This is a genomic window from Vibrio sp. 10N.222.49.C9 (assembly GCF_041474985.1).
In the GTDB taxonomy this organism is placed as follows: Bacteria; Pseudomonadota; Gammaproteobacteria; order Enterobacterales; family Vibrionaceae; genus Vibrio; species Vibrio crassostreae_C.
Genome location: NZ_JBFRVD010000044.1, coordinates 1 through 94,179, shown reverse-complemented (window position 1 = coordinate 94,179; position 94,179 = coordinate 1). Strand labels below are relative to the sequence as shown.

Genomic DNA, 94,179 nt, shown 5'->3' with positions numbered 1-94,179 from the left:
CTGATTTAGGAAACAAAGCCCTTTGCTGTACACACTATGTGATATTGACATCTCCAAAATACGTGGGAAGCTTGATTATATCTGCTCATGTTATTTGTCCTCTTTGACTTCGCTAAAAATCAAGGGAGCATTTAACATGGGTAGAACTACAGGCAAAACCAAACTGAATGATAACCACCTACTGAAGTAGGTGGTTTAGGCCTGAAAATAAAAAAGCGCCTGACAGCGATTTATTTAAACGTCTCTAACCCAAACATCTTTAACATGTTGCTTAAGTAAATCAATCACGCTTTGGTGAATAAAAACCAAGCCATAATCTTCTTCTAATTTGAAGATCAGCCTTTCTTCTAGTGGAATGCTCTCTAACTTAGAAAAATCAAACTCAGTATTTTCAGCATCGATCCAATTTAACTTACCAAATTGCTTTTCTTGATTGGTCAATTTGTACGTCTGGTGGATGTATGGCATTCGATAGTCTTCATATACCTTGATTTGATCATCCGACGGTTGGCTTGGAGAACAATCCACACGAGCATCTAACCATTCCACACCGTGCACCACTAATTGTTCAACTTTTTCAGCGATATCATCGATAATAAATAATTTTGGAGAGAAGGTCATTTCCAGCAACAAATCTGGCTCTACAGGTACAATTGGCTTAGGGCTTTGTTGGAGTTGGAAATTAGCTAAAGATTGTTTAGTTAATACTTGATATTCATCATTCATGAATGGTCTACCTTAAAACTTTGGAGCTAGGTCATTTATATCTATTTTATTTTTTCTCAAAATATCGAATTCCGTTACCGAATCAACAACGTCAAACAACTCTTCACAAAAAAACATTGCTGTCTCAGCACCTTTCACTCTAAATGCAACTCTATTTTCTAAAGGAATTTGTTTTAGCTTTTCTTCTGATAAAAACAATTCATGGACTATGGGCTCACCACTTCTTGGAGATATTTCAATATCTGAGCGATCTTCATCTAAAATATCGATAATGTTGTTGATTGCTATAATATATCGATTTTTGACACTTCCATCTTCGAGATCGAGTTGTGAAGGATAATACTCAACACCGTAAGGGTCGAAGCTCATTAACGCTTCAGCAAATTTAGCGCTTACCGATAAATCACCACAATCAACAATCGGTCCAACTTTTTTGATACTTCCCCCCTCACTATCCAACCATACAATCGGATTTACCGATGAAGTAGGATGATAATGGTTCGTACTGTACAACGATTCTCGATCGTCAACAGGTACAAAGTTCACACTAGATGTGAAATAATTTTCGGAGATTAATGAGAAATACATATACGCCCTACTTTATTTTTGCTCTTTGATCGTTTTTAATCGACGCCCACTGTAGCAAAAAGCTTTTACCTCTAATTTGCTAGGAGCGCTATCTAGACTATTAAAATGTACTCGGTTGGTCATTGAAGCTGCTTCACTGCACATCTCACATCCGCTTTCTCCCGGTGCAAAATGAGCCCCTCTCTGTAAGAGTAATAATTTATTTCGACTAATCTCACCTAGTATATCTATTGATAGATCGTCCAACTTAGCAGTAAATCGTTCTTTATTCGTTCTACAGCTTAGCCCCTTAAGAGCACGCGCCAACTTTACACCTACCACTTTATGATACCCATTTAGAACATCGATTACTGCAATATCGTCCTCTAGGACCTTTTTCTTTTCTCTGTCATTTTCAGCCAACATTTCTTGATCCAGCTTGCTTTGTAAGCCGGCAATGGAAACTCCTAAAGACTTCTCATAATGAGTTACTATTGCGTTGTCTTTATGACTAGATCTATGTAATGGCATTTGATAGTGACAAGCGATTTTATCCTGCATCGGCAAAATAACTAGATTCCAAAGGTGATTCACATCATAGCCTTTGTAAGTGATTTGTTTTCGACGATAACTAGAAAGCCTTCGTGTAGCATCACATGAAATAATATGGTGTGATGCTACAGCCCTATTCATAAAGTTTAGTGGATGCTTCTTTTTAACTGCAGAGTCACGAAGGCTACGCGAACGAATATAGCGACCTTCATTTTCTCTAATACCCATTTTAGCCCCTTACTGTTTTATTTTACTAGCTTCAGCACACTGGCCAATTATTTTGCCAGCAAGACGACGACAAATCTTACACCGAACAGGATTCTTACCTTTCTCTTCATTTGTCTTACTCGAATTTCTTCCAGATTGCGCCGATTGACCAGTATTGTGTTTCACTTTTGCTGGGTATGCTCTCTCACCTTTACCCAAAACTCGAGCGAATAACTGGTCAAACTCACCCATCGCTTCTTTTAGTTTATCCGGCACCATTTTATCGATGATTTTCACTTCATCGGCTAGCTTTAAGAAGTATTCTGCTAGTTCATCAGCTCCCATGCGATTGGCGAAAGAAGCAAGCTCACTCGCCACTTCGATACAAGGCTTTAGAACATCCGATACAATATTGCTCGCCTGCTTGGCGTAATCAACCCAATCTAATGTACGTAAGAACTTTTCTGGGTCACCTTTACCCATACCACGAAGTACCGCGAGTAAAGTGTCTTTCGATGTACCTTTACCACCTTTCAAAGCAACTTTACATGTACCTTTAACTGCACTGCCAAACGTTGGGACACAACCAATCAAAGTCAAAGAGAGTGCCAACCAATTTTCTGGCTTATCTCGTTCTTCTTCACTTAATAGTGTCATGATATTTGCTGACAGGTCTCGTACATCTGCAGCTTGGTCTACGACGGGAATCATTGTCAGCGCTGTGTTGGCTATGATTTGCTCTACCGATGAGTCATCATTAAAGTCACCTAAAATTACTCCCCAGACCCAGCTGGCAGCGCCAGACATTCTCTTCCAGGAGTTTTCCCAAAAACCAACCTCGCCTCGCTTTGCTTCTTCAATAATTAATTGAGCATTCGCATTTGGGTTGAAATTAGGGTTAGTTTTAGTTGGGATGTTTGGCATGAATTCGCGACTATCTTCACCATAGTCAATGTTAAATTCACCAGGTGCAACCCCACTCACCGAAGCTTTGCCTGCATTATCTAATGTACCTTCAAAGGAAGCGCCGGTTTGATCAATCAGTTTATATGTAGCCCCTTGAACAGGTTCTCCATCAGAATAAGAAAGAAACAGGTCTACCGTATACGTCCCTTCTTGCTCTTCTGTCACAGAAACCGAAGGGTTTTGAGCACCGCCTAAACACATGGTGTTGGCTTTATTCATGGTCATTTGATCAGAAAGGCGGCATACACCGACACCTTCGAACTTAACGGTAGGAGAAGCTGATATGAATTCGGCCTCGGCTTCAATAGTGCCTGAGGCTACGCCCTTTTTATCACCACCTGCATCGCCAGTACTGGCGCTGAATTTACTGCCTTTAATAGCAATGCTGTTACCGCCATCCATAGAGACGGTCGTGGTGCCGCCTACTAAATCGGCGGACTTTGCATTGTTACCATAAGGGATAGGAACAACAGGTTTGCCGACTGTTGTTAAACAAACATCAGGGAGTGTTGCGTTCGCTTCTCCTCCTGAGCCTTGATGAACTACGCTGAGTCCATTCGCACAAACTGTTACGCCCATAGTAAATCCAATTAAATTTCAATAGATGTATGATAAAAGAGATCGCAGGCTGCAATCTCTCTAAGTACGTAGTGAAAATGAAGGATGAGACTGTTACTTCGAGTCTATTTTTAAAAACGGACAGAAGATCTCACAATTAAATCTGATGCTACTGATACACATCCAGAAGCTGCTGAAATTTTAGGTCAATGACCAAGTAAGTCGCGGCATACATAACACCAAAGATTACTGTACTGACGCCAAGAATTAACTTAGGAGAAATAACCCGTTTGAGCGGTTTTTTTAAATACTTCGCCTTTAAGTTAACTAACGTTACTTTTTCCTGTTCGGCTAAACGCTCGTCTCGGACTAAGCGATAAATTGTGTTTCCTATGTCTGAAAGCTTTTCGTTACCGCGCTCTTCTCGGCCGTACTTGCCTTTGAACCCAAGTTGAAGCAATAAATAAAGGAATTCGATAACGTGTCTGTATTTTCGTGGATCAGCTTTCAAGCGCTCTAAAATAGTAAAAAACTTATCGCCGCCAGATGTCTCGTTATGGAACTCCGACAATAAGCTGTTTGTACTCCAATGGCTGTTTGCCCCCCACTCTTGCCTACACACAGACTCATCTATTGCTGCACATAAGCAATAGCGTATAACCAATATTGATGCCCGATCCAACTCCATTTCATTGAGCTTTCGTTCACCTTTACGAATTTCTCGTGCAACTTGTTCTCTAAAAGGACCAGGATCGTCCAACCAAGGAATCGAAGACATACATGAGAGACTGGCTATTAACCAAGTAAACTGATCGACCAACGGGTTAACACCCATGCTCTCCACGTTTAGGTCTCTTACCGCAATATTTCTAGATAAATCAGGTGCAGGCATAACCTCCATTGGTTTGCCTGGTTCTGGTTGAAATAGTACTACGGTGACGTCGTTTTCGGCGTAACTCATAAACGTACAGCCCAAAGCTGTAGTGATAAGTTCGCGAAGTCGCCAGCAATATGGACTGCGATTGCTGCGGTGTTATTCAATGCATTCCATTCGTCACTTGCTTTATCGAGCTCAAAATAGGTATATCCGGCATGATAAGGCAACGCTCTAGGTACCACTGGCATTGGTTTCATTTCAATACCCGGCAATTGTAAGTTGATCAAATCGCGAATATTGTCGATCGAACCAATCTTGGTTTGGCTTACAAACTGCGTATGCAGAATATCAAGTGGTACGTCTGCTTTAACAGCAAGAATAAACGTCGTAGATTCGACAATTTTACTGTCTGGAATTGCTGCAGTTCGAATTCCATAGCTTTGCTCTCTCAATGTTAAAGGTATTGCACGTTGTTCTGACATAACACTTAATGTCATTTTCGCGCTATCAAGCGTACGAGATAAACAATCGGTCAGTTGGCTATGGTTGTATTTTGTAAACTCTTGTGGTCTACGAGATGCGGAACACAGTGTAGATAATTCACCTTCCGCTTGTAACAGGATCCGATAAAATGACTCTGGGTGAACGCCTTCCACACTTGCAAAATGCCAGAACAACGGCTCATAACGATTCAAGGCTTGTAACAACATAAAATCAGCAACAGACGATACGCCCTGCTGGTCAACCACACCTAAACGCTGAACAATCGATTCGGCTCTGTGTTTAAGCATTGACGCGAATTCCGTCGCGAACTTGCTCAAAACTGTAGATGCGTGAATATCAATGCACGTCGGAATATAGTTGTCATCCAGAATGATGCTTCCGTCTGGCTTCACTTCCGAAATTTTCAAAATGGGAATTGATGTATATGCGCTCTTATCTTCATGATCGTACATTAAGAAAAAGTTAAGCTTACCCACCACAATACTTGCCATATCTTCTGATTCATAACATGCATCTACGGCTTCTTGGGTTTCCATGTTATAGCGAGCACCGTCTCCATTTCCGCCAAAGAGTTCAGATCGTTCTGATGGCAGTGGACAGCATAAATACACCACTTTATCCGCAATAGAAGGGTCAACATCTCTTACTTCTGGAAGCTCAGCAAGAAGCGGTAAATCAAATGGAGTACGGTCTTGTAAGATACCTTCTGCTCGTGTGATCCCGATTTTGCCAAGTGCCAGTAGCTCAGTGTTAATCTCAATTTTTTTCACTCCCCAGTGTAAGGGAGAGCTATTAGAGCTAAGCATGTTAGATAACTTGCCTTGAGACCTATCGAGTTGCTGAAAGTGTTGAGGCTTCATGAACATACCATCTTGCCAAACAACTGGGTTATATAAAGACATTCGTCAGTTCCTTAAAAATACGTCTGTTCAATACCGCGAGTATTGTTCGAAGATAATTCACTACCCTCTACTTTTAATCTCAGAAAGTACTCACTTTTTTCTTCGATCACTTCAACCTTCCGCCAAGACGAGCCATCAATATCTCTGAATGCCACAGAAAAACCTAATGCACGCGTCGTTGGATCTAACTCTAAAATCTCATGTAGCTCATCGCCCGGCTGCAGTTGGTATTCATATCGTTTAATATACTCATCACCTAAGGACGCTTTATCATTTTCGAATAGAGCAAAGAAATCCAAACTACGAAATAAAACAGGTGAAGTGAGTTCATGAACTCTCAGAATGACCGGAGAAGATTGTCCCTGCTCTCGTACATTGAGAAGTTCTGACGCTTCTATCACGAGTTCAATTGAAGATGTTTCTGGTGTAATTCCAGATGATTCTTTAAATTGCTCCCACATAGAGCAACCTGATAATAGAAACAAGGTAATGGGGATTATAAGTTTACGCATGATCAGCTTTTGCAACCTTACTGTATCTGTCTTTCATCAACGCTTTAAATGTCGACTCATTGAATTGTCGAGTATTCTGCTCATAATGTTCGCTGTACTTTTGCCATAGCTTTGACTTACTAAGGAAGCGCGTTTCCTGGCTTAAAGTGTTTGCAAACTGCTGAGGATCATTCGCTTTTAGTTGCTCCAATACCAAATCGTTAATTGCCTTCGCATATAAGGTATCGTGCTCGCTAAGTTCATCCAGTATCTGTTCAATTAGCTCATTTGGAGCCAATAGATTTTGACTATTTAGCGTTAACATCAATGTAGTTAGGCTAAGATCATTGTGAGCAAAGGAGCTTTCGTCAGTAAGCTCTTCAACACTCTGTAAATCTTTGTACAAATTATCGATACACAATCGCAAACAAGCGCCCATTTGTTTAAAAAATAAAGCGTCATGTTTCGTGTCAGACTCTAAATCAACACCCAGTCCTTCAAAGAATGCATGTGTTACATTTTCATGTTCGTAAGAAGTTTCACTCAATGCGGTATTACTCTGAGTTCTACTCTCACTTTCAACAGGCTGCTCTTGTGGTTCGGTATGAGGGACAAACTCTTGTGTCACCTCTTCCCACTTGTGGCTTTGTATATTTTCGGAATTAGGGATAATAGTAACAGGCGGTACTTTTGTCGGTTTACGCTTGGGAACATCTGAACTGCCGGTAAGCGTATCTGACTTAAAATCGGTACCTTCAATGTTTGTTGGTTTTAAACGGTTCGGTATCTTAGTTTGATCATCAGCGATGTCTTGAGCATTCAGGTTCGCCTGCTGTTCTTCTTCCATCCCCATCCAATCTTCAGGAATCAGACTAGGGAGGTCGAACTCAGAATGGATGCTTAAACTGTCATCAACAACTTGCCTTTGTGGTTCTATCGATGACTTCATAAGATTTTTTTCGTTACTTTCGTCTCGGACCAAATAATCATCATCTCTCTGCATTGAGAATTTTAAGTGCTCGACGGGATCATGAGTATCTACTCCATCAGGTTTCGTTTCCATGAAGAGATCTTCAAGCGCGCCTGTCTCTGCTTCTTCCTCAACAACGGATTCTTCCAAATTCATCAAAGGATCTGTAGAGTCTCTTTCTGGCGCGATTTCTGAAGCGATGTCATATGAAGTCGTTACCAACTCAATAGAAATACTCACTTCATATTGACCTAAAGACACTCTATCACCGTCACACAATGAGACAGGTTGATTCTTCAGGATTTTATTCCCATTAACCAACGTTCCATTGGTGCTCACATCACTAATGTAATAAGTGTCTCCATATATACTCAATAGACAGTGCGTACCAGATATGAATCGGTTGTGATCCGTTAAAGTCACTGTACAACCTGCTTCTCGCCCTAGAGATCCACCTTCTTCAGGCATCTCGATACTTTTAGCTCCAACATATTCTTCAGGGCACTTCGAGATCACCAAAACCAATTGATTTATACGCATGAACAGCCTTTAAAACAGAAGAGAAACACTAAACTCGACACCACCTAGACCCTCGTTATAAAAAGGTAAGATGTATGAAGCTTGCGGGATTATTTGTAAATGAGCGTCTGGGTTACTTCCTAATTTGATCACACTACCAAAAGTAACAACAGCGCCAGCTTCAAATTGATCGATATCTTCAAGTTGTTCGCCGTAACGAAAGCCTTGGTCGTCAACTTTCCAACGGTTTGAGTATTGCGAGTAACCTAAAGACAAGCCAGCACCTATATAAGGTGTGAACACCGACCAGCTACCTAAAGCATACTGAGGCACAATACGAAGTTCGTAATTGGTTACCTCGTTATACACGCCATTCTTTGGAGCTTCGATGTCGTCTTCAGCCAAATAATTAAAACCTAACCACCAACGCCATCGGTTGTTACTTTCATCAATTGGACGTGTATGGACGAACCCGTAACGCAGAGCATCTACTTGGCCACTCGGTCCTTCTTCATATTCTATAGTGTCTATGCTCAGCATATTTACTGAGCCACCATATCTTTCCCCCTTCGCGATCGCGATGGACGAAAAAAGACACATTGTGGATATTAGACCGATTTGACTTAGGTTTCGCATGCTTCCCTCTGAGTTCATCCATATATTAACGAGATGAGCAAGATAGCAAGTATTATGTCTTTTACAATAAGGAGACGGTCAAACCCGCCATTTACGACATTATAACTAGCAAAAAAAACGATATATCTACAAGAAAATGCATTACGAATAATTACAAATAAAATTCATTTATAAAATCAAAACTATCAATAATTGAAAAATCAAACGACCAGCAATCATCTAAAGCAAGAAGATTGTTCAATACAAGAAAATTAGCATTTACAAAATTCAAAAAACCTAACATGCCACTTTTTTATCTTTAAGCTGTAGCATAATCATTTCCAGCATTTTTCTAATTTAGTGTTAGTTAATATTTATGTAATCATTGATAAGAGTAATTATTGATCAATAAAACACCACACACAGGAATAGTTAGGTTCATATTATTTTTCCCAACAAAGACCATAAACGTGACTTTCATCACTGAAACTTTATAAAGCTCAGTCGTAAATTGTTACGTTTTTTGATCTTTTTGTGAATAAGGTCACATAGTGCTGAAATTCAGAACTTTCAAATCTTTTAACATTCAAATTATTCTGTTTGACTATAGAATCCTTGAAAAAATATAAATATAAAAACAAGCGAGGCTAAATTTATTAGTTATCGCTAAATTTCGATTTCGTTATATATACAGTTGGATATCAAGATTATGTTCTCCTCAGATTTCACAAGACGGCCTATTGACGAAGAAAAGCCTAGCGGAACTAACCCAAACGCATTAGATGATTTTACAGAGATAAAACGTCAAATTAATAACCTTAATAAGGTGACAGGGAGAGTATCTTGGAAAAAGGTTCAGTCTCTTTCAAAAACGATACTTTCGAAAAACAGCAAAGATTTCCGTTGTAGTTGCTACTTTACTGTCGCAGCAACACATAATGATGGCTTAAAAGGTTTAGCTGAAGGACTCAGTTCTATTCTGGACTTATGCGTCGTTTATTGGTTTACCGCATATCCAGAAGTTACAAAATCAAACGCAAGGATTGGGGCGATAGACTGGATGGTTGAACACACAGAAAAACGAATAAAGTCGATTAAAACAAACCCCGACGACGTACTGCTGATCGAAACTTGCCATCGCTTATGTATGAGAATTGAAGAAGAACTAAGACTACATTACGGTATAAAAGCACCTTCATTAGGTGGGGTACGTCGAATCTTAAAGCAATGGGTTGATGAACATAAAGAGACCGAAGCAAACCTGCGCGAAGCAGAGAATCAACGAAAGTACCGAGCTCCAGAAGAAAATAAACAACCAACACCAGTGGCTCAACCATCAACCATTAAAATTGATGTGTCAAATAAGCAATCTGCAACAACATCGAAAGTCGACGATAAAACACCCTCTAATTATTTAGTCGTCTACCTGTTAGCCGGATTTCTTGCTTTAGCATTGTCCTCTCACTTCTTTTATAAGCAATACCAACTAAATGATCTGACTAAACAAATCATCACATCTGATATCTCACAACTTAATGAAATAGCACATTCATTAAGATATGAATATGCTCCTATTTCTCAAGATGTTAGACCTAATGTCGTAAACCAATTAGACACACTAATGAAAGGTTGGGTTGCCGATCCAATCAAAGTGTATCAGATCGATATTTTAGACCGATTGACGCTTGATTTGACCAAGCTATATCCGGACTCGTCTTCTATTCTACGATTACGCCAAGAGTTCACCAATGAACAAGAAAAGTTAAACACAGATTACGCCCAACTTCACCGACGCTTTTCTAACGCCAGGACTGTATTTGCGAATGTAATTAGAGGAAGTGAAAGTAAAAAGACAGCACGAGCTTATGAGTACAGTAACTCTCTTTTTCCATTGATTGGCCGCATTGAATATGCAGAAAAAGAACAACAACAAAAAGAACTACAGAAATCTCTTCGGATACTGAACGTCTATTTACACAAAATAAAAACCTTAGAATCAGATCTGTCAGCAAATAAACCGTAAAACTCATAAAACCGTCTTAAGACTCGGTATTACAACAAACTCAAAACAACGAAATAGGCTTATGTTAAAACACAAACTAATGAGGAACCCTGTTGTTATATCAACGGCCATTTTCCTCTTTCTTGCTGCTACGATCGCTGCAATCTATATCCTTTGGCTAGATATAACAGACAAGTTTTACCTATGGATTGCTTTAGGTGCTATAACAATTTTCTATTCGTTGTTTCAGGTAACGTTGTGGCTAAAAAAGAAAAACAACACTAAAGCCCTAAAGCTGGAAACAGAAGAAGAAGCATTAGCCATGGTCATCCGTCCGCTTCTTTCTGGTTCCAATAAAAAGCCAATCTATTTAATGATTGGCAATAAATACGCGGGTCGAACTCAGTTTCTACTTAACTCCAGTGCAATCAAGCCAATGGATCAGACTCGTACTGCAAAGAATGATTTTTTCGAATGGTATGAGTCAGACTCCGCCGTGTATATCAAACCGGATCAACGCCTATTGTTTCAAGAAGTATCAAGTAACGATAGCGCTCTGTGGAACACATTTGTAGATGAGGTCATTAAACACAAGCCTAGAAAGCCATTTTCAGGTTGTCTTTTCTTTATCGATTTTGAATTTTTAATCGTTTCTGAATCAGAGCAAATTGACTATACATTAACTGCTCTGAATCATCGATTAGAGTCAGTAAGTGACAAAACATCATCGGCAATTCCTCTTTATCTAATGATGTCTAAACTCGATAAACTAGAAGGCTTTAAGGAATACATACACTTTAGTTCTTTAAAGACCTCGGTTGAATTTCTATCAATTCCATTAAAGGAAGCTAAAGGTGTATTTGTTGAGTACTACCATGATAGCTTCCGTAATTTAGTAAAAGTAATGGAGAGCAATGCGTTAGATTCGTCGTCTCACTCTAATGACGTTAACGAGAAGCAAGCCATATTAGCATTCCCTAAACAATTCGAATTGTGTCAGTCTGAAATTGCTTCTGTGATAGAACGACTTTCAGAACTCAATACTGGGTCTTATTCTCTTGATATCCGTGAAGTGTTTTTTATATCGAATATCCAAGGTGGTAGAAAATACAACCTATTAGCTAAGAGTTGCAGCAACTACTTTAACTTGCCGATCATTGCGTCGGAACATACTCAGTTAACAGAAACGCCCTATTTTACGCGTTTCTTAATGGACTCTCAGATCCTGCCTGAATCTGATTTCGCAGGTGAAAACAAGACTTACCTTAGGATGATCCAGAGGCAGAGCCGTCTAGCCGTTGCAGCTTCCATTATTTTACTAGGTAGTGGTGCTTACCTGTTTTCAACGACTTTAGATGACAACCTGAGAGTGATTAGTCAGCTTATTGGTATAGATGATTCACAATCGTCTTACCCAAAAGGCAATTCTTTTGAAAGTTCTCTTTCAAGTGCGATCCAAACTGTACAACCATCTTATCAAGCATGGCTTAGTGGCTCACAAGCGCTAGATAATGAACTTGTGAATATGAATGTAAGTCGTCTCGATGAAAGTACGAAAATCGCTTATAACGCCCTCATAATGCAAATTAGAAACCACTTAATGCCAGTAATTGAGCAAGGTTATCGTTTGCAACTAACACAAAATCAAGACAACGTTAATAATGCACTGCCTTTACTAAAAGGTTACTTAATGTTGAATGATCCTACAAAACGCGAGATAAAATTTCTACGTCAGCAAACGATGTCAACGCTCCAAAAACTCAGTGATCAACCAGACTCGATCACGACAGTGATGAAATATTTGGACGCATATTTCCGCACTGATTTTGAACCTGTATCGATCAACATGAATATGGTGCGTGCGACAAGACGTTCTCTACTCTCTAGTTCAAATGTAGATCTTGTGTACGCCAGCTTGTTACAACAAGCAGGTGACATTGATTTAGGCACTTTGAATTTACAGCGAGCAGTCGGTTTCGACTTTAATAATGTCTTCAACGACAACTTGGATCCTCAACGATTAGAAATCGATAAAGTTTACACATCTACAGGCTTCAGTACGTTTTACCGCCCTCGCGTCGATTTAATGTCGCAACAAGTCATCACCGACAACTGGGTATTGGGTTTGTCAAACCACGTAATCCCAACAGACAAAGAACAAGAGACATTCAAGAAGCAAGTAAGAAAAAAATATACGGATGACTACATCAGTTATTGGCGAAATGCTTTAAGCGAACTAAAAGTAAAGCGTTATAACAATATAGGGGAGATTACTAACGCCATTGATCTGATCTCTGGCCCATCTTCTCCGATGACAACGGTTCTAAAACAAGTTTATACAAACACGCAGTTTTCACCGATCGGTCAACAAGGAGCATTAATGGCTCAAGTTAACCCTAAACTTACGGGTGCCGTAAAAGCAGCACCAGAACTCGTTGAAGAAGTTGTAAAGCCTGACTACTTATTAATGAAAAGAGTTGAACAAGCTTTCCACATCTTGAATCAATTGCAAATTAACGAAACCCCAAACTCCCCTACACCATGGGATGAAACGATAACTGCACTGAGCAGAGTTCGTACGTATATGAAAGATATAGCAGACGCACCGGACCCTCAAATGGCAGCGTTGTCTGCAGCACAACACCGGATGAGTAGTACGGATGCCGATCCTCTGATTCGTTTAAAACAAATTGCACAAAAATCTCCTGAGCCAGTAAGAAGTTGGCTTTTAGACGTAGTTAACCAGAGCTGGTCCGTGATGATTTCTGAATCATCAAAAGGAATACAGACTCTTTGGTATAGTGAGATCTATTCTAAGTTCAAAGAGTTAGGTTTAGGAAGGTACCCTTTTGATCTAAGTGCAACAGAAGAAATTTCGATCGAAGACTTTGAGCTGCTTTTCGCATCGGGAGGCTTGCTTGATGCATTTATCGATAAAAATTTCGCTCCTTTTTATGACACAAACCTATGGACGCCAAAACAAGTAGAAGGTGAAATTATGCCTCTCTCACCAGAACTGCTTGTTCAGTTACGAAATTACAATGTCATCAGAGATACACTAATCAACAAGAGTACAAACCGTTTGTACCTTCCATTTAGTGCGAAGGTACTTGATCTTGATTCTAGTGCGATCAGAGCAAGCTTAAAAATAGCGGACTCAAATATCAACTATTACCATGGTCCCAGCAGAATTCGCGAACTTGAGTGGCCTCCTCAAAATGGAGATTTCAATATCAGTATAACAATTCAAGATGTAACAGACGAAGGTAAACAACATGTACTAAGCAAGAATGGTCAATGGGCTATCTATCGGTTATTTGGTGACTCAACGTTAACAAATACCCATAACGGTAGCTTCGTGAGTGATATAAAAGTATCAGGCAGAGATCTGAGCTTGCGAATCACTCCTTTGACTCAGAAAAACCCGTTTACGTTAGCGGAGCTGTATAACTTCACTCTACCCGAAGCTATATAGTAAAAATACAAATACAAATACAAATACAAATACAAATACAATAATAATTCAGAAAAGGCAGAACACATGATGTCCAACATTAGTTTACAAGGCTTAGACAAACTAGATCGTAAAATTCTTTCGAATCTACTCTCCAATGGGCGAGAATCGATTGCTAATCTTTCTCGCAACATCGGCTTGTCGCGAACAGCGGTCGCTGAACGCATCAACAGGCTTGAAAAGACCGGTATTATCAAAGGGTATACGGCACAAATAAGAGTAGAAAATGACGGGAGAAAAGCGGCCAGTTATTTGCTAATTTCTTGTGAAAAAGGTAAGAAAAATGATGTAAGTAATGCATTAAAAGAACTACCTGAAGTCAGACTTACAAGCATTGTTGGGGGGACCTACGACATTATTTCTTTGATTGAAGCTCCTGATCTGCAATCAATACACCATTTATGTAATGAGATAGAGTCTTTCAATGGCATTCGCTCTCTCAATACAACAGTAGTGCTACACCAGCCAATCAGTCGTTAAAAATAAAGCCGCTCTTATGAGCGGCTTTTTTAAATGCCTCCAATTACTCTAATCTTCGCATCTTTCGTACCTGCTTGACCCAACCAAAAAGTTTGCCCCAAACTCGTCCCATCACCTTGACCGAGTTGGTTCTTTGGAACTGAGTCTAAATCAACGGTTAGCTTTAAATCCCAAGACATGGGGTCACGAAGAATAAAACGCATCAACCCCACTAAAGTTTTATGGAAATCTCCTCCATAGGAGAACTTTCGGAACGTCTCGAAATCAATGTTATCAATACAAAGATTAAACTTACCGTTTAGATCTGGGATGCTCTTACCTAAATGTAAATTTGAACCCAAAATACAATTCGTTCTATTTAATTGATTCCTTTGGCATTCGGCAATTTTTACTCTTCGAAAGACCCACTCTTCGATTCGAACACTTGGTAATGAAAAATAGTGCGCAACAATGCCAGAAATCAGTTTCGGAGAGCGTGTCCTGGTAGATAGCTGATTGACGTAAGACAAAATCTTTGCACGATCAAGCCCGATCGTATCAGACTCTTGAATAACATTAGACAACCCTGCTAGGTGCAGCATACGCCCAGAAAAGTCATCTGTTGCATCGCTTTGATACTGAACATGATAACGGTACTTTTTCCAAACACGATAGATTAAACTGGTATATCTATTATGAAAGAAATCAAAGAAGTCTCTAACTGGATTATCATCATCATCTCTACCTACTAATTTTTCTGTATAGTTCGCGGGCAAAGGTGAACTTGAACCGTGTAATCCTAAAAAGTTAGTTTCAATTCTCGAATAGTGCTCACCAGACCTTTCCATATGACTGATGAATTCCATATCACTTTTGGGGAAACAGAGGTTTGGTGAGACACTAAACGCAATTCTCTCTTGATAAAAATATTTGTTTTCACCAACCGCTACAAAATCACTGCCCGGTAATAGTTGGTAGTGCTTCTCTAACAACAAAACTGCTTGAAAAAAGCTAAATTCGTTTATTTTTTCTGATAATTCATCAATCATAAGATTGTTTGCTGTCCAGTTAAACTTGCCCATTGGTAGCTTTCGCCACTGCGTTCATCATAGACTTCTAACTCTGTAAATGAGTTAACACTTGAATATAAGCGTATGAACTCATTCAATACATTTGCCATCAAAAACATGTCCCCTTCATTGACAAAAAAACTAGAGTTCATCTTAAGCTTAAATTGATTACCACGAACGGATACCCCTCTAAACACTCTATCGATAGGTTTCATTTCTGATGAGATAATGCCGTCAAGCCTGTGCAACGAAGCCCTATGAGCCTGCCTATCCACTCTAGAATGGAAGTCATATGTAGACAGTAAAACCTTGAGTACATCAATATTAGAGAGCGATAGATAATTCAATGACATATTAGCAATCAGTTGCCATTGGAGTTCGCCATTCACTTGCGGGCTAACAGATTGCGTAGGTTTAGTAATATTACTAAACGTGGCGTAAGTTGGAGATTTATGTGTGGTATATATGATGTCTCCTACAGACAATCTTTCAGACAAATCTGCATTACTGCACAATAACTTCATCAAAACCGTTTCGGTTCCTAGGTCTGCAATATCCCCATTGTGGGTATGAAAAGATATATAACGCTCAAGCCCTCTTCCACTCACTCGCTCTGAAACTTTTGACTTGTAGAAATCACGTTTATCTCTTTGATTTATTTGGTGTTCAAAGGACTCAAATTCAATAAGAGATTTTCGTCGCCTTTCATTTTTGCTCCAACTTTCTACTTGGTTTATTGAATAAACTTCGTAGTGATCCTGGTTGTCACTCTGTGGCCGAACTTTATACTCATTTCGGCGATGTTCAAGCCGAATTGGATCACCATCTTTTTCGAATAGGTTCACAGCTGGCGTGCAATGTAACCTTAAGTGCTTATCTTTCAGGACAACTTCGGCAGGTAATGCTCTCTTAAAATGGAATTTAAGGTTCACGGTACTTCTTTGTGGTATCCCTTTTAGCCAATCTAGACCCGTAATATCAAAAAACATAAATTTGTCTGGTAAAGAAAAATATTCTTGCAACAAACGATAACCTGCAAATGAATTGTCGCTATATGGCAGTATCGCTTCGTCGTCTTGGTACCCAACCGGTTTAACAAATTCAGGTCCAAGTTTACGTTTATACCCACCGCCCACGTCTAACTCGACGTAGTCTAAGTATCTAAATATCCATAAGAAAAGAATTCTAGTTATATGGATCTCACCATGTAAATGAAACCTTAATTTATCTAACCCGATACGAGATAACTCTAGCCCATGTTCAGTCGCAAGTGTCACATCAACAGATGAGCTTGTTCGACTGTTGCTTTGGTCAATGCTTGTGATTTTTAAGGGGAAAAGCTCTACGTCATAGCAGGTTCTGAATAAACATTGCGTACCTTCCACTTGTTCACTAGCCATCTCAGCCCCGCGCTTTACCACTGTTTTTTCAGTGACACTTCCGGAGTGTGGCGTTAGTTCGCTAATGCATAACGAAGGAATCGAGCGCATGTAATGTGGCCACAACAGCGTCATTAACGACTGAGTGAGCTCTGGGAGTTCATCATCAATCTTTTCTCTAATACGGCCAGTAAGAAACGCAAAACCTTCAAGAAGACGTTCTACATCAGGATCGAATGTTCCTTCAGACAAAAAGTTGGTCAGTTTTGGATTGTACTTGGCAAATTCGCTGCCGGATTCTCGTAGATATGTGAGTTCATCTTGAAAGTATTTACTGTTACTCAATGGGCACCTACTAAACGTTAAATTGGCCGTCAGTTCCCATATAGACATCGATAGACATCGGAACTTTTCCACCGTTGTGTAAGACTTCTCCGCATATGCCAAAGCCTAATTGAAGAGGGTTGTTGTGATTTTCTCGGTAATGTACTTCAACACTTCGTAGCCGAGGTTCGAAGCTTTCTATTGTGGAAGTGATGTTCTTTTGGATGTGACGAACTAAATTGGTGTTGTTCGATAGAACATCATTGAAATCAGGTAAGCCATATTCCCGATCGATCATTGAATTACCCGCATGAGTATTAAGCAAATCAGCAAGGTGCAGATGAATGGATTCAATTAAATGCCTATGTGAAACCACTTTTTCATAACAATTTTTCGGCTCACCAAGTTCAATTCGTTCTAATAATCGGTAACCTTTTTCCATATAACACTCTAAGAAAAAAAGCAGCCAGTAAACCTGGCCGCTTATTTATTTCCAAACTTATTATTGGTCTAGCTTACCAACCAAAGATAAGTCAAAGCTCGCGCCCATGTACTTGAAGTGAGGACGAACAGACATCGATACTTTATACCAACCTGGGTCACCCTCAACGTCAGACACTTCGACTTTAGCCGCTCGTAACGGTCGACGACCACGAACTTCTGCTGGCGGGTTCTCTTGGTCAGATACGTATTGACGGATCCATTTATTTAGCTCAACTTCCAAATCGGTACGCTCTTTCCAAGAACCAATTTGCTCACGTTGAAGTACTTTAATGTAATGAGCTAAGCGGTTAATAATGAACATGTAAGGTAGCTGAGTACCCAACTTGTAGTTCATCTCAGCTTGCTTGCCTTCAGGTGTATTCGCAAACACTTTTGGTTTTTGAACTGAGTTTGCCGAGAAGAACGCTGCGTTATCAGAACCTTTACGCATTGTTAAAGCCATAAAGCCTTCTTCTGCAAGTTCATACTCACGGCGGTCAGAAACCAGAATTTCGGTTGGGATCTTAGTTTCGATCTGACCCATCGCTTCAAAGTTATAAACCGGTAAATCGGTTACCGCACCACCACTTTGCGGGCCAATAATGTTTGGACACCAGCGATATTTTGCAAACGACTCACTGATCTTTGAAGCCATAGCATAAGCTGAGTTACCCCAAAGGTAATTGTCATGGCTGTCCGTAACCATTTCATCGTAGTCAAACGCCTTAATTGGGTTGTCTTCAACTGAGTATGGCGTACGCAGCATAAAACGTGATGTACACAGCCCAACATAACGTGCGTCTTCGTGCTCACGGAATCCGCGCCACTTAGTATACTGAGGACCTTCAAATACCGACTTTAAGTCTTTTAAGTTTGGTAATTCTTCATAAGAATCTAAACCAAAGAATTGAGAAGATGCAGAAGTAATAAATGGTGCATGAGACATAGCACCTACATTACCCATATATTCCATTAGTTTAATATCAGGCGAAGACGCAGATAGTTGGTAATCACAAATAACGGCACCTACAGGCTTACCACCAAATTGACCGTATTCACGAGTATAAATCTGCTTATATAAACCTGATTTCACTACTTCAGGAGCATCTTCAAAATCATCCAGAACTTCGTCTTTCTTAGCCGAAATAAGTTCGATTTGAATGTTTTCACGGAAGTCCGTGTGATCAACAAGATATTTAAGACCACGCCATGTTGATTCAATCGCTTGAACTTCTTCGTTGTGAAGAATTGCATCAACCTGTTTAGACAACTTTTGATCAATCTCAGAGATCATCAAATCAACTAAAGACTGGTCTACTTTTTCTACTGTTGAGCTGCTTAATAACTCACCAATGAATGCTTCAACGCCACGCTTTGCAACGTCAAAACCCTCATCACTAGGTTTAATGCGAGTCTCATTTAAAATGCTATCCAGAAGAGAGCCTGACTCAACTAGAGCGGCTTCTTGTTCTGGTGCTTGTGCTTCTGCCGACATGATCTTCCTTACTCTGCTTTTTCGCCTTGGTCTGCACCAATGCTTAGTTCATCCAAAAGTTTCTTTCTTGCTTCTTCATCTTGAAGAACTGCTGCAATCTTCTTACGGAAAGCAGGTACATTCCCTAGAGGGCCTTTCAATGCAACCAAGGCTTCACGAAGTTCTAGTAAACCATTCAGCTCAGGAACGCTCTTCGCAATCGACTCTGGAGTAAAGTCCTTCATATTTTTGAATGTAATATCAACGCCAATTTGCGCACCTTCTTCATCAGAAAGACGGTTTTCAACATTTGCTTTGATATTCGGTGCGTAACCTTCTAATACTTCGTTAAAGTTATCTTTATCGATATTAATCGGATTACGCTCTTCGATCGGAGTTTCATCTGCACGAGCAGTGAAGTCACCGACAACCATCATACTTAGGGGCAGTTCAACATCATCAGACGCATCGCCTGTTGCTGGAACATAACGTATATTAATTCGCTCTTTCGGAGCCACCGAGCCATCACGTGACATAATTAGTCCTTTCTAGTTTATTGCTGGTCATAAATTGTTTCCCATTCGCTATATCTCACAGGTAAAAAATCCTTAGTTCGATATAGTTCCTTTAGAGTTTTTTGAATTAGATTTTCTAAAGAAAAAAACAAATGGGGTTCCCAAATTGATAGATTTAGTTCCTTAGCCACCGCCCAACTTTGTTCCAAGTAAGGCAAGCACAAAGGGTATAAACCAACACTTTGGTAGGCTTTCACTAACTTTAAGTGCAACATGAATTGTCCACGACCGGAGTTATCCAACTCGAGTTTGTTTGACAGTTCAGCCACATATTTACCCAAGTCACCTAGGGCAATATCCTCCATCTCAGATAGATCATCTTCAGCTACAACAATAGTTTGAATTATTGACGACTTACCCGAAGGACAAGCGTTACCTGTAGACAACCAAGTAATCGTTGCTTCATCCGCAAATGGAATAGAATTTTTGAAAGAGAGGTTCTCAATTCCCTCAAAAGAATCGACAAATCTCTTTGTTTCTTGCTTTACAGCCAACGCAGCTTCGTCATACCCAAGATTGTCTAACATTGAATAAACGAAATAATGCCCAGTCAGCCAAAATGGCGCATCAGTAAGTGTTCGCTCTAAACGCTTGATCGTATCGATATCACTTTCTTGATTTGCTTTATCTCGATATTCCGCCTGCTGGTCTGATGACACAGCGAGGCTAAGAGGCGTTAGATTGTCTTTGTGATCAGGTAAACCATCAACGTCGGCCCATGTCAGGTGACGGTAAATCCGATATCCTAAAGGTTCAGTCGGATTTGAATGCACCATGATCTCAGACACTTTTTTTAACGTACGCTTTGATGCAGCCGGAGATGAAAAATCTGTGTCAACGTCTACAGTGCTGTGCTCTCGAGGTTTACTTCGTTTCTGATTAGGCGTGGTGTGCGTCTTCGGACTGTCAGCTTCGTGGCTTTGTGGAACGATCGCTTTCTCGGACAGTGCAACAACATCAATGAGCGGTTCGGAATCAGCCAAACTGTGTTCAACCAACGTTTCTTCATTTAAAGATGCGTTCTGCATTAGTTGATTCAAATGACTTTTTAATTCGAAAAAGTCTACATCAGAGTCTTGAAATATCTCGTCAAACTGACGCTGGATACCTTCAGTTAGTGTGATACATCGAGATAGAACTTCCCAGTCAAGGGATTCTGCAGACAATTTAGTCGCGACGAGTTTGAATTGATGATTGAGCCACTCAACAGCCCCATCTCTACCTCTTTTACGTTTAGGGTATAACTCATGACCAAAACGACTGATTGAGTCATTGAGCAAAGATAATCCTTCCTCAAGCCCTATCTCGCCTTTGTCCTCTACCAAAGAACGGATCAGATAACAAAGCGCTTTAAGATCCTTACTATGCTGACTTAGCACTTCAATCGAATGGACTTTTACTATATGCCAGTCAACAGTCTCACCAAATAATGAACCAAATTTTTTCACTTCGGCTTCCATCATTTCATAGCAAAACTCGTACCTAGCATCCTCACCAGTTGGTGAGTGTTCAGATATTGGTGCTAATAGCGTTTCAGTATCGATCAGACTCAAGTTAACCTCTGCTTTCAGAATTGTAATTTCTAATTGCTCGCTCGATTGCTATAGCACCTCGCGCTGGTTTAGATAGTTGATGACTTTTGTCTATAGAATCACTTGCCATACTATTAAGAATTTCCGTTATTTCGCTGAATTTCTTAGGGGCATTAGTCTCTAGATCAGCTAACGAGTCGTGAAGTTTCTGTCGGCCAAATACTGATTGTTCAGTTACAGTACTGAACAAGATAAATTCGCTTCTTGCTACTTTTAGAGCTCTTACTTTAGCTTTCAATTTTGGCGTGTTACCAAAAAATGATTGCGCAGCTTCTGCCTCAAGAATTGCTTTGGTGTAATAATGCTGCTTTGCATTTTTCTCTATCGAGGCATCTATTCCGCTGAGCACTTTTCGCGGTAATACATGACTATAAAAGTAGGCTCTTGACTGGTTTACTTTCCAAGCAGTTTCAATATCACTGTCTGCAACATCTGATTTCCCATCTAAGATGAGTTCGACTAAACGCTGTTCTTGATTCCCACCAAAGGCGGCAATATTTTGCGAATTGATGGTCGCCTTATTCAGACTTGCCATCGTTTCCGTCAGCGCTTTATCTGCATAAGGAAATAGAGAGCCGTCACTGTTCAGTTTTTCTCGCAAAACAACGAGATCATGCCGGATCGACATCAGAGTTTTAGGAAGTAGATCGACCGCCCCTTCATATTCATTCAAGTCCGATTCATAGTTTTTATACAACTTAGCTAATTTGCTCTGTTGGACTTCATAAGCTTCTCGGTAAGGAGCTGTCGAGACGACATCTTTTTCCATATCTTGTAACGCGAATTCAATATCCCATGGAGACTGCGCTAAAAAAGACGCGGTTTGTGCAGGTTTAATAGTGCTCACAAGGCTACTTGAACTGCTGGTAGATTTAACAATCGATTTCCATTCAGGCTGACCTTGGTTATATAAATATGTGCCAGTGATAATTACGACACACAGAACCAAACTCGCTTCTAAGTATCGGAGTCGACCACTTTGAATTCTGTCAATAGTTCGATGTTTGGTTAGAACGAGATCAGCATTCCGTAAACTACTAAATAAGGGAGCACTTACATCAGCACCAAATTTTTGGGTATCGATCTTGGCTAGTTGCTGCGCAAACGAAGTCGCTGTATACCTGTGCTGTCGAGGGTTGTTGACAACCTCTTTAATTAACTTCCATACATGGTTAGGGATTAAACCTGGTCGTTTTTTTGCTTGTAATTGAGTTGTCCAAGCATCGCCAAATGCAGCACCAAGAAATAGATGCCCAGTTAATAACGCCAATGAATAGACGTCATCTTGAGGTTGAGCCACGCCAGACTTTATAAACGCAGGAGACGCATAGCTCATGCTTGCTTCAGCGTAAGTATTAGATTCACCAACATAACGAGCAGCACCAAAGTCGATCAACTTTACATAATCGGACTCTGTAACAATAATGTTTGAAGGTTTAATATCTAAATGGCAGACACCTCTCGTGTGCATAAACTCAAGCGCACCAGACAATTGATATATCAGCCACGCAATATGGTCATGCCTAAAACCTTTAGGAGTATGACGAGCCATTTTTTCAGCCAAAGATTCGCCCTGAATCCACTGATACATAAAGTATGGTCTATCGAACTCTTTGCCTATTTTAATGAAATCAGCAACACTCGGATGTTGGGACATTTCAAGACGACTGGCTTCATTAATGATTAATTCATTCGCAAGTTCAGATGAACCTTCATTTAGAACCTTACAGCAAACCTGTTTTTCAGGGTTCCCTTTCTTGGCCAGGTGATAAACAGTCGTTTTGCCATTTTTTGAAGGTAATGTATCTAACACGTCAAATTGGGAGAAAATCACATACTCTAGCTTGGGCTTATTTTTATTAGCCATATTCTGAGCTTGCTGATTTTTCTTTTCGATCGCTTTCACAACCAACTTATCTAGATAACCTTTGGCTGTCCCTTGCTTTTCTGGCACGCTAAACTCTTTATCAAACGAAATAAATTAATGCTGGATAATAATTACTGTCCAATACCCTTTTCAATAGCAGTATTTAAAACCATCGGTAAGACTATTAATTCAGTTATTATTACTAAACAACCGAACATTACGACAAACGCTTTAACTAACTATTTTTGGCTAAAAATTAGGGTACTTATCCACGTAAATAACGAACTAAACATACATTGTTAACTGAGTCACATTTTTAGTTCATTCTAATAAAAACGAATTGTTCGTTTATCTGAGTAATGTTCAGAAATAATATTGATTATCTCTATAATTGGAATAGGTGTTTGGGAAGTGGATTCACCAAATAGGAATTAGGAATAGTTCGATATCAAGTGAGTATGGTAAAGCACTGAAATACTGCTCACTTATCATAAAACCATCAAGCCCCGCTCCTAAGCTTGAGTTCGTCATTGGAATGTACAACGCTATACTTAATTACGATGATAAAAATACACATCAGTTTCATCAAGGTGTTACAAATTTAGAGATAGAGCGGTGCAGCAACTAAAGCGGCTTGATGAATAAGGTGGATCTAAATAAACGCTAAGACTAACTTTGTCTACTGAATCGCCTTTCAGATAATTGTCGTGTGATAATGATTATAATATAAGCGTTTCGTATCACGGCTATGCAGTCAGGTCTGTTTCATACAAGTGAGTTGGAGCAACGCCCTTTCTCCTTTAACATCAAACATTAACAGGGTTACAGGGCTATTATGCGTTACCTCTTGGATAGTGCAGGCCATTAATGCCAATGCAGAACAACTACCCAATGTACCCCATAAATCATTAATTAAAGTGGGCTGCTGTGGGTTATCAAAACATTCGGCGCGTGCACCTAACGCGAACCCATAATCTTCAGTATGAGACCTCAGATTAGTCATATCAGAGAATACAGGCCCAAAACTCTTGATATTGCGACTCGCATTCCTGACGAGCTTCATTACTGACCTTCGCGTTGTATTTGCAGGTTCTACTTCGAAATAACCTAACTTTGCTTTGGGTTTAAGCTTTAACGTTTGCACCAAGTTATTCCGACATAACAGTAAACCCGCCCCGCCCTCACTCGGTATTATGCCCCATGGATTAGTTGAACTCATGACATCTCCAGCTTCGATTAAGTCACTGAGATCATCAACAAGTGAATCTACTGAGATACTCATTATTGCATCGAATTGGTTCAACTTAGCCAATGATGTGGTCAAGTATGATGGTCCACTTTGTTGAACCACTTCATAACGTGATATTGAATCACAATGCTTACATTCACTTAACCACTGACTCATCTCCACAGCAGAAATAGAGCCCGGTACATTGACGAGTAACGGAATAGGCTTTAATGATGTAGGTAACTGCTTTAAAAGAGAGTCGATCAAGCTCTCAATAAGCACCGAACACTTGTCAAACAATGATGTACTGGAAATGTATTCAATACTAGCGTACGTGAATCTTTCTATCCCATCACCGGCCACTTGCTGATCGAACCTTCCCAAATCCGCTTTGGCAACTGTTGTGGCAATATCAAGATTCATGCCCGTTGGTGTCATGGCTTCCATACCAATAACGAATCGTGCTGAATTGTTATTCATTATCCGACAACTCCTGTTTTTTATGGATCTTCGTTGACACTAAAAGATGCTCCTCGCCTTGACATGGAAAGGCAGCGCTGTAACTGATTGAAAGTATGCGAGCCTCTGTATCAATGAAAACCGTAGAAATAGGCATATCTAACTGATAGTTGGCATTTTTAAATTGAGCTTCTGCTACATACATCTCTTTGGGGAAACGGAAAGAGAGTGCATCATTATGGCAAAAGCCACTCATCATCAATCGTTCACCGCCAGATATGAAGCCTTTGCATTGTTGGTCTAGTGGCGCACTCTGATAAAAACGCTGGTCAAAGTCTACGGGATAAAGAGGTTTCCTATTCTCTAGCCAATCGTCATCAAAAGTGCCAGCATATTGCTGACGAGCCCCGAAAAATGGGGCTAACGGGCCAAATCCAGCAACCCGTGTATTCTTGGGTGTCGCACTCCAATCTTCCGTAGGATAAAAAACCGAAGGAACCTTCTGTTTCAATAGTTCCCCTTTAGTATCAGCAATACCTCCGCCGAGCCGGTTTCTTAAATCGCCTCCGATAGCACAGGAGAAGTCCATCTCTTTTTCCACAAATGGGAGTGGTTTACTTAGCGTTACGCTACCTCCGTGCTCAATCCATTGCCTATCACCAAGTACCGATATGGTTTTGTCGATATGGCCATCAATCAAAAGCCGACACTCATGGTACGTAACTGCCTTTTTTGCATAGCTTCGTGCCTTACCGAAAATCAGCACATCAGTATTGGCTTTGACTATGGCAAATTCATGGTCTACTTTCATGGCGGAGAGCCCCGCTTCACCCAAATAAATCGGATCGTCGTAAATCTCTGACTCTTCTTGCTCCGTCCAAACTGAATCTACGAGTTTCCAAGAGCGTTTTCCAACAACAACCCACACCTCATCGCCATTCTGATCTCGTTGGAATCTGCCTTTAATAGAAAGGTCAGGATGATTCTCAATATCCCACAACTGCATTATTATTCCTTAAATTGAACCTTTCTGAGGCTGCTGAATTCTGAGTTAATCGTGTGATATTCCAGTTTTGTTGATGAGCAGGCATAGTAAAATCCCAAGGAATGTATGATCGAGTGTGAAGACAAACCTGTCGCCAAATCCAAACCCTAAATACGGTACTAACCTGAGTATCGAACATGGCTTGTATACTGGTTTCTAAGGCCAAAGGTTGCCCCATTCGACTTGGTGATACTTGTATGTAAGCACCACTTTCAACCCACTCTGTTAACTTTATGAGTATTTCATCCCATTCAATGTCGAGGCCAAAATTTTCTGGTGTCACTGGCATACGTTGTCCATAGACAATATAGAGCGCCTGAACCCATTGCTCGCCATCGAACTCATCAAGGCTTAACATCAATTCAACTATTTCAGGAACGTGCTCATTCAGGCCATGTAAAACAAACTCAATTGGCGCCAGCGCACCGCTCGTATCAAACTTGGAAAACTCTTTGAGTTCTAAAAGTTTGGCAAAAGTAATGACTTCAGGATCAAAGACACCATCGACGGATACACCGAACTCCTTACGAAACCATGTATTCCTGTCTTCCTTCGCAAGTAATCGTTCAAACAAATTCTGACTGCCCGCAGTATTTTCAACTAACCAAATGACGCTCTCTGAATCATTTTGTAAAGATAAAAACGAATGCGTTTTATGATCGGAAAATCGTTTATCTTTGAGCCAACGTTTTAATAAACCGACAGTAATACTCTGACGTAACTGTATGCATTCAAGGAAAAGTAAGGGAAGCTTACAACCACCTTCAACCATTCCGATGATCACAGAGTCGATGTCTGATAATGATGACTGAACAACTAGCAATTTTGCGGTTTGGTAATCCAAATCATCAAGTATCGATAAACCACAAAGTAGGTTTTCTTGCTCTTGTCCAATCTCAGAATTCAACATGAGCCAAGCATAAATGGTTGGTTCGCTCTGCTTTAATTGATGAATCAATCCCGGAGCCAATCGATAGAAAGACAAATAAACATTTTTTAGGTCTTCAATCTGACGCTCAGCCAGCGCTAAATACTCCAGTTTAACGCTTGGGTATCCCCTTTTATGTACTTGTAAGCGTTGCTTTAACAAGAAACCGAGTGTCTCCGAAGCCAGTGACAGCTTTTCATTACACATATCCAGCCACTTGATAGGAAGCTCGTCCAATAAAGCGAGCGTACTTTCCGCATTAGTGATAGCGAGTTCCAAATCTTCATTAGTAATCGGCTGGTTTAGTTGATCAATACCTATTTTTTGACGCATCCGTGAATCCAATCTAGTAACACGATCAATTGATCGCGATGGTGCCGCCTTGAATTTTTTGAGCCTTCTCTGCTTGGGAAGTCACATATTTGGCTTTGGTGGTAATTCGGCCATCACGGCCGCTGTAACGAGTCTCTGTTTCGCCACTTCTCACAATTAACTCTTGTTCCGTTTCAATAACCATTTTCTTTGCTCTCAGTACAAATTCATCAGAATCATCTAGAATGGAGAAAAAGATATCTGTGACTAAAGGGAGATTAAAATCGTTATTTAAAAATTCGATACGACATGAAAGTTTGTTATCAATAGCAAGTTGTAACTCGGCTAATTTGAACCCCCGCCCCAACCTCGCATTTATTGGTTGCTGTAAAGGGTTACCTTCGAAATCGACACGAACACCACTTTTAGATTCGTTAATCGATACAATTGTTCCAAAACGCGAAAAGCAAGCCGTTGATTCGGCTTGCTGTTCGGTGATGGTTTGGATAATTTGGGTTTGTTTTTCCATCATTAATTGATCGCTACGTTTCCACCTTTGACTACAACTTTATCGCTTCCTTCAATGGTTATTGAAGAACCGGACAACTTGATAGAACCATCACTATTCATCACTAATGAAGACCCACCCGTTTTCAGTACTATCTTGTCACCGCTTATGATCTGGGTCGCACCATCGGCTTTGTATGAAGTATTTCCTTTAACAGAAACCGTTAAGTTGCCACCAACCGTTTGGTTATCATCAGCTCCAATGTCAGAACTTTTTGAAGCACCTACCGTTAAGTTGCTATTTTCGCCCACATCCAAGTCATCATTCTTACCAATCTTGGTAATTTGATTGTCTCCAATTTCTAGATCAGAGTTATTCTTAACATATTGAGTCTCATTGGCATTGTAAGTAACGGATACATCTTGTTCGACAGTTTCAGTAAACGTACTGTTAACTTGGGTGGTCTTGTGTCCGTCAATGGTCTCTTTGTGATCACCGTGAACATCATTTGTCTGATGGCGTGCAACCTTTAAAAACTCATCTTGACCTATGTCGCGATAACGGTTATTTAAAACCTTGGTCGACATGTCCTTTTGCGCATGAATGTAGACTTCTTCTTGGTTAGCTTCATCTTCAAAGCTCAACTCGTTATAGCCTGTCCCTTTATGCGTTTGCGTTCTAAAAGTTGTCCGCGTTTTGTTCTCTGGTAACGAATATGGAGGATAATGAAGTCCGTTATAAACTGCGCCAGTAACTAAAGGCCTATCAGGGTCTCCCTCTAGGAAGGTAACAACCACCTCATGGCCGATGCGAGGTAGGTATACCGCCCCCCAAGTCGGTGCAGCCATTGATTGGCTAACTCGAATCCAACAACTCGAATGCTCATCGCTCTCGCCATAACGGTCCCAATGGAACTGGACTTTGATTCGCCCAAGCTTATCGGTATAGATCTCTTCACCTGCAGGCCCCACGACAACCGCTGTTTGCGTACCTTCAACCAAAGGAGCTTCAAGTTTTGGAGCTCTAAACTCAACATGTCTAGGAATACACGCGAACTGATTATGATATGTAGTTGGCAGACCATTAGTTTCGTCTTCATGCACCTGAGGGTCATGACCACTATGAATCACCGACAGCATGAGGTAATCGCGGTTAATTGCCGAACGTGGATGCTCACTGATACTAAAACTGTATCCAGACGCCAGTCTCATGACATTACTGGTCGCCTCTACTTGCTGATTATCTACAACGTGCTCTGACATCCATTCATTTGATCTTACTTGCCCCATTGCTGGGTCAACGTAACGTCCTGGAAAATCGAATAATTTCAAATCTAAATCGAGTTCGCCGGAGCTGCTCATTTCCTGAGGGATCTTCGGAAACTCATAGTTATAATCAGTGTAAGTAACGTGGCCAGTTTTTACTCTATTCACGAGTTCAAGGTCAGAGATATGCTCGCGGTCTGCAACACCGCCACCATCCGCATGATAAACAATAGGGCCTAAATAAGATCCGTTTAGTGGCGTGCTCAATAACTCAGCGATTGCATCATTACTGTCGACAATAACCATTGTGTGGTTAGCTTCTGTATGTTCGAAGTAGTACCACATGCCGTGTTCTGCCAGAATTCTCTGAACAAATTCAAGGTCAGTCTCTCGATATTGCAACACGTATTCTTTTGAAGGGTATACACCAGATAGTTCTAATCGATAATCGGTCACTAACGCATCATCTAAAACTTCAGAAATGATCGCTGACGCTGATTTTTGTTGAAAAATACGGCAGTCTTGTCTTTGGCTCAAAAACCAAGCTTGTGGAACAAGAGTCAATTGGTAACGAGAGAATCTCCTACCCGATCCAAGGTAACGCACCTCATTAACCACGCCGTGAAAGCATCTCGCAGTACTGACACCTTGGCCGTATAGAGTCAAACTACCTGGTTTACGGATGAGTGCGTCAAATGAGATATCAGGATCAAGTGAAAGTAATGATAGGCTGATTTGAAAAGGCTTTGAAAGCTCTTCGATTACCTGAAAGCTCTCCACACGAAAATCATGCGAGGAGCCTTGCAGTTCAAACTTAAATTCTACGTCATTCACCATATCTTTTACCTGATACTAATAATAGAAATAGGGCCAACAGTAGTTGTTGACCCTTTGTTTTTCACGAAAAGCGATTAAGCTTCGCGTGGAGCACGCCAGTCATCATTACCAGCAGTACCACAGTTTTCGTGAGTAACTTCGATTGCACGGTAAGTCAGCTTAAGTACTTCTTCAGTTACACGATCTGAAGTTGCAGCGTCTTGACAGTGATTCATACGAGTTTGAATATCTACTAGTAGTGCATCAATTAACTTGATTGAGTAGTAGTGCTCTTGCTTACCTTGTACTGAAGTACGGTAAAAACGGATTACACACTCAGGAAGCTTTTCGCCAGACACTAATGCGTTGAATAACAGAGGTGAACAACGGTCTTGTACTTTAGTTACTACTACCGGACGGTGAACACGTTGACCTGTTGGCTGACCACTTTGTGGGTCACGTGGAACTGTTAGTACGTGATCAAGTTCTTGAACTAGGAACTCATCAACGTGAGCTTCTTGCCAAGTGTTACCTACAGAATCTGCAGAGTAAGTATCTTTAGTAATGTGACCTTGAGTTTCACCATTGATAGACATATATGCTGGAGTTGGCATCGATATTTCCTTTTTAAAATTTATAATTCATTAATTCACCAAATCGCTTATCACCGCGACTGATTAAGCTAATACAAACATCATGCCAACTTTATAAAACCAATAAATACAGATAGTTACAATAAATTATCCGTTATAAATATTATATTTAACAACAATTTGTTGTTTAGAAAAACGATTTATTGAACGTGGATACTAATAAATTGAATTTAAAAAACAAAGGCAAAATAACTATCTCGAAGATTAGAAATAAAGTCAAAAAAACTAGTAATTAAATCATAACGCCTAGACTATTTATTATTTTGAACGGGATTTTAAATATTAGTCAGATAAAAAGCCAAAACAAACAATAAAAGTAACCAATAAACAATAGTAAATTCATCACCGAATAAAAAACCAGTTATCAATTTTAGTATAATTGCTGCATCCCATATACATAACTAATAGAACTAAAATGATAAATATAAACCTTTCCTCTTTAATACAACGTCTGCACCCTATTGTAAAAGTCGCTTTAGAGGACGCCGCTGCATTAGCCGTATCGGAAAAAGCCAATGAAGTGCAAATTGAACACTATCTATTAAGCTTATTAGAAAGGCCAAATAGTGATTTTGATATCTTATTAAGTCATTTCGATTGCTCAGAGACCATTTTAAGGCAATCCATTCGTTCGACTTTAGATACCAACACAACAGGCAACGGCAGCAAGCCCGTTTTTTCTTCGCTTTTAATCGAATGGCTTCAAGAAAGTTGGTTGGTCTCATCTTTGGATCTATCCGAAACTCAGATTCGCTCTGGCGCCCTACTTCTTACACTCGTGAGTAACCCACTACGCTATGGTCAGCACGGCTACGCTTCAATCTTAGACGGTGTAAACCCAGATACCTTAAAGCGTAACTTTTCTGAACTCACAACAAACTCACTAGAATCTTTAGCAACGACATCAGAAAAAACCGATGCACGTGAAGATGGTTCGGCATTAAGTAAATTCACCACCGACTTTACCGGCAAAGCAAGAAAGGGCGAGATCGACCCAGTATTCTGCCGTGATCAGGAAATCCGACAAATAATCGACATATTGGCGCGACGCAGAAAAAATAACCCAATCGCCGTAGGTGAGCCGGGAGTTGGTAAAACAGCGGTGGTAGAGGGTCTTGCATTAAAAATTACCGAAGGAGATGTGCCAGACTGCCTCAAAGGTGTTGAACTATACGGCCTAGACATGGGCTTACTTCAAGCAGGAGCGAGTGTAAAAGGTGAGTTTGAAAAACGCCTTAACGCAGTACTAGATGAAGTGAAGAATTCACCGACTCCAATCATTTTATTTATAGATGAAGCTCACACGCTAGTTGGTGGAGGCAATCAAGCTGGAGGCAGTGATGCTGCCAACCTACTTAAACCCGCTCTAGCACGTGGTGAAGTAAAAACAATTGCTGCCACCACATGGTCTGAATACAAGAAATATTTCGAAAAAGATCCAGCTCTGGCGCGCCGTTTCCAACTAGTAAAACTCGATGAGCCATCAGCTAGTCAAGCCGCATTGATCATCCGAGGCTTAAGACCAGCCTATGAAAAATCACATAACGTGTACGTACGTGACGACGCAATCACTGCCGCAGCAAACTTAGCTGATCGTTACATCACTGGACGCCAACTGCCAGATAAAGCAATCGACGTGTTAGATACGGCTTGTGCTCGCGTCAATATTAGCCTTAATGCAACACCGGCACCTGTCGAAACATTGCATCAAGAAATTGCGGCTGCGAACCGCGAACTCGAAGCTCTTGAGCGTGACCAACTGCAGCAAACCGGTGACAAACACAGCGCCGCTTTAATTCCTGATCTAAAAGAGAAGATTGAAAAGGCCACCGAAGAACAAGCTACCCTTCAAGTTCAATGGAAGAAAGAACAATCTCTTATTCAAGAAATCATTGAACTGCGTAGCCATCTTTATAGCCTTACTACTCCTTCGACTGAAGAAGACAGCGCTCCTATAGCTGACAATACGGTTCAAGATGATGACGCACTAACAAGTGACAAACCAAATTGTCATGAATATTCTGAAGAGCAGACTCGCGAAGCTATTCAATCTTGTAACGAACGTTTAGATAACGTGCGCGGTACCAATCCACTCGTTCACTATGAAGTGGGTCCCGACGAAATTAGTCATGTAATTTCTGATTGGACAGGCATCCCTATTGGTAAGATGCTTCAAGATGAGTCGCAAGCAACCTTAAACTTGAAACAAAACCTAATCCAAAACATTAAAGGCCAAGAATTTGCCATTGATGCGCTTGCTGAAGGTATTCAAACCGCAAAAGCGGGATTAGGTAACCCAGATGCACCAACGGGTGTTTTCTTATTGGTTGGCCCAAGTGGTGTAGGTAAAACAGAAACCGCTCGCGCTATCGCTGATCAGATGTTTGGTGGTGAACGCTTCATGACAACCATCAACATGTCTGAGTTCCAAGAGAAACACACGGTTTCTCGTCTTATTGGTTCTCCTCCTGGCTATGTTGGTTTTGGTGAAGGCGGTATGCTGACCGAAGCAGTTCGTCAGCGCCCTTACTCTGTTGTTCTTTTAGATGAAGTTGAAAAAGCAGATCCAGAAGTACTCAACCTGTTCTACCAAGTGTTCGACAAAGGCACGCTAAATGATGGCGAAGGTCGTACCATCGACTTCAAAAATACACTCATCATCATGACGAGTAACCTCGCGACACATGAGATTGAGTCTTTGGTTCACCAAGCGAAAGACATTGATGCCAATATCGTCGCTGAAGCCATTCGCCCAACGTTGAATCAACACTTCAAGCCAGCCTTGTTGGCTCGTATGTCCGTGTTGCCATTCCTTCCACTTTCAGACGCAGCAATGACTGATATCATCCATCATAAACTGAAGAAAGTGTCTGAGCGCCTACAAAGCCACCACAAACTGGCACTTTGCTATGGTGATAACTTAGTGGAATTCGTATTAGGCAACTGCCGCCTTGCAGAGACGGGAGCTCGAAATATTGATGCCGTTATTAACCGTCAACTATTGCCGCAGCTTTCGACTCAACTACTGGTGAATGACAAGGATGATTCACATACTCAAATTGAAGTTTCTGTGGACGAGCAAGGAACTCTAACCTATGCGTTCAGCTAACCATAGTGAGCTTAGTAACGCCCTACTTGCGATCAGCCAATCTCTGGCTGATCGCAGCCAGTTAGCTCAAACTTTGGATGCCGTTCTCACAGCAGCAAGGCAAATGACTTTCGCGAAACATGGCATCATTTACGTGCTTGACCAAACCGGTCAAGCCTTGATTCCGAGCACCGCACACCACCATGAAAAAGTCATTGCCTCACATCCTTGGGAGCCTCTGCAGTTAGACACAGTAAGTGAAGCCGACCCATTCAACTTCGCCGTACGTAACGGCGAAGTTGTCTTGATCAATGAGCTATACACTTACAATGGTTATGACTGCGAAGGCATCTATCAAACCGAGCAAACGTTAGGTCTAAAAAGCAACAACTTACTTGCTTGGCCATTGATTGATGATGAAGGCAAAACCATTGGATTATTGGTTTTGCTCGATTTAAGCGTTATCGATAACGAAACCGCACTTACCGAGTTTTGCCGAATGGCGGCAAGTAATATTCGCCATGCCATTTGGTTAGAGCAATATGGACAAGTGATTAAGAGTTTAAGCGCCGATAACCAAGCATTGGTCCGTGAAAATACTCAGCTAAAAAAGCGGACAAAGAAAACCTATCAAGGTCCGATCGCTGAAAGTGAAGAGATGGTCAATGTATTGAGCCGACTTGATAAGGTGCTCTCTCTGCCTGTCGACGTCTTACTTAGAGGCGAGACGGGTGCGGGTAAAGAAGTCATTGCAAAATACATTCACGAAAACTCGAATCGTTCTGACCAAGCATTAATCGTTCAGAACTGTGCCGCAATTCCTGAACAACTTCTGGAATCCGAACTTTTCGGGCACAGAAAGGGCTCATTTACCGGTGCAGACAAGGACAAAGTTGGCTTATTTGAAGCAGCAAACGGTGGTACCCTATTCCTAGATGAAATTGGCGATATGCCAATGCTACTTCAAGCTAAACTGCTACGTGTGCTACAAGAACGTAAAGTTCGCCCTGTAGGCGCCAGCAGAGAGATTGAAGTGGATGTTAGAGTCATTGCTGCGACACACTGTAACTTAATGCAACAGATTAAAGACGGAGGCTTTAGGGCCGATTTGTTCTACCGCTTGAACGTATTTCCCATCACCTTACCACCACTGAGATCCAGACAAGCGGACATTATCCCACTTGCCGAGCACTTTGTTCAGCACACCACGACGATGTTAGGCTTGCCTCAATCACCGGGATTGAGTGCTAATGTGAGAAACCAACTACTTACTTATACCTACCCCGGTAACGTGCGTGAGCTTAAAAACATTATTGAGCGATCGGTTTTATTATCAGATTTCGAAACTATTACTCAGATTGAGTTTGGTGAACAGATCCCTGAAGACGTAGAACACCGTCAAGTTGTTGCTCCAACTACATCGGCAATTCAAACCACGTTCGAACCTGAACCTCTAGGAGATGACGATGTCGCAGTTGGCCTAAAAGAGGTCGTCAGTCTATATGAACGAACTGTGATTATCGACTGCTTAAACTCTTGTAATTGGCACACGAAACGAGCGGCTGAACAACTATCGCTCCCGTTAAGTACACTCAATCACAAGATGAAGAAATACGATATTTCTGCAGCGGGCTGAGGCAAAGAGAAAACAATTACAACAGAGTGTTCAGTCAGTCCGATAGAAACAAAAAAACCGCCCGAAGGCGGTTTTTTTATATTGATTTTTGTTCCGGAACGCTTACATTCATCGGTTCCTTCACAATCCAATCCTCGATCCACGCTTTTCGTTTCACCGGGTTGTTCGCTAACTCTTTTTGCCAATAGAGAAAAGCTGAATCGTTCATTCGAGAAGCATCGCCTTCAATCTCCATCCAAGGCATCCCTTGCACACTGTATTTTTGACCACCAGGCAAAGACAATTTCTGAGGCTGCTTTATAGGATACTCCCCTACGCCGGGTGCAAGCCCCGTTTGCGATAACGATGATACCGAAATATGCACCGGTAAGAACTCTGCTTTTATCTTGTCTACAATAGGACCAAATGGCCTCAAAGTAGGCACTCGTCGTCCAGTAGGAGAGGTGTATCTAAGCTCAAACTTAACAATATGTAGCGTTCTACGGTCACTAAATGGATCTAGGTATCTATTGGGATCTACATTAACTTTCGACTGAAACTCCTCCACAAAAGCTCCCAACCCAGATGCAAGTTCGGAGTTAGTATCAGTGAAATTGACCTCTTTGATTTCTACTTTTGCATAAGGAGAAGGTACTTCTTTCTTATAAGTGTATTCACCAACTTCCAGCAGTGAACCGAAGAAACTTGGCCCTTCAGTCGTGTCTTTTGAAAACATCGACTCTTGCTCTTCAATCGACAAAGATAAACGCATTGGCACCTGATAGTTCTCTCCCATCATACGTCTGTACACATCTTTTTCGCCTCCTTCGGAAAGAAACGCGACATATATAGTAACTGGTTTATCATTAGACCAATCAAGTACAGAGGATTTTGGTGCTCTATCATCGAACCACTCAAAACCACTGCCTTTCGAAACAGCACTAAAGATCGAAACATCACCTTTTAGATACGGTGCAATACCTTCAGATTTTTTAGCAGAAGTACTTTTAACAAACTCTTCGATTAGTAAATCATATTCGTTAATCACTACTTGCCTATTCGCCAGACCGTCGTATAGAACAAGTGGTAAACCATCAACCTCGACTTCTCCATCGTCATTCAGATAACACTGCTTACCATAGGTGTTATTGTCATCGACACCATAGTTAAACTTGAATAACTGCTGTTCAATACCTGCTAGAGACAACGTATTCCCATCAGCAGTGAAATAGTATTGCATTGAGCGAGCTTCTCCACTTTGTTTCCATTTATCGAAGCTTTGCATCTCGTAATTTGAGTATAAAGGCTTAAGACCTGGGATTTCATATTCGCCGAACCAATATGTTGGCTCAAATTCAACACATGTCAGATGCTCTTCAACTGCGTGTTGGTCAAAGTAACTTTTTAGCTTATCGTTGCTCCCGCACAAAGTTAGATCATCCGCTTTTCGCGGCGCCATCAGAACTTCAAAGCTTGGCCCTTTAAAGTCCCAAAGCGACCGTTCACAACAGTATTGCAGCTTTGTCTTGAATATCTTTTTCTTAGATTTAGAGGCATTACTTGATAAAACAATCTGAACCTTAACACGTGTAAAAGGCGTAATTCGATTGGTTTTGTTTGGGGAAATCCACTCGTCAAATGGCTTCCAAGAAATCCCATCCCCTCTACTATCAACTAATAAACGGCTGAAGCCGATATCGTCCGATTTAACAGACTCCACATTGTTATCGAACATGTTTGCGAAATCGTTAAAGCCATTGTCCGCATCCCCCTGATATAGACGGGCTTGTACAGGGAAGCCTTTATTGAACTCCCCTTGAATACGAGCTCTCTTCAACAAAGGTGACAATTGTGGCGAATGTTCATTTTTCCAAGATTGCGCAAAAGCACGGGCAGCACTTGCTCCTGACTTATCATCCCTAACTCGTTGTATCCAATTCTGAGCCATGGTGTTGTAGCTACTTAACGGGGCCTCCCAGTTATCGTTGATAACGTAAACATCGATGTAATCCTTAACTCGATATTCCTCAAGCAGCCCTTGCAACTTAGAAACATTAGGGTTCCAAAGCGAAATTCGAGCAAGCAGTTCCACGAGCCCATTAAGCGCAAGAGCACGGAGTAAAAATCGTTTCTGCAGCTCTTGCACCGTTTCTTTATTCTTCAGATGAGACTCAACTTCATCACGTGTCTTTATCTCACTACGCTCAATCGTTACTTTTAAATCTCTGTACTGTTGAAGAACTCGGATATGGATTTTACCTAACTGGTTTAGTTGGTCGATATTCTGATAACGTCCTTTAAAGTCAGAATAGGCTTTTTCAGTAATGAGCTCGTCCAACACAGATAACCCACAGTCTGCTAGCTCTGCTCCGGACTTTAGATACAAAATACCCGCAGCAAGCGGAGCTAGCGGAGTAAACATCGCAAACCCGCTAAGAGTGGTTAACACCGCCGCGACTTGCGCCTTCTGCGTATCATCTAAGCCAACATCCAATGCTTGCTTCAACTGACGTGCTTTCTCTAATTCCACCATTCCGCTGCGGCTCGGTGGTAAAACAACTTGATAGTTAGGAATAATCAATCGAACTTCAACTCGTCGATCTAAAGCTGCTGGGGCACTGTCTCCGGTCTGTGACATATCGCTCTTGGTACTATCAGCCGTAAGCGGTTGAGTATTTCCATAAGACGCCGTGTAAACCCTTTCTTCCAAGCTAGAGTCAATGGAGGTTATTGCGTTGGTAACAGTTTTTGCACGATTAGCAGCAACAAGATCGTTCGCATCAGAAGAGCCAATCCTACCAGCATGCCCTTCTATCGATACCTTGTAGCTTGGGTTATCTAGCATCAATAGCGACAAGTTCTTACACACTTGTTTAATGTCTGTTCTCAGCTTGCCGTGCTCATTGCCATGTTGCCATTCGTTGAACTTAAAGTTGATATGAATCGCTAACCCTTGGCTGTCCTCAACTATGTGGGCTATCTCCTCACCATCGCTACCATTGATGACGTTTTTAGCATCGTCTAACGCTTGTGCCCATTGTTGATACGCTTTAATAACTGAAATAGATTGAAGGTAACTTTGAGATACAGCATCGAAATCTTCTTTGGCTTCAAGAGATTTCTTCTCAAGCTCGTTTTCTTTTTGCACCAAATCGTACAAGTCAACTAAGCTAGAGCCAGATTCAAGAATTGGAAATGCTCGGTTCATCTTCTCCATAACGGAGCCATTAAACCATGACCTCGCAAGTCGTGTTGAGTTCTCGCTGAACGTATCCGTGATCAAGCTAGCTTTTATCACATCGAGTTCGCGCTTAATAAAAGAGATGTTCATACCGCTCTTGCGAAACGCCAAGGCTGCCGCTTGATTAAAGTCGAGCCCCTTATTGGCAAATCTTATCGCTTTGGTCAATTCTTTACGGCTTTCTTTAAATGCTGAAAAGCCAAAAGCGAGTGCAACACTGCTGGTCATTAAATCAGGCAATTTCTGATGCTCAATGTCCGACCAGATCCCTTTAGCTACACTGAACATCGTTGCTTTTAGGTTTTCTGAAAATGGATTCCCTCCCATCAGAAAACCTTCAGCCAAACTTTCCGCATTCTTTTTGATTGCTGACGCTAATCCGAGTGTATTAACACCCGTGCCGCTAAGAGGAACCGATTTACCGGTTTTTGTCATTAACTCGCTGTAATTGGAGGGTAATGCTTGGGGGTACTGATAAAACAAACACTCTTCAAGAGAGATCATGTCGCCGCACACAATAGCGAGTTTTCCGTAACCGCTGATTGATTTAAACGTTACCTTTTCGTTCAATTCGTAGGTATAACAATCCTGATCTGCTACGCCAGTGACTGCTGACAATTTATTCCGTTCAAACCTTAGTCGTCCAGACTGAATAACTTCAGGAAACTTATTTTGAAGACGCTTGTTTTCTTTAAGATAGTCCTGAACAAAGAACTGAACCCTCAGACCGTAGAAACCATCACCCAGCACGATGTGATCATCTTCTGAGGTTGACTCAGAATTCGCAGGTTCAATAACCGAAGGTAGATTAAATGATACAGATGGCAAAGTGTCATTAAATTCTTGCGACTCTTGATCTTCATCATCATAAAAAGGCTGGCTCACGACGCCTCTTTCCAATACGACCTCTGACGTTTCTTGCTGATTGCCAAGTGTGCTGCAATATTTTATTAATGAGACTTCCGCACCTATGTAAATATCGCTGCTAAACACGATACTAACAGTATTAACACTGGGTACAACAAACCCCTCAATAACCTCAACGCCAGATAACTGGATATCTGCATACCACTGGTTGTAGTTTTCTTCTTCTTGAGAAAGGGGCTGCCCATGCTCCTGAATATAAGGCTTTGCAAGTTGTTTTACAGAAATTTTGGTAGGGCTAAACCGTTTCGCTACGTTTCTCCAACTCATCTCCGTATACAGTGATTTCATTGTTTCTTTTAGTTCAACAACAGATGACGATTTTTGCGCTAATTGACCAATTAAATTGGTGGGCGGAAACAACATCTCATAGCTTTGATTAATATCAATCGTTGTGATGGGGCTATTATGGCGAAGAAGTACTTGCTTTTTACTATCTTCAGCTTCACCTAAGTACGATAGGTTACATAGCCTGCCATATTGGTCACTTCCCCAGAACCTAGGCAAAGTTACAGAGTCTTGGGCAAGAGCATCTATTAGTATTGGGGTAAATGGGATAGGCCGAACATTCTTTACTTGATCTACGCTGGTTAAGTCTGACACTGTATTCCAATTACTGAACTCGCTACCCACATCTGTAGCTTCACCTTGAAAATACACACCCAGTAAATACATCGGTTTATCGTAAGTACATACGTCGTCCATTACTCACTCTCCTTAAACCAAAGACCATCATTTACCAAGCCATTGTATAAGCTCATATTAGAGTTAACGCCTATTTCGCCAGTACCCAACGCATACCATTGCCAGCGTCGATGTGTTTCGCGATCGACGACAGTCATACGAGATACGCGGTCATGTGCACTGAATCGAGCATCTTTTCCTAATATCCCTGAACCCACATATTCGGTTTTGTCGTATTTTTTTACAGTTTCATTTTCAATATCAAAAATGAATCTATTCTGATTATTTTGGCCCCAAGCATATCGACCCGTTGGACTCATACCCCGAAATTTCAACCACTCTCTTTGCTGAACCTTACCTGTTGGATTAATACTTATATGTTTCAGAGCATTGTTCGTTAAATCTCGCTTAAACACCCCTGTGTAACTTAGATTCGTTATCGTCTTATTTTTCAGGACAGCGTAAGGTCCAACTCCAAAATCAATCGCTTCAATTTCGCCAGTTTCAGAATTCCAACGCGCGTTATCAACATCAAAATTCTGTCCCGGCATGGTATGAAAATATAAATAACGGCTATCCTCTGACCAAACCATGCCAGGAGAGCCACCTCCCATCACTCGCGTTTTTACACCCGTTTGTAAGTCATAAACATACTTGCCAGTTCCCCTATCTATCCAAGCAACATAACGCAAGTTAGGAGAGCGTCGAATAAGTACAATGCCATCAACCTTGGTATCTGGAACCACTAAACGTAAATCTGTACCATCCGTCTTCATGCTCCAAATCTTCAGTTTCACCCTGTCATCATCATCATTGTCCCATGCAAACTGAAAACGCGGCAGATCATAAGAGCTAGCATCGTTAATGTCTTCCTTAGGCCATTCATCTGAATTAAAGACATAGTATTTAGGAAACTGACCCGGCATAGGTTGTATTTCGTCATCGGATACCCAATTCTCATTGGTAACTGCCGATTCCATTACGTAGTAGTTTTGCTCGCCGACATAAACGCGATCTGGGTGTTTTTCTTGCTCTGTTTGCGCAGAACTCGAAATAGGGGAAGCACTCTGTTGAGATTGATCATTACAACCAATGATTGCTAAGCCTAATAACGTTATTAGTAGTGTTTTTTTCATTTTTTAGCCTAATAAATCCGTAACTTTTACTTTTTCGCGCAACTTAAACGTTTCGGGAGTTTCAATCCCTCGTGATGCATGAGCTCCCCTTAAAATATCGACTTCTTTAACCTTTTCAGGCCAGCCACTAAATCGTAAATTGAGATAGCCATCTTCATCGACCTTGGCACAACGAAAATATGCTTTTTGCGACCAACTATGCTCGTCGTTTTGTAACATAAAATAGTCATCGGGTTGATCAGTGGAGCTAAGAACACGATAGCGTAATATGATCTCACTTCCAGGAGGCGGTATATTGACTGCGGCGACATTGCAATCGTTCTGTACATTCACAACCGCCTTCACTTTTTGACTTTCAGAGAGCTCAGGCAAAGCAAAAACGGTTTGTTGAGTAAATTCTTGATTACTGCTGTAGTCTGACGTTTCAGCTAGTGAAACAGCCATCGATTCATAATTGCTTTCTAATTCAGAAATAGCAGCATCACTTAATGCTTGAGATGCGTAATACAGGTAAACGCCTTGGCACTCACCTTTGATTTTGTATGGTATCCAGATGTGAGGTAGCGGATAGCCCAGAACCTCATCACTCAGTGTAGAAGAGGCTTTCATAGGGCTAGGATGTGTCGGAACCATCAATTGCTCATGTTCAAAACCAACGAACTTGATCTCGACCTCCTCTGCGACCAAACTAAACACTCTTGCCTGCTCATTGATGTCTAGTTCGCCGCTAAACACTTCTACTCCATCTTGCAAAATGGTGAACCGTTCAAAAGCAACATTCTCTCCGGGGAACAACGAAGAGCCATCAATATTGACGTGTCTTGTCTCCGTTGTTTTTTTTCGGCTATTGCTCATGTCTACATCAGCAAAATATCCATCATTTGTTACCTGTAGTTCGCGCCAAACTTCCCCATTCCAAATAATGTAAACACGCCCCGACGTGTAGCCATCCCATGAAGAACCCGATTTGTATAGCGGAACTACCGGCACCAACACGTTATCCCACTCTTCCATCTGCGTTTCTTTATAAACGGGCTGCAGGTCTTCGGCGAGTTTAAGCAAAATTGGCTGAGGCTGATCGGAACAAGGGATTTTGATATATAGCGTTTTACGCTCTAATTCAAGATCTTTAAATGTAGCGAGGCTTCGGTGTTTATTTTTTCGATCTGACTTACCTACCGTCACTTTTTCTTTTTGAGTATCGGTAGTTCCTAACATCAGACAGCCAGCATTACTCGACCACTGACCAGCAAACTCAACGACGATTTTATGTTCAGGGGAAGGTTCAACCGGCGAGAAGTTGTAGTGGCGTGCCAAAGGTACATCATCGACAACTTGCTGGTAGTTAGCTTTATGAACGCGCTCTGCAGTACTATTGCTCACCCGATCGACATGTAACTTCAGTCGGGGGAAATTTGCTAGCTGCTTACTCGTTAGTGGACTACGTCTCACATTGGATGAAAGACAAACCCAGTTCGCTTTTACAAGTTCTACTCGAATAGCATTGAGCAGGCTGTGGACATTTTTTTTAGCCGACGCAGTAATCTGCTGAACCAGAGTGCTTGGTAACTGAGCCAAGATGTCTTTAGGGGTGCGCGCACGCGAAAATAGCCCGATACACTCATCCGGTGTTAAGACATATTGAAGGTAGTTCGTACTGAGAGACGAACTAGATATAAATTTGCAAACTAAGTGCATTTGGATTCTCCACAACCTACAGGTATATATAGTTGCGGTGATAACTAAGCTGATAAGGCTTAAAAAACGATTTGGTTAAATAAATTCTACGCGTAATGCTTATAAATTTCAATAGATTAGAAGGAGTATCGTCAAAAACCATAACACTAGCAATAAAGCTAATTAAACAGGATAAATAGTCATTTCGTCTGACCAACTAAAAAGGCAAATCAATTTGAACGGATGTCACATAACAATCATTTCATTGCGTACTTAAGTAAATACTAACTAGACCAAACACACATATCTGGTGGAAGCATTTCATCGATTTAGAAGGTTATATTGAGCATTTTCTCATCTGTAAAAGAAAAAAAAGTGGGAATAAATTCCCACATAAACTTAGCCAATATAAATAGGATTTATTTTGGAACACTAAATTGGCTTAAAAGGGCGGTACTAAAGTACCAAAATGCAGAACACCACATCAAATAACGATGTGATATAAACACTATATATATTATGCATTTAATATCAAGATGGCAATTTTATAGAGATAACACCAAAAACTACTATGCAAAATATCTATACAATTGCCATTCTGATTACATCACCAGTTATATTAGTTATCTGACTAAAAATATGACTAAATAATGAAATAGGAAAAACAAAATAATTTTCATTTCAATGACTCAGCATCACTAAACTAATCAATATTAGTCACTGCTGTACAAAAAAATCGACTTGAGGAGAATAGAAATGATTAAGTCCACTGTGCATATTCAAATTTCTACAACCTGAGATACATTTGCAAAAAAGGTCTGCCGAATAGGCAGACCTTTGTCTAATCTTCCATATAACGATTAGCGTTACGCTGCTAGTTTTGTGCCCTTGTCGTAAATAAGCAGTTGTCGTAATAAACTTGGCACTACGACCACTGCAGCGTTCACATCCTTATTTAAGGTAAATGTAGATTCAACCAAAGTGCCATCGGCTCCAAGTGCATTGGCACCATGTAGTGACACCGTCACAGACCCACCTTCGATTGGATCAAGAGTCAGTTCATATTGCCAAACTCCATTTTCACCAACCAGCACCTCAGCATCTGAAACTTTAACTCCCCCACTATCCGTGACACTTAGGCTCAACTTATCTCCTTCAGAAAAACGAACCGTAGTACCATCGAGAATCAATGTAGGTGTCTCTGATTCATTAACATCGTTACCGCTGTTGATCGCAGAGATGCTGATAGTTGGCGTAATAGGCAGCGAATGTGTGCTGTCTTGCACCCCCACGTTACCCGATAAGTCTTGGTAATCTTTCACCACCAAATCCACCGTCAAATCAGACGACGTCGCGACTAATACATCGACATTGCCCGTCCACACGCTGGCGTCCGCACTCTGCGTCAGCGAGATGACCGTACCACCTAACTCGGCACTGGCCGCTTGCAGCGCTTTATCGAACTTAAGACTGACCGATACGCTCTGACCTATCGCTTGGTGTTTTGGGTTAAACGTCACGCTCGTTAACGTCGGTACCGCTTGCGCGAGCGTAAAGCTTGCGCTTTCGCTTACTTGCACGCCTGCAGCGTTGGTGCCCGTCACAATAACGGTGTAGCTGCCGTTCGGTTGATCGCTGATGTCCACCGTACTGCTCCAAGCCCCACCGCTTGCTACGGTCGTAACGCCATTTTTCAATACCGTCTCATTGTCTTGCGCTTTCACTGCCAGGCGAAGCTCTTGACCATCAAAACGGGTCGAGGTGCCTGAGAAGGCCAAGTTCGCGGCATTGCTGCCGTCCACACTGCCCACCGGTGTGATGTCCAACGTTGGCGTGATAGGCAGCGAGTGTGTGCTGTCTTGCATGCCCACATTACCCACTAGGTCTTTGTATTGCTCTGTAATCAAAGCCACTGTTAATTCATTAGTATCAGGCACTCGAACGTTACCCTTCCAAACTTTCTTATCAGCCGTAGCAGTTAGTGAGTTGATTTGATTACCACCAAGCATGGCCGTTACTTCTTCTAATTCCTTATCAAATTCAAGGGCTACTTGTACATCTTTGCCTACTTGCTGATGCATTGGATCAAATGTCACGCTAGACAGGGTTGGTAACACACCCTCAATCCCCAAAACCAAACTATCCCCTGTACCGGGGATAGTATTTACGCTTTCGTAACTATTATCACCGACTCGTATGGTTATGTTTTTGTTCTGTTTTTCAGGCGTTATGTAATTGACCGACCAAGTTATATTGTCTGTTGTACTCCATGATGCTTGCTTCAACTCGCCTGTATCATTGCCATCACTTGCTAAAATCTCTACATCTGAAAATTCAAATTGATTAACCTCTTCAGTGAAGGTAAACAAAAGTGGAATTTCAACGCCACCAGCCAAAGGCATTGATGCTGCCGTTGATATTGTTAGCTCTGGAATACTTGCTGCTTCAACTTTTGTATTTAGTGACTTCTCGGTCTGGTGTTCAACTAAATCGTCTGCCGTTACATTTATTAGATAATCGCCAGGAGATAAAAGATAACGTATCAAGTAAGGGTCACCGTCTTTGGTCGGTTCTTCAATTGATTGTGGGTTTACCGGGGCATCGGTACCGTTTTCCGCAGTAGAACCAACACTGCTTAGATTTTTATCGAAGACGTATGCTCTTACATCCAAATAATATAGCCCTTCCTCTGGAATCATCGAATCCTGAGTACTGGTGATACTTGAAATGACCGGTGCTTGGTAATCAACAATGGATGCGATGCCTTCAGCATCGTAAGTCTTGTTGAGCACATTAAAGTCAATAATAACTCGCCCGATAGAATCGGTTACGGTTACTTTTTGCATATACTCAGCTTGAGCATCGATATCAAAAGTCATCGTATCTGAAGCTGTTGAAGAGGCTATTTTCCCAGAAAACTTAATCGTGTTACCTGAAACTGGAACCAAATCTATAGCATAGGAAGCAGCCTTTACATCCTCTCCCTCTTCAGAGGTAATGGTGAACGCTTGGCTATCATTAGTAAAAGCAAGCTTACCCCCTTGTAAACTCGTTATTCCATCAAAAGCCAAATCAATAGTTGGTATCCTAATGTCAATATCAATCGTCTTATTTTGAGTCCAACCTACATTGTCAGTTGCTTCGACATTGACTCGTATCGAATTCAACTCTTCTAACTCAGTTTTTGGAAGATCAAAATAAAGGTGTGAATTGTCGCCAATGTCATCTTTATCAAATACATATTTAGGATTAACTATTGTGTACTTAACCTTTGCTATACCGCTACCTTCATCCCACACAGAAAACTGAAATCTAACTAAGCTAGAATCATCCGGAGATTCATTGAGGGATACAGTGTCGTCAACATTTGGTAGGCTATTATCGACCATTACGCTGACTTCATCGCTTATAGACTCTCCCCATACATCAATAATTTGAATTTTAGGCTTGATAAATTGACCATCTAGTTTGTCATCTAATGGCGCGGTAAACGTCGAGCAAGAATAGTCATCCTCACACTTAGTGAAAGGGCCAAAGTTCTCTGGGTTATCATTCAAATTATATGACGCACCATCTAGAGTTGCGACGACATTTTCAAGATCAGAATTTTGTCCAACCTTCACCTTGAATTTCATTTCAAGGGTCTCACCTCGAATAATAGTATCTTCAGCAGGGCTGGTAATAGCGATTTCTAAATCGCCTTGGGCTGGAAGCAATAATTCTAACGCATGATCCGAACCTAAGTTTCCGGCGACATCAGACAAGTTCTTAATCGTGTATAAGTGCTGTAACGCCCCAGGAGAGAGGATATCGGCATACAACTCTCTATACGTACATGTCGTTATACCCAATTTAGAGCTACAACTATTTGGTTCAAAAGACACATTTAATCGATTTCTTACCAATAACGGTTCGTTACCATCACTAATATCCACACCAGAAAGATTGTCTTTGAAGCTCAATGTTAAGCTCAGAACTTTCTTACCTTCGGCGTTCAAACCAACGTCATTGCCAGTAAATTGATATGTGTCTTGTTCAACCGTAGGGGCATCGATATCCATCATATTAAAGCTGAATTTATTGACTGTTTCAGTATCATTCGTTCCTACTGTTTTCGTTATCAAAACCACAGGTGAAACAGACATATTCACATCAGTTGTAATGCTACACTTATAATTTTCTTGAGGATTAGTTATAACACCTGAATAAGCATTGTTCGAACCATCTTCCGGCACACCGTCTGAGGTGTAATTCTCTCTAACCCAACATTCTAATGTTTTTGCTTTTACCTCACCCGCAGGGCCAAATTCAACATTAAGGGTACTTCCCGATATATGACTTTGGAAGTCAGTCGGTTTTACGATTGACAGAGCAACACCTTGACGTTGCACATTGATACTTTCTGACCGTTCGGAAACAGGCCTTTCTTGTTCAGAGCTATAGCGAACGTTATTATATACTTTGAATTCCAACTGATAGGCACCATCTTCCGTTAGATCTGCCTCTGTCAACCTAGCTTCCCAAAGGCCACCTTTCTGAGAAAATGAGATATTGTTGGTTTGTTCCCCATATTTATAAGTACCTTCAACTAGCGGGATCCCGCTCTCATCTTCAGCATCAATACTTATAATTACAGGTTCAACACGAGTAATTTGTATCTGGCCACCAGAAGAAACTGGCGTGCCATCTTCATATGTGAAAGTAACCGAGTTAATAGTGGGCTTTGAGTTTTGAACTTTAACCACATAATCTATGCTTGTCGTATTCCCTCTAATGTCGGAACCACCTAATCTGATAGTGCGAATCGCACTATCACCATCGTTTTCACCTCTTAAAGGAATCTTCATATCTTCACCAACTAAGGTGCTTGCATCAGAGGGGTTTTCTTTGAAAGTCCAATACTCTAATGTTTCATTGTTAACACCGTCTGATGATGGTGTTCCCCTATCATTTAAATCTTGGGCTGAAAGATTGAATACATAATCACCAAGATAGAAACTTTCCGGATCAAACGCATTTAACTTTAGTGATGGGCCTTCACGATCTAGCAGAACAGTTCTAATTTCTGTTTCAGATTCAAACCCATATTCGTCTAGGGCTTTGAGGTACAGGTTAGCCTTTCTGTCTTCGCCAATCACTATAGTGTCACTTTGCGTTTCTGTAATTTCGATATCAAAGGGCTGCGTTGGATCTTTGGGGTCAATTGAACGTATTGCAGCGTTTTGACCTTGTTGCCAAAGTTCAACCTTAGATACATCAGAGTCGTCAGATACTGATGTAAGCTTTACAGTAAATGCGGTACCAAGAACATAGCTTTCACCTGAATTAGTGTCTAAAACCCAAGGGTCAGCTAATTCAATTACTGGTCCCTTGTTGTCGACCAAGAATTCAAATTCACCACTGTGTGTTCCCGATGGAAAAGAACTGTCTGTTGCTGTTACGTAGAAGAAGTTTTTCTCATTATATTTAAATGCCTCCGCAACTAGTCTCACCTCTACGTTAGGCTGCATGCCTAATAGATACGGCTCAGTACTCTCTTCAGGTTCTGTTTCGTAATGTTGCAAAGTGAAACGCCTGCCAGACTCTGACTTCATATCGACTTCAACCAAACTCCCTGGACTCAAGCTCCAAGTAATATCAGGTACCCAGCTAGTATTACCACCTAAGTGGTTAATAATTTTAGATCCGTTTACTACCGGACCTTTTGAATCAAGTAATACACTAAATTGAGGGGCATTGGTCGTCTGGCGGTTAACTATATTAGACAGATTGTCTTCAGCATTAACATACACCACCCAATTACCATCTTCTGGACTAATAATATTACCTTGACTGCTACATTTGTCTCCAGAGCATAGTTTTACCTTAAAATGATCCTCTGTATTACTTGAAAAATGTGAGTTAGCGTCATAATCATTAGTAACACCGGTTGCCGAGTTGTAGAAAGTGAGCCCTCGCTCGTCCAATTTGTCTCCTACAATATCGTCAATGTTGAAAGTGAGTTCTTGAACATAATTGGTGTTCAAATAGACATTTTCGTCAATCGGATCACCATTACCATCGCTCGGGGGAATATAAGTCGCTAAAGGATAATCATTATCCACATACAAAGTTTCCGTATGTGGTTCCTCTCCATTGTAACCATAGCTATTTCCATGCTCATCCATTGCACTGGTCACAAGTGCAAACTCGACAATCCCTTTGAGATTTGAAGACTCGGTATTAAGGGTAAATAAATACTCTTTTTTATAATTATCACCACCTGACTCTCGAATATTCAGATCAATTGGGATTTCCGTATTCGGTTCAGTTTTCTTATACCACACTGTAACAAATAATGGCTGACTGCCTTCTTCCACGACAATGCCTGACGGATCTTCCAAAATAATCCGTGAATCTAAAACACCAGCAACGTACCGTTTATTTCCAACCCATGTTTCTCGGCCATTTTCGATACTTAGCGAAGGTTGAGGCGGTGATTTATCAATACTTTCGCCATCACCGTCTATAATCTGTTCGCCATCGAGGCTTGGGTTCGCCATTGATATCTGATCGGCGTATCGCTGAGCTAGGTTAGCTGCTACACCATACTTTTCAGTCATAATGTTATAGTATGATTGCGCTAAGTCATTACGGTAAGACTTTGAGCTAAATTCATATGAATCTAGAACTATTTTTTCACCCCCACTACCAATACCGTTAGCTTGGCCATCGTATTGCAAGTCATCATAGATAGCGGAAGCAAAATCAACAGAGTTACTCAGTAGCATATTGTTTATTTGGGTAATGTCATAAATCGCTTCTACTAAAAACCGATGAATATAATTATTAGGCAGTTTTTCCGGAATAGCACCTTTCAATATTTCATTCGTTGCATACGAAACGATCGTTGGGTCGAAACCAAAGAATGAATCGCTTCCACCAGCGAGAGCATATTGTACGTCGTCTAAAATTCGTGCGGCATTCTCTGGAGTCTTGTTTCCAGCTTCAACTTGATTCCATTGAGAGTCAAACAGTCCGGTTTGGTATGTTGCTAGCTCGGTAATATAAAAAGTCTTAGAACCATTAAGTTTAAAGTAGGCACCTATATTCGCGCTATTTAGGTTCACTTGTTCTGATTGTGTACCTGGATCACTCTCCCACTTGTAGTAATACGGTTGCGTATTACCATCAATACCGATTAACCGCACTCGCATAAAGTCGTAGTTAACTACATCAGTTGTTGTTTCACATCCAGCAACATCGAGTGCTTTATTTGTTCCATCACTTTCTAAGTGCTGAATCGTGGTACATCTTCCTAGTGAGGTAAACTCTCCCTTCGAGTTTAATCCCTCCAATTGCACACTAGCCCCGATAAATGGAGTAACGATCGTCATTGTCGGCAAGTCGAAGCTACTACGAAAATAAACTTCTTGCTCAGCACTTTCATTTTCAGACTCGTCAATAGTTTGAATCACTAGTTTTTGACTGCTGTTCTCGGACGTCGAATCGAAGTTGTCACCAAGTATTTCTTTTACAAAAGGAACATAATAGATAACCTCATTTACGTGTCCTTCAGTATCAGAGATAGTTTCGTGGGGTATGTTAGCGGCAGAGGCTACGGTATCGGTTACCTTCTGAAGCACGTAGTTATTATCATTGTTTGCGCTTACTAAATACTTAACAACTAGCTTAAGTTTGTCGGCACTAGATCCTAACCCCATATCCCCGTTGCCATCTGAGACTCTGACACGAACATATGGAATTTTGTTATCTTTGAGGTCGTTGACATTAAAGTCACTAAAATCGACATCGGGAATTGAGTTTAAAATCCCCTTGCTCGCGTAAATGTAATCAATCTTCAAATAATCACGAGTGGATTGAACCGTTTCTGATGTGTAGGTGTCTTGCGTATAAACATCTTCTTTAGTTACGCGTTCCCCATCAACACTAACGTTGACATAATTCATTGGAGCATTCTCTGGGTAGCTAATCACTTGCGCCGGCGCTTGATCATCACGAACGACTTCGTGAACTTCCTTACCAATATTCCCGTTGCTATCGGTGGCTTTAATTTCAAATGTTGTTATCGATACGAATTCATCGGTTGAATATCCCTTACTGAATTCACAGGCACTGCCTGACTCTAAAGTTATATGACCACAAGAAACGCTATCATCTAAACCGCCTTTAAATGAAACCGTTACCGAATCAATCTCTTGCGAGTCTTCTTTTACAGTGCCTTTAAGCACATACTCTTTTGCACTGTTGTTTATAGAACTAGCCGAGGTTACTTCAATTACCGGCGCATTGTTGTCCCATTCAAAGTTTACATAATGGCCAACATCTCGCCCTTGAACTAATTCGTTACCTAAGACGTCAGTCGTATAAAAAACCAAACGTGCCGCAGTTACATTTGAGAGTCCCGTATCCGAATCAACTTCTACCGCGTCAATGGCTTTTGTGTCTACACTTACTTTAATACTTGTTTCTCTAAGACCAGATTCAAAGCCGTCGAATTCCAAGAAACAAAACTCACTACCCGCAGTTTGTTCATCGTCACACTGACTCTCGAGAGACCAGACACCGTCCAGTTGGTATTCAAGGTACGCTGAGACACCTTGAACACCAATTTCATCATTGAGCTTAATATCCACTTTATCGAGACCTGCCAATACATCACTGTCTGTTCTAGACACTGTAGGCGCTTCGGTATCAATTTCGGTTTCGTCGCGAGGTGGGATCACACCGCCAGTACCGCTATTGGTGCCTTGGTCATTAATCTTACGGCTAAACTCAACATAGTCGTCTGCGTCTGTTCCTGAAATATTTAAGTTAGGATCATTGACGACAATTAGAACATGCTGTGCCAAATCGTGAGTGTAAATATCACTAGAGACTTTTTGTTGACCGAAGGTTAAAGGGGTTACCCCTCCCGACACAGTACTTATTTCCAGCCCATCAAGAAGACCATCGGCAATGACATCTCGATATTGGATATCAGCCAAATGCATCGATGTGTAAATATTACTCTGAGTATCACCGTATTTTTGAATTAGATCGTACGAATAAGAAGAATAAGCGGTTAACAAAGCACCATATTGGTGACCGGATGTAGCAAAACTACTTTGACCACCTTTAGTAATGTCTATCGGAGTAGTTTCATTGACATCGAAACCATACATATCGTTAATGCTATTTAGTGATTCCGATATAGCAGTAGAGTCTGACACTCCCCTGCCTACTTTGTATTGAGTTAAGGCTGAAACGATGTTCGTCAAAGGGGTCAGCATTAAGTTTTGATCACGCCCTTCTTTGTAATTGAGCATGGCTTCTAAACGCAGTGTTTTGCCGTTACTGACAGACACTGTATTTTTCGTTAAGGGATCGGTATAACTGCCTTCTTTAGCTACGATGAAAAGTGGCATCGATGAAGATTCAAATTCAACCTTGTAGTCACCAAAAGCATCGGAAGTCGTACTTGCTAACTTCCTACCTAGGTTTCCATCCTTGTATTCAAACACCTCAATTTTCGCACCGCTCACAGGAGCGTCAAAAACGTTACCTGAGATGCTTCCGGTATTCCTTGCTGGCGGGGTGTTATCACCTCCGCCTTCCCCACCGCCACATGCGCTTAAGATAAGCGACGTAACAATAAGACCTAATGTTGATTTCAACGTATTTTTAGTGAACATAGTTTTCTGGCAGAGTATATTTTTCCGCGATTATATTATCGTCTAAGATTTTCTCAACATGACATAATAACTACTTATAAAGTACAGTTTAGCTAAATCAAAAGGTGAAATGTTTGTTTTTTATCTCTCTAAAAACACACCCTATACCTTTAGCTAGTCATTACGAAGGAATGAACTAAAATAACATGCAAAAAAAACAAATAAATATTATGATCTAATTCTTATTTTTATCCATTAACCGAATTTTATTGATAATTTATGTATTTGAAAATAAATAGCCATTTAAGTCGCCGTACCCTTTCCTTTGGCCTTTTGATGGTTTTTTTGATCGTTTCAACAGCCATATCGCTAAGCTACAATCATTCAAATACTGATAAAAAACAGGCACCTAAAATAGCCAAGCCCAAAAGCATTCATATTCCAACCCCAGCTCCGACATCTGAAATGGTTTCAGGGGTTGTGAAATACTCTTTTGTCAGTTCTATACTATCCTCTGGTTTGACGAACAATGAATTAAAATCACTATTGAGTCTATTAGGTGATAATTTTGACATTATTAAATCAGTTAACAACGGTGATAAGTTTTCAATAAAAACCCAACATGATGGTACAAAAACAGAATATGTCAGTGCTTTTTACTATTTAGGTAGTGATATAGAATTTTTTGCTATGAGAGGGGCGGATGATAATATCTATAACGAAAATGGATATAAAATAAACAATGACTATGTATTCCCTCTTGCTAAGCATTATCGAGTGAGTTCATCATTCGATTTAAACAGGAAACACCCTATAACGAATCGAATTGCACCTCATTTTGGAACGGATTACGCGACACCTATTGGCACAGAGATTCATTCGTTGTCCAACGGTGTCGTTTTGAAGTCTCGATATAACCGTTTCGCAGGTAACTACTTAACCATAAAACACACTGATGGAAACTATGCGCGCTACCTTCATCTTTCAGAAAGACATGTCTTAGCTGGGGAATACATCACTAAAGGTCAGATAATCGGTCTTACTGGGAATTCAGGCCGAACAACTGGACCTCACTTGCATTTAGAGCTTTCGGTTGCTGGAGTACCAGTTAACTTCGAACAATATATCAATACAGACAGAAGTTATAACAACCAATTCATTTATATCGCTCAAGCAGAACGTAAACAGTTGATGAAAAATCTCGTTCAATCAAATCAACCACAGACATAACCCCATAGGATTATGTCTCCAGTCGGATCTTCGAGATAAAACACTCAATGCAATAGTATTTTATCTTTCAACAATTGGCGACACACAAAAACTTACTTTTCGCCGAATCCATTTCAAATCATCAACTGTTAAATCAAATGCCTGCTAGATGGATTACAGCATTTGAAATCTCTACGTATGCGCCCCTTACAATCGCTCACTGCAATAATATTGCCTGTAAGGACTTTCACTCTGATTAATCTAGGGCAACATAGCGCTTTACACGCCCTAACGAACCCTTACAATGTGCAGCAAATATATTTATCAAGGTTTATCTCTATGTCTATTCAATGGTTTCCGGGTCACATGCATAAAGCCCGCAAAGAAATCGAAGAAGTTATCCCACAAGTTGATGTGATCATCGAAGTACTGGACGCTCGTATCCCGTTCAGTAGTGAAAACCCTATGATCTCTTCACTGCGCGGCGATAAGCCTTGTGTAAAAGTGTTAAACAAGCGCGATCTTGCAGACCCTGAGCTAACTGAGCGTTGGATTGAGCACTTCGAAAAAGAGCAAGGTGTTAAGGCTATTGCGATTACCACCAGCGCTAAAGAAGAAGTTAACCACGTTATGGAGCTAGTGCGTAAACTGGCACCGCACCGTGAACAGATGGGCAAGAACATTCGCACGATGATCATGGGTATCCCGAACGTAGGTAAATCGACAATCATCAACTGCTTGGCCGGACGTACGATTGCGGTAACTGGTAACCAACCTGCAGTAACTCGTCGCCAACAACGTATCAATCTGCAAAACGGCGTGATCCTTTCAGATACTCCTGGGATCCTTTGGCCTAAAGTAGAAAACCCACACAGTGGCTTCCGCTTGGCTGCAACAGGTGCTGTAAAAGATACAGCAATGGAATACGATGAAGTGGCATTTTACACAGTAGAGTACCTAGCAAAACAGTACCCTAACCTTTTGCAAGAGCGCTACCAAATTGAAGAGCTGCCTGAGTCTGACATCGAACTGATGGAAGCGATTGGCCGTAAGCGTGGTGCACTTCGTGCCGGTGGTCATATCGACATTCACAAATGTTCAGAAATCCTGCTTCACGAATTGCGTAATGGCACTTTAGGTAAGGTAACGCTTGAGTTGCCAGAAATGATCACACAAGAGCTGATCGAAGTTGAAGAAGCGGCTGCGCTGAAAGCGGAACAACAGATTAAGAAAAAAGAAGAGCGTCGTAAGCGTTACCTGAAGAACAAGCGTTAATCGCGATTAGTTTTTATAATCTGCTTTAATTTCTGTTTACCACTCTTACACCAGCCTCTAGATATTCACGCTCTATCGATAATAGAGCGTGAATATTGCCCGCTACCGTTTGTTGATCTAGCTAACATACTGACAAATCTATAGAAATGGTCGTTTACAATCCCAAAGACTGTGACATACTACGCAAATTATTGTGTATCAATCTCGGCTAATTTCTCAATGCGCTCTTATTCTGGGTTCAAGAATCAAAGATTTAAAACCTATTTCGATAATGAAATTTATTTGCCGTACATAAATTTCATCTACATCCCTATCTCAATATTCTGTGCTTTTATCGTCACCGACTACATCCACTTTGGTAGCGAGTGCATTACGCCTATCATTTTCCGAGTCATACTTTTTTTATTGATGATGGCCGCCGCCAGATACTGTATTACAAACAAACCCAACGTTTTGGAACTCGTAGAAAGTGCCTTCCTTGTAATTAGCTCACTTTTCTTGGTCTATGTCGGTCGACTAGCCATCGAGCTGAACAACTTCGATTACCAAGGTGGCATCATTTTAGTGATGATCTACATTGGTACGTTTTCAAGATTGTCAGCCAGATACAGTATATCTACGCTGTCGTTTATCTTTTTGGCTTATCTCATCGGCCTTGCGCCACTGCTTTATGAAGCGGAGCCAGAGCATGAAATAGAAACAATTTCCGTTTATATCTCGGCTTACATCCTAATCTCAGCGGCCTGTGTTAGACGTGACCTGGAAGTACACAAACGTTTCGCTCAATCCGAGCAACTCCGCAAACAAGCGATTCAGCTTCGCAAGCAATCTAATATGTTCGAGGCCCTTTCCTATCAAGACGCACTAACGGGCTGCTACAACCGCCTTTATCTTCATCAGGTGATAGAACCGAGCATAGACCGTCAGCGATCCATTACATCGCTCATGATAGATATTGATCATTTCAAATCGATTAACGACACCTACGGCCATCAAATGGGTGACATGGTGATTAAAGAACTGGCCGATGAGATTCAAAAACGACTACCGACTAGCAGTAACTGCTTTCGATACGGCGGTGAAGAGTTTTTGGTGCTGGTCCAAGGAGAAACCGAGGCTTCAATTGAATCGCTGGTTAATGCCCTTTTAGAATCCCCTACTCGCCTTAGATTAGAAGTAACAATTTCAATCGGTGTGAAACATGCCCCTCAAGCCCTTGGTTCTGTCGAGCAGCTTATCGACGACGCTGACCAAGCACTCTACATTTCGAAAAAAGGCGGTAGGAATAAGATCACATGGTGTGATTAATCGCCCAATATTTCACGCATCTTTGCGAATCATTAAAACGACCACTAATTCAATCAAAAAAGCCCCGAGCAACTTAATACTCGGGGCTTTTGTCTTTGTTCTTCTGCTTTAAAATAGCTTCGTTAAGAACCTGCTACTCAGCAAAAAAACAGTATTCAACAAGAATCGACTAAGAATACACAACGCTCGCTGTTTTCTGTTCAAGTTCAACGGGAGAGCTCCAAGAAATCACTTTTTCATTCACTTGGCTGCCACATGGTGCGTTCCAAACTTGCTCTAGTTCTTCTTTGCCACCAATCGCCTGATAAAAAGCAATCGCTTGGTGGTTCTCAGACATCACCTCTAGGTAAAGCCCTGAGTCCGAATAGTATTGCTGCAACCACTTCGACAATTCAGACAACAGACGCTTGCCTACACCTCGTCCACGATAATTATTATCTACATGTAACGCATCGATGAACGTACCACGCTCAAAGTTGTGATTACCGAACGCGCAGACAAAACCAACCAGTAAACCGCCTTCCTCAAGCAATAAAACATGTTGGTTGAAAGGAGGATTAATCAAACGAGTCTGCCAAATAACAGATCTGTCCTCCAAAACATCATGTTCTAGGTAATCATCAGCAAGAATGCCACGGTAATATAGCTTCCAGCTATCCGCGTGTAATTGGGCAATCCGCTCATAATCTTTATATTCAGCTACCTTAATTTCCATTTATTAGCCCTTAGTACTTCCATTTATGACTTGCTACTACATTTCACACTACCTTTATACAATATTTAAGCAAAACATACTAATACACGTTTACACTTTCAATATTGACTTACACGTGTACGCTGATATTCTAGCGCACAGATGTAAGCCCAATGGAAATTTGCTAATGAATAGTGCCGACAAACAATCTACAAAAAAGCCGCCATTAATCTGGCTCAATATTTTTGTGTTCTCTTTTAGTATGCTGCTTGCTGTTGTAGCGGCTCCCGTTTATGGCTACTTTTTTGGCTATGGCATGGAGCACTGGATATGGCTAGCAATCTGCTTTACGTTCTGTAACCTTTCAATCACGACAGGTTATCACCGCTTATGGTCACATAAAGCGTTTGAAGCGCATTCAAGCCTAAGATTCCTGTTTGCATTAGGTGGTGCATTTGCCCTGCAGAACAGCGCGCTACACTGGTCTTCTGATCACCGTGTTCACCACAAGCATGTCGATAACAACGACAAAGACCCATACTCTGCAAAACGTGGATTTTGGTACTCACACATTGGCTGGATGATTCGTAATTACAGCACCTCAATGTACGAAAACTACGAAAACTGCCGTGACCTTAAAAAAGATAAGATTGTTATGTGGCAGCACAAGCACTATGTTCTGTTAGCATTACTAATGAATTTCGGTGTTCCTATCGCTTTAGGCGTGATTTACGGTGACGTGATTGGCATGTTGTTAATCGTAGGTGCAGTTCGTTTGGTACTTAACCACCACACAACATTCTTTATTAACTCTCTTGCTCACATCTGGGGTAGCCAACCTTTTACTGACAAAAACACAGCGCGTGATAACGGTGTGTTAGCAGTACTCACTTTCGGCGAAGGCTACCACAACTTCCACCACATCTTTGAGAACGACTACCGTAACGGCATCTACTGGTGGCAATACGATCCAACAAAATGGTTGATTAAGAGTGCTTCGTTGATGGGACTGGCAAGTAAGCTTAAGAAAACCCCTCAAGCTCGTATTGAGAAAGCTGAAGCGTCAATGTTACTTAAACGCACCCAGCAAAAAATCATGCATCGTGCCGACAAGCAACAAATCGCAGAGAAGCTTCAACAAGAGTTTGATGCTCTAGTATCAAACATGAACGAATATTACGAAGTTAAAAAACAGCTACTTGAAAGCAAGCGCGAAGACGTTGTGAAGAAGTACGAACACTCTGTTCTTAAGGTTCGTTATCAGCAAATCAAAATGAATTTCGAACAACAGAAGAAAAATTGGGCAATGACGGTTGAGCAATACGCTTAAGCTAAAACAGTACGCTTAACACCCCAGTAACAACACAGTTTGATTCTTATTCAAAAGCCCTCATATTGCTATGAGGGCTTTTTTTAATAAGCATAACCTACTCGGCTCTGGCCCTATGCTCTCGAGTTTGAATTGTGGATGGTAAGAACCATAGTTATTGGATTTCAGAACTCTTTCTTCATTCTGAATTTATACTTATATTACTTAAACTTACCGAGTTTAAAGCGAAGGAATTGAAAATGAGCAAACTGACTATTATTGCAACGATCGTCTCTAAAGAAGACAAAACTGAGCTTGTAAAAGCTGAGATGATTAAATTGATCGATAAAACCCGTGTTGAAGACGGCTGTATTAACTACGATCTGCACCAAGATAACAGTAACCCTGCTCACTTCGTTTTTCATGAGAACTGGGAGTCTGAAGTTCATCTAGAGAAACACTTAGCGAGCCAACACATCGCTGACTACATGGCTGCGACTGAAGATTGTATCGAAACCTTTGTGCTTAATAAAATGACGCACATTGCCTAACCAGTCACTCTGTACTGATTCAATAGAAAACCCTGCTCTGATCGCAGGGTTTTTCGTTTCTACAAGCTTATATCTGCTCATTCTAATAATGAAAAAACCCGCCAGAGTAGCGGGTATGGTCAATAATCATGACTGTCAAAGACAGATAGGTAACAACCATCAATCCAATATTGAGTGCCTCTTTACAGTGGCACTCTGACATTTCTTTTGCTGATCGCTAGCACGGGGGCACTAGTTAAAAGCACGAGCCAAAATGCCATTCCCTTGATATTGGTAAACACTTGAATTACTACTTACAAAGACTGATTCTCCGGGCTTAAGCGAAACTGACCGTCCTTCTGAAGTGACGGTCGCCTCTCCTTCCACACAGAACAAGATCTCCGCGCTACGTAGATACTGTGACTTGCTCTCATCAGTCGCAGACAAGATATCAAAGCCAAAGTCATCCACTGGAATCGGATAACTCATCTTGCCCTCTTTCAATACAGGCTTAAGGCGGATATCTTCTGGCTTAATCGGCTCAAAGATTGTGTTGTCGATAAGCTCAGGGACATCGATATATTTGGGAGTGAGACCGGCACGCAGCACATTGTCTGAGTTTGCCATAATCTCTAAACCCGTACCTTGAACATAAGCATGTGGGGTTTCTGCGAACAGGAACATCGCTTCACCGGGCGCCAGCTCAACCGTGTTAAGCATTAATGGCGCAAATAAGCCAATATCACCTGGATAATGCTGTTTGAATTCGATGCTGTATTGAAGAGCTTCACGCCCCATGACCGTTTTGGCTGGTCGCGCATGTGCAGCATAAAGCTCATTAAGCGCAGACGCTTTGCGGTCACCTTCAAGAGACATAATGGCGCTAAAGAACGACTTCAAAGAATCACTGTCGGCATTAGCTTTTAGTACATTAAGCTCAATCGCTAACGAAGGAATATCCGCTTCTTCGAACAAGGCAATAATGTCGTCGATTGGACGAAAGCCATTCATCGCTTTGTAGAAGGTCAACGCATAAACCAACTCAGGTTTATGGTTTGGATCTTTGTAGTTGCGATTAGACGCATTCAAAGGGATACCAAGTGCATTCTCACGCTCAAAACCTAATTCTGATTTTCGCTTGTTCGGGTGAACCTGAATCGATAACGGTGTTTCAGCGGCCAACACCTTAAACAAGAAAGGCAATTCACCGAAACGTGCCGCCGTGTATCCGCCTAAGACATCGATTTTGTTTTCATCAATCATGTGAGAAAGCGATTCACCGGTATCGCCTACCTTTGAACAACCATTTGGATGAGCACCCATCCATATTTCTGCTTGAGGTTCCTGGTTTGGGTTCACAATACCAAACAATTGGTTAATGGAGTCTTTGCTTCCCCATGCGTAGTTTTGAATAACGTTGTCGAGTTTAAATAGAGACATAATTACTTCTCATTAAAAATCTGGCTACCAAGCTTGAGCGTGGCGGCGATATTACGGGCAGTGCGAGTCAGGTTTTGATTCGCTTCTGATAAAACTTGGTCTAAAGACTGAGGTGAACGTACGGTTCCAAATAAGCTAGACATTGAGCCGTAAAGTTTTTCAACGTCTTGCCCCAAAGAGCCCGCAATTCCAATGGTTGGAATACTCAACTTTTGAGCTCGCTGAGCGATGCCGAAAGGTGTTTTACCTTGCAGGGTTTGGTTGTCCATCTGCCCCTCTCCGGTCACGACCAGTGAAGCACCTTCAAGAACCTTATCTGCATCCAAGGCATCTAATACCATCTCAATACCCGCTTTAATTTGGATATTGAATGCAAGACTTAACCCCAGAGGTGTACCACCAGCAGCACCAAATCCAGCTGTGTCGCGATGATTAGTACCCGTATGTGCTTGAGCGATATCGGCAAAGTGCCCGATCGCAGTATCAAGTTGTTCAACTTGAGCTTTTGATGCGCCTTTTTGCGGACCAAACACATTACTGGCTCCGCTTTCGCCACATAATGGATTATTCACATCACACGCGACCACGAACGTCACTTCTTTGCATCTAGGGTGCAGTCCTTCAAGATCGATGCTTGCTAACCGGCTTAATTCGGCGCCGCCACCAGATAGCTCGTTGCCTTGCTTGTCTAATAACTTGCCTCCCAACGCTTGTAAGATGCCAGCACCTGCATCATTGGTTGCGCTGCCGCCCAAACCAATAATGATTTGTTCAACACCTTGATCTAGTGCATCTTTGATCAATAGCCCAGTACCAAACGAAGATGCGGTTAACGGTGCTCTTTCTTCTACGGTTAATAGGTCTAAACCCGATGCTTGAGCAAATTCCACCAAGGCAGTTTTTACGTTGGCGCCATCAACAGTCTGTTCCAACGAAGCCCAATAAGCCGTACATTCACGCCCGATTGGATCCGTCGTGTGCAGCCGTTGCTTCTTACCATTGAGCGCCTCTAGCAACACGTCTACCGTGCCTTCTCCGCCATCGGCGAGTGGCATTTTCACAAACTCTGCGTAAGGGAAAACATCGGCAAATCCACGCTCAATGCAAGACGCAACTTGATGAGCGTCGAGTGATTCTTTAAATGAATCAGGGGCAATTACAATTTTCATTGTCGTTCACCATTCCCGCCCACCAAGGTGAGCGGGTTATCGAAATTAGAATTTGATTTGGAATGTTTTTGCTTGGCAAGGTGCTATCTGGCCGAACTCTTCAGATGCTACATCACCTTCGCGTACGCGCTCGTCCATGCTTGTCTCTTTCCAGCTTGAAACCGCTTGAGTAAAAGAGATTGAATCCGATACTGAACCCGATTCTGCCGGGTTGTAGACACGCATGATCAGTGCATCTTCGTCTTCCGCTTTCTTCAGCACACTCAACACCGCGCCTGATTGTTGCTTAGACAGAAGGCTAAAACTCATAGGTAGGTTCTGCTCACCCACGTTGAGCTTCATCGCGTTGTAAGGGATCTTGTTGTAGCATTCGATTTGAGTGACATTGTCACGTGCTTGCGCCATGATGTTCGCGTCAATATGGTTACCAGAGAAACCGCACAACGTGAATTCACACACTAACTTACCGCGCACTTGCGAATCTGGTGTCGGAATCTTGATGCCTGATGGACGGCCTGGGCGAAGCAATAGCTCTTCTTTACCCAACACGCCGATACCACGGAACAGTGTCAGTGCGAAGGTATCTCGGTTTTCGTCACCTTGAGATGCAATCACCTCAAATTCACGTAGACCATTCGACATAATCGCCATGCCCGCTTTGCCGTTTTCTAATGCAGCGAAGTTCATCAGTTGGTAAACCGGAACCGGTGCTTCTTTCCACTTCTCTTCTTCCCAAACCGCCATAGCAGGGTCATTGGTTGGTCGAGTAATACAACCGAACTGGTTGTCTGCAACCACAGTTTCAGAAACGAATGGCGTTGGTACTAAGACACGTACACGGTGGTCGTCGGCTTGGTTGTCTAGTTCCATACGTACTTCAATGCGGCGAGAACCTTGCTTCAATACCACTTGGCATTGCGCTTCAACGAATCCGTTTTGACCCGTGCGTTCTTCACGCTCTGCAAGGTTTGCAGGTACGTTCATTCGGAAAGCGATGTTCGCTACCGATTGGAAGCCTTGGTGGTCAATCGATGTTTCGACTGGGAACTCGTCTGAATACAGTAACCATTCTTGACGAGATGGAGAGTAATCGTACTCATCACCGTCATCAGAACCGTCTTCCAAACGAAGTACTTGGTCGAATACTTGCTCTGTCTCTTTATCGAAAATAGTCAGAGTACCGTTGTCGTTTACATTGATTCGGTAGTACTCGTTCTCTAGTAAGTAGTCTTTTTGTTCTGCAACTTTTACTGCACCCTTCTCGTTACCTTGGATGTGTAACGTGGTGAAGCCCATCGCTGGCACAATGCGTTTGATTTGAATATCAAACTCCATGAACGGGTCGTAGTTACCGTAGTGAACGATTTGACGGTCTACTTTACCCGGGTCAATTTGGCGCTTGTCTTGGATGAAGTACTCAACTAGGTTTTCGTTTTCATCAAAGATAGAGAACTCTTGAGCACGGATAGTGATAGTGGTGTTAACCACTTCTTCACGCTCGTATGGAGAAAGGTTGAACATCGCCAGTTTGTCGCAACCTTCGCGATCTGGCATGTGGTCAACAATCTTACGCTTGTAGAAGTGAATCAGGTTGGTCGCCATGTCGTCAGCAAGGATGTAACGGTTTAAGATTTCAGCGTGTACCTTGTCTGAACAACAGCAACCAATAGAGTCATGAGCGTGGTTCTTCATGCTCTCTTTCCACATTTTCTCAATCAAACCGTGGTGGTATTCAAAACCTAATGTCCAAGCGATAGACGCTAGCGGTTCTAAGATGTTTACAATCTTGTTTTCGATTTCTGCGTGGATCAGTTTGATGTCCATACGCGTAGAAGAGATCGTACGGTGAACACGCATGTATTTACCGTCGTTGAACTCGCCTTTGATTGTGTCGAGTTGGTCGCGCGCCGCTTCTACTTTCTCGAACACTTCTTCGTAACGGCTCATTGAGAATTCACGATCTGGGTAGATTTCGCGAAGCTTGTCCATTACTTCAAAGATGTCTTTTTGAATCGGCATTTGGTCGTGGCCGTTCGGTAGCAAGATATCTTTAGTCACCGATGGCTTTTCTAGCACTGGGAAGTACTTATCTAAACGAGCACGCAAGCCTTCTTCGTCTTGTGGAAGGTATTTACCAATCGCGTAACCCAGCGGAAGCACTTGTGCCGTTACTTCACTGCCGTCGTTTGATTGCCATAAGAATTCTGTTTTATTCGTGCCATGACGTTCTGAACAACCACGCCAGAACATTGCACGCGTGATGTCGAAACCGTTGTAGATCATCGGCAGCTGTGAGCTCATGCTGAATGAATCTGGTAGGTAACCGATCTTCATTGCATCGCCAAATTTCATACAGTCACGAATGCCATACATCATGTTGCGTACAATTGACTCACCAGAAACTTGCATTGTGTCGGTTTGAGAATACCAAGGGCCAATAATTAACTTGCCCGCTTCAACCAATGCTTTTACGCGCTCTGTGTTTTCTGGTTTGATTGCGAAGTAGTCTTCTAAAACGGCGGTTTGACCATCTAGAACGTAGTATTTGTATTCTGGATCGCTCTCCAGACGGTTCATGATTTCTTCCATGTTGTTCACAAGAAGAATACGAGACTCTTCTGTTGTGAAATACCATTCACGATCCCAGTGCATGTGAGGAGTAATATGTACGCGTGATGTAGTCATAATCATTTACCTAAATGTGTCGCTTCGAGTAAAACTAAAGTTCGAACCCAAATACGACTAAATTAAATTTTTTCAAGGGGTTAAAATTGGCTGCCACTAAATTTAGGGTGCAGAAAACCACGCCCAGAATCTGTGTGAATAAAACCGTTAGGAGCACAGGTATTTAGGACAGCCAGTTGTTTGTTATTTCTTATATATTGATTTCGTAGTGAGTTAGGAGCTAACTCAAAATTCAGTTAGTTCTGTGTTGCAGTACTTGCTTCAAACTTACCCTTTTTTACAGCGTGACCACGCCACATCAGAAGAGTAATGGTTGAAATCACTGTGCCGACAATCGCAGCACCGAACCAGATAGCAGCAGCAGAGAATGCGCCTAAACCAGAATCGTGTAACAAGAAGATAGAGAAGATACCTGCGCCCGGAGTCGATAGACCAATACCTGCCGCACCAACCATTGCACCTGTAACCACAGAGCCTAGTAAGAATGAACCGATTACACGGATTGGATCTTCAATCGCCATTGGGATTGCACCTTCGGTAATACCCGCTAGGCCAAGTAGCCATGTAGATTTACCGGTTTCAATCTCAAAGTCTTTGAATAGGCGTGGAGCAATCATGGTTGAAGCCGTTACGGTGAACGCTGATACCATTTTTACTGAACCAAAGATTGCGTATGGGCCATAAACACCGTTCGCCATTGCACCTAAACAGAATGCGTAAGCGGCTTTGTTTACCGGACCACCCAAGTCGAATGATACAAACAGGCCAAGAATCGCACCTAGAAGCAGAGCGTTAGTGCCTGACATACCGTTCAACCAATCCGTCAGACCTTGGTTTAGGAACGCAACAGGTTTACCGATAACAAACAGCATTAAGCTACCTGCTACCAAAGTACCAATCACCGGGTAAAGGTAGAAAGTAAGGAAACCGTTAAATGCAGGGCCCAAGCGAACATGCTCTTTCACCCAGCGCATCACGTAACCCGCAATCAAACCACCAACGACACCACCAAGGAAACCTGAACCAATGATGTTTGCTGCAATACCTGCGGCAAAACCAGGACCAAGTGCCGGTTTATCTGCTAATGAGTAAGCTGTGTAAGCCGCCAGTACTGGCACCATCAATGTACCTAATAGGCCGCCACCTAGTTTGCGATACATCCATAGCCAAGAATCTTTTGTTGCGTAGAGCTCTTGCAGGTCAAAAATTTGCGCGATAAGAACAGCAACCGCAAGAACAGTACCACCAGCAACGATAAGAGGAACCGCGTAAGAAATACCAGAAAGCAGTGCTTGTTTAAGCTCAGTTTTCAACGGTAGTTTCTTCGGTTTGTCATCGGTAGCAACTTTACGTTCTGCACCGTTACCTTTTTTCGACTCTTCAATCGCTTCATTAAGAATGCGTTCACCGTGCTTAATCGGTTCTGCAACTGGGGTTTCAACACGAGGAATGCCATTAAAGCGCTCAGATTCTTTAATCGCAACTTCAGCAGCAAACACACACGCTACAGCATTATTAAGTTGTTCCGCAGTTAAGCGATCTTCAATACCGTTTGCGCCCTGCTTTTCAACATGAACCTTGTAGCCAAGCTTTTTGCCGGCTTTTTCTAGGTATTCTGCCGCCATATAAGTATGAGCAATACCTGCAGGGCAAGCAGTAACGCATACAATTGTCGGCGCATTTGTATCTAAGTTGTCTTGTTTTTCTTCTTGCTGATTATCGCCATCAAGAAGCGCGAAGATTTCATCAGCGGTTGTTGCTTTTAATACTGCTTCACGAACATCGTCATCAACCAATGTGGTTGTCAGTTCGGTCAGCAGGTGCATGTGGGTAGAACCCGCTTCTGCATTTGGAATCGCAATTAGGAAGATAAGATTTACATCTTCGTCTTCATCCAAGCCTTTCCATTTCATGTCTTCTTTAAGCGTTGCTACAGCGAAGCCAGCTTCTTTAACCGCGTCAGTCTTGCCATGCGGTACTGCTAGGCCTTCACCAAGCGCTGTCGGGCCTTGCTCTTCACGAGCAAATACTGCATCAAGGTACTCTTGCTTGTTATGCAGTTTGCCTTGCTGATCCAGTTGGTCAGCAAGTGCGTAAATCGCTTCTTCTCGACTGCTAAACGTAGTTTGCAGATTTACGAGCGACTTATTCGTTAGAGTAGTAAGTTTCATAACCTTTGTCCCATAGTCACGGATTAGTACGACAGTCGTCCCTGTCGACGAGAAGAATAATACAACTTCAAGACATTTAATCCGTGATCACGATCTCATCAATACATATTTGTATTTAATTTGTATTTAAATCGTATTGGTAAATCCTTTAAGAAAGCTTGTTATGTATCGTTTAATTTGTATTATATGTACTACAAAACGCCGATACGACGCTCACACTAACCTTTTAAGCAAGGCTTATATAGAGCAAATTTACGTATTTAAGGTACAGGTTGTTAATCAAAGTCTAGTTGTCCTAGCGCACAAATGAGGCAAAAATGGCAAGACTCCCTATGTATCGCCAAATCGCCGATGCAATAAGAGAAAAGATCAGTTCTGGTGAATATAAAGTTGGAGAAGCACTCCCAACGGAAGCGCAATTGCGTGAAGTATTCTCGGTAAGTCGTGTAACGGTTAGACAGGCGCTGAAACTACTGATCGAAAACGATGAGCTGGAAAGCGTTCAAGGTAGTGGTACTTACGTCAAAGAGAACAAGATCAATTACGACATCTACAAACAGTCGAGCTTTCAAGAAAAGTGGGCGCATTTGGATGTGGTTACACACAGTGAAGTTCTGGCCTTCGAAATGAAGCCGTGTTCTTTGGCGATGTCTGAACATTTAGATATCAAAGAAGGCGAATTGGTTTTCTACGTAAAACGTGTTCGTTTCATAGACAACAATCCAATCACGGTTGAAGAAACTTGGTTACCTGTTGCCCTATTCCCAGATCTCACCTATCAAGTGATGCAGACATCAAAATACGACTTTATTGAGAACACCAAAGGCATGGTGATTGATCGAAGTGAGCAGGAATTGGTACCGATTCTTCCGCCTGAAGACGTTGCTAAACAGTTAGGTATTGACCCAGCTCAGCCTATCATTGAAAAACGTACTCGCGGTTACCTCGCCAATAACACGGTGTTTGAATACAGCCGTAACTACTTCACGTCTAACGATTACCGATTTACTTTGGTCGCAAGACGCCAGAGATAATGCTCATCAGCAAGTTTCGATAGTAGCAAAATGACCAACACAGAGAGCGCCTTGTTCTCTGTGTTTCTGAGCTGTTATTTCAATCATAAACCCAACTTTCCTCCCCAAATATTCCTAAACCAATATCAAGTAACCTCACGAAAGATCATTCACATTCATTTAAATACTGTTCTGGCGCTTTGACCATAAACTAAGCGCAAAATGACAAGAACAACAGTCGACAGGAATGTAGATGAATACCAAACAACTTGAGGACGCTGTAAGTGAAGTGAGCTTATTCAATCAGCACCTCCACTTAATCCAATCCGTGCATACCATTCCGACCCCAAAAATGAATTGGGAGTCGATTGCGATGGAACCTGCGCCGACAATGCCAACGGTTCGATTCGATCACTGTCTACTCATCAGACTAACACTTAGTTCGTCGTGTTAAATCACTTTATATACAAAACCATTATGTCGAAACACACTATCTCACGAACATCGCACCCATTAGCAAATACAATTTCATACACACGATTCCTACCAAAGCTACCTTTAGTTCTAATCGCTTTCTCTATGCCCCTATTCGCAGAAGAAGTTGAAGAAGTGGTACTCGAGGACGAAGTCGTATTAAATGAAGGTTCTGAGTTAAACGAAGAAGCTGAAGAATCGCCTTATTATAACTTGTGTTTTAGCGCTTACTTATGGGAAGTAAGTAGGCGTTAAACATAAGTAATCTTTAAATGTAAGTAAGCTTAAAAGCTAAGATTCTCACCTCTTTACTCCGATAAATACCCACCTCGTTACACGTTTCCTTCCAAAGTACAAAAAATACTCGCGATTTATAAAACAACACCACCATATGCAAATAGAACAACCAAAGGTGATCCAAGTTATATTCTAACAAGCCACAAAATTTGTTTATTAACATCTAAACAACAGTAGTTATTCACGATTTACAACCACAATTAACATCGAAAAAAATGTTTGTCTTAGATCATATCAACCTCAACTATGCCTCGTGCCACAGTGCAGTTTTCTGTACATTCATTGTCATATTCTGAAACACTTTCTTATATTTTTTAAACTTTGTGGAGATTTCTATGTTAGAGCTCTTGATCGGATTAGTGATTACTATTGCTGTTGGTTACTTTATTGTAAAAGGCTATAAAGCGGCGGGTGTATTACTAACTGCTGGCCTTGCCCTACTTCTTATCACCGGCCTTATTGGTCACACAGTCTTACCAGCTAAGGTAGCTTCAACAGGTAACATGGTTACCGACTCACTAGAATTTGTTAAATACATGCTTCAGTACCGCGGGGGCGGCCTAGGCATGCAAATCATGCTTCTTTGTGGTTTTGCTTCTTACATGACGCACATTGGTGCTAACAACGTGGTAGTGAAACAGTTCTCTAAACCGCTTGCTGCGATCAAATCTCCCTATGTACTTCTTGTTGCGGCTTACATCGTAGCGTGTCTGATGTCTCTAGCAGTAAGTTCTGCAACGGGTCTTGGTGTGCTATTGATGGCAACCCTATTCCCAATGATGACGGCAATGGGTATTTCTCGCCCAGCGGCAGTTGCAGTTTGTGCGTCACCTGCAGCCATCATTCTTTCACCAACGTCTGGTGATGTGGTTATCGCGGCAGAAAAATCAGGCATGTCTCTTGATGTGTTTGCTGTTCAAACGGTACTGCCTGTTTCTATCTGTGCGATCATCGTGATGGCGGGTGCGGCTTTCTTCTGGAACAAATACCTAGATAAGAAAGAAAACACACCAATGGAAAAAGTAGACGTTTCTGAAATCGAAACAACGGCGCCGGCTTTCTACGCTGCACTTCCATTCCTACCTATCATCGGCGTTTTCCTATTCAACGGTCGTACGATTCCAGGGCTTTCACTTGATATCTACACTATTGTGGTAGGTTCTATCTTCGTAGGCGCAGTTATCGATTACGTTGTTAAGAAGTTTGATGGCGAGAAAACACTAGAAGATCTAGACTCTTGCTACCAAGGCATGGCTGACGCGTTCAAAGGCGTGGTAATGCTGTTGGTTGCGGCGGGCGTATTTGCTCAAGGTCTAATGTCTATCGGTGCAATTGATAACCTAATCGGTCTTGCCGAATCTGCAGGCGCAGGCGGCATCGCATTGATGCTTATCCTCACAGGTCTAACGGTTGCTGCGGCAATTGCGACAGGTTCAGGTAATGCACCTTTCTATGCATTCGTAGAACTGGCTCCATCATTAGCGGCGAAAATGGGCTTGAACCCAGCGTTCCTAATCATCCCAATGCTTCAAGCATCGAACCTAGGTCGTACAATTTCACCAGTATCTGGCGTAATCGTAGCGACTTCTGGTATGGGTAAAATCAGCCCATTTGAAGTCGTAAAACGTACGTCTGTACCGGTAATCTGTGGTCTTATTACGGTTATCTTCGGTACGCTTGTATTGGTTCCAATGTCGGCGTAAGCCTTAAGTTTCTAATCTCAAAGAACGAAGAACAAACGAACACCAATACTGAATATAAAATGCGTAAACAAAAAGGCGCTGAACTTAATAAGTTCAGCGCCTTTTTTAATGTCACTTTCTCAACATCGTTAAAACTATCGAGACATGTACAAAATGTATAAACAGTCAGGCTTGAAATAGTGTTATCTCAAAGGAACAAGCCCTACTTCATTTCACCATAGCGTTCTAGATACAGAACCGTTGCAGCGGTACGGGAAGGCACTTGCAGCTTTTTCAACAAGCTTTTCATATGTACCTTAACTGTCGATTCAGAAATAAACAGGTGATCGGCGATCTGCTTATTACGGTAACCTTTCGCGACTTCTTGAAGGATCTGCATTTCACGTTCAGTCAGTTGTTCGAAGATATCATTGCGGCTTCCAGCATCATTTAGGTAACGAGCAACCACACTGCTGTAAGCCTTGTCACCGCTGTTTGCTTGCTTAAGCAGTTCAATTAACTCATCGGGTTCAGTGTCTTTCAACAAGTAGCCATCAGCGCCTGCTTTTACAATCGCTTCAATGTCTGCAGGGCTATCAGAAACCGTTAGAATAACAATGTTTGCGCTAGAACCGTCAGTGCGAAGTGCTTTCAAGGTATCTAAACCAGACATGCCCTTCATATTGAGATCCAAAAGGATCAAATCAGGTTCTTCTTCATGAGCAAGAGCAACCGCTTCAGTGCCGTTACTTGCTTCTGCAATCACTTCGAATTCGTCTTCAAAGCTCAGTAATTGGCTTATACCTCTGCGCATCAATGGATGATCATCAACCAGCATTACTTTACAAATCGTCAACTTTAACTTCCTTCAAACTTTTATATTTCAATATGACTGTACAGCCTTCACCTTGCGCCGCTTCAATCGTCAAGTCGCCATTCAGTCTTACCGCACGCTCCTGCATAATGCTCATCCCGTAGTGGTTCACCTTGGAACTACTTGAGTCAAAGCCATCTCCATTATCTTTTATCACGACTAATACTTCACCGTCCTCATCGATACAGCATACATCTATTAAGTCGGCATTGGCGTGTTTTATTGCATTTATTGTTGCTTCACGAATCAATTGAAGCAAGTGAACCTGACTATGCGCATCAAGCTCGATCGATGAGAGATTATTAGTGAGGTTAATCTTCGCATCGGTTCTCTCGCTGAGCGCCTCAAGCATGGTACTTAAGGCGTCTCCAAAGTTGCCCTCTTTAATGGTCAACCTAAATGTGGTGAGTAGCTCTCTTAACTGGGTATAAGCGTCGGCTAAGCCGTTTCCGATCTCAGACGCGATTTGTTCAGATTGCTCTCGGTGCTGTTGCTCTGGCAGTTTGCCAATCACACGCTTTAATAGTGTAACTTGAATTTTCAAGTACGACAGTGATTGAGCCAATGAATCGTGGAGTTCACGTGCAATCGTGGCACGCTCTTCCATGATAATAAGCTGTTCAGCTTTCTTTTGAGCACGATTGTAGTAGATCGCTCTCGATAGCAGTTGAATGAAGCTTTCGATCAGAGCTTTAGTTGAGTGCCCGTGGTGATATGAACAGTATAAATAGCCGAGAATAAGTTCGTTATCGTCGAGTTTCATCTCAAACTTTTCGTAGTCTAAATTCGAATCGTAACCTTCATCCATAATCAATGAACGGCCTGAGTTATCGACAATCTCGAGCCTCAGTGATCCAATCCCTTCCAAGCTCACGAGATGCTGCAAGATAGCTCGGAAGTTTTCAGGAGCAATACGCGTCACCGTGAGCTCTTGTGACGAGTTATAAAGTGCCTGCAGCGACTGGTTCGCATTTTGCAGCTCAATCGTCTTTGCATCCACCACATCTTCAAGGTTTCGATAAAGCACGCCTAAATCTTTGGCCATCGAGTTGAAGGTTTTGGTCAAAATGCCCATTTCGTTGTTACTGGTCACCTTGAGTTCTACCTCGAAGTCGCTGTTTTTGATTCTTTGGCTCGCACCGACAAGAGCATGTAGCGGTTTAACAACCTGTTTACGTACAAAGTGAACAACAAAAAGAGATATGACCAGAATCCCACCAAGGCCGATACCACCAGCCCACGCTAACTTTATTAACTTGTCTTCAGAGAACTCTTGCAGCTTATAAACGAAGCCATCGATTTCAGCCACGAAGTTTTCAACCAACACGAGATAGTGATCGCGCTCTTCGCTATTCAAGACCTGTTTTAGCTCATGCCAACGGCCGATAATTAAATAGTAATCTTCTGTGATGTCTGTCGGAACATTCCAACTGACCAAATTGGTCATGGATGGCGAGTAAAGAGAACTTTCGAATTCACGAATATGAGATTCATAATCGACAGATTCTATTTGAATATCATGGGCTAAACGGTAGCTTTGCATTCGCATTGAACCGGCCACGTTAACCGCTTCCGCATCATTCAAACTTGAAGCCAAAGTAAAGATGGCAAAGCCAGTCGTAGCAACCGACAACAGCAGTATAGAGAGCAAAGATTTTGCTATCGTACTTGTTACAGATGAAACCGGTTTTATAAGCAAAAGTGCCTTCCTATTGATAAATGACTTGCCAGCGATATCGTATTGTCACACATCAAAAATCATAGCTCCATTCAATATGTGATCACTCGCTCCGTAATTTATTGATCTAAGACAATATATGCCCCCAATTAGCCCTTAGGGGGTATTTATACAATTGTTTCTAAAACTACACTACTTGTGAGGACTCATTACAAGATATTAATAGAATAATGACCTACAATTACAATATCTTAGTAACATCTATAGGTATCTAGTGGTAGATCTATCAAAACGCCGTCTTTTTTCAAGACGAAAAGTTGACTCAAGCCAGATTCGTTTGCCTTGGATTGACAGCCTAGAAAGCTTTACAGATGACTGTACTCGCTGCGGTAAATGCATCGAGAGTTGTGAGACTAAGATAATCATTGTAGGCGATGGTGGTTTTCCCACTGTAGATTTCTCTATTGATGAGTGTACGTTCTGCTATCAATGTGCAGATGTTTGTCCCGAACCCATTTTTAAGCCAAAGCAAGGAGAGCCTTGGCAAGCAAAAGCACAAATCTCTGATAAGTGTTTAGCGCAACAAAATGTTGAATGCCGAAGCTGTGGTGACATGTGTGAACCTATGGCCATTCAATTTGAACTTAGAGCAGGCAGTGTTGCTCTACCAAAAATCGAGTTAGATGAGTGTAGCGGTTGTGGGGCCTGCGTAGCAATTTGCCCTACTTCGGCTATTCTTGTGAGTAATGCATAAAACAAAAATAACGAGAGCAATTTATGGCACTAAATGAAGTGCATATATCAAGTTTAGTCGTGCATGTGAGCCCAGAGCATCTAGACGAGATCAAAGCACAAATCGAGCAATTCGATAATGCAGAGATTTACGGCAGCAGCCCTGAAGGCAAAATCATCGTGGTCCTAGAAACCGAGAACCAAGGTTTTGTAACGGACACCATCGAAGAAATTAATAATATTACGAACGTTTTAGGGACAGCTTTGGTTTATCACCAAATCGAGACTGGACTGGACGAAACGGATTTAGAAACTGGAAGCAACAATTCTCAACTTGAGGGTGAAGTATGAAAATGACAAGACGTGCGTTTGTGAAAGCAAACGCAGCTGCATCAGCGGCAGCCGTTGCAGGTGTAACTCTACCGGCAACAGCAACCAACCTGATTGCTAGCTCTGATCAAACAAAAATCACGTGGGATAAAGCGCCTTGTCGTTTTTGTGGTACGGGCTGTTCAGTACTAGTAGGTACTCAAAACGGTAAAGTGGTTGCGACTCAAGGCGATCCAGAAGCTCCTGTAAACAAAGGCCTTAACTGTATTAAAGGCTACTTCCTTTCAAAAATCATGTACGGTAAAGACCGTCTTGAGACTCCTCTACTTCGCATGAAAGACGGTGAGTTCCATAAAGATGGTGATTTCGCACCCGTATCTTGGGACAAAGCGTTCGACGTGATGGCTGAGAAATGGAAAGCTTCACTGAAGAAGAACGGTCCAACAGGTGTTGGTATGTTCGGTTCAGGCCAATGGACAGTAATGGAAGGCTACGCAGCCGTTAAGATGATGAAAGCGGGTTTCCGTTCAAACAACATAGATCCAAACGCTCGTCACTGTATGGCTTCTGCTGTAGTAGGCTTCATGCGCACTTTCGGTATTGATGAGCCAATGGGTTGTTACGATGACTTTGAACACGCAGACGCATTCGTACTGTGGGGTTCAAACATGGCAGAAATGCACCCAGTACTATGGACTCGTATTACAGACCGTCGTCTAAGCCACCCACACGTTAAAGTAAACGTACTGTCTACTTACTACCACCGTTCTTTCGAGCTTGCAGACACGGGTTACATCTTCGAACCTCAATCAGATCTAGCAATTGCTAACTTCATTGCTAACTACATCATTCAAAACGATGCCGTTAACTGGGACTTCGTGAACAAGCACACGAACTTCAAGCAAGCAACGACAGACATCGGTTACGGTCTGCGTGACGATGATCCACTACAGAAAGCAGCCGCAAACCCTAACTCAGGCGAAATGACTGCTATCTCTTTCGAAGACTACAAAGCGTCTGTTGCTGAATACACAGTTGAGAAAGCGTCTGAAATGTCAGGTGTATCTCAAGAAGACCTTATCAAGCTGGCTAAGCAATATGCCGATCCAAACATCAAAGTAATGTCACTTTGGACTATGGGTATGAACCAACATACTCGTGGCGTATGGATGAACAGCCTTGTGTACAACATCCACCTTCTTACAGGTAAGATTTCTACTCCAGGTAACAGCCCATTCTCACTAACTGGCCAACCGTCAGCGTGTGGTACAGCGCGTGAAGTTGGTACATTCGCTCACCGTTTACCTGCCGATATGGTGGTTGCTAACCCTAAACACCGTAAAATTGCAGAAGATATCTGGAAACTTCCAGAAGGCACCATTCCACCGGTACCCGGCGCTCACGCTGTTCTTCAAGACCGTATGTTGAAAGACGGTAAAATCAACGCTTACTGGGTAATGTGTAACAACAACATGCAAGCGGGTCCAAACATCAACACTGAACGTCTGCCAGGTTACCGTAACCCAGATAACTTCATTGTATGTTCTGACCCGTACCCAACGGCAACAGCTCAAGCGGCTGACCTCATCCTTCCAACAGCAATGTGGATTGAGAAAGAAGGCGCTTACGGTAACGCAGAGCGTCGTACACAAGCATGGTACCAACAAGTGAAAACTGTAGGTGAAGCTAAGTCTGACCTATGGCAAATCATGGAATTCTCTAAGCGCTTCACTATTGAAGAAGTTTGGGGTGAAGAACTGGTTGCGAAAATGCCTGAGTACCGTGGCAAAACCATGTACGACGTGCTTTACAAAAACGGCAACGTTGATGCATTCCCACTGTCTGAAGCTCAAGAGCTTAACGACGATGCACAAGCTCAAGGTTTCTACGTTCAAAAAGGTCTATTCGAAGAATACGCAGCCTTTGGTCGCGGCCACGGTCACGATTTAGCACCATACGATCGCTACCACCAAGTTCGTGGTCTACGTTGGCCTGTTGTTGACGGTAAAGAGACACTATGGCGCTTTAAAGAAGGTTCAGATCCATATGCTAAGAAAGGTTCTGATTGGGACTTCTACGGCAAACCAGATGGTAAAGCACTGATCATCAATGCACCATACGAAGCGCCACCTGAAGTACCAAACGATGAATACGATATGTGGCTATGTACAGGTCGTGTTCTTGAGCACTGGCACACAGGTACTATGACTCGTCGTGTACCAGAACTTTACAAAGCAGTACCGGATGCACTTTGTTACATCCACCCTGCTGATGCTAAAGCTCGTGGTCTTCGCCGTGGTGATGAAGTTCTTATCGAAAACAAACGTGGTGAAGTACGCGTTCGTGTTGAAACTCGTGGTCGTAACCGTCCACCACAAGGCTTGGTATTCGTACCATTCTTTGATGCAAGAATTCTGATCAACAAGTTGATCTTGGATGCAACGGATCCTCTGTCTAAACAGACGGATTACAAGAAGTGTCCAGTTAAGATCACTAAGGTCGCTTAAGGACAATATGTTCTTACCACTTAGCTCGTAGATCTGACGTTTTTAATATTGCGACTGCTTTTTTCGTTACTTTTTGAAAGAAGTAGTCCACTCAAAGAATTAGCCTTTAGGCGGAGAAATTAACCATGAAAAAACTGATTACTGCCCTACTATCAGCTGGTCTTTTGCTAGCTGGTGCAGTTCAAGCTGAAGCTGAACTGGATAACCCAGGCGGCATTGGTGGCGTAGAATCTCTACGTGGTGCAAGTGAACTTGAAGCAACTCGCGCAGCAGATGACTTCAAAAAGTTCCCTCGTGACCAAGTACTTGAGAGTGACTACGTATACCAACCACCTCTAGTGCCTCATACTATTCGTAGCTATGAAGTTTCTCTTAACGCTAACAAGTGTCTTTCTTGCCACAGCTGGAAAAACGCAAAAGAAATGGGTGCTACTAAAGTGAGTGTAACTCACTACATGAACCGTGAAGATGCGGTACTTGCAGACGTATCACCTCGTCGTTACTTCTGTCTACAGTGTCACGTACCTCAAGCTAATGCTAAGCCACTAGTTGAGAACGAGTTCAAACCTGTAGATTCACTGCGTTAATCGTAGCCGGACTGTAAGAGAGGCTATATATGATAAAATTACTTAAAGCGTTTTGGAAAAGACTTGCGACACCAAGCAAAGCAGCCGTAGGCGTTGTTTTGTTCTTGGGTTTCTCGGGTGGTCTTTTGTTCTGGGGTGCATTCAATACGGGTATGGAGGCAACCAACACGGAAGAATTCTGTTCTGGCTGTCACGCACCTATCGTTGCTGAAATCCAAGAGACAATTCACTACTCTAACCGTTCTGGTGTTCGTGCTATCTGTTCAGACTGTCACGTTCCTCATGAATGGACAGATAAAATTGTTCGTAAGGTTCAAGCATCTAAAGAGCTATACGCACACTTTATTGCGAAAACCATCAATACTGAAGAAAAGTTCAAAGCACGTCGTGCTCACCTAGCGGAACGCGAATGGGCTCGATTGAAGAAGAACGATTCACTTGAGTGTCGTAACTGTCACCAGTTCGATTACATGGACTTCTCAGAGCAGAGCCCCCGTAGTGCGAAACAACACTCGACTGCGCTAGCTTCTGGTGAAAAAACGTGTGTAGACTGTCACAAAGGTATTGCACACAAACTACCAGACATGCACGGCGTTGAAGGCTGGCAATAAGGAGCGTTTGAATGAGTACTTTAGAAAGCGTAATTTGGCACATCCTAGGTTACAGCGCTATGCCAGTTATCATTCTTGGTGGCTTTGCAGGTGTTGCAGCCGTATCTCTTTGGATTTTATCTATGGGTAAAGACAAAGAAATCGATTAACAATCGAGATTCCATCAACTTCTACCAGATAATTCTGATATGAGTTGATACGAAAAAGCCACTGATTTCAGTGGCTTTTTTATTATCTGACGTTGTGTATCTTTATAATTGAATGTGACTTAACGCCCTAAGCTTCGTTTTCTGGCGCTTCTTTCTCTGCGGTCTCTTTATCAACCTGCTCTTGATCGACAATCGGCAGCACCTGTTTTACATAGTTGCCTGGCGCTTTGCCAATCACAGGATTAAGCTCTGAGCCTTGATTGAAAGGTTCGATTTTTTCGTCAGTTTCAAAACCTTGTAGCCACTGATTCCAGTGTGTCCACCAAGACCCCTCATTATGAGTCGCATTAGTTAGCCACTCATCCGCCGAGTCGTCTAGGTTGTCATTCAGCCAGAACCCGTACTTCTTCTTATCTGGATGGTTAACAATACCCGCGATATGACCAGATTCACCAAGCACGAACGTCTTGTTGCCACCGGTATTCAAGGCACCACGGTAAGTCCCCTGCCAAAGCGCGATATGATCTTCTTTCGCTGAAATGAAGTAGCTTGGTATTTTTATCTTATTGAGATCAATCCAGACACCGCCTACTTTCACGCCTTTGTCTTGAACAAGTTTATTCTCAAGGTAAAGCTCACGCAGCAAGAAATTATGGCACTTAGCAGCAACGTTAGTGCTGTCACTGTTCCAGTACAACAGATCAAACTCCATTGGGCTGCTGCCTTTTAGGTAGTTATCAATGTAGTAGTTCCAGTACAGGCTGTTTTCACGAAGCAAACTGAATGTCACGCTTAATGAACGACCATCCATGAATCCTTTAGCATCGTTCTGTTTCTCAATGGCGTTAATGATCGTTTCATTGATATATGCGCCAACCTCTCCCGGCTGAGAGAAGTCTAATAGAGTCGTAAAAAAGGTCGCAGTTTTAATGCGTTTCTTCATTCTTTTAGCAGCATAGTAAGCGACCGTTGAAGCGAGAACAGTACCACCAATGCAGTAACCTGCAGCATTGATTTGCTCTTTACCCGTGATATCTTCAATTGCCGTCACGGCTTTCGCTACGCCTTCCGTGACATAGTCACCGAACTCTAAGTCTTTTTGCGCTTCACCTGGGTTGCGCCAAGACATCATGAAGACGCTGTGCCCTTGCTCAAGCAACCAACGAACCATTGAGTTCTTTTCACGAAGGTCGAGAATGTAGTACTTATTGATGAATGGAGGAACGATCAACAAAGGCGTGGCGTTCACCTGAGGTGTTTTTGGGTAGTATTGAATAAGCTCGAACAGATCATTTTGAAAAACGACATCACCTTCCGTGTTCGCAACATCAACACCTAATCGGAAGGCATTATTGTTGGTCATACGGATCTTGAGGATATCCGCGCTCGCTTCAACGTCAGCTTGTAGCTGCTCTAGCCCATCTAGCAAGTTCTCACCATTGCGCTCAAGCGTTAGCTTCATCAACTCTGGGTTAGTCGCAATGAAGTTACTAGGAGAAAGAGCATTGATAGCCTGACGTGAAAAGAACGCCACACGTTCCTTGGTTTTCTCGTCTATGCCTTCGATTGAATTAATGGTGTCTATATAGCTTTTGCTGAATAACAAATAAGACTGCTTGATAAAGCTGTAAAACGGGTCATTTTTCCACGCTTCATCAATAAAGCGTTTATCACTGCGCTCTTCAGTAATGACGCTTTCGGTATTACCCATCAGTGCGGCATTTTGCCAAATCTTAAGTTGCTGTTCCCACCACTGGGATTGTAACTGAAGGAGAACGGCGGGTTGGTTAGCGGCTTGCTCGAAGATTTTTGACGCATCATCAAAATTCAACTCTTGCATCGCTTGATTTAGGGGAGATTGCGCGGCTTCCTTGTTTTGTTCAAAGTTTTCCCACCATTGCTGGTTTGTTTGTTGAAGTTTAACAAGGTAGTCCGAAAAGAAGTGTTGAAACATAACATGACTCCAATAATCGGAAAATCGCCACCGAGCCTCACAGTAAACACTGTGCTGACTCGATGGCGATTTTATTTATGCAGGTGTAACTGTTTTCAAGTTTTCAGTTGTTAGTGTTTCAACATCTTCTTTGAACTCTTTTGCAGCAGCTTGCATTTTTGAGCTATCACTCATCATCTGTTGAGACAATTGAGTTAGCGCTGCTAGTTGCTGGCTGTTGAACGCCGTTAGGCTAGTCACGTCTTTGATTTCAGTCACTGCTTTCATTTGCGCAAGACCCATGTTCGTGTAAGTCTGCATTGCATTCATTTGCAGTTCTGTCATCGTTTGGACGTTCTTTGCAACCAACTTGTTGAACTTTAAGTACGGTTCAAATTGCTTTTCAGTTTGGTCAGTAATTGTTTTGAAAATATCCGTGTACATAAGTAACTCCTGATGAATACATAGTTTAATAAATTTGTGTCACTATCGTTTCAGCCAACGCTCATCGATTAACTCGCGATGCTTTGAAAAGCTGATCCGATATTTAAGCTTGCTACCGATATATCAGGCTCTAACCTTCAATACCTTTTAGCAAAACAGCGGTTCCCATTCCCCCACCCACACAGAGTGAAGCAACGCCATAAGTCGTTTTCTGTTCAAGCATTTCATGGATGAGTGAAACAATAATTCGATTGCCTGAAGCACCTAAAGGATGGCCAAGCGCGATTGCACCACCATTCACATTGACCTTTGGCTTGAACTCATCAAGCGGTAAGTCATGCTGCTCTGACAATTGGTACATTACGCCAAGAGCTTGTGCTGCAAACGCTTCATTCAATTCAAACAAATCTACTTCTTCTAGAGTGAGATTCGCCTTATCAAGCGTTTTAGAAACGGCTTCTACTGGGCCTAAACCCATAATCTTTGGATCTAATCCAGACTGTGCGTAGCTCGTTAGCTCTACCAGTGGTGTCAGTCCGTATTTCGCTACTGCACTCTCTGAGGCTAAGATGATTGCACTCGCGCCATCATTGATGCCCGAAGCGTTACCTGCCGTAACAGACCCTTCACGGTCAAAAGCTGGACGAAGCTTTTGCAGACCTTCGAATGTCGCGTCTGACTTCGGATACTCATCGGTATCAAAAGTGACGGTTTGTCTGCGCTGCTTAACTTCTACAGGCACGATTTGCTCGTTAAACTTACCCGCCTCAATCGCAGCAACGGCTTTTTGTTGGCTTTCTAAGGCATAGTTATCTTGAGCTAGGCGCGAAATATTCAACGTGTTCGCGATATTTTCAGCGGTCATGCCCATGTGGTAGTGATTAAACGCATCGGTTAAGCCATCACCAACCAGTAAGTCTTTCATTGAGATGTCACCCATTTTGTGACCATTACGAACGCTCGCTGGTACCACAAAAGGAATTTGTGACATCACTTCAACGCCAGCAGCAATAACCACTTCAGCATCTTGTGCTTTGATGTGCGCCGCTGCGTCCATCACTGATTTCATTCCGCTGCCGCAAATCATGTTCACGCCGTATGCTGGTGTTTCCTCAGGAAGCCCTGCATAGATGGAAGCCTGACGAGCAACCCCCATGCCTTGACCTGCCGAAATCACGTTGCCGACGATTACTTCATCAATCGCATCTAACGAAAGATCGACAGACTCAAGTGCACCTTTGATCGCAACGCCAGCCAGTTCACCCGCAGATACGTTTTTTAGCGACCCGGTAAATGCACCAATAGGAGTGCGCTTAGCCGCAACAATAAATACTTTTTCCATCATTCCAACCCCTTCAGTTTCGCCAATTACTGCATGTACAAGCCGCCATTCACAGACAATGTTTCGCCTGTAATGTACGCGCCAGATTCACTCGCTAAAAAGCCCACTGCGTCTGCAATTTCAACAGGTGTTGCTAAGCGTTTCATCGGAATTTGGTTCTTGATTGAATCCAGTACTTCAGGCTTCATTTGCTCAACCATAGGAGTTGCTGTGTAGCCAGGGGCAATCACGTTCACGGTTACGCCGCTACGAGCGCCTTCTGCAGCCAAAGCTTTAGAAAAACCAATCATTCCAGCTTTCGCTGCTGAGTAGTTAGTCTGTCCAAATTGACCTTTAAGACCATTGACGGAAGAGATGTTGATGACACGGCAGTTACCTTTCTCACACATAGGAGCGAACAAAGGTTGAGTCACGTTGAACAAACTGTTTAAGTTCGTTTCGATAACCTCTTTCCACGCTTCGGCATCCATCTTTTTAAAGACGCTATCACGTGTAATACCTGCGTTATTGACTAGTACATCCACCGTGCCTTCTTCTTCTAACAACTTGCTTAAGCTCAGCGCACATTCCGCAGTATTGGTAACATCTAATTCAAACAATCTCACTTGATCTTCGGTGAATTGTTTTTCGTTAAACCAATCCAAGGCACATTGGTAATTTCCAGTAAAATAAGTCGCGATAACACGATAGCCGTCTGCAACTAATTTAGAGGAAATTGCTGAGCCGATACCGCCTTTTGACCCTGTAATTAAAGCAAGCTTTTTCATTAATGGTTCCATCCCTTACAAGCAATTAAATAACAATGATGTTAATAAGATAATGTCTTAGCTGATAATTAAACTTTACGTTTTGCTTTAATTAAACCCTACAACTCAAAATCAAAAAGTATTATTACAAATATAAAATATTTTCGTATTATGATTAAAAACTAGACTTGCATCCCAAAATTAATGAAATGTTACGAACATGTAAATTAACGCAAAGCTATGATATTAATAAGGTTTATTTAATTTTACTTTTATCAACAAGCAGATAAGCCTTTGTTAATACGAGATAAATCTATATCTCCCAGCTTGTTTCAAGAATAATGCAATGTGGGAATTTGAAATGATTGATCACGAGAATAATAACAAAACTATTATTAGAAATTAATAAATGGTTCCTAATGATTCTATATGAGCTTCAATATAATTAACGTTCTAAATGGGGACGATGAGCATTATGAATAGACAAAAAAGCCCACTCAATCTATGAGTGGGCTTAAGTAAATAGCATTAATAAATTGAGCGTGGGATCTTACTTCGTAAATATTTCATTTGTATTTACATCAAGATAAATTTTGTTTTCAAGGGACAACCCACCACAATAAATAAAATAGACATCTCGATTGCTGTACTTAACAGATTTCACCCATCCGCCTAATTCTTCAAAATCACTTGGGGCACACTCCCCCTCAGAGATCAGTTTAGCCACCGAATTACGGAATTTTTCTTGATGGATCTTGAGGTCATCAGACTTAACCAAATAGGAATCCAATATCTCTTTGCTTTCTTTTTCCGAAATAATGACTTCATCATTCGATAAGCCTGACATAGAGACCCATTCCGCCGTCTGTGGGCCGCCTTCTTTAAGGACTATATAGTCTGAGATACGTGCCCATTCGCCTTGTTTCTCGAGTACCACCACCTTTTCCCCTTTATAGAGGTAATCTGTTATCAAGCCATCAATTTCAGGTTGCTCGACCACTTCAAGCTTTCTCTCCAAAACGTAAAATTCCGTCTGCTCGGGTTCAGGCTGAAGATCCATGGTAGGTACAAGGTCAGATTCAGATTGCTCGGTAGCTTCTAACGCCGGCTCTTCCGTTTTCTCTTGTGGGATTGGGTCTTTATTCATGACTAAGAAGTAGTATGCCGCTCCTCCCCCTCCGCCCAATATCAACAACACAAGTAAAGCGATCAGCGCTTTTTTCATCAAATCCACCAGCTCTTCCGTTATAGGTATGTCTCAAGTGTACATCAACTCATGCTGCTGCTCATCTATACTCTCAATAGAGCGCACGGTAAGTAGAGGAAAGTCATGAGTTTTTGGGGGAAAGTTATCATTGTAAGCGTAACTTTGAGTGCCAATGTCGCTCTAGCGAATCATTGTGACCGTGAAAACTGGCAAACACTGTTGGATCGTCAGCTCTCTTTTGAAGGTCGCTATAGTCAGTACACCAAAGAGTTCAACCAAGTTCTTTCAACCTATGAGTCACAGACATTGTTATCTAAACACTTTAATGAAAAGCAGATCATTGAGCTTTGGGCAAAGTACGAAGAAAGGTTTAATGTGCAGCTCAATAGTCATATTAATACCGCGTATGACGTCTCCGAGGTTTTGCTACAACAGGCGTATTTTGTGTCTAGTGAACTTGAAGGCGCTGACTCTCTAGCGTATTCATGGCAAGCCGTCGCCAAACACTGCACCAAAGCAAAACTCCCACGCCAGGCAGAAAGCGCGCAGGTGCACGTCCAAAGCTCACAATCACTCTCCCGAGATCTCCATACACTCAGTGAAAAATTCCGTCAGCTGTCTTCAAAATACCGCAGAGAAGCGACGATGATTGACGAAGCCCGCCACATAAACCAACCAGCAAACGGTGCATCAAACTGAAATCACCATTAGATTCTCTCACTCGTTCGACTGGACTTTTCCGATAAATATGCTCAATCCCATTCATAATATTCTAAGAACTCGTTAATCAAAGCTTTATCAATAGGTTGTAAAAGTAATGTGCTATCTATCAACAATGACGTTCAATTTCCGACCAATGCAAGCGAGTATGTGAGATATTCATCACAAAATAGATTTACAAACGCCAGAAAATTGTTATCATGAATCTTCATATAACTTAATAACAAGAAACATTTTGGCTAGGTAATATGCAAAAGACTATGGCTTTCAACTGCTTGAGTAACACGGAATGGACTGCAGAGATAAGAGGTAAACTTTTATCTGTAGCTAAACACATGGAAGAGTTCGGTTCAGTAAGTGAGCTAGAGCTATGTAAGATATTTGGAGAGACAATTTGGAATGACGGCGTGGATTATCATTCACATGCTTTTTCATTCAGAATTAATGCACAAACTGGGGATTGTTCAATCTCTAACTTTAAGTATCACTAAGTTTTGCACCTATCATATACGGAGTACCTTTCACGAGGTGCTCCGTTTTTTATTGCCTGAAGCCTGACACTTAATGGATGATTTTTGATATTGACCGCGCTTCTACTTCAGGAGTAAACCATTTCGTTTTCAGCTCATTCTGCCTTCGTGTTACTGCTCAGAGTTTGGCTTAATCGGTATAAATTGGCAGTGGTGCATTGCCTTTTACTTGTCTTATCGCAAGGTGGGTATGAATATCTTTCACGTTAGAGAGCCTTTGAAGTTTTCTTGTAAATGCCTCGTAGGCCATCAAGTTCGGGCTAACCACTTCTAGCAAATAGTCATAAGCCCCAGATACAACGTGGCAACTGATCACCTCTTCCATCTCTACAACAGCCGCCTCAAACTTATCTATCGACACTTCTTGGTGGTTGTTTAGGCTCACCTCAACAAACACACTCATTGCGATGCCGACTTGTTCTCGTGACAAGCTCACACGATAACCGTCAATAATGCCCTTTTCTTCTAGCCTTTTGACTCGTCTTGCACAAGGCGAAGGTGATAAACCCACTTCATCAGCAAGTTCAGCCGTGGTTAACCTGCCATCTTTTTGTAGCAGTTCGAGAAGATGTCTATCAATTCTATCCATAGTAAATGCCAAACATTAGTTAAATCCGTTAATTATTTGGTGAATATTAGCAGAAATCATCAACGATAGTTCAAGTTAGGCCAAAACTTGCCAACCTGTGGCACAACAACTGTTCCATAATGAGTCATCACCCACTCTCCTTCAATATTATGAATCTTGGCTACTTATCTATTACTGTCACCCTACTCATTTGGGCGAGCTTTTTCCTGTCTCTTAAAGGCGGCGCAAATTCAGATTTAACACCTGCAGATATCGCCCTCACAAGATTTCTCATACCGGCTTTGGTGTTATTGCCTTTGATGTGGAAAGCACGCAGCGCGATTGCCGTCGTCCCTAAACGGTATCTAACGGGTATGTTTGTCGGTAGCGGATTGCCTTATCTGCTTGTTGCGGGAACGGCCATGCAGTTTGTTCCGGTCTCACATGGCAGTGCTCTTGTTCCGGGCACGCTCCCTCTGTTCGTCACAGGAATTGCGGTACTCTTTTTTAAGCAACCACTCAGCCGACACCGTGTTGTTGGTTTAGGTTTGGTTTTACTCGGTATACTGTTGTTTTTAGGAATTAGCTTAAGCAGCTTCAACTTTGAATACACCAAAGGTCATTTATTGTTTTTATGCGGAAGCTTAATGTGGGCGATGTTCACCATCTCAGCCCGTGTCGCTAATCTTAATGCGTTAGTCAGTGCCGGTTTTATTTCTCTCTGTTCTACTTTGCTTTTACTCGTCCTAATTCTGACTGGAACCCTCCCAAGCCACCTAATGGACACACCAATCGCTAATTGGCCCTTCACGGAGCTTGCCGTTCATTCAACAGTGCAAGGCGTTGGGGCGGGTTTAATCGCTGCGTTCACTTACCTTTATGCGGTTAATACCTTAGGGGCTGAACGCTCTGCCGCTTTTGGCAGTGCAACACCCGCAGTGGCGACCTTGTTGGCGATCCCACTATTCAACGAGATTCCTGATGCGATGACTTGGCTCGCCCTTGGTTCTATTTGCATCGGCAGTTTGGTCGCGAGCAACATATTCATGAGAAACGACCAGTCGATGCAGTACCAACCGCCAAGCCACAGCAAAGCCTGATACTGCGTTCAAACCTAAATACAGTTCCCCTAAGCATCGATTTTAGGGCTTGTAGTACACAGATAAGCCCACAAACGTAGGCTTATCTAAAATCTGCTTTTTCTGAGCTCGCTTCTCCATTAAACTGTCCGACCTTTTTGCAGATCCAAGAGAACACCATGCAACGCGACTACACCTTAAATTGCTTAATCACCATGCCTCGCCATGAACTAGAAGAATTTAGTTTAAGAATGATTCATCGCCTTGTTCCTGAAGATGCAATGACGGAATTGTTTACGTTCGAGCAAGAAGAAGTCACCAGCGAAGAGCGCATGCAATCAGCAAAATTTGACGCAATGCTTCGAATGACCGCTATCGCGCTTGGTGAAGTGAACCTCGCCTTCTCAGAGTCGGATAACTCGCAACAGAACATCGAGCGAATGACTCGCCTACTGCTTTGGCACTTCTACTCAATTTCTTTCAACCTTGAAGAAGCAATCGCAATCGAAGTGCACTGTGAGAAAGTAGAAAAGATCTTAAAGAACGCACCTAAAGATGCGTTTGGCTGGGTTAAAGAATTAACTGAGCTACTTCACTTCTACGCGAAAGTGAACGAAGGCAACGAAGACAGTAAAGACGCTTAACGTTAGTTCTACGTAAGTATACATCGAGCTAAACGAAGGCAGACAGAGCTATACCGAAGGCAAGTAAAAGCTTTGCTGAAAGGAGTTCTCTGCCTTTGTTGTTTCTAGCACGCTGTGATGTAACATCAGTATCGACTGCGCGATCTTGGTTCCTATTCCCAAAGAACCATTCGGCGCTTCCAGTTCAACCTCATTATGAATCACCACCTTCACCCGTTTGGAATCCGCTTCAAAACCAACATCTAACGACACCACAGTGCCACTTGGGCTATGCCTCAATGCATTATCTAACAGATTCAAAATCAACCTCTCAAGCAGATCACTGTCACCCACAGCCTTGATTCCAATAGGCATATTAATGTTCAACTCAACATTTTTATGGCGATATTTGCTTTGTATCGTTTCTAAGCATTCGCTCATCAGCCCATTGAAATCGATTGAAGCGTATTGATATGTGGGTACCGGGTTATCTTTCTTGGCGCTATCTAACAGCGAATGGAGCTGTTCAGATAACTTGTTGCCATTGCGATATGCCACATCTATGAGTGGATCCGAATGTGGGTTTTGAATCCTCCACGTTTCTAGATACCCCAATACACTCGACAATGGCGTTTTCAAATCATGACTGAGCTGTAGTAAGCTTTGTCTTCGATGTGACGACTGATATTCAAGTTGCAAAAATTGCTGTTGAATGTGCTTCGCCATCAACTGATACGAGCGTGCAATCGGCACCAATTCTGGTACTTGATGAATGAAGTTCGGGTCCAATCGAAAATCTTGCTCTGCTTGTTGTTGCAACTTGTTAGTTACTGCTTCTATTGGGTTTAACAGGCTACGTTTGACCAACAGATAAGCTCCAACCGCAAAACCCAAGATAGAGATCAGCATGAGCCCCGCGAGCGCAATGTATGGCGTATCGACCTGCGAATTGGCAATCACCGTGTGACGATTACTGCCAATCAAAACGTACAGATACCCGACGGTCGAACCTAGCTCTTCAATCGCTGCTACGGAAAACACCTTACGAGCCCCGGGATTGATCGGATCTTCCCCCAGAATGGGATAAGGCTCGTCGTTTAAAAACTGTTGAATGGGTGCTAAGTCTATCTGGTTGGCTAACACAGTGCCTTCTGGCGCAGCATGAGTCGTAATCTTGCCCTGACTGTCGAGGAAATAGATATCAAAATCTGGCCCTATCAACATCAAGGTGTGGAAAATGGATTTGAGCGCTTTAGGGTTGTAGTCGGTACCAATCATCAGAGGATTATCATCGCGCATATGAACCGCGAGCTCTTTGTGTAAGCTCTGCTTAGTTCTTTGTTCTATGGTCTCTTTTTGCCAATTATAGGTATAAGCAATCACCACACTCACGAGCAGAAACCACAAACTGGTGAACAACACTAAACGCGATTTGAAACTCATGTTCTCTCCTCGATGGCTCTTAGGTCTTACTGGCCTTTTAGTAAACTTCGGACGCGACACATAGGCCTAAGCTTTCGACTCAAACTTATAACCAACACCCCAAACGGTTTTAATGAAATCATCATCACTATTCGGCATCGCAAGCTTGGTTCTTAGCCGGTTGACTGTGCTACACACGGTATGGTGATAGCCAGAGTGATGAGTATTCCAAACATGATCGAGCAGCTCGTCTTTGCTATACACACGCCCCGGGCGGGTTGCTAAGAAATGAAGTAAGGTAAACTCGGTAGCTGTCAGCGGTACGTCTTGGTTATTGAGTGACACCTGATGGCGTTCAGGTTGAATAGTGAGCACACCAAAATTCATAATCGATTCTGCTGTCACAACCTCTTGAGTCGCTGATTCGACATGGCTTAAACGGCGAAGCACGTTCCTCACTCTTGCTTGAAACTCGAGAACGCTGAAAGGTTTCGTTATGTAGTCATCAACACCGGCTTCTAAGCCTGACACCTTATCTAACTCAGCGTCTCTTGCGGTTAGCATGAGTACTGGCGTCCAATCCTCTTGCTGACGCAACATTCGACAGAAATCGAGTCCGTCACCGTCTGGTAAGCCACGATCCAGTACGATCAAATCGAAATGACCCTCTTTATAGAGCGCCTGAGCCTTTTCAATCACATTAGCTCTGATTACGTTATGCCCTTGGAACTTAAGATGCATCTGCACCAGTTCAGCCAAGTCATCATCGTCTTCAACCAACAATATGTTTGCCATCAAATTTACCGCAGCACTATTCATGATCCCTGCTCTATTCTGAGTCCGCCCACCTTTCAATTGACCGGAACAGAGCAGGAATTCTTTCATCGTGCTTTCAACCTGTTACTGAGTTCGAGTAATGGTGATTCTTGCACCGGGGTTAAGGAAACGATGATTTGCACTTAAAGTAGAAGTCGTAAGGCCATCATCTTGGCTGATTACGCCAGAGTGAAAACTCACTATATCGGTGTCGTCTCGTGTGGTATTAAAACCTTCACCACCGCCTGCTGGTCCCGGAATGGTTGCAGCAAGCTCATCGTTCAGCTCAGTTCCCGAATCCCAAACATTCATGTTCATGGTAAAGGTATCACCCACCGCTAATGACTTGAGCGATAATCCGGATTCGCCGACAAACGCATCATTGGTGTTCACCAACATGGAAGCAACTGAGATATACCCTTCTTGATTTGGGTCGACACGAATCGACACCGTGTCTTGCTCACCTGAAAGAATCAGTCCATTGCCTGAGATGCCTTGATAAACATTGGCGTCACTGTCACTGAGCGCAAGCAATTGTGCATTACTACCCCCTTCCGCCAAGTATTCCAGATCGACAGAGGCACTTTGCCCAACTTCAAACAGATCAAAATTCGTATTGTGAGTCAACACCGCGAGTGGTGACATTGGTTGATTGGGGGTGAGGTTAGTAACACTCACATCATAGCGATAGTAATCGTCGTCATCGTCCGGACAACCCGCTAACACAGCTACTGATGCAGCGATAAATAGAATTCTAGCTTTCATACATCCCCCTTACTTCACAACAATGGTGATAGTTGCAACAGGGTTTAACCATCGATGGCTACTGCTATCGAGGTCACTGATGCCGCCCGCCGCATCACCATCACCAATGTTACCTGGATGAATATGAACCTTAGCGTTTGATACTGCCGTTTCTACACCTGTGCCACCAGCGCCAAAGGTAATGAATGGAGGGTTCGGCATACTGCCCGCCAGCTCATCATTGGCTTCTGTGCCTGCGTCATAACCATTTAGAGTCGCTTTGTAGGTGCCCGCTTGAGTTGGGATCTTCCAGCTATCTAGACCAACAAAGCCGTCGTTTGTCGGCAGCAACATTGCACCCAATGATAGGTACTCTAAATCACCAGTACTGATATCAAACGTAGTTGCGACGCCTGGATTGAGGATGCCGGCCGCTGGGTTCTCAACCACCACGCCTCCCGCGTTGGCAATGACACCAGATAAACCTGAAATATCGCCACCTTCGGCCATGGACTCTAGTTCCGAAGAAGCCGTTTCACCCGTTCTAAACATGAACAAGCTTGAGTCATGAGCCGCCGCTAAGATAGGCGTAAAGTAGATCCCTTTCGTTGCATTAGTGACAGTGACTTCAAGCTCAGCAGCCTGAACTTGAGCCGCTCCGAAGGCCAACATAGCCGAGCTGATCACTAAGCTGATTTGAGTACGTTTATTCATTTTGATTCCATCCTTTATCGAGTCCTATCGTTGCCAACAAAACGAATAACAGCGATATACCGTTACCTTTGCCAGAACGAACTGTGGTGTTGTTGACTCTAAGAATGACGATCAAATCTATCAGCAACTTCATTGAATTCTCATAAAACTCTCACAAGTTTATCCAAACTTATTACTGCAAATAAAAATAGCGATAAAGTACTAATATTTAATCGAAAAATATCAATTTATCATTTACGTCAGAAGGGATAGAAAAGAAGATAAAGAATAGAAATGGAACGAATAAAACGCAAAAAGGCCGAATCGATTTAACGATTCGGCCTTTATTCTAGCGTACTGTTGTTACTCTTTCCTAAGCCGTATTTGGCCTTTCAATCGAGCTAACAACACAACATCAAATTAGAACGCGTAGTTTGCGTCAATCAGTTCGCTAACTTCCACTTTGCTTACTTCAGCGCGAGCTTCAAGCCATTGAGCAACTTGCAGTTGTTCTGCTTCTGTTACTGAACGGTAGCGCTCAATTGAGCATAAGAAACCTTCAAACAGCTCAAGGCCGCCGCCACCAAAGCACAGACCGATGCTGTCGATGAAATCAATGAACTCATCAATGAACACATCGTATTGATCAAAATCAGTAATCGATGTCTTGCAGCTTACTTCAAAACCCAGAATCGCGAATTCACCTAGGTATAGCTTTTTGCGTAGGCGACGATTTTTGTTTTCGATTTTATCTAATTTCATAACTGCCTCTCTTTTCGTTTGATAAAGCATTTATACACAGTTCCACATCAATCCCCAAGAGTTTTGTATTACACAAGGGTGTTAATGGCAAAAATCGTGCTACAGAAACAAAACCTTAATCAAATCTATAAAAATCTGTCACTTAACTGCTTCACGATTAGTCACACATTGACCCAACTTATTAACCAATTAGTTAGTAGGTGGGTAAGTCATGAATAACGAATAATAAAATCAGCCAATAGGAAGCAGTAAAGATGAGCAAGGAAACATTTGATAGCACTCGTTTTAATAAGAGCAAAAACAAACCCTTCGAAGAAGTTTTAGATGCGAACCTTTCAAGAAGAAATGTTCTCAAAGGCGGTTTAGGCATCAGTGCAATGACGGCGTTTGGTGCTTTTGGTTTAGCAGGCCACAGCACAGCGCACGCGGCGACAGCATCATCTAGCGCACCGCAAAAAAGCACTGCTACACTTGCATTCGAATCGGTTAAAGGCTCACTGACAGACAGTGTCGTTGTGCCAAAAGGCTATACAGCACAAGTATTGGTTCCTTGGGGTACTCCACTTAACAAGCAAGGCAATGCTTGGTTAAAAGATGGAACCAACAACGCACAAGATCAAGCAAACTCACTGGGCATGCACCACGACGGCATGCACTTCTTCCCGCTTAATGGCAACAGCAACGACGGTTTGTTGGTGATTAATCACGAATACATCGACCAAAAAGCACTGCACGCTAATGGTCCTACATACGATGAAGGCAACCGCCCTAGCCTTGATGAAGTACGTAAAGAGATCAACGCACACGGCGTGAGTGTGGTTCGTGTAAAACTTGAAGGCAACCAATGGGTGATGGTCGATAACGATCCTCTGAACCGCCGCTACACAGGCGCGACCGTAATGGATCTGTCTGGTCCTGTTGCACACAGTGAATTTACCAAAACCAAGTTCTCACAAGACGGCAGCCAAGCTCGTGGCACGTTGAACAACTGTGGTAATGGCTACACACCATGGGGCACTTACCTAACGTGTGAAGAAAACTGGCCGGGTTATTTCGTTAACAAAGGCGAGACAACACCAGCGCAAGAACGTATTGGTATCGCTACCGACAAAACACGTTACGGTTGGGACACGCTTTCTGGTGACAAACAAGAACGCCTAGACGAATTTGCTCGCTTTGACGTAACACCAACAGGTGAGTCAGCAATGGACGATTACCGTAACGAAGCACACGGTCACGGCTACATTGTTGAAATCGACCCATACACAGCAAACTCTCGCGCTAAGAAACGTTCTGCACTGGGTTGTTTCCGTCACGAAGGCTGTACGTTTGGTAAGTTGACCGAAGGCGAGCCGATCGTATTCTACTCTGGTCACGATTCTCGTTTTGAATACCTATACAAATTCGTTTCTGAAGAGAAATGGGACCCGCGTGACGCAGAGCCGAGTAATCGCCTAAGTGCGGGTGACAAGTACATGGATAAAGGCACGCTGTATGTGGCTAAGTTCAACGATGACGGTTCAGGTACGTGGCTACCACTAACGTTGGGCAGCAAGACTACAAACGGCGGCAAGCTAGGTGATTCATTTGACTCTCAAGCAGCGCTTATCATCAATACAGCGGGCGCTGCCGACCTTGTTGGTGCAACGCCAATGGATCGCCCTGAATGGTGCTCTGTTGACCCAATGACGGGTACGGCTTACCTAACGCTGACTAATAACAACAAGCGTAAAGAAGCGAACTCTGCGAACCCTCGCGTAGACAACAAGTTCGGTCATGTTATCCGTTGGGATGAAGGCAAAACGGCAGGCGAGTTCGATTGGGATATCTTCGTATTTGGTTCACCAGCAGTGGAAGACAAGTCTATTAACCGCTCTGGTCTAACAGACATGAACCAGTTCGCGAGCCCTGACGGCTTAGCGTTTGATGCTCGTGGCATCTTGTGGATTCAGACAGATAACGGCGCAGACGAAGTAACTGGCTACGCCAATGACCAAATGCTGGCAGTGGTTCCATCTCAGTTAACGGATGACAACGGCAACAGTGCGGTGATTGATGCAAACAACCAAGCACAGCTTAAACGCTTCTTTGTGGGTCCAAACGGTTGTGAAGTGACTGGCTTTACCATCAGCCCAGATTTCAAGTCACTGTTTGTGAACATTCAACACCCGGCAAACTGGCCATCGTCTGAAGATGCAACCGCACAAACTCAAGGCAAAGTCCGCCCAAGAGCATCTACGGTTGTGATTCGTCGAGAAGACGGCGGTGAAATCGCGGTTTAAATATACAACGCAGGCTAAGATCAGAAACATTTCTGTTATCTAGTCTCTGTTCGCTAGCTAAGTAAAATCAAAAAGAGCGATAAGGCCAAATGCCCTATCGCTCTTTTTATATTCTATGCATTCTTCGGTTTAAGTAAGAATCCGAATTTTCAAAACTCACCGTAATCCTAAGTCGTCATCATCCCACGTACGCGTCACCCTCGAGAAGGAGGAACGACTGAGTCGGGGATCTCTGCTCGTTGTAGGCTAACCAGAATTAGCTCACGAACAACCAAACACCAACGCCCATCATCAACGTACCTGCAATGCGGTTCATCAACTTAACATTGTCGGCTTTGCCCAGCATATGCTTTAAGCTCTTTCCGCCTGTCGCGTATAAGGTCATGCAAACAAACTCAGAAACCAGAATGATTGACACGAGAATGAACAACTGCGGTGCTAAGTCTTTATTGCTGTTAATAAAAGGAGGCAGCAAAGAAATCATAAACGCCCAGCCTTTTGGGTTCGCAATTGCAGTGACAAAACCTTGAACCACCAAGTCCCAATCATTGCTGACTTTTGTTGTTTGGTTGTCAGTACTGATCGCCAGTTTGCCTCTCGAACGCCACATCTGAACGCCTAAATAAAACAGGTAACCCGCACCAACAAATTTAAAGCCCGTAAATAGCCATGGGTAATTCAACATGATCGAAGCGATACCCAATACCGCGGCAATAGAAACCACAGCGACACCAGCCAGTTCACCGATCATCATCCATAATGTACGCTTGTATCCAACACTCATTCCAAGTGTCAACGCCAAAGTCATACACATACCGGGCGTGATTGACACGAAGAAAAACGTGGGAATAAAAGCCCAAAGTAGTGCGCTATCCATATTATTACCTTATCGACTTGTTTTTATTTATTAGTTCTTGTTTCTTGATCGGGCTTGAAATGATACCAATTAAAGTAAAAATGTGATCTAATTAAGATTGATGAATTATTGTGAAATTTAGCCATGGATAGCCTTAATAACACTGACTTCAAAAAGCTTGCGAGCCAGCAAAAAACCATTCAGATGAAGATGCGTTTACTTGCGCTCGCACACTTTAAAGACGGCCTAGAAGGACTTCAAGA

The 94,179-nt window shown here is 42.3% G+C and carries 70 protein-coding genes and 3 pseudogenes; 26 read left to right on the top strand and 47 right to left on the bottom strand.

Annotation, left to right across the window (positions count from 1 at the left end):
* Nucleotides 1–20: 20 nt before the first annotated feature.
* The 10 genes and pseudogenes from AB4585_RS18750 to AB4585_RS18705 all read right to left on the bottom strand — a co-directional run.
* Nucleotides 21–89 (bottom strand): annotated as a pseudogene (locus AB4585_RS18750) (IS200/IS605 family transposase); the annotation flags it as partial.
* A 145-nt stretch (nucleotides 90–234) separates the two neighbouring features.
* Nucleotides 235–726, bottom strand: coding sequence for a hypothetical protein (locus tag AB4585_RS18745; RefSeq protein ID WP_372155817.1), 492 nt, complete (start codon nucleotides 724–726; stop codon nucleotides 235–237).
* Nucleotides 727–738: 12 nt separating this feature from the next.
* Entirely contained in the window at nucleotides 739–1,314 is a 576-nt protein-coding gene (locus tag AB4585_RS18740) for an imm11 family protein (RefSeq protein WP_102429255.1), read from the bottom strand.
* Between the two features lie 12 nt (nucleotides 1,315–1,326).
* Nucleotides 1,327–2,073: an AHH domain-containing protein gene (locus AB4585_RS18735; protein ID WP_372118549.1), complete on the bottom strand. Its 747-nt coding sequence runs from the start codon at nucleotides 2,071–2,073 to the stop codon at nucleotides 1,327–1,329.
* 9 nt (nucleotides 2,074–2,082) lie between these two features.
* Nucleotides 2,083–3,597, bottom strand: coding sequence for a PAAR-like domain-containing protein (locus tag AB4585_RS18730; RefSeq protein ID WP_372155816.1), 1,515 nt, complete (start codon nucleotides 3,595–3,597; stop codon nucleotides 2,083–2,085).
* Nucleotides 3,598–3,745: 148 nt separating this feature from the next.
* Nucleotides 3,746–4,537, bottom strand: a complete 792-nt coding sequence (gene icmH, locus AB4585_RS18725; protein ID WP_029224648.1) for a type IVB secretion system protein IcmH/DotU — start codon at nucleotides 4,535–4,537, stop codon at nucleotides 3,746–3,748.
* Nucleotides 4,534–5,859 (bottom strand): type VI secretion system baseplate subunit TssK, encoded by a 1,326-nt coding sequence (gene tssK / locus AB4585_RS18720; protein WP_017062572.1) that lies wholly within the window; start codon nucleotides 5,857–5,859, stop codon nucleotides 4,534–4,536. Before tssK ends, icmH begins: the two co-directional genes overlap by 4 nt.
* Nucleotides 5,860–5,870: 11 nt before the next feature.
* Entirely contained in the window at nucleotides 5,871–6,371 is a 501-nt protein-coding gene (gene tssJ, locus AB4585_RS18715) for a type VI secretion system lipoprotein TssJ (protein ID WP_029222546.1), read from the bottom strand.
* Complete coding sequence (tagH, locus tag AB4585_RS18710; protein WP_372155815.1) at nucleotides 6,364–7,860, bottom strand: type VI secretion system-associated FHA domain protein TagH; 1,497 nt, start codon at nucleotides 7,858–7,860, stop codon at nucleotides 6,364–6,366. Before tagH ends, tssJ begins: the two co-directional genes overlap by 8 nt.
* Before the next feature lie 9 nt (nucleotides 7,861–7,869).
* The gene (locus AB4585_RS18705) at nucleotides 7,870–8,475 is read right to left on the bottom strand and encodes a hypothetical protein (protein ID WP_136974941.1); all 606 of its coding nucleotides are present in this window, start codon (nucleotides 8,473–8,475) and stop codon (nucleotides 7,870–7,872) included.
* A gap of 688 nt (nucleotides 8,476–9,163) precedes the next feature.
* Between AB4585_RS18705 and AB4585_RS18700 the strand changes: the two genes are divergently transcribed.
* From AB4585_RS18700 to AB4585_RS18690, 3 genes are all read left to right on the top strand, one after another.
* Nucleotides 9,164–10,477: a type VI secretion system ImpA family N-terminal domain-containing protein gene (locus tag AB4585_RS18700; protein ID WP_371714317.1), complete on the top strand. Its 1,314-nt coding sequence runs from the start codon at nucleotides 9,164–9,166 to the stop codon at nucleotides 10,475–10,477.
* A 61-nt stretch (nucleotides 10,478–10,538) separates the two neighbouring features.
* Nucleotides 10,539–13,931, top strand: coding sequence for a type VI secretion system membrane subunit TssM (tssM, locus tag AB4585_RS18695; RefSeq protein WP_372155360.1), 3,393 nt, complete (start codon nucleotides 10,539–10,541; stop codon nucleotides 13,929–13,931).
* 66 nt (nucleotides 13,932–13,997) lie between these two features.
* Nucleotides 13,998–14,450 (top strand): Lrp/AsnC family transcriptional regulator, encoded by a 453-nt coding sequence (locus tag AB4585_RS18690; protein ID WP_017062578.1) that lies wholly within the window; start codon nucleotides 13,998–14,000, stop codon nucleotides 14,448–14,450.
* Between the two features lie 29 nt (nucleotides 14,451–14,479).
* On the opposite strand, the gene tssG is transcribed toward AB4585_RS18690, so the two are convergent.
* From tssG to AB4585_RS18625, 13 genes are all read right to left on the bottom strand, one after another.
* Nucleotides 14,480–15,478, bottom strand: a complete 999-nt coding sequence (gene tssG / locus AB4585_RS18685) for a type VI secretion system baseplate subunit TssG (protein WP_029235222.1) — start codon at nucleotides 15,476–15,478, stop codon at nucleotides 14,480–14,482.
* The gene (gene tssF / locus AB4585_RS18680) at nucleotides 15,475–17,223 is read right to left on the bottom strand and encodes a type VI secretion system baseplate subunit TssF (RefSeq protein WP_017064523.1); all 1,749 of its coding nucleotides are present in this window, start codon (nucleotides 17,221–17,223) and stop codon (nucleotides 15,475–15,477) included. Before tssF ends, tssG begins: the two co-directional genes overlap by 4 nt.
* 10 nt (nucleotides 17,224–17,233) lie before the next feature.
* Complete coding sequence (gene tssE, locus AB4585_RS18675) at nucleotides 17,234–17,644, bottom strand: type VI secretion system baseplate subunit TssE (RefSeq protein WP_017064522.1); 411 nt, start codon at nucleotides 17,642–17,644, stop codon at nucleotides 17,234–17,236.
* A gap of 60 nt (nucleotides 17,645–17,704) precedes the next feature.
* On the bottom strand, nucleotides 17,705–19,180 hold the full coding sequence (tssC, locus tag AB4585_RS18670) for a type VI secretion system contractile sheath large subunit (RefSeq protein WP_017067544.1): 1,476 nt from the start codon (nucleotides 19,178–19,180) through the stop codon (nucleotides 17,705–17,707).
* A gap of 8 nt (nucleotides 19,181–19,188) precedes the next feature.
* Entirely contained in the window at nucleotides 19,189–19,695 is a 507-nt protein-coding gene (tssB, locus tag AB4585_RS18665) for a type VI secretion system contractile sheath small subunit (protein ID WP_017064520.1), read from the bottom strand.
* Between the two features lie 17 nt (nucleotides 19,696–19,712).
* Nucleotides 19,713–21,287 carry a type VI secretion system protein TssA gene (gene tssA / locus AB4585_RS18660; protein WP_029235906.1) on the bottom strand — a complete coding sequence of 525 codons (1,575 nt, stop codon included), beginning with the start codon at nucleotides 21,285–21,287 and terminating at the stop codon, nucleotides 19,713–19,715.
* Between the two features lies 1 nt (nucleotide 21,288).
* On the bottom strand, nucleotides 21,289–23,280 hold the full coding sequence (locus tag AB4585_RS18655; RefSeq protein WP_372170553.1) for a serine/threonine protein kinase: 1,992 nt from the start codon (nucleotides 23,278–23,280) through the stop codon (nucleotides 21,289–21,291).
* A gap of 667 nt (nucleotides 23,281–23,947) precedes the next feature.
* Nucleotides 23,948–24,901, bottom strand: coding sequence for a hypothetical protein (locus AB4585_RS18650; RefSeq protein WP_102361670.1), 954 nt, complete (start codon nucleotides 24,899–24,901; stop codon nucleotides 23,948–23,950).
* Nucleotides 24,894–25,886 (bottom strand): DUF2169 domain-containing protein, encoded by a 993-nt coding sequence (locus AB4585_RS18645; protein WP_372170550.1) that lies wholly within the window; start codon nucleotides 25,884–25,886, stop codon nucleotides 24,894–24,896. Before AB4585_RS18645 ends, AB4585_RS18650 begins: the two co-directional genes overlap by 8 nt.
* Nucleotides 25,867–27,186 carry a hypothetical protein gene (locus tag AB4585_RS18640; RefSeq protein WP_372170548.1) on the bottom strand — a complete coding sequence of 440 codons (1,320 nt, stop codon included), beginning with the start codon at nucleotides 27,184–27,186 and terminating at the stop codon, nucleotides 25,867–25,869. The genes AB4585_RS18645 and AB4585_RS18640 overlap by 20 nt, the downstream gene beginning before the upstream one ends.
* 25 nt (nucleotides 27,187–27,211) lie before the next feature.
* Nucleotides 27,212–27,697 (bottom strand): hypothetical protein, encoded by a 486-nt coding sequence (locus AB4585_RS18635; RefSeq protein ID WP_017062589.1) that lies wholly within the window; start codon nucleotides 27,695–27,697, stop codon nucleotides 27,212–27,214.
* Entirely contained in the window at nucleotides 27,697–29,775 is a 2,079-nt protein-coding gene (gene tssI, locus AB4585_RS18630) for a type VI secretion system tip protein TssI/VgrG (RefSeq protein ID WP_372170546.1), read from the bottom strand. Before tssI ends, AB4585_RS18635 begins: the two co-directional genes overlap by 1 nt.
* Before the next feature lie 74 nt (nucleotides 29,776–29,849).
* On the bottom strand, nucleotides 29,850–30,368 hold the full coding sequence (locus AB4585_RS18625; protein ID WP_012600867.1) for an Hcp family type VI secretion system effector: 519 nt from the start codon (nucleotides 30,366–30,368) through the stop codon (nucleotides 29,850–29,852).
* Between the two features lie 454 nt (nucleotides 30,369–30,822).
* Here AB4585_RS18625 and tssH point away from each other — a divergent pair, with 454 nt between their 5' ends.
* From tssH to AB4585_RS18610, 3 genes and pseudogenes are all read left to right on the top strand, one after another.
* Nucleotides 30,823–33,516: a type VI secretion system ATPase TssH gene (gene tssH / locus AB4585_RS18620; RefSeq protein ID WP_372115802.1), complete on the top strand. Its 2,694-nt coding sequence runs from the start codon at nucleotides 30,823–30,825 to the stop codon at nucleotides 33,514–33,516.
* Nucleotides 33,503–34,886, top strand: a pseudogene (locus tag AB4585_RS18615) (sigma 54-interacting transcriptional regulator); the annotation flags it as partial. The gene tssH and the pseudogene AB4585_RS18615, both read left to right, overlap by 14 nt.
* Before the next feature lie 80 nt (nucleotides 34,887–34,966).
* Nucleotides 34,967–35,131 (top strand): annotated as a pseudogene (locus AB4585_RS18610) (helix-turn-helix domain-containing protein); the annotation flags it as partial.
* 76 nt (nucleotides 35,132–35,207) lie between these two features.
* Here AB4585_RS18610 and AB4585_RS18605 read toward each other — a convergent pair.
* From AB4585_RS18605 to AB4585_RS18590, 4 genes are all read right to left on the bottom strand, one after another.
* A complete protein-coding gene (locus AB4585_RS18605; RefSeq protein WP_372170543.1) occupies nucleotides 35,208–39,980 on the bottom strand; it encodes an OmpA family protein in 4,773 nt (1,590 codons plus the stop codon).
* Nucleotides 39,980–41,095: a TolB family protein gene (locus AB4585_RS18600; RefSeq protein ID WP_372170542.1), complete on the bottom strand. Its 1,116-nt coding sequence runs from the start codon at nucleotides 41,093–41,095 to the stop codon at nucleotides 39,980–39,982. The genes AB4585_RS18605 and AB4585_RS18600 overlap by 1 nt, the downstream gene beginning before the upstream one ends.
* Nucleotides 41,096–41,098: 3 nt before the next feature.
* Nucleotides 41,099–42,793: a hypothetical protein gene (locus AB4585_RS18595; RefSeq protein ID WP_372170540.1), complete on the bottom strand. Its 1,695-nt coding sequence runs from the start codon at nucleotides 42,791–42,793 to the stop codon at nucleotides 41,099–41,101.
* Nucleotides 42,794–43,638: 845 nt separating this feature from the next.
* Nucleotides 43,639–52,446, bottom strand: coding sequence for a tandem large repeat (locus tag AB4585_RS18590; protein WP_372170538.1), 8,808 nt, complete (start codon nucleotides 52,444–52,446; stop codon nucleotides 43,639–43,641).
* A 258-nt stretch (nucleotides 52,447–52,704) separates the two neighbouring features.
* Between AB4585_RS18590 and AB4585_RS18585 the strand changes: the two genes are divergently transcribed.
* The 3 genes from AB4585_RS18585 to AB4585_RS18575 all read left to right on the top strand — a co-directional run bounded on the left by AB4585_RS18585 (nucleotide 52,705) and on the right by AB4585_RS18575 (nucleotide 56,217).
* Nucleotides 52,705–53,655, top strand: coding sequence for a peptidoglycan DD-metalloendopeptidase family protein (locus AB4585_RS18585; protein WP_017064506.1), 951 nt, complete (start codon nucleotides 52,705–52,707; stop codon nucleotides 53,653–53,655).
* A gap of 318 nt (nucleotides 53,656–53,973) precedes the next feature.
* Nucleotides 53,974–54,909, top strand: a complete 936-nt coding sequence (gene ylqF, locus AB4585_RS18580; RefSeq protein WP_009845440.1) for a ribosome biogenesis GTPase YlqF — start codon at nucleotides 53,974–53,976, stop codon at nucleotides 54,907–54,909.
* 282 nt (nucleotides 54,910–55,191) lie between these two features.
* Nucleotides 55,192–56,217, top strand: a complete 1,026-nt coding sequence (locus AB4585_RS18575; protein WP_017070587.1) for a GGDEF domain-containing protein — start codon at nucleotides 55,192–55,194, stop codon at nucleotides 56,215–56,217.
* A gap of 169 nt (nucleotides 56,218–56,386) precedes the next feature.
* On the opposite strand, the gene AB4585_RS18570 is transcribed toward AB4585_RS18575, so the two are convergent.
* Complete coding sequence (locus AB4585_RS18570; protein WP_017062600.1) at nucleotides 56,387–56,932, bottom strand: N-acetyltransferase; 546 nt, start codon at nucleotides 56,930–56,932, stop codon at nucleotides 56,387–56,389.
* A 166-nt stretch (nucleotides 56,933–57,098) separates the two neighbouring features.
* Between AB4585_RS18570 and AB4585_RS18565 the strand changes: the two genes are divergently transcribed.
* A complete protein-coding gene (locus AB4585_RS18565) occupies nucleotides 57,099–58,241 on the top strand; it encodes a fatty acid desaturase (RefSeq protein WP_017062601.1) in 1,143 nt (380 codons plus the stop codon).
* A 239-nt stretch (nucleotides 58,242–58,480) separates the two neighbouring features.
* Nucleotides 58,481–58,771 (top strand): putative quinol monooxygenase, encoded by a 291-nt coding sequence (locus tag AB4585_RS18560; RefSeq protein WP_372170535.1) that lies wholly within the window; start codon nucleotides 58,481–58,483, stop codon nucleotides 58,769–58,771.
* Nucleotides 58,772–59,002: 231 nt separating this feature from the next.
* Here AB4585_RS18560 and manA read toward each other — a convergent pair whose 3' ends face one another.
* The 4 genes from manA to mngA form a co-directional block, all read right to left on the bottom strand.
* On the bottom strand, nucleotides 59,003–60,190 hold the full coding sequence (gene manA / locus AB4585_RS18555; protein WP_017070588.1) for a mannose-6-phosphate isomerase, class I: 1,188 nt from the start codon (nucleotides 60,188–60,190) through the stop codon (nucleotides 59,003–59,005).
* A 2-nt stretch (nucleotides 60,191–60,192) separates the two neighbouring features.
* Nucleotides 60,193–61,359 carry a glycerate kinase gene (locus tag AB4585_RS18550; RefSeq protein WP_372170533.1) on the bottom strand — a complete coding sequence of 389 codons (1,167 nt, stop codon included), beginning with the start codon at nucleotides 61,357–61,359 and terminating at the stop codon, nucleotides 60,193–60,195.
* A 45-nt stretch (nucleotides 61,360–61,404) separates the two neighbouring features.
* Entirely contained in the window at nucleotides 61,405–64,044 is a 2,640-nt protein-coding gene (mngB, locus tag AB4585_RS18545) for a mannosylglycerate hydrolase (protein ID WP_372155610.1), read from the bottom strand.
* 236 nt (nucleotides 64,045–64,280) lie between these two features.
* The gene (gene mngA / locus AB4585_RS18540) at nucleotides 64,281–66,215 is read right to left on the bottom strand and encodes a PTS 2-O-a-mannosyl-D-glycerate transporter subunit IIABC (protein ID WP_372155611.1); all 1,935 of its coding nucleotides are present in this window, start codon (nucleotides 66,213–66,215) and stop codon (nucleotides 64,281–64,283) included.
* Between the two features lie 317 nt (nucleotides 66,216–66,532).
* On the opposite strand from mngA, the gene AB4585_RS18535 reads away from it, so the two are divergent.
* The 4 genes from AB4585_RS18535 to dcuC all read left to right on the top strand — a co-directional run bounded on the left by AB4585_RS18535 (nucleotide 66,533) and on the right by dcuC (nucleotide 69,702).
* Entirely contained in the window at nucleotides 66,533–67,249 is a 717-nt protein-coding gene (locus AB4585_RS18535; RefSeq protein ID WP_009845448.1) for a GntR family transcriptional regulator, read from the top strand.
* A gap of 232 nt (nucleotides 67,250–67,481) precedes the next feature.
* A complete protein-coding gene (locus AB4585_RS18530; RefSeq protein WP_080582262.1) occupies nucleotides 67,482–67,682 on the top strand; it encodes a hypothetical protein in 201 nt (66 codons plus the stop codon).
* Between the two features lie 23 nt (nucleotides 67,683–67,705).
* Complete coding sequence (locus AB4585_RS18525; RefSeq protein ID WP_133151380.1) at nucleotides 67,706–67,957, top strand: hypothetical protein; 252 nt, start codon at nucleotides 67,706–67,708, stop codon at nucleotides 67,955–67,957.
* Nucleotides 67,958–68,334: 377 nt separating this feature from the next.
* Nucleotides 68,335–69,702 carry an anaerobic C4-dicarboxylate transporter DcuC gene (gene dcuC, locus AB4585_RS18520; RefSeq protein WP_017062608.1) on the top strand — a complete coding sequence of 456 codons (1,368 nt, stop codon included), beginning with the start codon at nucleotides 68,335–68,337 and terminating at the stop codon, nucleotides 69,700–69,702.
* A 202-nt stretch (nucleotides 69,703–69,904) separates the two neighbouring features.
* On the opposite strand, the gene AB4585_RS18515 is transcribed toward dcuC, so the two are convergent.
* Together AB4585_RS18515 and narQ are read right to left on the bottom strand one after the other, a co-directional pair.
* Nucleotides 69,905–70,537 carry a response regulator gene (locus AB4585_RS18515; RefSeq protein ID WP_372155612.1) on the bottom strand — a complete coding sequence of 211 codons (633 nt, stop codon included), beginning with the start codon at nucleotides 70,535–70,537 and terminating at the stop codon, nucleotides 69,905–69,907.
* Nucleotides 70,524–72,254, bottom strand: coding sequence for a nitrate/nitrite two-component system sensor histidine kinase NarQ (narQ, locus tag AB4585_RS18510; RefSeq protein ID WP_372155613.1), 1,731 nt, complete (start codon nucleotides 72,252–72,254; stop codon nucleotides 70,524–70,526). Before narQ ends, AB4585_RS18515 begins: the two co-directional genes overlap by 14 nt.
* A gap of 253 nt (nucleotides 72,255–72,507) precedes the next feature.
* Between narQ and napF the strand changes: the two genes are divergently transcribed.
* The 6 genes from napF (at nucleotide 72,508) to AB4585_RS18480 (ending at nucleotide 77,149) form a co-directional block, all read left to right on the top strand.
* Nucleotides 72,508–72,987, top strand: coding sequence for a ferredoxin-type protein NapF (gene napF, locus AB4585_RS18505; RefSeq protein ID WP_017062611.1), 480 nt, complete (start codon nucleotides 72,508–72,510; stop codon nucleotides 72,985–72,987).
* 23 nt (nucleotides 72,988–73,010) lie between these two features.
* A complete protein-coding gene (locus tag AB4585_RS18500) occupies nucleotides 73,011–73,316 on the top strand; it encodes a chaperone NapD (protein ID WP_019824440.1) in 306 nt (101 codons plus the stop codon).
* Entirely contained in the window at nucleotides 73,313–75,802 is a 2,490-nt protein-coding gene (napA, locus tag AB4585_RS18495; protein ID WP_102393131.1) for a periplasmic nitrate reductase subunit alpha, read from the top strand. The genes AB4585_RS18500 and napA overlap by 4 nt, the downstream gene beginning before the upstream one ends.
* A gap of 125 nt (nucleotides 75,803–75,927) precedes the next feature.
* The gene (locus AB4585_RS18490; protein WP_017062614.1) at nucleotides 75,928–76,389 is read left to right on the top strand and encodes a nitrate reductase cytochrome c-type subunit; all 462 of its coding nucleotides are present in this window, start codon (nucleotides 75,928–75,930) and stop codon (nucleotides 76,387–76,389) included.
* A gap of 29 nt (nucleotides 76,390–76,418) precedes the next feature.
* Nucleotides 76,419–77,000 (top strand): NapC/NirT family cytochrome c, encoded by a 582-nt coding sequence (locus tag AB4585_RS18485; RefSeq protein ID WP_009845456.1) that lies wholly within the window; start codon nucleotides 76,419–76,421, stop codon nucleotides 76,998–77,000.
* An 11-nt stretch (nucleotides 77,001–77,011) separates the two neighbouring features.
* Complete coding sequence (locus AB4585_RS18480) at nucleotides 77,012–77,149, top strand: TIGR02808 family protein (RefSeq protein WP_010430103.1); 138 nt, start codon at nucleotides 77,012–77,014, stop codon at nucleotides 77,147–77,149.
* A 127-nt stretch (nucleotides 77,150–77,276) separates the two neighbouring features.
* Here AB4585_RS18480 and phaC read toward each other — a convergent pair whose 3' ends face one another.
* The 5 genes from phaC to AB4585_RS18455 all read right to left on the bottom strand — a co-directional run bounded on the left by phaC (nucleotide 77,277) and on the right by AB4585_RS18455 (nucleotide 82,848).
* Nucleotides 77,277–79,103: a class I poly(R)-hydroxyalkanoic acid synthase gene (gene phaC / locus AB4585_RS18475; RefSeq protein WP_017072236.1), complete on the bottom strand. Its 1,827-nt coding sequence runs from the start codon at nucleotides 79,101–79,103 to the stop codon at nucleotides 77,277–77,279.
* 75 nt (nucleotides 79,104–79,178) lie between these two features.
* Complete coding sequence (locus AB4585_RS18470) at nucleotides 79,179–79,526, bottom strand: phasin family protein (protein ID WP_017062616.1); 348 nt, start codon at nucleotides 79,524–79,526, stop codon at nucleotides 79,179–79,181.
* 130 nt (nucleotides 79,527–79,656) lie between these two features.
* The gene (locus AB4585_RS18465) at nucleotides 79,657–80,868 is read right to left on the bottom strand and encodes an acetyl-CoA C-acetyltransferase (protein ID WP_029236542.1); all 1,212 of its coding nucleotides are present in this window, start codon (nucleotides 80,866–80,868) and stop codon (nucleotides 79,657–79,659) included.
* Between the two features lie 26 nt (nucleotides 80,869–80,894).
* Complete coding sequence (locus tag AB4585_RS18460) at nucleotides 80,895–81,635, bottom strand: SDR family oxidoreductase (RefSeq protein ID WP_372155614.1); 741 nt, start codon at nucleotides 81,633–81,635, stop codon at nucleotides 80,895–80,897.
* A gap of 529 nt (nucleotides 81,636–82,164) precedes the next feature.
* A complete protein-coding gene (locus AB4585_RS18455) occupies nucleotides 82,165–82,848 on the bottom strand; it encodes an SH3 domain-containing protein (RefSeq protein ID WP_372154463.1) in 684 nt (227 codons plus the stop codon).
* Between the two features lie 96 nt (nucleotides 82,849–82,944).
* Between AB4585_RS18455 and AB4585_RS18450 the strand changes: the two genes are divergently transcribed.
* On the top strand, nucleotides 82,945–83,520 hold the full coding sequence (locus AB4585_RS18450) for a hypothetical protein (protein ID WP_372154462.1): 576 nt from the start codon (nucleotides 82,945–82,947) through the stop codon (nucleotides 83,518–83,520).
* Nucleotides 83,521–83,789: 269 nt separating this feature from the next.
* Entirely contained in the window at nucleotides 83,790–84,032 is a 243-nt protein-coding gene (locus AB4585_RS18445; RefSeq protein ID WP_017062621.1) for a hypothetical protein, read from the top strand.
* A 169-nt stretch (nucleotides 84,033–84,201) separates the two neighbouring features.
* Here AB4585_RS18445 and AB4585_RS18440 read toward each other — a convergent pair whose 3' ends face one another.
* Complete coding sequence (locus tag AB4585_RS18440; RefSeq protein WP_017062622.1) at nucleotides 84,202–84,660, bottom strand: Lrp/AsnC family transcriptional regulator; 459 nt, start codon at nucleotides 84,658–84,660, stop codon at nucleotides 84,202–84,204.
* A 149-nt stretch (nucleotides 84,661–84,809) separates the two neighbouring features.
* Between AB4585_RS18440 and AB4585_RS18435 the strand changes: the two genes are divergently transcribed.
* Nucleotides 84,810–85,739, top strand: a complete 930-nt coding sequence (locus tag AB4585_RS18435; protein ID WP_372170559.1) for a DMT family transporter — start codon at nucleotides 84,810–84,812, stop codon at nucleotides 85,737–85,739.
* Nucleotides 85,740–85,897: 158 nt separating this feature from the next.
* On the top strand, nucleotides 85,898–86,362 hold the full coding sequence (locus tag AB4585_RS18430) for a hypothetical protein (protein WP_017062624.1): 465 nt from the start codon (nucleotides 85,898–85,900) through the stop codon (nucleotides 86,360–86,362).
* 48 nt (nucleotides 86,363–86,410) lie between these two features.
* On the opposite strand, the gene AB4585_RS18425 is transcribed toward AB4585_RS18430, so the two are convergent.
* The 6 genes from AB4585_RS18425 to AB4585_RS18400 form a co-directional block, all read right to left on the bottom strand.
* A complete protein-coding gene (locus AB4585_RS18425; protein ID WP_372150344.1) occupies nucleotides 86,411–87,784 on the bottom strand; it encodes a sensor histidine kinase in 1,374 nt (457 codons plus the stop codon).
* A gap of 66 nt (nucleotides 87,785–87,850) precedes the next feature.
* Entirely contained in the window at nucleotides 87,851–88,582 is a 732-nt protein-coding gene (locus tag AB4585_RS18420; RefSeq protein ID WP_017067448.1) for a response regulator transcription factor, read from the bottom strand.
* An 81-nt stretch (nucleotides 88,583–88,663) separates the two neighbouring features.
* A complete protein-coding gene (locus AB4585_RS18415; protein WP_017072230.1) occupies nucleotides 88,664–89,344 on the bottom strand; it encodes a spondin domain-containing protein in 681 nt (226 codons plus the stop codon).
* Nucleotides 89,345–89,353: 9 nt separating this feature from the next.
* Nucleotides 89,354–90,037 carry a spondin domain-containing protein gene (locus AB4585_RS18410; protein WP_065583911.1) on the bottom strand — a complete coding sequence of 228 codons (684 nt, stop codon included), beginning with the start codon at nucleotides 90,035–90,037 and terminating at the stop codon, nucleotides 89,354–89,356.
* Complete coding sequence (locus tag AB4585_RS18405; RefSeq protein ID WP_017067451.1) at nucleotides 90,030–90,170, bottom strand: hypothetical protein; 141 nt, start codon at nucleotides 90,168–90,170, stop codon at nucleotides 90,030–90,032. The genes AB4585_RS18410 and AB4585_RS18405 overlap by 8 nt, the downstream gene beginning before the upstream one ends.
* A 266-nt stretch (nucleotides 90,171–90,436) precedes the next feature.
* The gene (locus tag AB4585_RS18400; protein ID WP_017062629.1) at nucleotides 90,437–90,778 is read right to left on the bottom strand and encodes a YggL family protein; all 342 of its coding nucleotides are present in this window, start codon (nucleotides 90,776–90,778) and stop codon (nucleotides 90,437–90,439) included.
* Nucleotides 90,779–91,032: 254 nt separating this feature from the next.
* Here AB4585_RS18400 and AB4585_RS18395 point away from each other — a divergent pair, with 254 nt between their 5' ends.
* Nucleotides 91,033–93,060 (top strand): PhoX family phosphatase, encoded by a 2,028-nt coding sequence (locus AB4585_RS18395; protein WP_372170528.1) that lies wholly within the window; start codon nucleotides 91,033–91,035, stop codon nucleotides 93,058–93,060.
* A 256-nt stretch (nucleotides 93,061–93,316) separates the two neighbouring features.
* On the opposite strand, the gene AB4585_RS18390 is transcribed toward AB4585_RS18395, so the two are convergent.
* A complete protein-coding gene (locus AB4585_RS18390; protein WP_017064486.1) occupies nucleotides 93,317–93,937 on the bottom strand; it encodes a LysE family translocator in 621 nt (206 codons plus the stop codon).
* Nucleotides 93,938–94,179: the final 242 nt, after the last annotated feature.

Excerpts from the sequence above, each read along its gene's own strand:
- AB4585_RS18705 (WP_136974941.1), bottom strand. The coding sequence starts at position 8,475 with ATGCGAAACCTAAGTCAAATCGGTCTAATATCCACAATGTGTCTTTTT.
- AB4585_RS18485 (WP_009845456.1), top strand. The coding sequence starts at position 76,419 with ATGATAAAATTACTTAAAGCGTTTTGGAAAAGACTTGCGACACCAAGC.
- tssM (WP_372155360.1), top strand. The coding sequence starts at position 10,539 with ATGTTAAAACACAAACTAATGAGGAACCCTGTTGTTATATCAACGGCC.
- AB4585_RS18565 (WP_017062601.1), top strand. The coding sequence starts at position 57,099 with ATGAATAGTGCCGACAAACAATCTACAAAAAAGCCGCCATTAATCTGG.
- AB4585_RS18410 (WP_065583911.1), bottom strand. The coding sequence starts at position 90,037 with ATGAATAAACGTACTCAAATCAGCTTAGTGATCAGCTCGGCTATGTTG.
- manA (WP_017070588.1), bottom strand. The coding sequence starts at position 60,190 with ATGTCTCTATTTAAACTCGACAACGTTATTCAAAACTACGCATGGGGA.
- phaC (WP_017072236.1), bottom strand. The coding sequence starts at position 79,103 with ATGTTTCAACACTTCTTTTCGGACTACCTTGTTAAACTTCAACAAACA.
- AB4585_RS18390 (WP_017064486.1), bottom strand. The coding sequence starts at position 93,937 with ATGGATAGCGCACTACTTTGGGCTTTTATTCCCACGTTTTTCTTCGTG.
- AB4585_RS18585 (WP_017064506.1), top strand. The coding sequence starts at position 52,705 with ATGTATTTGAAAATAAATAGCCATTTAAGTCGCCGTACCCTTTCCTTT.
- AB4585_RS18470 (WP_017062616.1), bottom strand. The coding sequence starts at position 79,526 with ATGTACACGGATATTTTCAAAACAATTACTGACCAAACTGAAAAGCAA.
- AB4585_RS18445 (WP_017062621.1), top strand. The coding sequence starts at position 83,790 with ATGCAAAAGACTATGGCTTTCAACTGCTTGAGTAACACGGAATGGACT.
- AB4585_RS18570 (WP_017062600.1), bottom strand. The coding sequence starts at position 56,932 with ATGGAAATTAAGGTAGCTGAATATAAAGATTATGAGCGGATTGCCCAA.
- icmH (WP_029224648.1), bottom strand. The coding sequence starts at position 4,537 with ATGAGTTACGCCGAAAACGACGTCACCGTAGTACTATTTCAACCAGAA.
- AB4585_RS18435 (WP_372170559.1), top strand. The coding sequence starts at position 84,810 with ATGAATCTTGGCTACTTATCTATTACTGTCACCCTACTCATTTGGGCG.
- AB4585_RS18730 (WP_372155816.1), bottom strand. The coding sequence starts at position 3,597 with ATGGGCGTAACAGTTTGTGCGAATGGACTCAGCGTAGTTCATCAAGGC.
- mngA (WP_372155611.1), bottom strand. The coding sequence starts at position 66,215 with ATGAAACTTACTACTCTAACGAATAAGTCGCTCGTAAATCTGCAAACT.
- AB4585_RS18500 (WP_019824440.1), top strand. The coding sequence starts at position 73,011 with ATGGCACTAAATGAAGTGCATATATCAAGTTTAGTCGTGCATGTGAGC.
- tssK (WP_017062572.1), bottom strand. The coding sequence starts at position 5,859 with ATGTCTTTATATAACCCAGTTGTTTGGCAAGATGGTATGTTCATGAAG.
- AB4585_RS18405 (WP_017067451.1), bottom strand. The coding sequence starts at position 90,170 with ATGAAGTTGCTGATAGATTTGATCGTCATTCTTAGAGTCAACAACACC.
- AB4585_RS18650 (WP_102361670.1), bottom strand. The coding sequence starts at position 24,901 with ATGAATAACAATTCAGCACGATTCGTTATTGGTATGGAAGCCATGACA.
- AB4585_RS18640 (WP_372170548.1), bottom strand. The coding sequence starts at position 27,186 with ATGCGTCAAAAAATAGGTATTGATCAACTAAACCAGCCGATTACTAAT.
- tssI (WP_372170546.1), bottom strand. The coding sequence starts at position 29,775 with ATGGTGAATGACGTAGAATTTAAGTTTGAACTGCAAGGCTCCTCGCAT.
- AB4585_RS18590 (WP_372170538.1), bottom strand. The coding sequence starts at position 52,446 with ATGTTCACTAAAAATACGTTGAAATCAACATTAGGTCTTATTGTTACG.
- AB4585_RS18625 (WP_012600867.1), bottom strand. The coding sequence starts at position 30,368 with ATGCCAACTCCAGCATATATGTCTATCAATGGTGAAACTCAAGGTCAC.
- AB4585_RS18635 (WP_017062589.1), bottom strand. The coding sequence starts at position 27,697 with ATGATGGAAAAACAAACCCAAATTATCCAAACCATCACCGAACAGCAA.
- AB4585_RS18535 (WP_009845448.1), top strand. The coding sequence starts at position 66,533 with ATGGCAAGACTCCCTATGTATCGCCAAATCGCCGATGCAATAAGAGAA.
- tssJ (WP_029222546.1), bottom strand. The coding sequence starts at position 6,371 with ATGCGTAAACTTATAATCCCCATTACCTTGTTTCTATTATCAGGTTGC.
- AB4585_RS18450 (WP_372154462.1), top strand. The coding sequence starts at position 82,945 with ATGAGTTTTTGGGGGAAAGTTATCATTGTAAGCGTAACTTTGAGTGCC.
- dcuC (WP_017062608.1), top strand. The coding sequence starts at position 68,335 with ATGTTAGAGCTCTTGATCGGATTAGTGATTACTATTGCTGTTGGTTAC.
- AB4585_RS18740 (WP_102429255.1), bottom strand. The coding sequence starts at position 1,314 with ATGTATTTCTCATTAATCTCCGAAAATTATTTCACATCTAGTGTGAAC.
- AB4585_RS18690 (WP_017062578.1), top strand. The coding sequence starts at position 13,998 with ATGATGTCCAACATTAGTTTACAAGGCTTAGACAAACTAGATCGTAAA.
- tagH (WP_372155815.1), bottom strand. The coding sequence starts at position 7,860 with ATGCGTATAAATCAATTGGTTTTGGTGATCTCGAAGTGCCCTGAAGAA.
- AB4585_RS18745 (WP_372155817.1), bottom strand. The coding sequence starts at position 726 with ATGAATGATGAATATCAAGTATTAACTAAACAATCTTTAGCTAATTTC.
- AB4585_RS18530 (WP_080582262.1), top strand. The coding sequence starts at position 67,482 with ATGAATACCAAACAACTTGAGGACGCTGTAAGTGAAGTGAGCTTATTC.
- AB4585_RS18460 (WP_372155614.1), bottom strand. The coding sequence starts at position 81,635 with ATGAAAAAGCTTGCTTTAATTACAGGGTCAAAAGGCGGTATCGGCTCA.
- AB4585_RS18700 (WP_371714317.1), top strand. The coding sequence starts at position 9,164 with ATGTTCTCCTCAGATTTCACAAGACGGCCTATTGACGAAGAAAAGCCT.
- tssB (WP_017064520.1), bottom strand. The coding sequence starts at position 19,695 with ATGTCACGTGATGGCTCGGTGGCTCCGAAAGAGCGAATTAATATACGT.
- AB4585_RS18525 (WP_133151380.1), top strand. The coding sequence starts at position 67,706 with ATGTCGAAACACACTATCTCACGAACATCGCACCCATTAGCAAATACA.
- AB4585_RS18430 (WP_017062624.1), top strand. The coding sequence starts at position 85,898 with ATGCAACGCGACTACACCTTAAATTGCTTAATCACCATGCCTCGCCAT.
- ylqF (WP_009845440.1), top strand. The coding sequence starts at position 53,974 with ATGTCTATTCAATGGTTTCCGGGTCACATGCATAAAGCCCGCAAAGAA.
- AB4585_RS18600 (WP_372170542.1), bottom strand. The coding sequence starts at position 41,095 with ATGAAAAAAACACTACTAATAACGTTATTAGGCTTAGCAATCATTGGT.
- tssH (WP_372115802.1), top strand. The coding sequence starts at position 30,823 with ATGATAAATATAAACCTTTCCTCTTTAATACAACGTCTGCACCCTATT.
- AB4585_RS18490 (WP_017062614.1), top strand. The coding sequence starts at position 75,928 with ATGAAAAAACTGATTACTGCCCTACTATCAGCTGGTCTTTTGCTAGCT.
- AB4585_RS18605 (WP_372170543.1), bottom strand. The coding sequence starts at position 39,980 with ATGGACGACGTATGTACTTACGATAAACCGATGTATTTACTGGGTGTG.
- AB4585_RS18560 (WP_372170535.1), top strand. The coding sequence starts at position 58,481 with ATGAGCAAACTGACTATTATTGCAACGATCGTCTCTAAAGAAGACAAA.
- AB4585_RS18415 (WP_017072230.1), bottom strand. The coding sequence starts at position 89,344 with ATGAAAGCTAGAATTCTATTTATCGCTGCATCAGTAGCTGTGTTAGCG.
- mngB (WP_372155610.1), bottom strand. The coding sequence starts at position 64,044 with ATGACTACATCACGCGTACATATTACTCCTCACATGCACTGGGATCGT.
- tssG (WP_029235222.1), bottom strand. The coding sequence starts at position 15,478 with ATGATTGATGAATTATCAGAAAAAATAAACGAATTTAGCTTTTTTCAA.
- AB4585_RS18400 (WP_017062629.1), bottom strand. The coding sequence starts at position 90,778 with ATGAAATTAGATAAAATCGAAAACAAAAATCGTCGCCTACGCAAAAAG.
- napA (WP_102393131.1), top strand. The coding sequence starts at position 73,313 with ATGAAAATGACAAGACGTGCGTTTGTGAAAGCAAACGCAGCTGCATCA.
- AB4585_RS18645 (WP_372170550.1), bottom strand. The coding sequence starts at position 25,886 with ATGCAGTTGTGGGATATTGAGAATCATCCTGACCTTTCTATTAAAGGC.
- AB4585_RS18550 (WP_372170533.1), bottom strand. The coding sequence starts at position 61,359 with ATGAAAATTGTAATTGCCCCTGATTCATTTAAAGAATCACTCGACGCT.
- AB4585_RS18480 (WP_010430103.1), top strand. The coding sequence starts at position 77,012 with ATGAGTACTTTAGAAAGCGTAATTTGGCACATCCTAGGTTACAGCGCT.
- tssC (WP_017067544.1), bottom strand. The coding sequence starts at position 19,180 with ATGTCGGCAGAAGCACAAGCACCAGAACAAGAAGCCGCTCTAGTTGAG.
- AB4585_RS18595 (WP_372170540.1), bottom strand. The coding sequence starts at position 42,793 with ATGCACTTAGTTTGCAAATTTATATCTAGTTCGTCTCTCAGTACGAAC.
- tssE (WP_017064522.1), bottom strand. The coding sequence starts at position 17,644 with ATGGAAAAAGGTTACCGATTATTAGAACGAATTGAACTTGGTGAGCCG.
- AB4585_RS18395 (WP_372170528.1), top strand. The coding sequence starts at position 91,033 with ATGAGCAAGGAAACATTTGATAGCACTCGTTTTAATAAGAGCAAAAAC.
- AB4585_RS18425 (WP_372150344.1), bottom strand. The coding sequence starts at position 87,784 with ATGAGTTTCAAATCGCGTTTAGTGTTGTTCACCAGTTTGTGGTTTCTG.
- AB4585_RS18420 (WP_017067448.1), bottom strand. The coding sequence starts at position 88,582 with ATGAATAGTGCTGCGGTAAATTTGATGGCAAACATATTGTTGGTTGAA.
- AB4585_RS18735 (WP_372118549.1), bottom strand. The coding sequence starts at position 2,073 with ATGGGTATTAGAGAAAATGAAGGTCGCTATATTCGTTCGCGTAGCCTT.
- AB4585_RS18465 (WP_029236542.1), bottom strand. The coding sequence starts at position 80,868 with ATGGAAAAAGTATTTATTGTTGCGGCTAAGCGCACTCCTATTGGTGCA.
- AB4585_RS18440 (WP_017062622.1), bottom strand. The coding sequence starts at position 84,660 with ATGGATAGAATTGATAGACATCTTCTCGAACTGCTACAAAAAGATGGC.